Here is a 111645-nt window from a genome sequence, read left to right as displayed (position 1 = left end):
ATCCGACAATCCTCATCCTCGACGAAGCGACCAGTGCACTCGACCCAGAGAGCGAGGCAGTGGTTAGCGCCAATCTCATGCGCATCGCCAGCGGGCGCACCATGATCATCGTTTCGCACCGGCTGTCTTCGCTGACAGAATGCGACAACATTCTCGTCATGGATCAGGGCAAGGTTCTTGACGTCGCACCGCACACGTCACTGCTTGAACGATGCGCGCTTTATCGCCAGCTGTGGTCGCAGCAAAACCGGCACCTTGATGGTCGTCATGGCCGCCCGGTCGCCATCCCGCCGCGGTTAGTTTGACGATGCCACGACCATACGCCGTTGAGATCCGAAACCCATGAGTAGCACCTCTCTCATCACCCTCCCCGCTCGGCGGCAGCGTATGGAAAAGCGGGATCCGACAACGCCAGTCATACTCGAGTTCCAATGGCCATCGACCGCGGTTGCCAACGCGCCTATTCCGCAGGCGGCGCGCGGCATCGTCTGGATCGTCGCGAGTCTGGTAATCGCGCTGATCGCCCTAGCAGGACTGATACCTGTCGATCAGGTGGTGACGGCCAGAGGGCTCGTGGTTTCGAAATCGCCCAACATCGTCGTACAGCCACTAGAGACCGCGATCGTGCGCTCGATCGACGTTCGTGAAGGACAGCACGTCCAGGCCGGCCAGGTCCTTGCTCGCCTCGATGCGACCTTTGCCTCAGCCGACCTGGCGGCACTTGCGATGCAGGTTTCGACGTTCGAAGCTGAGGTGGCGCGGTTGAAGGCGGAAGCGGACGGCCAGGTCTTCAACTATGACGGTCTCGATCCGAGCTGGACCTTGCAGGCATCGATCTTTGAGCGTCGTAAGGCGGTATATGACGCTAAGGTCGAGAATTTCGACCGCCAGCGCGACGAGCTCAATTCCGTAATCTCGCGTTCGCTATCGGATGCAGAGGGCTACCGCCAGCGGCTCGCGGTTGCGGGCTCGATCGAAGAGATGCGCAAGCAACTCGAAGCAAGGCAGGTGGGCAGCCGCCTAAATACACTGCTCGCCGAAGACAATCGTGCGGAAATGTCCCGGGCGCTCGGCAATGCCGAGCAGACGGCGCAAGCCGCAAAGCTCCAGCAGGCGGCCGTGGCCGCCGAGCGCGACGGCTACATTCAAGGTTGGCGAGCGGATGTTTCGCAGAGCCTGTCCGAGGCGAGTTCGCGGATGTCCGACGCCCGCGAACTTCTCAACAAGGCAAAGCTACGCAAGCAATTGGTCGAGTTGAAAAGTGAAGCCGACGCCATCGTCCAGTCGGTGGCAAAGGTCTCGGTCGGTTCGGTCCTGCAGTCCGGCGAGCGGTTGATTACGCTGGTGCCGGCCAACGCGGCGCTTGAGATCGAGACGAACATCGTCGGCCGAAGCAGCGGCTTCGTGCATGTCGGCGACCAGGTGGTTATCAAGTTCGACACATTCCCCTATTCGCAATATGGCCTCGCCCATGGCACCGTGCGGGCGCTCAGTCCCGATTCCTTCTCCGCGCAGGAGCAAGCACGCGATCCCAACAGCTCTCTGGCCATGCTGCCCTCGGACGCCGAGCCGTTCTATCGCACGCGCATTTCCATCGACCAGGTTGCCCTCCACGGCGTGCCCGCCGGTTTCAGCGTCAGCCCCGGCATGCCGGTCACCGCCGACGTAAAGGTCGGCCGCCGCACTGTGCTCAAATACATTCTCGGCGTGATGCTGCCCATCGGGCAGGAAGCGATGCGCGAACCATAGAACACTGTGCGATCAGGGGCTCGGATCGATGACAATCCTGGATCGACTGACTGGTCTGGCCTCCCCGGCGGCGGCCTTGCGCAGGGCGATCCATCTTCTGGATAGCGGCAAGCCTGCAGAGGCTTTTCCGCTGATGGCGACTGCAGCGCGTGCAGGGATCGTCGAAGGCGAGTACCGGGTGGCGCGTTGCTATCTCGAAGGTTCGGGTGTGCCGCCAAGCCGCACGGAAGGCGCGCGATGGCTGCTGCGGGCGGCCAACCACGGAAGCGCCGAGGCGCAAGCGCTCCTCGCCGCTCTTTATCTGACCGGACTGGTGGCTCATGAAGCTTACAGCGAGGGCGCCGAATCCAATCAATTGTTCAAACCCGACTCCTCGGGCAAACCAGACTTCACGGCCGCTTACGACTTTGCCACCAAGGCGGCCCAGGCAGGCTCGGCCACGGGACAGGCGATCCTCGGATATATCCTTACCAGCGGACCCAAGTCGATGCGCGATGCCGTTGCGGCTCACCGCTGGTACGAGAAGTCGGCTTCTGCCGGCTGCGCCGAAGGGTGCCTTGGCTTTGCCCTGTCGCTGGCCCGCGGCGGCAAACGCGAAAACAGGGTCAGGATTGCCCAAGAGGTAAGGCGCGCAGCCGACGCCGGCCTGCCCACCGCAACTTACCTGCTGGCGGTTCTTACCGAGCACGGCCTGGGCGTGGCACGCGACATGGCGGCCGCCTCTCGACTTTATCAGGCTGCTGCAGAGAAGGGCCTGCCCTCCGCCCAGTTCCGGCTGGGATTGGCGCTGATTGACGGTGCACTCATTGCCCAGGATGTCGCTGCTGGAGAGGCGTGGATGCGGCGTGCTGCCCTGGCCGGCAACATCGAGGCAGCCCACCTTCTGGGCAATCGCTATGCGAAGACGCAGCCGTCGGATTTTGCGGAAGCCGCAAACTGGTATCGGCGCGCAGCCGATGCGGGCCATCAAACCGCCGCCCGCGCCTTGGCCTCCCTCTACTTGACGGGGAACGGCGTTGCCCAGGATGTTGAAGAGGGAGCGCGCTTGCTGCGCGCTTGCGCAAATAGCGGCAATCAGGAAGCACAGGTCGATCTCGCCAATCTCGTCCTGGGAGGAGGAGGCGAACCGGATGACCGTGCAAGCGTGTCCGGATGGTTCGAAGCGGCTGCTTCATCGGGCGACCTGATCGCGGCATTCAATCTTGGGCTCTGCTTCGCCAACGGAGTCGGGGTCCGTCAGGACGAGGGACAAGCTGCGCAATGGCTAAGGCGCGCTGCCGAAGGGGTTCCCGACGCGCAATACATGTATGCTCGCCTCCTCCTGGAGGGACGCGGCGTTGCGGCCGACCCGTCGCAGGCCCGCGTTTGGTTTGCCCGGGCCGCCAAGGCCGGTATGCGCGATGCGCAAGTGGCGCTTGCCGAGATGCTGCTCAACGGACGGGGGGGCCGGCGTGAGCCAAAGGTTGCCATGCAACTTTTCGAGCGCGCCGCCGATGACGGTCATGCCGGGGCGATGTTTGCCCTTGGCGCGCAGTACGGCGCTGGCCAAGGCCTGCCGGTCGATCAAGCGGCGGCGCGGAAATGGTACGCCGCAGCTGCCGAACGTGGGCATGGCCATGCCCAACTCATGCTTGGGCGTTATCTTCTCAAGGGTCTCGGCGGCGAGCGCGACGCGGTTGCAGCTCGCCTCTGGCTTGAACGCGCGGTCGCGAACGGGATCAATGAAGCCGCCGACGAACTGGGGTCTGCGGGCGGGTCCGACTAGCGCGATGTGTAGCAGATCCAAACGCCGTCCCGGCGGGCCTTCACCAGACCAAGCCTGCACAACTGGCCCAGATAGATTGAAAGGGAAGCATTGCTGAGCTTCATCTTCTTGCCGAGGACATTCACCGACATCTCTTCGTCGAGCAGATAGGCCAGGATGGATAGCCGGTGCGCGCTTCCCATCACTGCCAGGAGCGCGCTGACGATTCCGTCGCCACTTCCTTCGTCGCATTACTATTCCGGGAGGTGGGGCGTATGCCGTTTGTCCTCGGCCGGATCGGCTTCGATGCGGGCCCTGTGCGGGTCGAAAGCGCCGTGACGAGCGATGCCCAGGAAGGCCGTTTCGGGAGTTTCATAGGCCCACATGAAGTTATCGGCGGATGCACCGGCTGCATGAACGCGCCAATAGCCGGCCGTGCCCCGTGCGGACTCCGAGGTGGCGTTGGTTTTCTCCAACAGCTCGAAATAGACGTCCTCGAACGGGATGTAAAAGACCGGATCTCGCCCGGCTTCGTAAAGCAGTTTTGCGCGCTCGCTGGACGCAACAATGGCGTCTGAGAATCTGACCGTCACTATGCCATCGAAGGCCACGATGGCAGGGGGCGACGGAAAATACTCGGGACTCATGAGTGAGGTTTGCATTTTAGCACTCCGTGACTACGTCATCATGCAAACGCCACTCACTCGTCCTAGTTCCCGCCAGGCGCGCAGTCCCATGGCGCGCCTCGCGTCGATGCACTTCTCCCGAGCCCGGGCGAGAGAAATTCCGTCGCGTCCGTACCTTCCCAGATAGATGGTCTCCCGGCGGCCGTTGAGCCTGTAATCAAGGCGGAAGGAGATCGCGCCACTTGGCATAACGCGAACATACATCCCGTCGCGGTCTGCACTTTGTAGATTTTTTCTTTTGGTTTCAATGCCTTGAGGGCAACGTCCGTCAACATTCGTATTGCCTCTTGAAAAGTACCGTCAGCGCAATTTCAAGGGCTCGTGGTATCGATTGCCTTTTTACTTTCAATACCTTAAGGCAAAAAAGTACCGTCACGAGCACGATTGTCGTGACGGTACTTGAAAAACTTGTTCGAGCAATATGTCTGAGGTCCGTCAGGCAGGCCGCCAAAGCCAGCCAAACTCTGTGTGCCGATAGTCACCGAATGCCGGTGAGAGGATTTTTTTTCAGTGGCTTGCGTCGTATTGCAGCGTAGATTCAGCGGCGTTTGTGTAGGCCTGAATCACTCCCATTCGATCGTGCCAGGCGGCTTCGACGTGACGTCGTAGACGACGCGGTTGATGCCGCGGACCTCGTTGATGATGCGCGTGGCGGCGGCGCCCAGGAAGGCCATGTCGTAGTGGTAGAAATCCGCCGTCATGCCGTCGACCGAAGTGACGGCACGCAGCGCACAGACGAATTCGTAGGTGCGGCCATCGCCCATCACGCCGACGGTCTGCACCGGCAAGAGCACGGCGAAGGCCTGCCAGATGGCGTCGTAGAGACCGGCCTTGCGGATCTCGTCGAGATAGATGGCATCGGCCTCGCGCAGGATTTCCAGCTTCTCGCGGGTGATGCCGCCCGGGCAGCGTATGGCAAGACCAGGACCAGGGAACGGATGCCGGCCGATGAAGCTTTCGGGCAGGCCGAGCTCCTTGCCGAGCGCCCTCACCTCGTCCTTGAACAGTTCGCGCAGCGGCTCGACGAGCTGCATGTTCATGCGCTCGGGCAGGCCGCCGACATTGTGGTGCGACTTGATGGTCACCGACGGGCCGCCTGTGAAGGAGACGCTTTCGATGACGTCGGGATAGAGCGTGCCTTGCGCCAGGAAGTCGGCGCCGCCGAGCTTTTTGGCTTCCTCCTCGAACACTTCGATAAACAGCCGGCCGATGGTCTTGCGCTTCTTCTCGGGGTCAACCTCGCCTTCCAGCGCCGAGATGAATTTGTCCGAAGCATCGACCAGGATCAGCGGTAGATTGTAATGCTGGCGGAACATCGCCACCACGCCCGCCGCCTCATCCTTGCGCATCAGGCCATGGTCTACAAGGATGCAGGTGAGCTGGTCGCCGACCGCCTCGTGGATCAGCAACGCGGCAACCGAGGAATCCACGCCGCCCGACAGCGCGCAGATGACCTTGCCCTTGCCGACCTGCTTGCGGATCGCCTCGACCGCGTGTTCGCGGTAGGCGCGCATCGTCCAGTCGCCTTCGATGCCAGCAATGTTGTGGACGAAGTTCCTGAGCAGCCTGGCGCCATCGGGCGTGTGCACCACCTCGGGGTGGAACATGATGCCGTACATCTTGCGCTCGACATCGCCGAAGATGGCGAAGGGTGAGCTTTCCGACTTGCCGAAAACCTGAAAACCCGGCGGCAGGGCGATGACGCGGTCGCCGTGGCTCATCCACACCTGGTGGCGCTGGCCGGTGGCCCACAGGCCTTCGAACAGCGGGCTGTCCTTCTCGATCTCGACGAAAGCGCGGCCGAACTCGCGATGGTTGGAGCTTTCGGCGACGCCGCCCATCTGCACGCACATGGCCATCTGGCCATAGCAGATGCCGAGCACCGGCACGCCGGCATCGAAGACGACCTGCGGCGCGCGCGGGCTGCCGATATCCGATGTCGAAGCCGGGCCGCCGGACAGGATGACGGCTTTGGGATTGATGCGCTTGAACGCCGCCTCGGCCGACTGGAACGGCACGATCTCGGAAAACACGCCGGCCTCGCGGATGCGGCGGGCGATGAGCTGAGTAAACTGGCTGCCGAAATCGACAATCAGGACGGTGTCGGGATGATTGGCTGTTTTCATGGCGAGCGTTTAGAGAAAGAAATGAGTCGATGCAATGGGTTACAAAGCCTGACTTTCAGAGGGGTCTGGCCTGGTCGTCGGATGGAGCCGTCCGCAGCTGACCCGAGCCGATCGCCTGTTCGAGCCGCATGACGGCGTCGGCCAGCCTTTCGTCGATGACGTGCAGATATTCGGTCCAGTCGCCGACATGCCTGAGGTCCGCCGCGCCGTCGGAAATGCCGCGCAGCCCGATCAAGGGCACATCGAACAGCTGGCAGGCGCGCAGGCAGGCGAAGGTTTCCATGTCGACCATGTCGGCCGCGATTGCATCATAGGCAACGCCGGTGATGATGGCGCCGCCGGTCGACAGCGTGGCTTGCCTGATTTCAGGAATACGAAACGGCAGCGGCACGGTGACCGGCAGATCGAGAAAAGGGGTCGCACCCCTTTCGAAACCCAAGGGCGAGGCATCGATGTCGCGATAGCTGACGGAGACGGCCTGATAGATTTCCGTCTGTTCCAGGGTCCGGCTACCGGCCGAGCCGAGCGAGACGACAAGGTCCGGCAACGCCTTCTCCGACTTCAGCCAGGACAATTCCGCGCCCAGCCGAACGGCTGCCTCGACCGGGCCGACACCAGTCATCAGCGGCGTGAACAATTTTTGCAGATGCGGGCCATATTCGGCCTGCGCCGCCATGACGAAGAGGACGTCCTTGCCGCCAATTCTCGTAACGTTGGCCATCACCCCGCTATCCCATCACGCCCGACCACCGTCATCATCGTTCCCGTCATGGTGGCGATGAGCTTGGCCTCGCCGTCGGCGGCGAAGGCGTAGGCTTGGCCATCGGCGACGATGATGGTGCGGCCGGGCTTGGTCACCGAGCCCCGGAACAGGAACCGTTCGCCCCTGCCGGGCGCCAGAAGGTTGACCTTGAATTCGATGGTCAGCACGCCGGAATTTTCCGGCATGAGCGAAAAGGCCGCGTAACCACAGGCCGAGTCCAACGCCGTCGAGATGACGCCGGCATGCAGGAAGCCGTGCTGCTGGGTGAGCGCCGCCGAATAGGGCATCTCGATCTCGATGATGCCGGGCGTCACCAGTGTCAGCTCGGCGCCGATCGTCGCCATCGCCTGCTGGCGCGCGAAGGACGCCCTGACGCGATCCTCATAATCGGGAGCTGGTACGATCTTTGCTGCCATCGCAATTGCCTTCGTTTGTCTGGCAAAGCTTATTGCAGAGGGATGGGCGGCAGGCAATCGCAATTGCTGCACTGCAACAATCCGCCCCGTTGGCCGCCATGCGGAGATATTGGCTATCCGGCTGGCTCAGTTGGCCCGGCGCAACGCGCAGAAATAAAACCCGTCGGTTCCGCTCAGCAATGGCGACAGTGAGATATCGCCAGCGGAACCGATCCGCGCGGCCGCCTCGTGGCCCGGAAAATGACTATCCCACAGTGCGCGGTGGTCGACTGGAACAAAGCCGCTGCTGCGCTCGCGAAACGCCGCGATCTGCTCCGCATTTTCCTCAGAGAATACCGAGCAGGTGATGTAGACCAGCAGGCCGCCGGGTTTGACATACGCTTGTGCCGCATCGAGGATCGCCGACTGCTCGCCCTTGCGGGAATCGAGCTGCCTTTGCGTCAGACGCCATTTGGCATCGGGACGGCGCCGCCAGGTGCCGCTGCCGGTACAAGGCGCGTCGACCAGCACGATGTCCATGTGATTGGAGAGCGGAGCGAGTTCGGCCGGCTTGGTGACGACCTGCACATTGCGGTTTTCCGAGCGGCGGATGCGGTCGAAGATTGGCGCCAGCCGCGCCTTTTCGGCATCATGGGCAAAGATCTGGCCGCGATTGTCCATCGCAGCCGACAGTGCCAGCGTCTTGCCGCCAGCGCCGGCGCAAAAGTCGAGCACCTGCATGCCGGCCTCGGCGCCGGCAAGCGTCGCCGCTATCTGCGAGCCCTCGTCCTGGACCTCGAACCAGCCTTTCTGGAAGGCCGGCTCGGCCTGCACGTTCGGATGCCTGCCGTCGCCGTCGATAGGCGGAATGCGGATGCCGAGCGGCGCGATCCGCGCGGCCTGCGCCCCTGTATCGGCCAGTTCCTTGAGCACCCTGGCGCGATCGGCCTGCAGCGTGTTGACCCTTATATCGAGTGGCGGGCGGGTCGCCAGCGCGGCGCCCTCCCCGACCCATGCCTCGCCAAAAGCCCGTTCGAAAAGCGGTTCACACCAATCGGGTATGTCGGCGCGCACCGCGGGCGGCGCGTCGGCAAGCCGGCGACCGACGATCGTCTGCAACTCGGTGGCGCTGAGCAGCGGCGGTGCGAACTTGTCGCCGTCGAGCGCGTCGTTGAGCGACTGCGCCGTGTGGCCCCATTCGAGCAGCAATGCGCCGAATCCGACGGCACGCGGCGTGTCTTCACCGAGCAGCCAGCCGGCGGAGCGTTTGTGGCGCAGCGCGTCGTAGACGATGTTGCCGATCGCCGCGCGATCACCGCCGCCGGCGAAGCGGTGTGACAGACCCCAATCCTTCAGCGCATCGGCCACCGGCCGGTGACGCCGGCCAATGTCCTCCAGCACTTCGATGGCCGCAGCCAGCCGTCCGCCCAGTCGCATTGATCATTCCATCAAATCGAGATTTATCGCCTGCTCTTAGAGCCTTTCGCGTCCGGATTGAACCCCGCTCCGTGACGCGACGAAGAGGCAGCCTGAAATCTGTCCGATCGATAAATATCGCGGGCCGGCAACAGCAGATCAATCAATAGATGCAAGATCTCTAATGTTCGCAATTGGCGACCGCAAGCACGGCCTGTGGCGCAACCGCTCTGCTTTCCAAGTTTTTCCGTTGGGAATACTCTTCACACCATGATTCGCGGCGCGGAAAACGCGGACCGGCGGATCGCTACGAGGAGAGGGCAATGAAGACTTATCTGGCTGAAGTTCTAGGCACATTTCTGTTGGTGTTCATCGGCACGGCGTCGGTGGTGACGGGCGGCTTCGGCGGCGCGCTCCCGCTCGGCCAGGAAGGTATCGGTCTGGCATTCGGCATCGGCCTGATCGCGGCGGCCTATGCGATCGGTCCGATTTCGGGCGCGCATCTCAATCCGGCAGTGACGCTCGGCGTCTTCCTCGCTGGCCGGCTGCCGGCCAAGGACGTCATCCCCTACTGGATCGCGCAGATCATCGGCGCCATCCTGGCTTCGCTGGCACTGTGGATCATCGTTTCCGGCAAGACCAGCGAACCCATCACCAACTTTGGCGCCAATGGCTGGGACGTGGCGAAATGGGGCATGAGCTCGGCCTTCCTGTGGGAGCTGATCGGCACCTTCACCTTTGTCACGGTGATCCTCGGCGTGACCGCTGAAAAGCACTCGACGGCGTTTGCCGGCCTGGTCATCGGCCTGACGCTGGCCGGCATTCACTTCGCCATGATCCCGGTCACCGGCACCTCGGTCAATCCGGCCCGCTCCATCGGCCCGGCGCTGTTCACCGGTGGTGCGGCGCTCAGCCAGCTCTGGCTGTTCATCGTCGCGCCGCTGATCGGCGGAGCCATCGCTGGCGTCGTCGCCAAGGCACGCATCTTCGAGAAGGATTGATCTCGAGAGCCTGAATGCAAAAGGCGCGGGCCACGGCCCGCGCCTTTTTTGTTGGATAGAACTTTGTCTGGATCAGCCGGCGATGTCGAAACGATCGGCGTTCATCACCTTGGTCCAGGCCACGACGAAGTCTTTCGCGAACTTCGCCTTGGCGTCCGTCGTCGCATAGACTTCGGCCAGCGCGCGCAGTTGCGAGTGCGAACCGAAGATCAGGTCGGCACGGGTGCCGGTCCACTTCACTGCGCCGGTCTTGCGGTCGCGGCCTTCGAACACGTCCTTGGCGTCAGACGTCGCCTTCCACTCCGTGCCCATGTCGAGAAGGTTGACGAAAAAGTCGTTGCTTAGCGTTTCCGGCTGTTTGGTGAACACGCCATGCTTCGACTGCCCGGCATTGGCGCCGAGAACGCGCAGGCCACCGACGAGGACGGTCATTTCCGGCGCGGTCAGCGTCAGCAACTGCGCCCGGTCGACCAGCGCCTCCTCGACGGTGAGCCGCTGCTTGTCGCTGACATAGTTGCGGAAGCCGTCAACAGTCGGCTCGAGCGGCGCGAAGGAGTGAATGTCGGTCTGCTCCTGCGAGGCGTCCATGCGACCTGGCCAGAAGGGAACGTCGACGCTGTGACCGGCGGCCTTCGCAGCCTTCTCGATCGCCGCATTGCCGCCGAGAACGATCAGGTCGGCCAGCGAGACTTTCTTGCTGCCGGTCTGTGCGGCATTGAAGTCCTTGCCGATCGCCTGGAGCTTGTCGAGCACCTTGGCGAGTTCGGCCGGCTGGTTGACGGCCCAGTCCTTCTGCGGGCTGAGGCGGATGCGCGCGCCATTGGCGCCGCCGCGCTTGTCGGAACCACGGAAGGTCGAGGCCGAGGCCCAGGCCGTCGAAACCAGCTGCGATACGGACAGGCCGGAGGCCAGAATCTTTGCCTTGAGCGCCTCGGCATCCTGCTCGTCGATCAGCACATGATCGACCGCCGGGATGACGTCCTGCCAGGGCAGCTCTTCCTTGGGAACCAACGGTCCGAGATAGCGGGCGACCGGGCCCATGTCGCGGTGGGTCAGCTTGTACCAGGCGCGGGCGAAGGCGTCGGCGAACTGATCCGGGTTCTCGTGGAAGCGCTTCGAGATCGTTGCGTAGGAGGGATCGAAACGCAGCGCGAGGTCGGTGGTCAGCATGGAGGGTGCGTGGCGCTTGGCCGAATTGTGTGCGTCCGGCACCGTGCCGGCGCCGGCGCCACCCTTCGGCGTCCACTGATGCGCGCCTGCCGGGCTCTTGGTCAGCTCCCAGTCAAAGCCGAACAGATTGTCGAAGAAGTTGTTGCTCCATTTGGTCGGCGTCGTCGTCCAAATGACTTCCAGACCGCTGCCGATGGCGTCACCGCCCTTGCCGGTGCCGAATTTGCTCGCCCAGCCAAGGCCCTGCTGCTCGATATCGGCGCCTTCCGGCTCGACACCCACCAGGCTCGCATCGCCCGCCCCGTGGGTCTTGCCGAATGTATGGCCGCCGGCGATGAGGGCTACGGTTTCCTCGTCGTTCATCGCCATGCGTGCGAACGTGTCCCTGATATCGCGCGCCGCGGCCAGCGGATCCGGATTGCCGTTCGGCCCTTCCGGGTTGACGTAGATCAGGCCCATCTGCACGGCGCCGAGCGGGTTCTGCAGGTCACGGTCGCCGCTGTAGCGCTCGTCGGCCAGCCACTTGCCTTCGGGACCCCAGTAAACGTCCTGCTCTGGCTCCCAGACGTCGGCGCGGCCGCCGGCAAAGCCAAAGGTCTTGAAGCCCATCGATTCCAGCGCGACGTTGCCGGTGAGGATCAGAAGGTCGGCCCAGGAGATCTTGCGGCCATACTTCTGCTTGATCGGCCACAACAGCCGGCGGGCCTTGTCGAGGTTGACGTTGTCCGGCCAGCTGTTCAGCGGCGCGAAACGCTGCTGGCCAGCCCCGGCGCCGCCGCGCCCGTCGGCGATGCGGTAGGTGCCGGCGCTGTGCCACGCCATGCGGATGAACAGCGGCCCGTAATGGCCGAAGTCGGCCGGCCACCATTCCTGCGAATCCGTCATCAGCGCATGCAGATCCTTGATGACGGCGTCGAGGTCGAGGCTCTTGAATTCCTCGGCATAGTCGAACGCCTCGCCCATCGGGTCGGACAGGGATGACTGCTGGTGCAGGATCTGGACGTTCAGCTGGTTCGGCCACCAGTCACGGTTGGTCCTGCCAACGGCTCCGTGCGCGACCGGGCATTTGCCCGCGCTGTTGTCGTCGGTTTTCGCGTCCATATCACTGCTCCGATTTTGCCGAGGTTTGATTTTGCCGAGGTTGATTTTTGCCAAGATTTTGGGCCGACCGGCGACCGCACCAATCTGGAACGGTTCCAGACTAGGCCGCATTGCTGATAAAAACAAATTGCCTTTCCTGTTCATTTCGATAGGATTTTCTTATGATCGGATTGACAGTTCGCCAGATGCATTATTTCGACGCGCTGGCGCAGACGCTGCATTTCGGCCGTGCGGCAAAACTGGCCGGTGTCAGCCAGCCGGCGCTGTCCTCGCAGATCGCGGAGATGGAGCAACGGCTGAGCTGCCGGCTCTTCGAACGCGGCGGCAAGTCGGTCCGCATGACCGACGAGGCGGTCGCCCTTATGCCGCGCATCGAACGCATCCTGGCCGAGATACGCGATGTCGAAACGACGGCAAGGCGCGGCCGCACGGCCATGGAGGGACGCTTCCGGCTGGGTATCATCCCGACCGTCGCGCCCTATCTCCTGCCGCGCGCCTTGCCCGAACTGAAGAAGCATTTCCCGGCCCTGCTGCTCGAATTGCGCGAGGCGGTCACCGCCACGCTGGTCGATGACATCGCCTCGCGCAGGCTCGACGCCTTTATCGCAGCGCTTCCGCTCGATCATCCAGGCCTGATCACCGAGGCGCTGTTTCCCGACCGGTTCTTCCTCGCCGTCCCGGCTGGCGACCCGGCCTTCGCCTCGCCGCCCGTTCCGCCCGAGAGCCCGGCACTGGAAAGGCTTATGCTGCTGGAGGAAGGCCATTGCCTGCGCGAACAGGCGCTGGCGGTCTGCGGCAATGTGCGGCCGGTGGCGATGGCCAGCTATGGCGCCACCAGTCTGACGACGCTGTTGCAGATGGTGGCGCACGGGCTCGGCGTCACGCTGATCCCCGAAATGGCGACCGGCCCCGCCGGCACCATCCCGGACCTCAAGATCGTGCCGTTCCAGGAGCCGATGCCGCAGCGCATGATCTGCCTTGCCTGGCGACGCAACAATGCAAGGCATGGCGAATGCGTCGAACTCGCCAAGATCATGCGCAGCCTCGGCGCCGCGGTGTTGGCCGCTTGAACCCAACTCGGAGAACGCGGGACAGAAACTCGCGGGTGCGCGGCGATTTCGGGTTGGCGATCATCTCGCGCGGCGCGCCACGTTCGACGATCACGCCGCCATCCATGAAGACGAGATGATCGCCGATCTCGCGGGCAAAGCCGATTTCGTGTGACCACGACCATCGTCATGCCACTCTCGGCCAGATCGCGCATCACCTGCAGCACCTCGCCGACCAGTTCCGGGTCGAGCGCCGATGTCGGCTCGTCGAAAAAGCACCTTCGGCTTCATCGCCATGGCGCGCGCGATCGCCACGCGCTGCTGCTGGCCGCCGGAGAGTTCGCGCGGACTTCCGAGGACCTAGGAGGCCGCCGCATCACCGGCCGTGGCGCGTGTCGCATTCTGCACCAGAAAATAGAACGCGGCGATGTGTGTGATCATCAGCAGCGGCACGTAGATGACGGGGATGGCGTAGGTGGCGCCAAACAATCCCGCATGGGCGGGAAGATCGGCCTGAATGGCCTGGTAGTAATCGACAATGAGGTCGATGGTCCCGACGACATTGAAGGTGACGACGAAGAGCCAGAAAAGCGGGCGTATCCTTAGGGTAAGCAGTGCCAGCATGGCCAACACCCCGGTTGCGAAGTCGCCATAGGCGGCAAAGGTGGCGAAGCTGGCGGGCAGGTCGGGGCTGACGACGCCCGGAAGGATGAAGACGAGTCCGAAGAAGCGGAAACTGTGCAGGGTGGCAATGGCGCGTTGCGCTGCGAACCCCTCCATCGAGCTCAGCCAGGGCCAGATGTAGGCACCGAAACACAGCAGCCATGCGACATAGCCGAGAACGAGATGGGTCTGGAAGAGGATCTCCGTCGACATTGTAGTCTCCCGTCAGCTGTTGATCGGCGCGGTCTCGAACACCGCGGTCAGGATGCCGAGCCGGCCTTCCATGAGATTTCGTCCCAGATTGGCTGTAAGCTCGGCGAAGTCCGGCCCCATCACCACGCCGAGATTTGGCGAAGGTGGCGGACCCGACGCCCGCAACTTTGCGAACCAGGCCTTGGCGGCCTCGGTGTCGTCTTGCCATGCCAGCATGTGGAAGCCGGCCGGTTCGATCGCCTCGCGCGTCGCGTCGATTGTCAGGAGGAAGCTCGTCGCCGGTGTTCGCGCCCAGGGAAGCGGATAGTGCGGCTGACCGCCGCTTAACACCACGTCGAAGGTGGCAAACCTGCCGCCTGATTTCAGCACGCGCCGAATCTCGCGATAGAGCCGCGCCCGGTCGGAGATGTTCATCGCTACATGCTGCAGCAGCACGATGTCGAAACGGCCGTCATCGAACGGAAGCTCCAGGGCGTTGGCGGTCTGGAACAACAATTGCCCGTTCTGTCCCGTGCGTTCGGTCAGATAGCGCGCGGCATCCACGAAAGGCTCGCTGAGATCCACGCCGGTAACCCGGCAGCCATAAGTCGCGGCCAGGAAGCGCGCCGGCCCGCCGATGCCCGAGCCGACGTCCAGAACAGACATGCCGGCGTTGATGTCAGCCAATTGGGCGAGCTCGGCGGTGGCCGCAAGCCCACGGGTGTGAAACTGGTCGAGGGTGCCCAGTTGCTGCGGCGTGAGAAGCTGATCCTCAGGGCCGAAGGCAGCCAGTACCGTCCTCAACCGTTCAGTCAGGCCGGTCGCGCGATAGTGGTCGCGCACTCCATCAAAGTCGTCGGTCATGGCAAGATGCTCCTTTCTCAGAGCCTTACCTAAACCTGCTTCCATCGTTCGACTATCCGCTGTAATTACAACAACCCATGAAGCAGAACTACACAATCCGACACGGCGCGCTGGAGGGCGTCGAGGTGTTCCTGGCTGTCGCCAGACACCGCAACTTCCGCCGCGCCGCCGCCGATCTCGGCGTGACGCCGTCCGCCGTGAGCCAGGCGGTGCGCGCGCTGGAAGCCCGCATCGGCGCGGCGCTGTTTGTCCGCACGACGCGCAGTGTCGGTCTGACCGAGGCCGGTCAGCGCTTCCTCGACCGTGCCGGCCCTGGCTTCGAGGAGATCGTCGCCGCAGGCGAGGCCGCGCGTGACATCGGCCAGCGGCCGACCGGCCTGCTGCGCCTGTCGGTGCCGCGCGCCGTCGTGCCGTTGATCCTTGAGCCGGTGATCGCGTCGTTCTGCCAGGCCTATCCCGAAGTCGAACTGGAGATCGCTGCGAGCGACGAGATGGTCGATCTGGCGACCGGCGGGTTCGACGCCGGCATCCGCCTCGGCCAGTTCATCGCCACCGACATGGTGGCGGTGCGGCTGACCCCGTCCTTCTCGTTCGTTGTCATCGGCAGTCCCGACTATTTTGAGCGCCATGGCCGCCCCGAGCGTATCGACGATTTGCGCCAGCATGCCTGCCTGCGCCTGCGCCGTTCGAACGGCGCCATCGCGCCCTGGACGTTCGTCGACGGCAACGAAGCGATCGAGGCGATGGTCTCGGGTCCCCTGATCGCCCACGACTATCCGACATTGCTCGGGGCCGCGATGCGAGGGATTGGGCTGGCGCAGATCCCGCGACCGGTCGCCGAGGGTCCGATAGAACAGGGAAAACTCGAGCCTGTGCTGGAAACCATCGCGGCGACGACGCCTGGCGTCTTCCTGTATCACACTGGGAAGCGCCAGATCCTGCCGAAGCTGCGCGCCTTCATCGATCACCTCAAATCCACGATCTGAGGCAATCAAGGGTGCCGCCCCCTTGGCGCTTCCCCGGCTACGCCGTCTTCTGCGCCACAAGCCCAGCTCTTCCACCATCGCCTGACGCATCAGGAACTTCTACGACTAGCCGGTCACCGTCATCGGCGATTCGATGCGGAAGCGGATGATTGCTCTCCCGATAACCCGGTCGACAACGGCTTCCTGATCAGCGGATGCGTCATCCCCGCATCTGATCGCTCACTTGCACAAGAGATTTCACGGTACAAATATCAGAAATACATAAGTAAAAAACACTACAAGATGGACCATTCCGGTCAAGAACGTCGTTCTTTCCGTGCTGAAGCTTACATTGCATATGAAAAGCGCCAAGACCAAAAGGACCGCATCAGCTGCCGGCAGCCCCAGGGTCAGTCCTCTCCCCGTCAGCAGGCTGGCGGCTGCGACTCCCGGAATGGTCAGGCCGATCGTGGCGCAAGCCGAACCCATCGCGACATTCAAGCCGCGCTGCAGCTCGTTGTTGAGTGAAGCGCGCACCGCCGAAATGGCCTCCGGCATCAACACCAGCCCCGCGATCATTGCCCCCACGATGCTGTCAGCCTGGGTCACCTGGTAGGCAACGAGCGTATCTTCGACGCTTGCCGCGACCTGTTCGGCGAGCATGACAATTCCGATCAGCCCGGCCATCAGCAGCAGAGCGCTGGCAGAGATGTTCTCGTGAGGGGCAGCGCGCGCCGAAACGTCGTGTGGTTGTCCCTGGATAAAGTCCTCCCGGTGCCGGACGGTCTGCGCGAACACGAAGCTTGCATAGAGCAGCACTGAAAGGACGCTGACGAAACCAAGTTGCGCCGCCGAAAACGTGCCAGGATCCGTGGCCTGGGTGTAGGTCGGCAGAATAAGCGTCATGACGGTCAGCGCGATCAGAACCGCCAGATAGGCACTGGTCCCTTGCCGCACGATGGCCTGCTTGCGATGACGCCAGCCGCCAAGCGCGAGACACATGCCGACAACGCCGGTGGATGTGATCATCACCGTCGAGAAAACGGACTCGCGGGCAAGCGTGGGGTTGTTCTCTCCATGCAGCATCATGGAAACAATGATCGACACTTCGATTGCCGTGACGGCAAAGGTCAGCACCAGCGTGCCGTACGGCTCCCCTACCCGCCGAGCCACCACCTCGGCGTGGTCGAGCACCACGAAAACAGTGACGAACATGATCGCAGTCGACAGCGCACCGACAAGGATCCTGGCGTTCAGCGAACCCTGGTCCACCGACAGCCCACTGGCTCTGACCGCGACAGCCATCGCCAGCGCAGCGAGGGGCATCGCATAGGAAGTCACCGATCGTCCGAAACCGCTCATCCAAGCCCCTGTGCGCTTCTGCGAACCTTGGCTGCATTCGCGCACCGACAGATCGAAGCGTTCACCCGCTCACGCCGTCTTCTGCGTCACCAGTCCCAGTTCTTCCACCATCGCCTGACGCATCAGGAATTTTTGCGGCTTGCCGGTCACCGTCATCGGCAATTCGGTGCGGAAGCGGATGTGGCGCGGGATCTTGTAGTGGGCGATCTGGCCGGCGCAGAAGGTTTTGATCTCCTGCTCGGTGGCGATCTGGCCGGGCTTGAGCACGATCCAGGCACACAGTTCCTCGCCGTACTTTTGGTCGGGAATGCCGAACACCTGCACCTCCCTGACCTTGGGATGGCGGTAGAGGAATTCCTCGACCTCTCTGGGATAGACGTTCTCGCCGCCACGGATGACCATGTCCTTGACCCGGCCGACGATGTTGCAATAGCCCTCGGCGTCGATGGTGGCGAGGTCGCCGGTGTGCATCCAGCCATCGGCATCGATCGCCTCGCGGGTCTTTTCGGCGTCGTCCCAATAGCCCTTCATCACGGAATAGCCGCGCGTGCAGAGTTCACCCGGAGCGCCCACCGCGACCGTGGCGCCATCGGCATCGATGGCCTTGACCTCGACATGGGGGTGGATGCGCCCGACGGTCGAGACGCGTTTTTCCAGCGGGTCATCGACGCCGCTCTGGAAGGAGACCGGACTGGTCTCGGTCATGCCGTAGGCGATGGTCACCTCGGACATATGCATCAGCGATACCACCTTCTTCATCACCTCGATCGGGCATGGCGATCCGGCCATGATACCGGTGCGCAGGCTGGAGAGGTCGAAGGTCGCGAAATCCGCATGGTCGAGCATGCCGACGAACATGGTCGGCACGCCGTAGAGGCCGGTGCAGCGTTCCTGCGCCACCGCCTTCAGCGTCATGGCGGGTTCGAAGCCCTCGCCCGGAAACACCATGGTCGCGCCCTTGGTGACGCAACCCATCGTGCCCATCGACATGCCGAAGCAATGATAGAGCGGCACCGGGATGCAGAGCCGGTCGTCGACGGTGAGCTTGATCGCCGAGGTGACGAAATTGCCGTTGTTGACGATGTTGTGGTGCGTCAGCGTCGCGCCCTTGGGCGCGCCCGTCGTGCCCGAGGTGAACTGGATATTGATGGCATCGCCGGGCTTCAGCCCCTCGGAAATGCGGTCGAGACTGTCATGCTCGTCGCGGCCGGCCATGGCCAGCACGTCGGCGAAATTGAACATGCCTGGCGAATTGTCCTCGCCCATGCGGATGACGATCTTGAGGGCCGGCAATTTTTGCGCCTTCAGCTTGCCCGGCGTAGCCTTGGCGATCTCCGGCGCCAGCGTCTCGAGCATGCCGAGATAGTCCGAGGTCTTGAAACTGGCGGCCGTGACCAAAGCCTTGCAGCCGACCTTGTTCAGCGCATATTCCAGCTCCGTCAGCCGGTAGGCCGGGTTGATGTTGACCAGGATCAGTCCAATGCGGGCGGTGGCGAACTGCGTGACCAGCCATTCCCAGCGGTTGGGCGACCAAATGCCGACGCGATCGCCTTTCTCGAGACCCAGCGCCAGGAAGCCGGCAGCCAGCGCATCCACCGTGTCCGACAGTTCGCTCCAGGTGAAGCGCTTGTCCTGGCCGACGAAGATGGCGGCATCTTGCGTGGCGTATTTGCTGGCCGTGTCGGAGAAAAGCGCCGGAATGGTCTTGTCGAGCAGCGGCACCTTGCGCTCGCCCGAGACATGCGCCCTGCCGTCGAGGGGTGCGATAAAGACGCTACCGGCGCGTGCAGCGCGGCCGCGCAGATTGGTGGCGTTCTTCAGCTCGTCGAGATTGACCGGCATCGCTGTTTCCTCCCCAGGCCGCGCCGAGTCTATCAGCCCGGCGGGGCAGTGGAAATCCTGTCGATGGCCGTGAAGTTCCGGTCCCTCGGAGGGCGGGATGGCTATCCGACCGCCGCCGCCATCTTCTTGACGATGTCGCGCAAGACCACTTCGTCAGCCACCGAACGCGATCTGCGCGATGCCACCAGACAGGCCTGTGACTTCAAAACCACGCCGTCACCCAGCACCTTGAGATGATTGGCGCGCAACGTCGAGCCGGTGGTGGTGATGTCGACGATGACGTCGGCCAGTCCAGCCGCCGGCGCGCCTTCGGTGGCACCGAGGCTTTCGACGATGCGATAGACCTGGATGCCGTGTTTTTGCGAAAAGAACTGCTGCGTCAGCCGCCAGTATTTGGTGGCGATGCGCAGCCGCCGGCCGTGGCGCTGGCGGAAATCGGCGGCAACGTCGTCGAGATCGGCCATAGTGTCGACATCGAGCCAGATTTCGGGCACCGCCGCCACGACATCGGCATGGCCGAAGCCGAGGCGGGCGACGATCTCGGCGCGGGCTTCCCAGTCGGCGAGATTTTCCCGCACCAGATCCTCGCCGGTGATGCCGAGATCGACGGCGCCCTGACCGATCTCGCCTGCAATCTCGGAAGCCGACAGGAAAGCGACCTCGACATTGTCCAGGCCCTCGACACGGGCATGATATTTGCGCTCGTCGCCGGGCAGGCTGATGGCAAGACCGGCTTTGGCTAGCACGTCCAGCGCCTGTTCCTTGAGCCGGCCCTTCGATGGGATCGCCAGCGTGATCATGGTGCCGTCTCCCGCAATGCCTCGATACGGTCGAGCCAGACGGAAAAGCCGACGCCGGGGATCGCCGTTTTGGCGCCAAGCAGCGTCAGCAACCGGTCGTAACGACCGCCACCAGCCAGGGGACGCTCGCCGCCTTGCGCAGCGATTTCAAAGACCACACCAGTGTAATAATCGAGCGGACGGCCGAAGGCGGCATCGTAGCGGATTTTTTCCGCCGGCAAGCCATGCGCCTCGATGGCCTTGGCACGGGCGGCGAATTTTTCCAGCGCGGCACCCAGCGACAGCCCGGCACCGGCGGCAAAGGTCTCCAACGCCTGCGCCGCGCCATCGAGCGGCACGTCGATCGCCAGAAAATTCTTCAGCGCGGCGAAGGCCTCGTTGGACAACCGCACGCTGCGCAATTCGGCTTTCTCGATCAGCCGCCGCGCAATGTCTGTGGGCGAACGCCCGGCCGATGCCGACAGGCCGGCTTCCTCCATGCCGCCGGCAATGTGTGCCGAAAGACCTTCGAGATCCCCGTCGAGGACAAGGGCAGCGACCTCGCCGGAGAGCTGGCCGTTGCGCGGCGGGTTGGCGAGGTCGGCGAGTGCCGCCTGCAGCATTGGCGCCGAGCCGAAGGCTCGGGCCAGCCGCATGCGCCAGCCGCGCGGCAGGCCGAGTGCGGCCAGCACCGCTTCGAAGATGCCCTGGTCGCCCAGTGTGACCGCCAGCGACCGGCCGGGCAGCACCAGCGACAACAGCGCATGCGCGTCGGCCACGGAGCGGGCGTCGGCCTCGGCGGTGTCGCGGTCACCGAGATCCTCGATGCCGGCCTGGAAGAACTCGTTGCCGCCTTCGCGGCGCTGGCGAAACACTTCGCCGAGATAGGAATAACGGCGCGGCGTGCCGGCCTGCGAGCTTATGTGGTCAAGGCAGACCGGAATGGTGAATTCCGGCCGCAGGCACAATGTCTGCCCGGTCTCGCTTTCGGTGAGGAAGATGCGGCGGCGCAAATCCTCGCCGGCCATGTCGAGGAACGGGTCCGCCGGCTGCAGGATGGCGACCTCGACCGCGTGGGTGTTGCGCGTGGCGAAGAGGCTGGTGATGTCGGCTGCGATGGCGGGGAAGCGGGAGGTCACTGGCCGCGCTCTTACTTCGCGCGGTCTGCGGCCTGCGCCGCCAGGATCTTCTTCACCTCTGCGACCAACTCACTTTCCGCAACCGTCACCTGCGCCGGGCGCGCGGCGCGCCATTCGGCGTTGTCGGTGATTTCGGCCGACATGCGCGCGCCTTCAATCAGGTCCTTGATCTGCAGCTCGCCCTTGGCGCGCTCGTCGCCACCCTGGATGATTGCGACCGGGCAGCCGCGCCGGTCGGCATACTTCAGCTGCGCCTTCATGCCGGCGCTGCCGAGATACATTTCGGAACGAATGCCGGCGGCACGCAACTCGCTCACCATCTTCTGGTAGCGGCCGAGGCTTTCGGTGTCCTTATCCATCACCAAGACCACGACTGGCGCGATCACGTCGGCGCTGTCGAGCTTGCCGAGGTTCTTCAGCGCAGTCATTAGCCGCGACACGCCGATCGAAAAGCCGGTCGCCGGCACCGGCTCGCCACGGAAGCGCGAGACCAGGCCGTCATAGCGCCCGCCGCCGCCGACCGAGCCGAAGCGCACGATCTGGCCATCCTCGTTGGGGATTTCGGCCAGCAGTTCGGCTTCAAAGACGGGGCCGGTGTAGTATTCGAGGCCGCGCACCACCGAGCGGTCCATGGCGATGCGGTCTTCGCCATATCCCGCCGCCCTGACCAGGGCTTCGATGGTCGCGAGTTCGCCGACGCCTTCTTGATAGGTCGCGTTGGAATTGACCACGGAATCCTGGCCGGCCTGCGCATTTCTCGCTGTTGCCTGAAGAACTGCCTCGGCTTGCCCGTTGTTCAAGCCGGCCCCCTTGGCGAAATCGCCTTCGCCTTCCTTGCCGCCATCCCAGCGCCCCGGGCCAAGCAGAAGCTTCACGCCTTCCGGCCCGAGCTTGTCCAGCTTGTCGATGGCGCGCAGCACGGTCAGCCGGCGGCCGATGTTTTCCTCACCGCCAAGGCCGATCGCCTCCAGCACGCCGTCGAGCACCTTGCGGTTGTTGACGCGGATGACGTAGTCGCCGCGCTTGATGCCGAGCGCTTCCATGACGTCGGCCATCATCATCGCCATCTCGGCGTCGGCGGCGACGCCCGGCGTGCCGATCGTGTCGGCGTCGAACTGCATGAACTGGCGGAAGCGGCCGGGGCCTGGCTTCTCGTTGCGGAACACCCAGCCGGAGCGGTAGCTGCGATAAGGCTTGGGCAGGCGCTCATAGTTCTCGGCGACGAAACGCGCCGTCGGCGCGGTCAGGTCGTAGCGCAGCGACAGCCACTGCTCGTCATCGTCCTGGAAGGAGAACACGCCCTCGTTCGGCCGGTCCTGGTCAGGCAGGAATTTGCCCAGCGCATCGGTGTATTCGATCAGCGGCTGGTCGGCCGGTTCGAAACCATAGAGCTCATAGACCGAGCGGATCGTCGCCATCATCTTCTCGACGGCGCGGATGTCCTCGGCGCTGCGGTCGGCAAAACCGCGCGGCAGCCGCGCTTTCGTCTTTTCCGATTTGTCGGCCATGAGATGTTTGCCCAGTGTTTCGTGATGCTTGCAGGTCAACAATGTGCGATTTTCGCAACGCGCGTGTCCTAAACGATGAAGCCCAGAGCGGCAAGGGTGGGTGCCTCAGAGCTACTCGGGTCAAGAGAAGACAGAAGCGAACTCCTGTGAAACAGAAACGCACCAGTAATGAAACATTCCCGCCATGGGCGCGGCATCGTGCCGACACAATCGGGGCCGATATAACGCGTCGAAACGAAGGGGTTCGGGACATCTCCAGCGCAGTGAAATTCCATGCCAACAGCGATGCCGGCGAATTGCCGGCGCGCCTGCGCCCGGCCGTCACCCCTGCGCCGAAACTGGTTGGCCAGGTTGCCGGACCGTTCGATGCGCAAGCCGACACCGGCAAGGGGCCTTCCCTGCGCGACGCATTGGTGACCGGTCTGCTGGTGATCTATCCCACGGTAGCTACAGTGGCTGCGATCGTCGCCGGGCTGTTCCTGGCCAGCGTCAACGGCACCTGAACTGCCTGCTTCGTCGAGTTCCATATTTACTGATCGAGGGATTGAGCATGCGACTGGGTTACGCATACGCGCTTGGCTGCGCATTTGTACTCGGGGTGGCCAACCCGGCCGGCGCCGCGGGCTGCAAGCCCGGCGATGCGGGCCTTGCCGGCCATTACTATCTGCGCGGCGTCATGGAGGTCGGTTCCGAACTGTTGCTTCGGAAAGACGGCAGCTTCGAGTTCATGCTCGCCTACGGCGCCAACGACCAGTACGGCAAGGGCTGCTGGGTGAAGAAGGGATCGACCGTCGAGGTCATTCCGGCCGGCCGCAGTTCGGCATCGACGCACCACACGCCGGACGACAGCGGCTTCAGCGGCCTGGTGCTGACCATCTCCGGTCGCAGCCTGGTGTGGGACATCAACGGCAGCGGGCACAAGGGACGGTTTGAGAGGTAGGCGCTCCGCTCTTCCTTCTCCCCTTGCGGGAGAAGGTGGATCGGCGCGCCAGCGCCGAGACGGCTGAGGAGTGTTCCAGCGAAGTGAGACGTCGGCGTTCCCTGGAACACCCCTCATCCGACCGAGCTTCGCTCGGCCACCTTCTCCCACAAGGGGAGAAGGGAAAACGGAGTCCTACGTCGGCCGCTTGAAAGCCTTGCGTTCCCTCTCGACCTGCTTGCGGCAGACACAGCCTTCGAGATGGTCGTTGACCAGGCCCATGGCCTGCATGAAGGCATAGACCGTGGTTGGCCCGACGAAACTCCAGCCGCGCTTCTTCAACTCCTTCGATATCCGCACCGAGACCGCTGTCGTCGGGTTGGCGCGCAAATGGGCGAGGTCGACCGTTTCGGGCCGCTCCGCCTTGCCGGGTTCGAACTTCCAGAACCAGGCGGCGAGCGATCCGAACTCGTCGACCATTTCGCGGGCGCGTTTGGCGTTGTTGATGGTCGAGACGATCTTGCCGCGATGGCGGATGATGCCGGCATTGCCAAGCAGGCGTTCGACGTCCTTGTCGGTGAAGGCGGCGACCTTGTCGAAATCGAAGCCGGCGAAGGCCTCGCGAAAATTCTCGCGTTTGCGCAGGATGGTCAGCCACGACAGGCCCGACTGAAAACCTTCGAGACAGATCTTTTCGAAAAGCCTGCGGTCGTCGGCCACCGGCCGGCCCCATTCATGATCATGGTAGTGCAGATAGTCGGGCAGATTGCCGTGCCAGAAGCAGCGCGCGACCCCGTCGGGACCGGCAAGCAGGCCGGTGTTTTCATTGCTCATTGCGAAAAATCCATCCGTTAACGCGCTCTTGCGCTGCCTTTACCGTGGCTTTACCAGATTCCTGAACCCGGCGGTAACCACACCAAAAGGTTTACTGACAGAACCGCATTTTACGCATTCCGATTCATGTTTCGGTTGCTGCTTGCGCGCCAATGATCGCCGAACCGGGGAGCGTTTCCACCCGGTGTATCAGACGATCTAAGGTGCGTTCCGATGAAGAGAGTTGTGTTTTCCGTGCTCGGCGCCGTGGCTGTGTTTGCCGGCGTCACACCCTCGGCCGCTGGCGACCGCTATGCCGACAGGCCGCCGGTGATGGTGAGCCCCGACCTTTCCGCCCCCTGGGTGCTGCAGCTCGGCAATGCGCCCGGCATCGTGCGCCAGAACCGCCAAGTCGTGCAGCAGCAGCGCCTGCGCTACGCGCAACCGGCGCAGCCCGACCGCGTGCAGACGGCCGCCGTGCAGGCGCCGGCCAAACGCATGGTCATGCGCCCGCAGATCAATCCGATCTACCTGCCGCAGGAAGTCGCCTATGACGGGCCGCAGAAGCCGGGCACCATCGTCATCGATACGACGCAGAATTTCCTCTATCTGGTCGAGAAGAACGGCAAGGCAAGGCGCTACGGCGTCGGCACCGGCAAGCCCGGTTTCGAATGGTCGGGCACGCACAAGATCACCAACAAGCGCGAGTGGCCGGACTGGCGCCCGCCGGCGCAGATGATCAAGCGAGAAGCCGCCAAGGGCCGCTACCTGCCGACCTATCTGGCCGGCGGCATGGAGAACCCGCTCGGCGCACGCGCGCTCTATATCGGCACGACAGAATATCGCATCCACGGCACCAACCAGCCATGGACGATCGGCGGCGCGGTGTCGTCGGGCTGCATCCGCATGCGCAACGAGGACGTGGTCGACCTCTACGAGCGGGTCAATGTCGGAACCACGGTCGAGGTGATATAACAGCTGCAGCGAATCACTTTATCAGGAAGCACATCATTTCCTGGAAGGAATAACGGGGGACGGGCCGTATGGGGATGCGGTCGGTCAGGAAGGGCAGCACGGGAAACCGCGCTGCCCTTCTTTTTTGATCGGCGTCCCGTGCCTGCGACAAAGCCCGCGTCGTTGCGTCGCGCCGAAGGCATGGCGCTTCGCTTTCATGCTGCCATTTTCGGCGGTCTTTTGCTATGTCGGCGCCAACGCAAGAAAAGAGTCCCATTCATGTCCCTGTCCGACGACAGCCGCTATCTCAAGGGCGGCCCGGTTGCCCAGCGCATCATCGCCGCCGTGCGCGAGGATGCGGCGATTGCCAAGGCCGAGGGTTTTCCGCCCAAGCTGATCTCGATCACCGTCGGCGATACCGATGCCGTGGATGTCTATGTGCGCAACCAGCGCGCCAAGGCGCAGCTTGCCGGCATCGATTTCGAGGAACGGCGTTTTCCCGCCACCATCACGTCAGGTGAACTGGAAGCGGCCATTCACGGGCTGAACGCCGATCCCCGCGTCACCGGCATCATCATCCAGCGGCCGGTGCCCGCGCATATTTCGGTCAAGACGTTGCAGGCGGCGGTGCATCCGCTCAAGGATGTCGAAGGCATGCACCCGGCCTCGATCGGCAACATCGTCTACAACCAGCTTGATCTGGCGCCCTGCACGGCAGCTGCCTCCGTCGAACTGCTCAAGGAAACCGGCCTCGACCTCAAGGGGCTGGAAGTGGTCGTCGTCGGTCATTCGGAAATCGTCGGTAAGCCGATCGCGTTCCTGCTGATGAGTGAAGGCGCGACGGTCACGGTTTGCCACCACATGACGCGCTCCGTCGCAGCGCATGCGCGCCGCGCTGACGCGTTGTTCGTCGCGGTGGGCAAGCCGCGGCTGATCAAGGCCGATATGGTCAAGCCTGGAGCTGCCGTCATCGATATCGGCATCAACTCCGAGATCGGACCCGATGGGACGAGCCGCATCGTCGGCGACGTCGACACCGACAGTGTGAAAGACGTGGCCTCCTGGATCACGCCGGTGCCAGGCGGCGTCGGTCCGATCACGGTGGCGATCCTGCTGCGCAACACGATGGTGGCGCTCAGCCGCCAGCGCGCGCTCTACGAGGCAACCTACGGAACGGCGGACCGGCTCGCGGCGGAATAAGCACCGATCCCTACTCCGCGGCGATCAGGCTCTCGTCGCGAACGCCATCCGGCTTCGGCCCGCCATAGGCCCAATCGAGCAGCTTGATGGTGTGCACAATGGGCATGCTGGCGGCCGACGCGATCTGCGTGATGCAGCCGATATTGCCGGTGGCGACGATCGAGGCTCCCGTCGCCTCGATGTTTTTCACCTTGCGGTCACGCAGCCTGGCCGAAATCTCGGACTGCAGGATGTTGTAGGTTCCGGCCGAGCCGCAGCACAGATGGCCCTCGCGCGGTTCACGCACGATGAAGCCGGCCTTGGCCAGCAGTTCCTTCGGCTGGCGGATGATCTTCTGGCCGTGCTGCATCGAACAGGCTGAATGATAGGCGACGACCGTGCCCGGCTTGCGCACCGGCTCGGGCAACTCGAGGCTTGCCAGATATTCGGTGATGTCCTTTGCCAGCGCCGAGACGCGCGCGGCCTTGTCGGCATAGACCGGATCGAGGCGCAGCATGAAGCCATAATCCTTTATCGTCGTGCCGCAACCGGACGCGGTGATGATGATGGCATCGAGCCCGCCCTGGTCGATGGCGCGTGTCCAGGCATCGACATTTTGTCTCGCCGAGGCAAGTGCTGCCTCTTCTCGCCCCATATGATGGACCAATGCGCCGCAGCAGCCCTCGCCCGGCGGCACCACGACCTCGACGCCGAGGCGCGTCAGCAGCGAAATCGTCGTGTGGTTTATGGCGGGATCAAGCACCGATTGCGCGCAGCCGGTGAGGATGGCGACGCGGCCCTTTTTGGCCCCCTGCCCGGCATGAACGCGCGGCGAGGCCATCGGCGAGGCTGCCGGGATCGAGGCCGGCGCGAGCTTGAGCATCGCGCCAAGCGGTTTTAGCGCCGGGATCTTCTCGAACAGGCCGATGAAGGGCTTGCCGAGTTTCGCCAGTTTGAGCGCGTTGCGAAAACGCTTGGGATAGGGCAGCACGAAGGCCAGCATGGCGCGGGTCAGGCGGTCGAGCAGCGGCCTGTTATAGGTCGCCTGGATGTGGGCACGGGCGTGATCGACCAGGTGCATATAGTTCACGCCCGAGGGGCATGTGGTCATGCAGGCAAGGCACGACAGGCAGCGGTCGATATGGGTGACGATCTCCTTGTCGGCCGGACGGCCGTTCTCCAGCATGTCCTTGATCAGATAGATGCGCCCGCGCGGCGAATCGAGCTCGTTGCCGAGCGTCACATAGGTCGGGCAGGTAGCAGTGCAGAAGCCGCAATGCACGCATTTGCGCAGGATCTTTTCCGATTCCGCGACATGCGGGTCGGCGAGTTGGGCGGATGAGAAATTCGTCTGCATCGCTGAGGTCCTAGGCCATGCGGCCGGGATTGAGGATGTTCTTCGGGTCGAATTCCTGCCTCAGCCGGCGGCTGAGCGCGGCCAGTGCCGGCGGCTGCGGCTCGAACACCGGCAGCGCGGCGCGATGGGCGGGGGCGGCGCGCACCAGCGTCGCATGGCCGCCGCCATGTTTGCGCAACAGCCCGCGCAGCAGGGCGGCTTCCGGATCGCCCTCTTCCATACGCAACCACACCAGCCCGCCCTGCCAGTCATAGAAGGCGCTGACGGCCGCCTGCATGCGCAGGGTCAGAACCATCTGATACGCGTGAAACGGTGCCATCGACACGCGCCAGACCGGTTTCTCGCTGCCGTCCGCGAAAGGCCTGATATCGCGTACATCGCGCCAGATCCGCTGCGAGGCCTCGCCGGCAATCTCCTCCAATGGCCCGGCCTTGCCGAGCAACGTCTTCAGCGCGGCGATGCGATAGGCGACGGACGGGCCAAAGCCCTCGACCCTGAGCAGCGTGGCGGCTTCACTGCCGATCGCGCCGCCGGCAACGCGCGCCGCAATGCGCTCCGGCAGATGGGCAGCGCTCGACACTTCGGCATTGGACCCGAGGCCCAGCGCCATGGCGCTTCCCGCGGCGTCGTCAAGCAGGCCACGGAGCGCGAGCGTCACCTCGGTCTCGGCGGCCGGAAGCACCTTGAAGGTGACGTCGGTGAAAACGGCCAGCGTGCCCCAGCTGTTGGCCATCAGCTTCGACATGTCATAGCCGGTGACGTTCTTGACCACGCGCCCGCCCGACTTGAAGGCTTCGCCCCGGCCGGACACGACGTTGATGCCGAGGATATGATCGCGCGCCGCACCGGCCTTCAGCCGGCGCGGACCGGACAGGTTCGCGGCGAGCACGCCGCCAATCGTGCCTCTGCCCGGCTCGCCGCCGAGCAGCGGGCCATAGTCCATCGGCTCGAAGGCCAGCTGCTGGCCGTTTTCCGCCAGCAGTTTCTCGATCTCGGCCAAAGGCGTGCCGGCCTTCGCCGACAGCACCAGTTCGGCGGGCTCATAGAGGGTCACGCCGGTGAGTTTCGACAAATCGACCGTGTGCTCCGTCTGCAGCGGCCGGCCAATGCCGCGCTTGGAACCATGGCCAAGGATTTCGAGCGGCGTCTCTTCCCCCACCGCCCAGGCGACGGTGGACAGCACTTCGGCTGAGGTGGTTGGGGTGAAGCTGGTCATGGAGCTGTCGCACCCTTGGCGAATGCAAAGACGTTGCGTTCCTTCGCGCCCCCTTCTGTCCTGCCGGACATCTGCCCCTCAGAGGGGGAGATCGGACGTCGCGTCGGGCTCTGCCAATCTCCAACCGTGATGAAAGCGCGAGGCGCGCAAGCTGCCAATCTCCCCGCTTGAGGGGGAGATGTCCGGCAGGACAGAGGGGGGTGTTCATACGCCGACATATCCCCTCAAAACCTCGGAATGTCCGGGAATGCCACCTGCCCTCGGTGCACATGCATGCGCCCGAGCTCGGCGCAGCGGCGCAGTTGCGGGAAGACTTTTCCCGGGTTGAGCAGGTGGTTGGGGTCGAAGGCGCATTTGACGCGCATCTGTTGGTCGAGGTCGACCTGGCTGAACATTTCCGGCATCAGGTCACGCTTCTCGACCCCGACGCCATGTTCGCCCGTCAGCACGCCGCCGACCTTGACGCAGAGGCGCAATATGTCGGCGCCGAAACTTTCGGCCTTGTCGAGCTCGCCGGGAACATTGGCATCGTAGAGGATCAGCGGATGCAAATTGCCGTCGCCGGCGTGAAAGACATTGGCGACGCCGAGGCCGTATTTTTCCGACAACTCGCGCATGCCGGCGAGCACGCGCGGCAGTTCCTTGCGGGGAATGGTGCCGTCCATGCAGTAGTAGTCGGGCGAGATGCGGCCGACCGCCGGGAAGGCCGCCTTGCGGCCGGCCCAGAAGCTCAGCCGCTCCTGCTCGGATTGCGAGATGCGGCAGGTGGTCGAGCCGTTGCCTATGGCGATTGCCTCGACCGCGGTGATGAGGTGATCGACCTCGACGCCCGGCCCGTCGAGCTCGACGATCAGCAGCGCCTCGACATCGAGGGGATAGCCGGCATGGACGAAATCCTCCGCCGCATGGATCGCCGGCCGGTCCATCATTTCCATGCCGCCGGGGATGATGCCGGCGCCGATAATGTCGGCGACGCACTGGCCGCCCTGCTCGCTGGTCGGAAAGCCGATCAGCAGCGCGCGTGCCGTTTCCGGCTTCTTCAATATGCGGACCGTGACCTCGGTGACGACGCCGAGCAGCCCTTCCGAGCCAGTCATGATGCCAAGCAGGTCGTAGCCTTCGGCATCGAGATGGCTGCCGCCGAGCCGCACCACCTCGCCATTCATCAGCACCATCTCGATGCCGAGCACATTGTTGGCGGTGAGGCCGTATTTCAGGCAGTGCACGCCGCCTGAATTCTCGGCGACATTGCCGCCGATCGAGCAGGCGATCTGGGAGGATGGATCGGGGGCGTAATAGAAGCCCTCCTGCTCGACGGCGGTGGTGATACCGAGATTTGTGACGCCCGGCTGGGCGACGACGATGCGATTTGGAAAGTCGATCGCCAGGATGCGGTTGAAGCGGCTCATCACCAGAAGCACCGCGTCTTCCAGCGGCAGCGCACCGCCCGACAGCGAGGTGCCGGATCCGCGCGGCACGACGCGGATGTTGCGGTCATTGCAGTATTTCAGCACGCGGGAGACCTGCGCCACGGTCTCGGGCAGAACGACGACCAGAGGCAATTGCCGATAGGCAGTCAGGCCATCGCTCTCGAAGGCGCGCATGGCATTGGCCGCGTCGACCACGCCCTCGCCCGGCACGATGATGCGCATGTCGGCGACGATCTCGTCGCGCCGGCGCATCGTGGCGTCGTCTGGTTTCGGCATGGCCAGGCCGGACATTAGCAGCCTCGTTTTGCTTGACTGGTCAAAATCTTTTACCAGTGAAGCGCGCTGCTTGCAAATGCCGCGGTGATGGGAGGCTCCCGCGTCAGGCCGGGACAGGCTTCCGCAGCGGCAATCTGCCGCTATTCGCCCGGGTGCTTCGCCGGCTCGGAATGCATCCGGCGCACGCGGCGCACACCCCACCAGACCAGCAGGATGGCGACGGGCACCGAGGCGGCGGTGACGACTTCGGGCGCGAAAGCATGGCCGAAGATCGAGGCGCCCTTGGCGACATAGCCGATGAGGCCGACGACGTAGTAGGAGACGGCGGCGACCGAGAGGCCTTCGACAGTCTGCTGCAAGCGCAATTGCAGCCGCGCGCGGTTGTTCATCGAGGCGAGCAGGTCGCGGTTCTGCTTCTCGACCTCGACATCGACCCAGGTGCGCAGCAGCGTCGTGGCGCGGGTCAGTTTGCGCGACAGATTGGCTTGCCGCTCCTCGACGGAGCGGCAGGTGCGCATGGCAGGCGCAACGCGGCGCTGCAGGAACCCGCCCCAGGTGTCATAGCCGGGCACGGCCTCTTCCTCGAGCGCTTCAAGCCGCTCGACGACGATGCCGTCATAGGCGCGGCTGGCGCCAAAGCGGTAGAGGCTGGACGCTGCGTCGGCCTCCAGTTCGGCGGCAAGTTCGGTCAGGTCGGCGAGCAAAGTCTGACTGTCACGGGTCTCGGCGACCTTCATTTCCAGCGTGGTCTGCGCCAGCCTGTCCTCGATGCGGCGCGCGCGGCCGGACAAAGTCAGCGCCAGCGGCAGGCCGAGCATGGCGAGCGTCCGGTAGGTTTCGATGTCGATCAGCCGCTGCGACAGCGCCCCGGTACGCGCCGGCGTCAGGCCGCGATCAAGCACCAATATGCGGGTCATGCCGTCGCCATCCTGGCGGAAATCCGTGACGATGGCCGCATTGCCGCGCTCGACCAGCGAGTAGCACAGGCTGGTGGGGTCGAAAGCCGCGATCAGCCGCTCGCTCGTCTGCGTCCATTTGCGGATCTCCAGCCGAATGCCCGAAATGACGGTGCCCGGCGGCGAAAAGCCGTTGCCGAAGGGCGTATCCTCCTGCGCCCTGCCGCTTTCGGAAAGCGGGCCTTCCCACAGATAGGTCGAGAACTCAGTATGCCGCTCCCAGCGCAGCGAGCCCTTGCCCCATTTCATGGCGTGATGGCGGGCCTGGCGGTCGGGCGCGGCGATGCCGAGGCGCCGCGACAGTTCGGAAAGCACGGCATGGTCGACACTGGCTCCGCCCTCGGTCATGAAGGCGAGTTGCACCAGGACGCGCGGCTTTTCGATCAGCGGATGCGGCCGGGCATGGACCTCGCCCAGCGCACCGGGCCGGCCCTCATGCGCGGGGAAACCCATGACGCTGCCCTTGGCGCGCGGCTGGAACTCGAGATTGGACGGGTCGTCTGACACGGCTTGTCCCCCGGGGTTCTCTAGACCCTCTTGCAGTCGCGTCCTCTAGAGCCAATAGGCTGACGACGCAAACAGCAAAGTTTAGCCGAAGATGATATTGCGCCGGGCGGCGAAACCGACACGCTTCGACCAATTGGATAAATAATTTGACCAGTTGGCGACGCAAGCTCTATCCTGCGCGACACCGGTTCAATTCCCAGGCACAGCTGTTGAGCGATATTTTTTCCAGGATCGAGCATTCACGCACCGCCGACGAGGTGGTGCAGCAGATCGAGAGCCTCATCCTGGAAGGCGTGCTGCGCACCGGCGACCGGCTGCCGGGCGAGCGCGAACTGGCACGCCAGTTCGACGTGTCGCGGCCGATCTTGCGCGACGCGCTGAAGGCGCTGGAAGGGCGCGGGCTGCTGACGACGAAGGCCGGCGGCGGCACGCATGTCGCCGACATTATCGGCCAGCTGTTCACCAAGCCGGTGGCGGACCTGATCTCGATGCATCGCAAGGCGGTGACCGATTATCTGGAATACCGCCGCGAGATCGAAGGCATAGCCGCCGAATACGCGGCACGGCGCGCCACCCCGGAAGACTTGGCGCTGCTCGACCGCATCATGGCGCGCATGGACGAGGCGCATCGCACCGGCGATTTCGACGACGAAGCCGAGATCGACGTCGAGTTCCATCAAGCGATCTGCGAATGCGCGCACAACATCCTGCTCTTGCACACGCTGCGCTCCTGCTACCGGCTTTTGTCGGAAGGCGTCTTCCAGAACCGGCTGCTGGTCTTTACCGTGCCCGGCGCGCGCGAGGCGCTGCTGGCGCAGCACAAGGCAATCCACGCCGCGGTCAAGGCCGGCGATCCCAACGCTGCCCGGCACGCGGCAATGGACCACATGACCTATGTCGAGCGGTCGATGGCCGAAGCCGAGCGCAGCGGCGACTGGCAACGCGTGTCGCGGCTGCGGCTGCGGCAGCGTTCGGAAGCCGGCGATACCGAACCGGCGCGCAGACGCACCTAGTAGTACGATCAAGCGGGAACCATCATGAGCGACATTCTCACCATCGCGGACCTCAAGTATCTCGCCCGCCGGCGCGTGCCCAAGATGTTCTTCGACTATGCCGATTCCGGCGCCTGGACCGAGAGCACCTATCGGGCCAACGAGGAGGACTTCCAGAAGATCAAGTTCCGCCAGCGCGTGCTGGTCGACATGAGCAACCGCTCGCTGGAATCGACCATGATCGGCCAGAAAGTGTCGATGCCGGTGGCACTGGCGCCCACCGGCCTGACCGGCATGCAGCACGCCGATGGCGAGATGCTGGCGGCGCAGGCGGCAGAGGAATTCGGCGTCCCTTTCACGCTATCGACGATGAGCATCTGCTCGATCGAGGATGTCGCCTCGGCGACGACGAAACCGTTCTGGTTCCAGCTCTATGTGCTGCGCGACAAGGATTTCGTGCTCGATTTGATCGATCGCGCCAAGGCGGCGAAATGCTCGGCGCTGGTGCTGACGCTCGATCTGCAGATCCTCGGCCAGCGCCACAAGGACGTGCGCAACGGGCTTTCGGCACCGCCCAAGATGACGCTGGCCAACATCATCGACCTGGCCAGCAAGCCGCGCTGGTGCCTGGGTATAGCCGGCACCAAGCGCCGCACCTTCCGCAACATCGTCGGCCACGCCAAAGGCGTCGGCGACGTCTCTTCGCTATCGTCCTGGACAAACGAGCAGTTCGATCCGCAGCTGTCGTGGAAAGATGTCGCCTGGATCAAGGAGCGCTGGGGCGGCAAGCTGATCCTGAAAGGCATCCTCGACAAGGAAGACGCGCTGATGGCGGCCAAGACCGGCGCCGACGCGATCGTGGTTTCCAACCATGGCGGGCGCCAGCTCGATGGCGCATCGTCCTCGATCATGGTGCTCGAAGAAATCGCGGACGCGGTCGGCGACAAGATCGAGGTGCATATGGATGGCGGCATCCGCTCCGGCCAGGACGTGCTAAAGGCGCTCTGCCTCGGCGCCAAGGGAACCTATATCGGCCGGCCGTTCCTTTACGGCCTCGGCGCGCTCGGCAAGGAAGGGGTTACCAAAGCGTTGGAAATCATCCGCAAGGAGATGGACATCACGCTGGCTCTGTGCGGAAAGCGTCTGGTCACCGACTTGGGCAAGGACCAGCTCCGGCGCTAGAGCCTGGTGACAGCCTGACCACGGAGACCACGAGGCGTTGGCGGAACCCGGCATTCATTTTCTCGACGCGCAAGGGCCGGAGGGTGTGCGCCTCTATGCAATCGGCGACGTGCATGGCCGGCTCGACCTGCTGGCCGCCATGCACCAGCGGATCGAGAGTGAGCTGGAGTGGAAACCGGTTCGCGACTGGCGGGTGATCCACCTCGGCGATTATGTCGATCGCGGTCCGGATTCCAGGGGCGTCATCGATTTCCTGATCGCGGCGCGGGAACGCGATCCGCGCCATGTGATGCTGGCCGGCAACCACGACATCGGCTTTCTCGATTTTCTCAGAACCCCTGAGCCGGAAGGGCTTTTCATGCGCTATGGCGGCGTCGAGACGGCGCTGTCCTACGGTGTGTCGCTCACCGCCGACGCCAGCTGGTTCGGCAAGATGGAGACGATGAGACGCGGACATCAGGCCCTGCTCGAGGCGATGCCGCCGGGCCATGTCGATTTCCTGCGCTCGCTGCCGTTCTCGCTTACGTTCGGCGACTTCTTCTTCTGCCATGCCGGCATCAGGCCGGGCATTCCGCTGGACAAGCAAAACCCGCAGGACCTGATCTGGATCCGCGACGTTTTCCACGATTACAACGGCCTGTTCCCAAAGATCGTGGTGCATGGCCACACACCCGTCCCCGAGGCCGAAGTGATGGCCAACCGCGTCAATGTCGACACGCTTGCCTGGCAGTCAGGCATGCTGACCGCCCTCGTCGTCGATGGGGCGGACAAACGCATCCTGGAAATGGCGATAAAGGGCGCTTGACCCCAGCCGCGTCGCAGGAATGCGTCGCGAGCGAGCCGGCTTTTTCTAGCGAAGCGAGGCGGTGACGCCGTAGCCGTCGACGGCGTTGTGGTTGTTGGCGGCATCGGCGGAATAGATGCCGAGACCGCACAGAACGATGGCGGACAACATGGCAAAGGACAGAAGAGCTGCTTTCACGGACGTCATCTCTTGTTGAGCTTCCTGCATTTGTGCACCAGGCGGTTACCAATGCGTTGAAACGGAGAATTCGCTTCAAAGTTTCGACGATTTCGCGCTTCTAAGCGCGTTCTGTATCGGAGGTGTGTCGCACGGGTCACACAAAAGGTTCATCCCGGTTGCACAGAAGATGCAGAGCGCGCGCCTTCTAGGATGGCGGTCTGACACAAGCCAAGGATGAAAGGGGTTTTCCCAGCCGGTTTCACGGCTGCGTGCCAATTATGTCACGCGAAGCGAGGGCAGACTCTTACAGCGTTTCACCGTTTCATGGAAACGGCGAACCGCTCTAACTCTTTGTTTTGACGCAATTCCCTAGGGAAAGCGCTCACACTTTTCCTGGAATTGCTTTAGATCGTGGCTACCCAGGCGCGGGCAATCGCGATACCGGCGGCATCGGCGTCGGGTCCGTTAACGGCCATTTCGCCATCGAGCCTGTCGGCCCAATCGGGATGCCGCGAAGCGATGGTCGACGCGAAGGAGGTACTCCAGTCCTTCACCATCGGCCGGTCAGCCTCGAAATGGAACTGGAAGCCATAGATGGCGCGACCGACGCGGAACGCCTGGTTTTCGGCGATATCGTTGCCGGCCAGCCGCACGGCGTTTTCCGGCAGCACGAACGTGTCGTCGTGCCACTGGAAGATCGGGAATCTTTCCGGCAGGGCGCTCAGCACCGGATCGGCCTTGGCGTCCGGCGTCAGCGACACGCCGCGCCAGCCGAACTCATTGGCGCCGCCGATGCGGTTCTCGCCGCCAAAGGCGCGGGCAAGAAGCTGGCTGCCAAGGCAGATGCCGAGCACGGCACGATCCTTGTCGGCGAAATCGCGGGTCAGTTCGAGCAGTGCCGGGAAATAAGGGTAGTCATCGTCCGCCAGCGCATTCTGGCCGCCACCGAGCACCACCATGGCGTCATGGTCAGCCGCGTCGTCCGGCAGGGGATCGCCCTTGTAGGGCAAGCGCAGATCGAGATCAGCGCCCGCTTCGGCAAGTGCCGCACCGACCTGGCCGAGGCCGGTATTGTCGTAGTTCTGGACCACCAGCACCCGCATCGCAAACCCTGCTGACATGAAAAAGATGCCACGAGCGATATCATGCCGCCCGCATTGCAGCCAAGATGCGTATCGCAGGAGAGAACTATGCCACTGCAGAACCGGGTCGATCCGTTCGGCGCCATCCAAGCCGTGCCCGAGCGCGGACTGTTCACCGGCAATCGCGGCATCATCCACGATCCCGCGACCAAGACGCTGCTAAGGAAACGCTGGGCGCTTCAGGCCTGGATCATCTGCGTGTGCCAATTCCGCAATGTGCGGCGCGAGCCGATGGGCAGAAACCGTCCTGGCGGCAAGCCCGGATGGACCGAGTTGTTCTTCCTGGACGAAGTGACGGCGCTGGCGGCGGGACATCGGCCCTGTTTCTTTTGCCAGCGCGAACGGGCCAAGGATTTTGTCGGCCGGTTCGGCGAAGCCTTCGGCATTGCCGAGCCGCGCGCGCCGATGGTCGACAAAAGCTTGCACAAGGAGCGGCTGGCTTCCGGCGGGCAGACAGTCAAGCTCGAGAACGCGTCGCTGGCGGCCCTACCGGACGGCACGATGATCGCGGCCGGCAACAGGTCCTACGCGCTGCGTGACGGTGCGGCCCGGCCCTGGAGTTTCGGCGGCTATGGGCCAGCGATCGGTCTCGATGCGCCCGAGCTTGCCGATCCGCTCATGATCACGCCGGCGACGACCGTGGCCGTGCTTGGTGCCGGATATCGTCCGGTCTGGGCGGACTGAGCAGCGGCGCTATTTCAAGTTCGATTGCGGCACCACCGGTACCGCCGGCAAGTCGTAATAGTCGCCCGCGGATTCCGGATACAACTGGCTTTCCATTCTCAGGCCGGTCTTACCGTCTATGGTCCCGGCCCAGACGGAAATGAACGGGCTGTCAAACCGGCGCCAGAACAGATTTCCACCACATACAGAACAGAACCCACGCTCGGCATGTTCTGACGATCTGAACCAGCGCAGCGTGTCGCCGGTGATGGTCGCCTGCTTTTGTTCAACCTGCGTGGCCGCTCCGAAATGGCCGGTTGCCTTTCTGCACTGATTGCAATGACAAGCAACAATCGGACGCGACTCACCGGTCAATTCATAGCTGACGGCGCCGCACAAACAGCCGCCTCGTGTAATCCTGTCCAACCACGCCTCCAGACCGCGTTATCCCGCATTCCAGACTGCGCGATGGAGCAACGGACCTGCATCGGTATTCCGACAGCGCCATGTCGTCTTTGCTGCACAGCTCGCATGCGTGGCTTGACGCCGGCGGTTGGCTCGCTCATTCCTCGGCGATGCGCGCCAACTACAAGATGCAACGTCTGTTCGTGCCTGACGGTCTCGGCCCAGATGCCGAGTTCGACGCCGACCAGCAGCAGAGCCATTATCTCATGCATGTGCTGCGGCTGGGCGAAGGCGCCGAGATCCTGCTGTTCAACGGCCGCGACGGCGAATGGTCGGCGGCCATTGTGGCGAGGTCGAAGAAAGCGGTCAGGCTCAAGGTCTTGGCATTGCAACGGCCGCAGCCGCCCCTCCCCGATCTCATCTATTGTTTCGCGCCGCTGAAGCAGGGCCGGCTCGACTATCTCGTGCAGAAGGCGGTCGAGATGGGCGCCGGCATCCTGCAGCCCGTTATCACGCAGCACACGCAAGTGGCCAAGCCTTCCATCGATCGGCTGCGCGCCAATGTCGTCGAGGCCGCCGAACAATGCGGCATCCTAGCGGTTCCGGAAGTGCGCGAGGCGGAAAAATTCGAACGCCTGCTGACCGGCTGGGACAAGGAGCGGCGGCTGGTCTTCTGCGACGAGGACGCCTCGACCAACAATCCGCTGCCTGCCTTGCAGGCCGTAAAGGAGAAGAAGCTCGCGCTGCTGGTCGGGCCGGAGGGCGGATTTTCCGATGACGAGCGCAAGATGCTGCGCGCCCTGCCCTTCGTGACCGCCATTCCGCTCGGTCCGCGCATCCTGCGCGCCGACACGGCGGCAGTGGCCGCACTTGCGGTGATGCAGGCAACCGTCGGAGACTGGTAGGGGGTCATGTCCTGCAAGAGGCCGCCCGGTTCGTGGCCTTCAATTCCTCTTGACCTGTGGCTCAGGATTTTTCGCTTGATCGGCTACTGACATTTCGTCCATTTACCGCCGGCGGTCACTCGACCGCACTTTGATTGGGCACATGATCCTTTCCGAAAATCGAAAGGTCGATTTTCGGGGTCATGTGCGGAGGGCTTGATCATGGCGCGCGACACAACCGATTTCCGGCCGATCGAAGGCGTCGACGAACTCGTCGACCACCTGGCCGAGGGCAACAAGCCGCGCGACAAATGGCGCATCGGTACCGAGCACGAGAAGTTCCCCTTCTATGTCGACGGCAACGCGCCCGTGCCCTATGGCGGCGAGCGCGGCATCCGCGCCATCCTCGAAGGCATGCAGTCGAAGCTCGGCTGGGACCCGATCATCGACGACGGCCGTATCATCGGCCTGGTCGAGCCGACGGGCCAGGGCGCGATTTCGCTGGAACCCGGCGGCCAGTTCGAGCTTTCCGGCGCGCCGCTGGAGACGATCCATCAGACCTGCCGCGAGGGCAATGCGCATCTGGCGCAGGTGCGCGAGATCGCCGAGCCGATGGGCATCCGCTTCCTCGGGCTCGGCGGCAGCCCGAAATGGTCGCTGGCCGAAACGCCGAAAATGCCGAAGTCTCGCTACGAGATCATGACCCGCTACATGCCCAAGGTCGGAACCAAGGGCCTCGACATGATGTACCGCACCTGCACGATCCAGGTGAACCTCGACTTCGAGAGCGAGGCCGACATGCGCCGCAAGATGCAGGTGTCTCTGAAGCTGCAGCCGCTGTCGACGGCGCTGTTCGCCAACTCGCCCTTCACCGAAAGCCGGCCAAACGGCCTGCAGAGCTGGCGCGGCGATATCTGGCGCGACACCGACAACCAGCGCTCGGGCCTGCTCGAATTCTGCTTCTCGCCGGATTTCGGTTTCGCCGACTATGTCGAATGGGCGCTCGACGTGCCGATGTATTTCGTCATCCGCGACGGCCACTATCACGACATGACGCACATCACCTTCCGCCAGTTCATGGCCGGCGCCGCGCGCAACGCAGTGCCCGACGGGCTGCCGACGATGGGCGACTGGGCGAACCACCTGTCGACGCTGTTCCCCGACGTGCGGCTGAAGCGTTTCCTTGAAATGCGTGGCGCCGATGGCGGCCCGTGGCGGCGCATCTGCGCGCTGCCGGCCTTCTGGGTCGGGCTGCTCTACGACGAGGCGGCACTCGATGCAGCCGAGGCGTTGACGGCGAGCTGGACCTACAAGGAAGTGCTGGCCATGCGCAACGCCGTGCCCGAACTCGGCATTGCCGCGCCCTTCCGCAACGCCACGCTACGCGAGATGGCGCGCGACGTTCTGGCCATTTCGCGCACCGGGCTGAAGAACCGCGGCAAGAAGAACCGCGACGGCTACGACGAAACCTCGTTCCTCAACACTTTGAACGAGGTGGTCGCGCGCGGCACGACCAGCGCCGAAGAAATGCTTTCTGCCTACCACACGCGCTGGGGCGGCTCGATCGAGCCGGTGTTCATGGAATACGCCTATTGAGCTGGCGTGTTAAAGAGCGGCAAAAGCCGCTTCAATCGAGCGTTGAAACGAATTAGGCTCCCTTCCGAGGAATTCAGGAGGAGAAGCCGATGCCTACCTTGTTCGACATGCTGGCACAGGCCCAGAACGGCAACGGCATGCAGGCGCTTGCCCAGCAATACGGGCTTTCTATGCAGCAGACACAAGCCGCGGTCGCCGCCCTGCTGCCGGCCTTTTCGCAGGGGTTGCAGCGCAACACCGCCGATCCTTACGGGCTCGGCGCCTTCATGACGGCGATGGCAAGCGGCCAGCACGCCAAATATTTCGAGGACGCGACCCGCGCCTTCTCGCCGCAAGGCGTCGATGAAGGCAACGGCATTCTGGGACACCTGTTCGGCTCGAAGGACCTGTCGCGCGCCGTCGCCAGCCAGGCGGCGCAGGCGAGCGGAGTCAGCCAGCAGATCCTGCAGCAGATGCTGCCTGCAATCGCCTCGATGGTGATGGGCGGGCTGTTCAAGCAAACGACAAATCAGATGCAGGCCGCCGGCGGTTTCGGCGGCGGCAACAATCCACTGGGCGAGATCATCGAGCAGATGATGCGGCAGGGCAGCGGCATGCAGGCGCCGGCGCCACAGCAGCGCCAGGCACCGCCGCCTCCGATGGACAACCCGCTCGGCAAGGTCTTGCAGGACATGTTCGGCGGCGGCACACCGCAGCCGCAGCCGGCACCCAATCCCTATGGCGACAATCCGTTGGGGAAGGTGCTGCAGGACATGTTCGGTGGTGGTACCCCGCAGCCGCAAGGCCGGGCGCAGCCGCAGCAGACGCAGAGCCCCTATGGCGACAATCCGCTGGGAAAAATCTTCGAGGACATGCTGCGGCAAGGCGGCGGGGGCGGATTTGGCGGCGGACAGTCGGCGCCGCAGCCGCAGGCACCGCAGCAGCGCCAGGCCCCGCAGCCCCAGACCAATCCGAGCGGCCGGCCAAGAAACCCGTTCGACGATCTGTTCGGCAAGATGTTCGAGACCGGCGCCCAGCACCGTGACGACTACCAGAAGGGCGTGGAAACGATCTTCGACCAGTTCAAGCGGGACATGGACCGGCGGTAGGCGCCAGACCTACGGCCCTTTCTGAGCAGGCTCGAAAAGAAAAGCCCGGTCCTTGGGAGGACCGGGCAACGTGCAGGCAGGCCGGCGGGGAACCGGCAGGGAGTGGGGAGCCTGCATAATCCTTGGTCGCGCTGAACCCTGACAAGGTTCAGCAGGACAGAAATCAGCCGATCAGGCCACCTTGCGGGCGATGTCCTCGATCGTTTCGACGCGATCGCTGGCGATTTCGCGCAGAATCGCCGTCGGGTCGCGGCCGAACGGCACGTCGATGGCGACATGCAGGTCGGCGCGCGTCAGGCCGATATCGGCGAGCTCGGCGTCCGACATCTCGCCAAGGCGGTAGAATGCGCGACGGTTTTTCCAGGCGCGGTAAAAATTGAAGACGGTATTGGCCACGCGCATCGCAACGGCCGGACGCGAGGTGATGCGCGAGGTCTCGGTGGCGAAATCGATCGTGGTCATGTCGGTCTCCTTCAGTCTCGAACGGACAAAGCCAAGCAGTCGGCGCTGGCGACAGCGGCCATTCCGGCTTCGATTCACTTTCAAAGATGCATGTCGTTGCCCCAAAACCGGCGTCCACTTTTGGGCGACATGCATTGGCTTCATGTGGATGTCAGCAATTTGCCATCGACCGATTGATTAATCCAACGAATGTTTTTAATCTTTACCATCAACACCAGTGATGGATCACGCCGATGAAAGCGCCGCTCGATCTCGATCAGTTGCAAACCTTCATTTCGATTGCCGATACAGGCAGCTTCACGCGGGCGGCCGAAGAGGTGCACCGCACCCAGTCGGCGGTGTCGATGCAGATGCGCCGGCTGGAGGAACGGATCGGCAAGCCGCTGTTCGAGAAGGAGGGGCGCAGCAACAGGCTGACGGAGGAAGGCGACAAGCTGCTCTCCTACGCAAGGCGGCTGCTCTACCTCAACCGTGAAACGCTCGCCGCCTTCGACGACCAGCGGCTCGAAGGCACGATCCGCATCGGCACGCCCGACGACTATGCCGACCGCTTCCTGCCGGAGATCATGGCGCGCTTCACGCGCTCCAACCCCCGTGTCGAACTGACGGTCATCTGCGAGCCGACGCCGGGGCTGGTCGAGCACATCAAGCGCGGCAATCTCGACCTGGCGCTGGTGACACACAATGATGTGCGCGGCCAATCGGAGGTGGTGCGGCGCGAGCCGCTGCTGTGGGTCACCTCGGCCAACCATGCGACGCATGAACAGGAGACGCTGCCGATGGCCTTTGGCCGCCCCAACTGCATCTGGCGGCGCGCCGCCGTCGATGTGCTGGACCAGCAGAACCGCGACTATCGCATCCTGTTCACCAGCTTCTCGGCGACCGTCATCACCGCCGCCGTGCTTTCGGGCCTGGCGATCTCGGTGCTGCCGGAATGCGCGCTCAGGCCCGGCATGCGGGTGCTGGGCGAAGCCGACGGCTTCGGCGCCCTGCCCGACTGCCGCATCGGCATCATGCGCGGCCAGACCTCGCGACCGGAGATCGTCGATGCGCTGGCCCGCCACATCTCGGAGAGCCTGGACAACATCTCGGTGCCGCTCGTCGAAGAGACCGGGACGTTCGATTTCGCCGCACTTGCCTACGCCAAGATCAGGCGGACCAAGGCGAACCAGATCCTGCCGGGTTGGTAGGAAGGATCGTGGCGCCTTGACGTGGGGCGCCAACCAGCCCCCAATCAGCCGATGAGCGAAGCAGCATCCGAATCACGCACCAACGCCACCGAATACACGGTGAGCGAGATTTCAGGCGCGCTGAAGCGCACGGTTGAGGACGTCTTCGGCAATGTGCGGGTGCGCGGCGAAATCTCGGGCTATCGCGGCCCGCATTCCTCCGGCCATGCTTATTTCGCGCTGAAGGACGACCGCGCACGGCTCGACGCCGTGGTGTGGAAAGGCACGATGAGCCGGCTGAAATTCCGCCCCGAGGAAGGGATGGAGGTGATCGCCACCGGCAAGCTCACCACCTATCCCGGCAAGTCCAACTACCAGATCGTCATCGACAATCTGGAGCCTGCCGGCGCAGGCGCTCTGATGGCGCTGCTGGAAGAGCGCAAGCGCCGGCTGCAGGCCGAAGGGCTTTTCGATGCCGGCCGCAAGCGCCGGCTGCCGTTCATGCCGCGCATCATCGGCGTCGTCACCTCGCCAACCGGGTCCGTCATCCGCGACATCATCCACCGCATCAAGGACCGCTTTCCGCTGCATGTGCTGGTCTGGCCGGTGCGCGTGCAGGGCGATACTGCAAGTCCGGAAGTGACCAATGCCGTCACCGGCTTCAACGCGCTGGCCTGGGATGGCTCCATCCCGCGCCCCGATCTCCTGATCGTGGCGCGCGGCGGCGGCAGCCTGGAGGATCTGTGGGGCTTCAACGACGAGGCGCTGGCTCGCGCCGTTGCGGCCTCGGGTATTCCGGTGATTTCCGCTGTCGGCCACGAGACCGACTGGACCCTGATCGACCTCGTCGCGGATGTGCGGGCGCCGACCCCGACCGGCGCCGCCGAAATCGCCGTGCCGGTGAAGGCCGACCTCGAAGCGACGCTGGGCAGCCTTGGCGCGCGGCTCAAGGCGGCGGTGCTGCGCAATTTCGAACGCAAGCGGCAGGCCGCCCGTGCGGCGGCGCGCGCCCTGCCCTCGCCCGATCAATTGCTGGCGCTGCCGCGCCGGCGCCTCGACGAGGCCACATCGAGGCTCGGCCGAGGCCTGTCCGTCAGCGTCGATCGCAAGCGGGCCCGTCTTCAGGGCCAGAGGCTGACGCCGGCCACGCTGTCGCGGCGCATCAACGAGACGCGCACGCTGACCGGGCGTGACCTTGCCCGCGCGCAGGCGGCATTCTTCGCCATTGTGCGCGAACGGCGCGCGCGTTTTTCGCGCACCGCGACGCGGCTGTCGCCGGCGCCGATCGCGCGCCGGCAGAAACTGCAGGCCGACACGCTGGCGGCGCTCGCCAGGCGGCAGGATCGGGTGATCTCGCTGCGGCTCGAGCGGCTGCGTGGCCAGTTGAGCCAGGCCGAACGCCTCTTGACCACGCTGTCGCACAAGGCCGTCTTGGCGCGCGGCTTCGCGCTGGTGAAGGATGCCAACGGAGCCGTCATCAAGCAGGCGGCCGACGTGGCATCGGGGATGGCGCTTTCGCTGGAGTTCGCCGACGGCACAGCGGACGCGGTGGCAACCAGCGGCGCGGCGCGGCCGAAGCCCGCTGCCAGGCCGACGGCCAAGGCGAAAGAACCCGGCAATCAGGGGTCGCTGTTCTGACCATGACCGACAATCCGCACCATCTGGCAACGCCCAGCGGCAAGCCGCGCGCGCGCAGCTTCGGCATCGGTTTCGACGGAACGCCCGGGCCGTTCAACGCCATCACCGACGTGCCCGATGTCGCGGTCGGCCATGCGACGCTGATTTCAGGCGACGGGCCGCTCGTCGTCGGCAAGGGGCCGGTGCGCACCGGTGTCACGGCGATCCTGCCCAGACCGCGCGCCGACCTAGCCATACCGGTCTTCGCCGGCATCTTTAGCCAGAACGGCAATGGCGAGCTGACCGGCTCGCACATCATCGAGGAAACCGGCGCTTTCAACTTCCCGATCACCATCACCAACACGCATTCCTGCGGCGTTTCACGCGATGGTACGTTGCGCTGGATGCAACGCGTCCTGCCCACCGCGCTCGACAGCGCCTGGGGCCTGCCGGTGGCGGCGGAGACCTATGACGGGTTTCTCAACGACATCAATGGCCACCATCTAACCTTTGAGCATGTTGCCCAGGCACTCGATAACGCAACCGGCGGCCGGATCGAGGAAGGCAGCGTCGGCGGCGGCACCGGCATGATCACTTTCGGCTTCAAGGCCGGCTCGGGCACGGCGTCGCGCATCGTTGGGTGGCAGGGAAATTCCTACACGGTCGGGGCCCTCGTGCAGTCGAATTTCGGCAAGCGGCGCAATCTCACCCTTCGCGGCCTGCATGCCGGGCCTGAACTCGTCGAGCCGGCGATCCGCGAAGGCACGCCGCGCGCCGAAAAGGGTTCGATCATCGCCGTTGTCGCCACCGATGCGCCGTTCCTGCCGCACCAGATGAAGCGGCTGGCACGCCGGGTGCCGCTGGGCGTCGCCATGACCGGCGGCTTCGGCTATCACAGTTCCGGCGACATCTTTCTCGCCTTCTCGACAGCCAATCCTGCCGCCGCACTGGCGCCGTCGGGCCGGATCGCCAAGGCCGATTTCATTCCCGATACAGACATCGATCCGTTTTTCGATGCCGTTATCCAGACGGTGGAGGAATCGATCCTCAACGCCCTGGCCGCCAATGACGACATGACCGGGCGCGACGGCAATTTCGTGCCCGCGCTGCCGAAGGCCTGGTTGAAAGAGAAATTCGGGCTGAAAGAAAAGCTGGGCTGAGACGAAAACGCGGGCCAAATGGCCCGCGCGCTCAGGCAGGGTCGCCCCTGAATTTATTCCGCGGCCTTGCTGGAGGCCTGCTGGTGCTCGTCGGCCTCGGCCGCTTCCTCGAGCCGGGAAGCAATGAGTTCCTGGATATCGCCTACTTCTTCCTGGATATCCTCCAAGGGAATACCGACTTCCGCAGCCTTGGCGGCGCATTCCTTGGCCAAGGTCTCGGCCTGCTTGTCGATCCTGGCCTGGGACTGGCAATGGACCTTTTCGCCGATCCATCCCCGCAAGAACTCGATCGCGTGTTCACTCATACTGCTTTTCCCTGGCGGCAAAGCCGGTTGGTAATCATAAACGTCGGCATCCCGCAAAGGATGCATCCTGCCATTCCATCCGAGTCGCAACCACCCGGCAAGTCAATGCCGTCCAGGGTCCACAGAGCCGAAGGAAATCGAGGGGTGAAGAACATTTTCTGATTCTGAAGGACTGTACCGTTGGCTGGATCTGGCCCGCTCCGAGCAATTGCTTCTACCTTTTACGGCTTTCAGTCCGTTTCTTAGTCTCAATGGCTGTCGCTACAGCCGCCCTTTATGTTGCGCCTCAAGGCACCAGCCAACGAGGCCGCCGGTATATAGTGATATCCTCATCCAATGTCGACTCCTCCGGATCGTGCCCACGACTTGCACTAAAGTCGCACCCCGCGCACCCCATCAAAAGGTCTCAACCCAGGGCCTGAGTTCCATTTCCCAGGTCCAGGCGCTGCGGTGCTGGCGATGGATGGAGAGATAGGCCTCGGCGATGGCGTCCGGAGACAGCCGGCGATCCTGCGGCCCCGGCTCCTGTCCGGACGGGGCAGAGCCAATGGCGCCATCGATGATGAAATGCCCGACATGGATGTTCTTCGGCGCCAGTTCACGAGCCATGGACTGCGCCAAGCCGCGCAAACCGAATTTGGGCATTGCAAAACCGGCGGAGCCGGCGAACCCCTTCACGCTGGCCGTCGCGCCGGTGAAGAGGATCGAACCCGAACCTAGAGCCACCAGCCTGCGGGCCGCCTGCTGGCCGACCAGGAACCCGCCATAGGCGCCAACCAGCAAAGCCTGCCGGACCGCCTCGGGATCGAGTTCCGCTATCGGGCCGCGGGCGCGTCCGCTGGCGTTGAAAATCACCAGCGAAAGCGGACCGGCCTTGTCGGCGACATCGAACAGATGTTCCACCGACGCGGCATCGGAGACATCCGTTGCCACGGCCAGCGCGCCGGTCTCAGCCTGCAAGGCACCAAGCTTCTCGATGTTGCGGGCGGCCAGAACGACGCTGAACCCTTCCTTCGCGAGGAGGCGCGCCAGCGAGGCGCTCAAGCCGGAACCCGCGCCGGCGATGATTGCGACATTGGATGTCATGAAACCTCTCCTTCTTTCCAGGGGACCGCGGCCGATGTCTGGCGAATGAGCTGTGTTGAAACTTGCCGGATCAGCGCGGCGGCGGCAATGCACACGGCGGCCAGAAAAAGGCCGGGCGCGAAAACGGCCCGGCCAAAAAGAAGGTCATAACCTTCAGAGGGGAACACCGCTTGGCGAAATGGGAGGAAAACACCAAACGGATTTTTCTCTTTTGAACCGATTCGCGGACGGATACGACGAACTTTTTTCTAAAGATCGGCCAGAATAGCGAAAATCCGGTCCTTTCTTGCCCCAAAGGCTCAGCCAACCCGGCTTTCCCCTTCGAGCAGATCCGCGTAATGGCGCCGCGCGACGTCGGGATGCGAGCGCAGCCGGCTCTTCAGCACGTTGGTTCCGACATCGCGAAATAGCGGATTATCCGGGTCGCTGGCCGGCCCGCGCGCCTGCGCCGCCAGTTCCTCGGAAAGGCCAAGCAGCGGGATCGTGGCATCCAGCCTGGCACTGAAGAAGAACGGCACCGAAATGCGCTCGACGCCGGCGGGCGGCGTCACGACACGATGCACGGTCGCGCGCAAATAGCCGTTGGAGGCCAATTCGAGCAATTCGCCGATGTTGACGACGAGCGTGCCGGGAATGGGGTCCACATCCACCCAACTGCCGTCATAGTCGACCTGCAACCCCTTATTGTCATCCTGGAGCAGCAGCGTTAGGAAGCCACCATCCTTGTGCGCGCCGACACCCTGATCGCCGCCGGTTGCGTCACGCCCGGGGTAGCGCACGATCTTCATGCGATGGTTGGGCTCGCTGCTGTGGATCGGGTCGAAGGCATCCTCGGGCTGATCGAGCGATTGCGCGAAGGCCTTCAGCAGCCGGATCGCCACGGCTGTCACCTTGCTCTGCCAGGCGAGCAGCGCCGGTTTGAGATCCGGCAGCGCCGCAGGCCACTGGTTCGGTCCCTGCAGCCGCGTCCAGGCGGGAATTCCCGGCCGTTGCTCGATTGCCTGGCGCTCGACGCCGATGTCGAGCTGCTCGCGCCAATCCTCCTTGCCCTTGGTCAGTTCGCCGCCGGCGCGGGTGTAGCCGCGAAACTGCGAGGACTTGACCATCTCGATCGCCAGCTTGTCGGCCTCCGGCAAGGCAAAGAACTCGCGCGATGCGGTAAGCACCTCGCTGATCTCCGCCCAGGAGATGCCATGTCCGGCCAGATAGAAAAAGCCAATGTCGCGCGAAGCGGAACGAAGATCCGCCAGAAATGTCCGGCGCTCCGACGCGCCCTGTTCAAGACGGCCTAGATCGAGCACAGGCACTATTCTGGGCATATCAAGCTCCTTTCCCAGTGCTTTCCGGATATTGCTTGAAATTTCCGTCCGAAAAACCCAGCCGATTGAACATGCAGGCACTTTTGCGCGACCATAGCCGCGATCAATGCACGCTAGTCTCATCGACTTCGGATGGCCGGGAAAGGAACGATCGGCCCTTCGGCGCGGCCGCGACGAACAATTTTTCCATTCACATGGGCAAGCGGATGATGATCGCGATCCGAGGCTATTCAGGCGGAGCGGGGCCGCTCGGCCTTGCTCGGCGGCCGCTCCGATAGCACTGTCCTTTCAGCCCGCAAGTACAAGGCCGAAGGGCGAAATCTTGCCAGTCGCCGGCGATTTGATTGAACCACATCACGGCAACAGTCCACCCCCTCATCGAACGCCATGAAAATAAAGATAAAATGAAATCTGTATTATAATTATGATTACGCACAAAATCACTCGGCGGAACAGTCGCTGATATTGGCGACCACCTTTCAACTACCCGTTCCGGTCGACTTGAGAGCTATTGTCTCGAGGGCGACTATCCCGACCGGCGTTAATCGCTTTGGTCCCGCTCCCCTGAGGGGCCGATCGCTCAAGAGGAGATCTCGAGATGGACGGGTATGACGAATCGATGTTCGACGACCTTGCCTTTGATGAAGCGGAAGGCCCTGCCGACAGTTACGACGAATTCGACGAAATGGACGAGGGCGACGGCTTCGATGAGGCCGACGAAGGCGACGAGTTCGACGAAGGCGACGAATTCGAGGCCTCGGGCTTCGACGAGATGGACGCCGGCGACGAATTCGACGCCGGTGACGAGTTCGACGAAGGCGACGGTTTCGATGAAGGCGATGAGTCCGACGACGATGCCTGGGATCAGGCGATGAGCTACGCGCTTGCGGCCGAAGACAGCGACGAGTTCTTCCGTCGCATCGCCCGCGGCGTGCGCGGCGTCGTACGCACCGTCAGGCGTGCCGCCCCCACAATTGGACGCATTGCTCGCGCGGTGGCACCAGTCGCCAGTCTTATTCCCGGCTACGGCACCGCGATTGGTGGCATCGCCAATGTTGTCGGCCAGTTGATGGCGGACGAAGCCTCCGAGGACGAGGCGCTTGACGCCTTCGCCGAGCTCGCCGTGCGCAATCGTGCCGCCATTCCCGTTGTGGCCGCGCTTGCGACGAGGCGAGTGCTTGGCCCGGTGGCGGTGCGCATGCCCGCGGCCGCACGCACCCAGGCGGTTCGCACCGTGCGCCGTGCCGCCACCCAGCTCGTCAACCGTGGCGGCCCGACCGCGATCCGCGCTCTGCCGCGCATCGCCAACAGCGTCCGCCGCACGGCCGTGACGCGCCGCACCCCGGCGTCTGTCCGGCCGCTGGTCCTGGCACGAACCGCGCGTCGTGTCGCGGCGCGCGGGCACGGCCTACGCCGGCAGTTGACCAGACCCTTGCCGGCTGGTCGCCAGATCGTGCGCCGCACCGCGGCGGCGGTTCGTGCCGGCATGGCCCCAGGACGCAACCTGACGCGTATCGCCGGACGGGCCTTGGGGCGGGCTGCCGGCGGGTGGCCAGGCGGCTGGACTGGCGGAACTGGCGGATATGGCTCACATCACGGGCGCCGGCGGCGTATCGTGATCCGCGGTCCGGTCAGCATCACCATCCGGCCCAATTAAACCCAGTCGGTGCAAGAAGAAGGATCGCGGCGATGCGCACGGGTTCTTCGACCAGGCGGTTCCTGGACATCAAGCTGCGGGCTTTGAAGGCTCGCGCACAGCGCCTCAACCGCCTGACACCGAGGCGCATCGGACTTCGTCCCGAAGACCTGCCCTATGCGCCGTCGCGGGCTCACTTCCATGCCGCCAACAAGCGGCTGGCGACCATCGGCAACGCCATCAACCGGCATATCGCCGAGATCGAGCGCATCTGGCCGCCCGCGACGGCCCAGGCTGCGCTCACCCAGATGGCGATGCTCGACCGCAGGATCGATCGGCTGCGCCGGACTTTCGGCATGTTCTTCGAGGTGATGTCGCAGCGCGGCTCAGGCTTCGCGCCGGCGCTTGCAGCCCATGACGCGATCGCACTCGACTGCTACACGGTTGTCCGCGCGGCCTTGCCGGGCGTCTTTAGCGGCCCGCTGCTCAAGCCGCTGACCTACATGGAACACGGCTATTCGCCGGCCACGCAGCGTCGCGGCGTCGCCCTTGCCCGCTTGCTTGGTGACAGCAATCCGTTCCCGGTGATCCGCATTCCGTGGGATCGCGACAATCCCTGGCAGTCGGTGTTCCTGCACGAGGTCGCCCACAATCTGCAGGCCGACATGGGCCTGTGGCAGGAGAACGCGCAAGCGGTCGCCAACCGCCTGGCCTCGATGCGTTTCGACCCGTTGGTGGTGACGATCCTGCGCCGCTGGCACAAGGAAATCTTCGCCGACCTGGCGGCGCTGCTGCTCGGCGGCACCGCGTCGGTCTGGGGCATGATGGAATTCCTCGCCCATCCTGGCGCGCGTGCCCTCACCTATCGCCCCGGCGGGGCGCATCCAACCGGCTGGATCCGGGTTCTGATCTTGACCGAAATGCTGCGTCGCATGGGCTTTGCCGCCGAGGCGGCGCGCGCCGAACGCGTCTGGCGCGGCCTTTACAATCCGGCGCGCGGCCACAGGCTGCCTCCGGTCCTGCTTGCTTCGGCTCCCCGCGTCATTCCGGCGGTGGTCGATGAGATCGCCTACCAGCCGCGCCGGGGTCTTGGGCAGCACGCGCTGGCCGATGCCATCCCTTTCACGCGCGCCGACGAGGCCCGCATCCGCCGTGGCGGAATCCTGATCGCGGCGGGGCAAGTGCCCGACCTGCCGCCACGTTTTCTTGTGTCGGCCAGCCGTTTCGCGCTGGAGGCCGGCGCCGAACCGGACGCCATTGCCAAGCTTGTCATCAGAAACCTGGCCCAGCGTCAGGCAACCCGACGGCCCGCTGTGCAACCGTCCCCAGCCGCACTCGTTGCATGAGGTGAGATGTCATGGTCGACGTATTTACAGCCGCCGCCAGCCCGGTCTCGAAATTTCGGTCGCCCGCCACGGTTGCCGTGGACAATCTGCTGCGCAAGACGCTGCGCGTCAGTGACCCGCGCGATCCCGACCAGATCGCCAGCGCTCTCTTGAACTTCTATCCCGAGGAAGCAGACAGGGATCGACGCGAACAAGCCGGCCTGCCTTATTCGAGCGTGCCCGACTATGTGCCGCAAGCCCGCAACACGGGCCCGTCTTCTGTCGAGATGGCACAGGCGCAGGACGATCTCGAACGCGACCTGCAGACGCTTTCGACATCTTCGCCGCTGAAGGACATCCGCATCGAGATGATCGGCTGGGGCCGCTCGATCCGGCAGCTCGCCAATGATGGACTGGCTGCCGCCAGGCTTGCCCTCGATTCGGTCAATCACGACCGTGCCATGTCGGCGCGCCGCCAGCTCGGCGAGTATTCGCGCCTGGCGCGCTATGTCGGCACGCTCACCGACGGCAGCGGCATCCTGTTCAGGCGGTTCGCCCAGAGCTGCGATGTGCTGGCGGGGCTCATTCTTGTCGCCATCGGCGAGGGGCTGGCGTCCAACGGCATCACCCGCAGCACCTCGATCGTGCGTTCGGCCGCCGGAGAACTGCAGGCACGACGCAACGCGGTCATCATGGCGCTGCGCAGCCTGACCGGTTCGGTTGAAAGCACGCTTGGTCAGGAAGACTGGCCGCGCGGCATCGAAGCCTATCGAAACCTGGTGCAGCAGCTGGAGGCCGGCGGCCAGGCGGATCTGCGCGCGTTGCTGGAAGAGAACGCACTGTCGCAAGCGATGGACGACCTTGTCGACCTCTCGACCGGGGCAAGCGTTGAGGGCTTGCGCGAGCTGTCGACCGCGTCGGCGATGCTGGTTCACCGCTTCCAGCGCCTGATCCAGTTCGGCCAGAGCATCCCGGTCCCGATCGACGTGCCGATCACCTCAGGCCCGCCGGAATCGCCGCCGCTGGTGGCATTCGTCTCCAGCCTGCAGCTGTTCGTCGACGCGTTCGTCTCGAAAGGCAGCTCGCGGCTGCTCTATGTCGCGCGCCCGCCGATCATCGTCTATGGCCTCTACGGCGCCGGCGGACCGGACCAGGGTGCCATCCGCCTGATGAACCTGACCATCGCGCGCGGTTTCCTGCTCGAGCAGGTAGACTGCTTCGCCGGCTGCGGCTGCGATGACGACGACATCTCCTGCCAGGTGCTGCTGGATTACCTGCTGTTCCTGCTTGACAGGGCGATCGACCTCTACGCGGTCGGCACGGATCCCGATGGCCTGGGCGAACAGGAAAGGCGGGCCACCGCCGTTGGCCTCGCCATCGGCGCGGCGCTGGACCTGACCGACCAGTTGAAGAATCCGGGCGTGCTTCTGTGCGAATTCAGCGACAAGCTGAAAAACAAGCTCGGCGTCATCCGTGATGAGTTGCTCGACCCATTCGGCGGTCCTGGAGCCTGGGACCCGGGCCTGAAGTCGCTGATGGTGCGTGAGCTGCGCATCGCCTACCAGGCGGAGGACCAGACGGAACGCCTGGTGCGTTCGCTGACGCCGCAATGCGACTTCAACGTCTTCAATTTCCGCAACAATCAGTCGCTGATCCGATGGATGATCCGCGCGATCCTCCAGGACATGTTCGGCGTTGGCACCAATCTGCCGAGCCCGGTCCAGATGCCCTCGCCGATCGCAAGCTCGATGGCGAGCATGGGTCAGAACCGTCCCGACTACTGGTCGGCCTGAGCTGGCAGGAGAGGAGCACGACAATGGCTGCGAAGATTCCGTTTCCCTACCACCCGGCCAACAAGTTCCACGCCGGGGTCAAGGCCCGCTTCGAAGTCGAGGCCCAGACACCCCAATCGATCGATCTGCTGGCCGACAAGGTCGTCACCAGCGGCGACGGGACCACGACCGCCATCGGCGACGTTGCCAGCGCAATCAGGGACTTCCCCGATGGAAAACGGTCGAAGCAGATTTTCGACCGGCTGATCGCCGCGATCGAAACCATCGCGAAGAACCAGCCCAATGGCGACGCCATCGACAAGAAGCTCGGTGAGATCAGCGCGGCGATCAACAGGCTGGATGAAACGGTGCAGTCGCTTGGTCTGCGTGACAAGGACAACGTCACGGCGCTCTATGCCGCCGCTGTCGACACGTCGGGCGACATCGTCGGCCGGACGATCGCCGGGCGCTGGTTCAACCAGGCGAAATTCCAGTCGTTGCAGGACATCGTGACATTCCAGAAGGGCAAGCCGCAGGAAAATCGCCGCAACGAGTTCCTCAAGCGCCTCCACGAAGCCAACACGTTCAGCGGCGGCCTGCCCTCGGTCGTCACCGATAGCGACCTGGTGCGCTTCTTCGACCTCGCGCCGGCCGTGATGACCGCGATTGCCGCCAGCCAGGACGCAGCGTCCGGCGGGCAACAGCCGCCAAGTGCCTGAGAACCCAAGTGCCTGAGAAATATGAGCAGCCAATTCGAGCAAGATGAGGTCTGATTATGGCTAGTGAATCCAACCAGGTCATCCAGCGGCTGTTCCAGCGCTTCTTCAGGGACGAGCTGGCGGGTTTGTCGCCGGCTGACCGCGCCGCTTTCGAGAGCGAATTCGAGGGTCGTTACGGGGAATTGCTTGATCGCTCGTCCAGTGCCACGACCACCAGTTTCGCCGATCTGGTCGGCTTCGGCGACGGACCGATCAAGCCGTTCGATTCGCTGCAGATGCCGCTGCTGCGCAACGATTTCGACGAATCGATCATACCGCCGCAGCTTCAGGCTTCGGCCGAGCTTTACTACATCTACCAGATGGACCGCATGAAGCTGTTCCAGGTGGTCGATGTGCTGCGCCGGCTGTTCCAGAACGGCCAGATCCGCATCCAGCGCGGCCCCGGCGCGCGCGGGCTCTACATCCTCGAGAAATGGCGTCCGATCCGCTACAAACGCCGCGACCGGCTGATCGCCTATCGGCGCGTCTTCAACTACGGTCGCGCTCCGGTGCCGGCCGGAGCCATCGTCAACCGCAGCTTCCACTTCCAACTGGTCGCCTTCATGAATGCGATGTCGCAGTACTTCCAGGATCTGACCATCGGTCAGGTTATTCGCGGCAGCTCCACCATCAACGACCGGCCTTTCGCGGCGCTGGCCACGGTGCAGCGCGTCGGCACCGACCTGCGCTATCACCTCGACCGTTCGAGCTATGGCAACATCCTGGCCCTGACCCGTGAAACCGGACAGTACGTACAGCAGATCTTCGAGCTGTTCGACGCACCCGACATCAAGAAATCCTTCGACGCCAACACCAAATGGGACGTCATCGAAGCCGTCGCCAACCGTCATCTGGGCGGCGCTACCGAGATGTCGGAACGCGCCAAGATGGCCGATGCCGGGCGCAGAATCCTGCAATACATCGCCGAAAACGATTTCCGCACGACGATCACGCCGGCGGAGTTCGACGCGGACGCCAAGAAGATGGGCGCGCAGGCCGACGCATGGCTGGCGGCCTACCGGCTGACACGCGAAGGGCGGCGCTTCCCCGCCCTCGACGGCGATCGTGTGCACTGGTCATATGGGCTGAACCGTAACATCGCGTCGCGAATAGCCGCCTGAACCGTTCGCCGGGACTGAAGGGTGTCTGCGATGGACCACCAACTTGCTCTTGCGGGGCGTTTCGCGGCCAAGCCGCCGAACATCGTCATCGACGCCCCGCTGGCGCTGTCGCCGATGGGGCTGCTTGTGACGGTAACGCTTTCGCAATCAGCGCGGGTGTGGCTGCCACGCGGCTTCTACACCTTGCTCGACAACGACGAATACTACCGGCGCCGGCCCGATCAGATGGGAGGCGGATGGCTCGCCCCCGGCACGCGCGAAACCATCCTGAAGGAACTGACCCTGGAGCTCGAACCATGGCGCCGGGCGTGGCAGAACGGCCGCCTGTCATCCAGGGTGCACTGGATCGGCGACGCCCAGTATGAAAGCGCGCTGCCCGAGCGTGAGGAAACGGCCCTGTTGCCGCGCTTTGAAGGCTGCTGCGCCGCGCTTGAAACACGTCTTGGCGATGTGGCCGGCACCGCCGCTCCGCTCGACGAATGCGCGCGCGACGTGATCGCGCTCTCCGCCGCGCTTCAGCCCGACAGCACCTATATTCTCACCATCGCTGGCAATGACGGCGCCAGGCCGCCATTGTGCGACTATCTCGAGCGGCTGACGTTTCCCACCAAGCGCCATCCTGGAGCAATCCCCGGATGGTCCGGCCCGGCGCTGTGGCCCGCCGCGGCTCCAATCGCCGCGAGCGGCCGCAATGCCGCGATCGTGCAGGTGGTCGCCCCGGTCATCCTGGCGCTGCCCGACGGATGGAGCGAGACCGACTGGGCGCTGGAAGATCCGGCCGACCACGATGACGGGACGCCGGACGATCCCTGGCGCAACGCCTGCGCGCTCTGGCACGATGTGGTGCCGGCGGAGGCCGCGGCATGAAACCGCCTCGCATCCACCCGGTGCACGGGCTGCGCACCAATGCACGCGACCTGGTGATGATCAGCGTCGCCGGACAAGTGGCATCGCCGACCGAGAGGGGCACGCCATGGCGCATCGGTTACGACGGCAGGCCGCGCTCGCTGCCGGGCACCGGCGGCATCGTGCTCAACCATCGCGTCGGCGACCCCTGTGTCGGGTTGGCGGGCGACCATGTCGAACCGGCAGTGTCGATCCGCAATGAAGCGCGCGCCGCCGGCGGCAATCCCGACGCCGCCAACCAGGCGCTGCAGAGCTATTCCTGCGTCGGCAACCACGCCATCGTAACGTCAGGACGCGCGGCCGGGGCACGCGGCGTGGTGACCGGCAAGCATGGCGGCGTCGACACCGTGCTGATCGACTTTCCGCTGCCGGCGATGCGGCTGATGGCGATCGGCGACCGCATCCAGGTCTGGGCCTACGGCCTTGGCCTGCGCCTGACCGACTATCCCGACGTCGCGATATGGAACTGCTCACCAAGGCTGCTGGCGCGCTGGCGCCCGGTCGAGCGCAACGGCAGGATCCACGTCCAGGTGACGCACCGCATCCCTGCCCGCGTCATGGGCTCGGGTCTCGGCCGCAACAATGTGCTGCGCGGCGACTACGACATCCAGATGTCCGATCCCGGCATGGTGCGGCGCTACAAGCTCGGATCGCTGCGCTTCGGCGACATTGTCGGCATCATGGATGCCGACAACCGCTATGGCCGGTCGCGGCTGGGAGGACATGTGTCGGTTGGCGTCATCGTGCACAGCGACTCCACTGTCGCGGGTCACGGCCCGGGCGTCGTCTCGCTGCTTTCAGCGCCGGCCTCTGTTCTCCAGCTGGAGCTCAGCCCGGACGCCAACATCGCGCGCTACCTGGACATTCGCCCACCCCGACCGGCACGGCCGTCCTTTCCCTTGCCGACCGTCGAGCAAAGGGAACGGACCGTGGCAAGGCTGCGCCGACGGGCGACGGCATCGGACCCAAGCATGGTGGCGGGATCCGGCTAGATCCGAGCCCGAGCGAAGAAACGAGCTACGAGAAAGGGATCGGCATGTCATATTTCGACGAGCAACTCGACGCGCTGGTCAACGCGGCCACGCAAACGATCGCCCACCCCTCGCCATGCGGCTGCGCGCGCTGTCGCCAGCAGCAGGGCTTTCGCGCCGTCGAGGTCAGGCGCCGGCATTTTCCGAGTTGCGGCTGCGGCAGTTGCGGAGGCGCCGCTTCCTTCGATGAGACAGCTATACGGCGCGGGCGTGCCCCGCGGCCGGCGCGCGGCCAGACCTCGGCGCGGGCGCGCGGGTCACAACTCCCGGGCTGGCGCGGCTGGACGCCGCCGGTCTCGCTTGCGGCAATCGACGCGGCGCGCACCGCCGCGAGCCGGGGCGGACACGTCGATGCTTTGCTTCGGCCGTTCCTGGCGCCGGGGCCGCAGGTCTATCGCATCACCCGCGCCGGCATCGACCGCGACCGGCCGCTCAGCATCGGCATGACCAAGGGCAACAATTCGATCGCGCAGAGAATTATCGAACACTACCGGCAACCGAGCCGGGCCGACCCCAAGGTAAACAACGCGATCCGCAATCTGCAGCCAGGCCAGATCCTGGTCCAGGCAGCCCGGCTCACCCGCCAGGCCATGCATCCAAGGCGGGCCAGGAATTATGAAGGCTGGCTGCAGGACCGGGAGCGCCCGCTGCTCTACGACCCCAACAGCACGACATTCGATGAAATGGCGCTGATGCGCAACAATTGAACCAAGGGAGATTCCCATGCACGGGCAAGTCGCAACTCATGCAAGGTCGGTATGGGCCGACCTCGACGCCATCGTTCTTCAGGAGGTCAAAGCGTTGCGCGCCGCATCGCCGCGCCCAGCTGAAATACCCTTCGGCTCCGACGAGGAATTCATGGATTGCGCGGCGGCCTATCTCGAAGGCCGTGGCGACGAGGCTCATCATCTGATGGAGCGCCTGCGCGGCCTGCTTGGCCTGACTGCAAGTGCTGGCGCGGATCTGGCCGAGGCGGCGCAAGAGCCCACGCATGAAGGTGGGATCGATGATGCGGCGCAACCGGGGGCCATGCCTCCGGATGCCGCCTCGCCGGGGGCCGAACACGAGCAAGAGACATGATGCTGTTCTCGCCCGCGCCCTTCGAACTCGACCGGCTGGCGGACGAAGCGGACTATGCGGTGGTTGGGCCCACGGATGGGCGCGCCAGGGTCACCCACACCAACCGCTTTCCGCACAGCGCTGTCTGTCACATCGAGCGCGATTTCGGCGACGGCAGGATGACCGGCTGTACCGCTTTCCTGATTTCGCCGACGCGGCTGTTGACTGCGGCGCACTGCATCACCAGCCCGATCCGGCAGCGGCTTGGCCTGCCCAATCTCGCCGTGCGCATTCGTGTCACGCCGGGTCGGGCCTCGCGTGACGCGCGGCCCTTCGCCTGGCAGTGGGCCAAGCAATGGCACGTCAACCCGCCTTACCGCCGCCGTCCCTCAGGCCTGCACGATGTCGGGTTGATCGAGCTCGAGCGGCCGTTTTCGCCGTCGCCCGGACACTTCCAGCTCTGGTCGCCGAACCGCCAGGACCTCGAGCGGCTTCGCACCACGCGTCTGCTGCACATTTCGGGTTATCCGGCCGACAAGCCGGACGGCACGCAATGGGAGCATTCCGAGCGCCTGGACCGGATCACCGAACGGCAGCTTTTCTATAGCGTCGATACCTGTCCGGGACACAGCGGCGCTCCAGTCTGGATCCATCGTCAGCAGTCCGGCGCGCCCGTGGTGATCGCGGTTCACACCGCCGGTCCACGCCCACATTCGGGTGGGGCCTGGGGATGCCGGCCCGGCGTGCCGCTTGCCCCAGCGGGCCTGTTCAACCGAGGCGTCAGGCTGACCCCTGATCTCTTGCGTTCGATCCGCGCCGGATTCAGGCGCTGAATGGTGAAAATTGACGACCCAACGATAATTTTAGGAATGCTAATATTTCGAAAAGTGTTATAGTCGAAGCTATCTATGCAGCATCCATACTGGTCACGCCGGGGTTCGGCGGCGTGACGGTTTTGTTGGGACGCCAGGGGCCTGTGATTGTACTGAGTTTCCTGCCAACTGGGGCGTTCGGCCATGATTGCACGTGCCGAGAACTTGCAGAGACTTTCCGACTTCGCTGACGAGATTTCCGCGTCACGAAAAACGCTCGATCCGGAAACGGATACTTCGAGCTTTGTCGTGAACGGCCATTCGCTGGTCGCCATCCGCTACGCGGACGATCGGGGTGATCCAAACGGTCATGCGGATCAGCGCCGGCCAGTAGGACGCATCGTGTGCGCAGGCACGCAATACCTGATCTATGATGCCGTCTACATGCCGGGCACCACCGCCGACCTGCCGCTCTCGGCCGCCGAGATATTGACCCGGCGCGAGCTGCAGATAGCCCTGCTGATCAGTGACGGAAAGGTCGACAAGGAGATCGCAAGGCAACTCGGTATCAGCGGCTACACCGTACGCGAGCATATCAGGCGGATTTTCGCGAAGCTGAATATCGGCCGCCGCTCGGCGATTGCGTCCTGTGTGCTCGCGGGTCGGGCGGACTTTCGCCAAGACGCGCGATAGGTCGGTCGAGCGGCTTTCTCGAGGGATCGGCACCAAGCAGCATGCCGAACAGGTCGCGCGGCTCGCCGGGGTCGGCCAGAATCTCGAATTCCTGGCAAGGGCCGGTCGACTTCATCTGTTTCCTGCAATAGCGCAGCTCCGAAGGTCCTTAATGGCACTGTTGCCGATCAACGCCATGCCGCGTGCGCCGGCCGGCTGCCTTCGGGCACGGCAAGGCCGGCGATCGGCGCCTTACGCGGCGGCCCAGGTGAACCGAGCCGCGGAAGAGCCATGACCATGCAAAAGCCCGCGCCTGAGGCGGAGGTGCGGGCTTTTCGTCACTGCCGCGCGGGCGGCTCAGGCGGCGCGCTGGCTTTGTTTCGGCCGCAAATTCTGGTTCATGCGGAACAGGTTCAGCGGGTCATAGCGCTGCTTGATTTCCAGAAGCCGCTGGTAATTGCCGCCATAGGCAGCTTCGACCCGGTCAACCTCGTCCTCAGGCATGAAGTTCACATAGGCTGTGCCGGCAGCAAAGGGCTTGGCCGCCTCATAGAGGCTGCGCGCCCAACCGATGCAGGCCCGGTCCATTGCCGGTTCGCGCCAGCGGGCATGGACATTCATGACGAAGTGCGAGCTGCGTTGCGGAAAGGCCGTCGCGTTCTGCGCCACACGGCCCGCCGCACCGCCGACATGGCCGATGAATATCTCGCATTCCGGGCCAGGAAGCTCACGTATCGCCTCGGTGACGATCTCGACTGCCCTGTCGGAAAGCTCGGTGAAATCATGGCTCTTCCAGTAGTTGCGGGCGCCGGGGGCGAGCAATGGGTCGAATGCCTGCTGCCAGCCGGCGAATGGGTTGGGGCCGACGACATCGGCAATCGGCGAGCCGATGTCGCGAAGTTTCTTCGTCGCCTTTTCACCTGCCTGGAGATCACCGCAATAGCACATGGCCAGGACCAGAACATCCTTGCCATGCCACTCGGTCGGCAGGAAGGGCAGTGGCGGCGCTTGCCGCATGACCACCCAGCAGGTCAGTTCGTCGGGCGCTGTTTCGAGCGCGTTGCGATACTCCTCCAGCACCTTCTCGGCATCGGCGAAAGGATGGGCGACAAGCCCCGACAGAACCTGCGGACCCATCTGGTGGAGCTGAAACTCGAATGCCGTGACAATGCCGAAATTACCGCCGCCGCCACGCAGCGCCCAGAACAGGTCCGAATTTTCCGTCTGGCTGGCGCGCAGCAACTTGCCGTCGGCGGTGACCACATCGGCGGAGACAAGGTTGTCGATGGTCAGGCCGAATTTGCGAGTGATCCAGCCAAAGCCACCGCCCAGGGTCAGGCCTGATATGCCGGTGGTCGAATTGATGCCGGTAGGCACCGCCAGCCCAAAGGCCTGCGTTTCGCCGTCGACATCGGCGAGCGTGGCGCCGGGTCCGACCCATGCCCGGCGTGCGGCGGGATCGACCCGCACCGACTTCATCAGCGACAAATCGATCATCAGACCGCCATCGCAGACGGCGCTGCCGGCAATGTTATGGCCGCCGCCGCGCACGGAGACGAGAAGCCTGTTTTCCCTGGCGAAATTCACGGCACGAATGACGTCGGAGGCGCCGACGCAACACGCGATCAGCCCGGGCCGCCGGTCGACCGTGGCATTCCACACGGTGCGGGCTTCGTTGTAGGCAGCATCCCCCTGCTGAAGCAGTGTGCCGCGCAATTGTGCCGAAAGCGCTTCGATGGCTGCGGCGTCGACTGTTGTCTTGCCACGGTCAAGCGTGGTGAGGCTCATGGTGTTCATGGTTTCCTCCCGATTTGCTTATGAGCCGATCTCTTTCAAACGCCTTCAATTCTGCTCTTATGTTAGACATCGCGCAAGTTACGCCAGACGGCGGGCAGCCGCTTGGCGCGCATCAGCAGTGGCGAATGGTCGAAGGTGAATTGCGCCGACGCCGCAAAGCAACTGGAGCACCTGACGGGCACGGGTGCATGGCGGACAAAATCTTGGCGGGCATGTCACACTGGCAGATGCTGCCTCGTCTTGTGGTCGGCACCAACAGAAGGAAGCCCACCATGACTGCAAAAATCGACCTCTTCGCCGCCGCCCCTTCGCTGATGAAGAACTGGCAGCGTTCCTCGATCGAGCTCTCAGCTGCCGCCAGCCTCGAGCACAGCCTCACCGAACTGGTGAAGCTGCGTGCCTCGCAGATCAATGGCTGCGCCAACTGCATCAATCTTCACGCCACCGAGGCGCGCGAGAACGGGGAAACCGAGCAGCGCATCTACCTTTTGCCAGCCTGGCGCGAGGCGCCCTGCTACAGCGACCGCGAACGCGCCGCACTTGGCTGGACCGAGGCGCTGACCCGACTTTCGGAAGACACCGGCCGCGCAGGTGCCTATGAAGAGCTGAAGGCGCATTTCACCGAGGAGGAGCAGATCAAGCTCACCTTGACGATCAACATCATCAACGCCTGGAACCGCATCGCCGTCGGTTTTGGCCTGTATGCCGACCCGGCTGCGGTGAAGGCCGCGCGGGTGGCCGCAGCCTGATGACGAGCTCAGCGGCCGACGACGCCGGGGCGGGCTTCGCCCCGTTGCGTCCAAAGCTCATGCGCGTCGCCTACCGCATGCTGGGTTCGGTCTCGGACGCCGAGGACACCGTGCAGGAGGCCTTCATCCGCTGGATGAAGGCCGACCGCAGTGCGGTGCGCGAACCCGAAGCATTCCTGCGTCGCACGGTGACACGGCTGTGTCTCGACCAGCTCAAATCCGCGCGACGCAAACGCGAGACCTATGTCGGCCCCTGGCTTCCCGATCCCGTTGTGGAAGAGGACGAGGTGGAGGACGTGACCTTGCCGCTGATGCTGGTGCTCGAGCGCCTGTCTCCGCTCGAGCGGGCGGCCTTTCTGCTGCACGATGTGTTCGGGCTCGGGTTCGACGAGGTTGCGGCCGCTATCGAGCGCGACCCGGCGGCCTGCCGCCAGTTGGCGGCCCGGGCGCGCAGCCATGTCCGCGAGGCACGGCCCCGCTTCACGGTGGAAAGGCAACGCGGCCTGGAGCTTGCCGAAGCCTTCTTCACGGCCTCGCGCAGCGGCGACATGCAGGCACTTGGCGCCATGTTGGCGACCGATGTGATCGCCCATACCGACGGTGGCGGCAAGCGTCCGGCGGCCACCCAGCCGGCCCTCGGTTTCGATGCCGTCATGAGACAGTATGAGCAGGTCGCGGCCTGGTTGCGCACGCACGGCTCGAAGCTGGTCCGCCTCGGTTTCATCAACGGATTGCCGGGGTTCGTCACCCTGGAAGCCGATGGCGAACTCCAGACCACCGCACTCGACATCGAGGACGGCAAGATCGCGGCGATCTATGTCGTGCGCAATCCCGACAAGCTCAGACATCTCCACTAGGCGCCGCTCGTCAGGCCAGCCCGAACTGCTCCACGGCGCGCATGATGCCACGCAGTTCGGCGAGGCCTTTCAGCCGGCCGATCAGCGAGTAGCCGGGATTGATCTTCTTCTTGCCGATGTCGTCGGCGAGCAGATGACCATGGTCCGGCCGCATCGGGATGCGCCAGTCGGCACGGCCCTCCTTGCGGCGACGCGCCTCCTCCTGCATCAAAGCGAGGATGACATGCGCCATGTCGGTGCCGCCCTCGAGATGCTCGGCTTCATAGAACGAGCCGTCCTCTTCGATGGTGATGTTGCGCAGATGGACGAAATGGATGCGGTCGGCGAATTCCTTGACCATGGCGACGATGTCGTTGTCGGCGCGCGTGCCGTAGGAGCCGGTGCAGAAGGTCAGCCCATTGGCCGGGCTATCGACGGCGTTGAGGATGAAGCGCGCATCCTGCGCGGTCGAAACGACGCGCGGCAGGCCATAGAGCGAAAAGGGCGGGTCGTCGGGATGGATACACATGCGCACCCCCTCCTCCTCCGCGACCGGAATGATCTCGCGCAGGAACCAGGCGAGGTTGTCGCGCAACTCCTTCGGCCCGATCCCGTCATACTCCGCCAAAGCCTCGCGGAAACTGTCGCGGTCATATTTGCGCTCGGTCGCCGGCAGGCCGGCAATGAGGTTGCGCTCGATCTGGTCGACCTGTTCCGATGTCAGCGCCTTCAGGCGCTTCTCGGCCTCAGCGATCCGCGCCGGCGTATAGCTGGCCGCGCCATCCTTGCGCTGCAGCACGAAAAGATCATAGGCGGCAAAATCGATGGCGTCGAAACGCAAGGCGTAACCGGTTGTCGGCAGGCGATACATCAGGTCGGTGCGCGTCCAGTCCACCACCGGCATGAAATTGTAGCAGATCGTTTTGATGCCGGCCTTGGCGAGCGTGCGGATGCTGTCGCGATAGTAGCCGGCATAGCGCTCGCGTTCCGGCGCGCCGATCTTGAAGGAATTATGGACCGGGATGCTCTCGACCACCGACCATGTCAGGCTGGCGGCCTCGATGACCCGCTTGCGCTCGAGCACATCAGCTTCAGGCCAGGCCCTGCCGTCATAGATGTGGTGAAGTGCTGAAACCACGCCGGTGGCGCCAGCCTGTCTGACATGATCGAGCGTCACCGGATCATCCGGACCATACCAGCGCCAGCACTGTTCCATTGCAACTTTCCTTTTTGCGAGAGAGCGGCAACCTATTGTTTGACACCGATGAGTGTCAAACTCAGAACCAGGTTTTGATAGCGCATGAAGGGGCTCCCGCGATGAAGGATTTCGACGGCAAGGTGGCATTGGTAACGGGGACGACCGGCATCGCGCTCGCCACCGCAAGGCGGCTGGCGCAGGGCGGCGCGGCGATCATCGCCTGCGGCATCGACCGCGCCGCCAACACCGCCATGCAGGAAAGCCTTGCCAAGGCCGGAGCGGACGCGCTCGTGCAAACGGTTGATGTCTCGGTTTCCGACCAAGTTCGCGACGCCATCGCGGCCGGCGTCGCGAAATTCGGCGGCATCGACGTCATCGTCAATTCCGCCGCGGTCCATCCATACGGAACCGCGACGACGACCAATTGGGAAACCTGGAACCGGGCGATGACGGTCAATGTCGGCTCGATCTACCTGACCGCGCATTTCGGCATCCCGGAAATGATCAAGCGCGGCGGCGGCGCCATCGTCAACGTCGCATCGGTGCAAGGCTTCGCCTGCCAGCAGAACGTTGCCGCCTATGCCACGACCAAGGGCGCCATCCACACGCTGACACGCTCGCTGGCGCTCGACTATGCAGCATCGGGCATAAGGGTGAATTCGGTCAGCCCGGGCTCGATCCGCACGCCGATCCTCGAGAAGGCCGCGCGCGGCGACCACGGCAGCGACGCCGATGTCGAAGAGGCCTACCGGCGCTTCGGCGCGGCCCATCCGCTTGGCCGCATCGGAGAGCCGGAGGAAGTGGCGGAACTGATCGCTTTCCTGTGCTCGTCGAAGGCCGGCTTCTGCACCGGCGCCGACTACAAGATCGACGGCGGCCTGACCGCCGGCATCGGCGTGAGATAGAGCCGCGGCGATCGGCTTGGCCTCTCATCGCCGGAGCGATGCTCAGGGGGGTTGTGACCGCAGTGTCCGCAGGGTGATCGAGTAGCGATGCTCGGCAAGCGGCGGGATGCTGTGCTCCCACTCCGTGCGCGAAGGACCCGTCATGAGATAGGCCGACCGTGGCTCGATGACGAGGGTCCGGCGCTCCCATTTGTCGCCGCTCTTTCGCCGCAGCCGGAAGCTGCAGGGCGCCAGCAGCGAAACGCCGGCGACATCCTCGAAATGCGGCTTGTCGCGATGCCAGCCGATACCGGCGCCAGGCCGGTATTCATTGATCAGCACCTGCGCGAAAGCCTCGACCGGCCGGCACGCAAAAGCCGCGACCTTCTCGCGCAAAGGCAACAGAAAGTCGGGGATCGACGGCGCCTCGACGACCTCGCGACGGTCATAGTCATAGCGCAGACCGAACCCGACGACGCGACGGTTTGCCAGATGGCCATGGAAATCGAACGCCTGGAACGGCAGTCCCTCAAGATGCCGGGCAAGCTCCGTCTCCTCCCGCGGCGTGATCAATCCGGGTTGGTAGGCAAAACCTTCGGGCAGATCCTGCGCGACACCAAAGAGATCATGCTGCGATGCCGGAGTGCGGCCGGTGGCTTTCGATTTGAGCGACGACATCCGGCCTAGATGGTGAAGGCTGGACCGCAAGGCAATATCGAGCCGCTCTTGCGTGCGCGACAGATAGTGCGGGGCAAAGGCAGGGAACCGGACAATGTCTGCCGGATTATCTGGCTGAGCAGTCAGGTTGCCAACATGCCGTCGACCGCGATCCGAAACACCCAATACGATCCCGCGACGCGAACCCTCTCCGTCTGGTTCGTACCAAGCGGCCATCGCTACGACTATGCCAACGTTGCCCCGGCAACCTATGCCGCTTTCAGGAAGGCCGCCTCGAAAGGCCGCTTCTTCAATGAATTCATCCGGGATCACTACAGCTACCGCCGCGTGGCATGACGCGGGCATGATCTTTTTGCGCAAACCTTTTTGTCCGACGCGCGTTGTTCGTTCTCGAAGCCGAGGAGACAGCCATGCAGAGCAAGACAGCCAGTGAAGCCGCCAAGCAACGTCACATCCAGCGTGGCATCGATGCCCGGGACAAATCGAAGGACAACGGCAAGGCCCCGCACGCCATGCAGGCCGGCGCCCGAAAATATCCCGAGCCACCCTTTCCCGAGCAACATCACCCCAAGCCGGGACATGAATGGGCGATCGACCCGGCGCCGCTCTACGACGCGCCCTTCTACCTCGGATCGAAAAAGCTCGAAGACAAAGTCGCTCTCATCACCGGCGGCGATTCCGGCATCGGTCGTTCGGTGGCGGTTCTGTTCGCCCGCGAGGGCGCCGACCTTGCGATCGTCTATCTGGCCGAGGACAAGGATGCCAAGGCGACAAAATCCGCTGTCGAAGCGGAGGGACGGCGGTGCATCCTGGTGAAGGCAGACGTCAGCGAACGCGACCAATGCCGCAAGGCGGTGGCGCAAACGGTCAAGGTATTCGGCCGCATCGACGTGCTGGTCAACAACGCGGCGTTCCAGATTCATTCAAGCGAGTTCGGCGAACTGACCGAAGAGCATTTCGACACGACGCTGAAGACCAACCTCTACGGCTATTTCCATATGGCACAGGAATCCGTGCCGCATATGAAGCCGGGCTCGGCCATCATCAACACCGGTTCGGTCACCGGCATAGACGGGTCGAAGGCGCTGGTCGATTACTCCATGACCAAGGGCGGCATCCACGCCTTCACCCGCGCCCTCTCCGGCAATCTCCTCGGCAAGGGCATAAGGGTGAACGCGGTTGCACCGGGTCCCGTATGGACCCCGCTCAACCCTTCGGACAAGGAAGCCGGCGACGTTTCGAAGTTCGGCGCGGACACACCGATGAAGCGGCCGGCACAGCCGGAAGAACTCGCGCCAGCCTATGTGTTTCTCGCCTCGCCACATTGCTCGAGCTATATCACAGGCGAGATATTGCCGGTGGTCGGCGGCTACTGAGGTCCAGTGCAATGTATTTCATCGCACTGGCGACGGATTACGACGGCACGCTGGCGCATGACGGGATCGTCTCGGGGAAGACCCTTGCCGCGCTGGAGCGTTTCAAGAAAAGCGGCCGCAAGCTCATTCTTGTGACCGGGCGCGAACTGCCCGATCTCAAGCGCGTCTTTCCCGAAATCGGACTGTTCGACAAGGTGGTCGCCGAAAACGGAGCGCTGATCTACACGCCGGCAAGTGAGGAAGAGCGAGTGATCTCACCATCGCCGGAAGCCGAATTCGTCTCCAGACTGAAGAAGCAGGGCGTCAAGCCGCTTTCGGTCGGCCGGTCGATCGTCGCGACCTGGGAGCCGCATCAGGCGACCGTGCTCGAAATCATCAAGAAGATGGGGCTCGAACTGGAAATCATCTTCAACAAGGGCGCGGTGATGATCCTGCCGAGCGGCATCAACAAAGCCACCGGGCTGGCCGCGGCGCTGCAGGATCTGCGGCTCTCAGCACACAATGTGGTCGGCGTCGGCGACGCCGAGAATGACCATGCCTTCCTGAAGGCCTGCGGCTGCAGCGTCGCCGTCGACAATGCAATTCCCGCGGTCAAGACCACAGCGGATCTGGTCACGCGCGGCGCACGCGGGAAAGGCGTGGAGGAACTGGTCGACAGGCTGATCAAGCGCGATCATGACATCCTGCCAAGGCGGCATGACGGCATCGTGCTGGGCTCCGCCGGCGGCGACGAGATCTATCTGTCGCCAACCGACACGGTCCTCATCGCCGGCAGCTCCGGCATCGGCAAATCCACCCTGGCCACCGCGCTGACGGAACGCTTCGTCGAGAGCGGGTTTCAATTCTGCGTCTTCGATCCCGAGGGCGACTATGACGGCCTCGAAGGCGCCGTGCGTCTGGGCGACGGCTCTAGCGCACCGACCAAGGCACAAGTGCTGGACCTCATCGAGAAAGCCGACAGCAATGTCGTCATCAACGGGCTGGCGCTGCGCGTTAACGAAAGGCCGGACTTTTTCGCAGATCTGCTGCCCGGCCTCGGCAGTTTTCGACGTCGAACGGCCAGGCCGCACTGGCTCGTCATCGACGAAGCGCACCATCTTCTGCCCAAACGGCGCGATGACACGCGCGCGATCCTGTCCCTGGAATTGCCGGGCACCGTGCTGATCACCGTGCATCCCGAAGCGATCTCGACCGACGCGTTGCGGCTGGTGACCGCCATCATCGCCCTTGGACCCAAGGCGAAGGATGTCGTCAGGGCCTACTGCCGCGAGACCGGCATCGACCCGCCGAAGGACATGGCCTCGCCCAAGGGTGAGCGCGTGCTGTTCTGGCGACCGCAGAAACGCAAGAAGATCGCCATGGTCGAGGTCATCGAGCCCCGCCAATCCCTCAAGCGGCACAGCCGCAAATATGCCGAGGGCCAACTCGATGAAGCCGGCAGTTTCTATTTCCACGGCCCTGACGATGCGATGAATCTCAGGGCTCACAATCTGATGATTTTCGCTCAGATCGCCGAAGGCATCGACGACAAGACCTGGGAGTTCCACCTGCGTGCCGGCGACTATTCCAAATGGTTCCGCAATCAGATCAGGGACAAGGATCTGGCGCACGAAACCGCCGAGGCGGAAAACGATAAAAAACTCTCGGCCGAGGAGAGCCGCAAGCGGGTGTTGGATGCAGTGCGCCGCCGCTACACGGCACCCGCGACGGCACCTGAAGACTAGCGCGCAACGTGTCCGCTCTGCCTCTCCATGATCTTTTCAGGCATCGGTTGGAACTCACCCGTCGGCTTCACGTTCAGACCCTGTCCAGCAGGAGATACGGCCATGCCACGAGGCGACAAATCGAAATACACCGACAAGCAGGAACGCAAAGCCGACCACATTGCGGAAGGCTATGAGAAGCGCGGCGTCTCCGAGAAGGAGGCCGAACGCCGTGCCTGGGCCACCGTCAACAAGGATGACGGCGGCGGCAAGAAGGAAGGCGGCTCCGGGCGTGGCAAGCACACCGGTCACCCAGCAGCGCACAGGGGCGGCAAGAGCGGCGGCAAGGCGTCAGCCGCAAGCCGGTCGGAGTCGGCAAGGAAGGCCGCGGCAACGCGCGAGCGCAATGCCGAGCACCATGCCCATTGACGTCGACGAACACCGTTTGCCCTGTCCTGAAAGACCAACATGATGAGGACACAGGCATGAAATCGCGGCTCATCAACGAGGCTGGCGGACAGCGGACATTCGTCGTGGTGCTCGGCCCCGGCGAAGAAGCGTTCGGCGCGCTGACCGCCTTCGCGATAGACCAAAGGGTCGGCAGTGCTTCCCTGACAGCGATCGGCGCCTTTGAAAGAGCGATCGTGGGCTGGTTCGACCCCAATGCGAAGACCTACCGCAAAATTCCGATCGACGAACAATGCGAAGTGCTGAGCGCCATCGGCGATGTGGCGCTGGGCGACGACGGCAAGCCCAGCCTCCACGTCCATGCGGTGTTGGGATTGAGTGACGGCACGACCCGGGGTGGACATCTGTTCGAGGCCATCGTGCGACCGACGCTCGAAGTGACCCTGGCGGAGGCGCCCGGCCATCTGCGCCGCAGCAGGCGTCCGGAATTGGGCGTTGCGTTGATCGATCTGGATGGTTGATTTCGAGTGCGACTGCAGAGTTCAGCCTGACCCTGTCATGCCTTCTTGTTCTGCTCCGCCAGTGCCGGTTCCCAGCCAAAAACACTGCGGCCGCCAAGCAGGTGCGACTGGTCGAATTCGCCGGCGACGATTTCCTTCAGGCTGGGGCCGGTGACATATCGTTCGACCTGCCGCGACTGGTCGTCAAGCCGCCGCAGCGCGCCGATTTCCTCTTCACGGCCAAGCCTGGCTTTCTGCACCGCGGACTTCAGTACGCCGATCGTCTCGTCATAGACCTTGAGCGGGACAGGGAAAGGGTGCCTGTCCTTGCCGCCATGCGCCAGCGAGAAACGGCCCGGGTCCGAAAACCGGCATGGCGCGCCATGCACCACTTCGGCGACCAACGCCAGCGCGCGCACCGTGCGAGCGCCGACGCCAGGAACCAGCAGAAGCTCGGAAAAATCCGCTGGGCCGCGTTCGGCGGCGGCCGCCATGTTGCCATGCAGGCGACGCATGACGACATCGCTTTCGCGAACATCATGGTGAGCCGGCATGACCAGATGCGGCAGCAGCGGCTGCTCCGGAGCCGCTGCCTTGCCGGCATCCAGGGAAGCGAATTCGCGCAAGATGCGGTCCGGGCCGAGATCCTGCAGCAGGTCCAGCTGTCCCTGGCGCGAGGCCTCGGCACGATGGTCGGTCAGGTTGACGATCTCGCCCTGGTTGGCGCCCTCGATGGCGGCATGCGGCTGATCGACGAAACTCTTCAAACCTTCGGACAGCCAATGGTAGCGGCGCGCCACCTTGGTCTCGCCATTCATGCCTTGCTGCACCACGACCCAATCGCCGTCGTCGGTGACGATGAAGCCGTGCAGATAGAGGTCGAACCCGTCCTGGATGGCGGCGCTGTCGACCTTGGCGACAAGCCGGCTGACAGTTGCCAGGCGGGTTCCGTCGAAGCCGATACGCTCGCCGATTGCGGCCAACTCATGCGGAGTTTTGCGCGAATGGGCGCCACGGCCGCCGCAGACATGAATGCCGAGTTCGCCCGACAGCGGGGTGAGCCCGCGTTTCAGGGCGCCGACGACGCTGGTCGTGATGCCGGATGAGTGCCAGTCCATGCCCATGACGGCGCCGAAGGACTGGAACCAGAAGGGATGCGCCAGCCGCCGCAGCAGCTCGTTGCGGCCATAGTGGTGGATGATCGCCTCGCACATCACGGCGCCAAGGCGCGTCATGCGGTCGCCCAGCCATTTCGGCACGCGCCCGCCGTGAAGTGGAAGATCAGCACTGCCCGATCGTTGCGCCATTCCGTTGCCTGTTCCGGTGTCAGTCCGGACAGATAAGTATCCCAGGCCGCGCCGAAAAGTATGTGAATGCACGCGTTCCAAGCAATCGATGGGCCAAACCGGTCTCGTGGGGCTCGCGGCGCGGCGCCTGCTGCTATCGCACCACGCGTTTCTCGAGCTTGCGGGCCAGAGTGCGCCGGTGCAGGCCAAGCCGGCGCGCGGTTTCGGAGATGTTGAAACCGGTCTCGACGAGCGTCTCGTGGATGCGCTCCCATTCGAGGTTCTTGATCGAGGTGGGACGATTGCTGACGGAAACCGAAACATCGCCCTCGGCCCGGCCGAAGGCAGCTTCGATATCATCGGTGTTGGCGGGCTTGGCCAGGTAGTGACATGCGCCAAGCTTGATTGCCTCGACCGCCGTGGCGATGCTGGCGAAGCCGGTCAGCACGACGATCCTCATCGAAGCGTCGCGGGCGCTGAGCAGTTTCACGCATTCCAGCCCCGAGCCCCCGGCGCCAAGCTTGAGATCGACGACGGCGTAGGCCGGAACCGCCGTCTCGAGGGCGCCGGCCAGCTCTTCCCTGCCGTGGCAGACGACGACGTCGTAGTCGCGCTTTTCGAAGGAGCGCTTCAGCGTCTTCGCGAAGGTGGCGTCGTCCTCGACGACAAACAGGGATCGATCAGGCTTCATGATCATCTCCATCGGTCAGCGCCGCGAGCGGCAGCGAGAGCGTAACACAGGCGCCCTGCTCCATGTTGAGCGCCGAGAAGTCGCCTCCCAGCTTTCGAACCACGTTGACGACGAGGAAAAGGCCAAGGCCGCCGCCGGGTCGTCCCTTGCTCGACATATAGGGCTGCCCGAGTGCCGCCAGAATACCCTCGTCAAAGCCCGGCCCGCGGTCGCACACCGAAATCACCAATTTCTCGCCCTGCCGCTCGGCAGTGACGCCGACCCAATCCTGCGACGCCTCCAAAGCATTGTCGAACACGTTGAAGATGACCTGCTTCAGTGCCGTGTCGGAGACGATCTGCTCGTCAGGTTCGAAATCGTTCTTGTAATCCAGGTTGAGCGGCTGGCGGCTGACACGCCACTCCTGAACGAGATCGTCGAGGAAATAACGGATGCTGGTGCGGATCGTGCCCTCGCCCCGCGCCTGCCCCGACGACATCAAGATGCCCGAGACGATGCTTTTGCAGCGCTCGATCTGCGCCTGCATTTCGGCCACGTCCCCGGCCAGTTCGCGATTGCGGGTGACGCTGCGGATCTGGCGCCAGTCGGAGAGGATCACGGAGATAGTCGACAGCGGCGTGCCCAGTTCATGCGCGGCACCGGAGGCCAGCAGGCCCATGCGCACGATGTGGTCCTCCTCGGCCGAGTGCTGGCGCAGATCGGCGAGATAAGCGTCGCGCTCGCGCAGATTGCGGTTGATGCGCGTCATGAAGATGACGATCAGGCCGGCCGCCAGCACGAAGCAGATGAACATGCCCCTGATATGCAGGGCCAGCAGGTCGCTGCCGCCGTGATGCGGGATGGGGATCGGCTGGAACCGGAAGGTGAGGAAGACGAAGCAGGCGGAAGCGGCGGCCACCAGGCTCCAGGTGGACCATGGTGTCAGAAGTGCGGCGCCAAGCGTGATCTGCAAGAGATAGAGCGACACGAACGGGTTCGAGGCACCGCCGCTGAGGTAAAGCTGGGTCGTCAGCGCCGCCATGTCGAAGATGAGCGCGACGAACAGCTGCGCGTTGCTGATCGGGCGCTCGCCGCGCAAAACGAGCAGGCTGAAGATATTCAGCCCGACCAGGAAAAGCACCACCGCGGCCATCTCCCCCAGTGGCAGCGGGATGTCGAACCAGTATTGCGTCACCAGAATGGTGAGCACCTGACCCGCCACCGCCAGCCAACGCAGCTGGATGAGCAGGAGCAGGTTCTTCCTGTTCGCCGCGTCGGGATCTGCGGCCGCGCCGTTCTTGCCCGCAAGCGATGCCGCCGCGAAGGATTTGTCGTTGCGAAGCGTTTGCGTCGGGGCGCTCATCGTGCCGGTCCTCGCCGCCAGCGGGCGCCGATCATCGGTGCGGCCAGGGCCGCGGCGAGCATCGCAGCGAGCGTGAACCAGGTCAAAGCATAGACGAGGTGGCTGTTGCGGAAAGTCACGACCGTCAGGCCACCGCGCGGCCAGCCGCCGGATGCTTCCGCATCGACGAAATAAGGGGCGACGTCGATCGTTAGGCCGCGCGCTGTTGCGATGGCGCCGACATCGCGCGAATACCAGCGATTGCCCGCCACATCGTTGCTGCGCAGGAAGCCGCCGCCGGGCTCGCTCATGCGCAACAGGCCATCAATGACGGTCGACGAACCGAGGCCGCCGTTCTCTTGTTCGAACTCGGCCTTGCGCTCCTGGGGAATGAAGCCGCGGTTGACCAGCACGATGAAGCCACGGTCGGTCCGCATCGGCGTCAGCACCCAATAGCCGCCGCCAAGCTCCGTCACCGCCTGCACCAGCGTGTTCTTGCCGTCCAGAAACCGTCCGGCCAATCGCACATGGCTATACTCGTCGCCGACCGCGGTCACTCCGGCCCAGCTCGCCGGGCCGGGCGCATCGGCAACCGGAGCATGGATGCGCTGGTCGACGCGGGCGATCAGGTCGAGCTTCCAGACCCGCCTTTCCAGTTGCCAGACGCCAAGCCCAACAAACATCAGCACGCCGAGAAGCCCGAGCAGCAGGAGAAAAAGCCGAGACGCGGCCGATCTGCCGGCGTCCTTTCCTGGCGCGGCGGGCAAGCTGATGTCGGCCTGCCCGATCCGTGCTTCGACAGTGATCCTCCCCGCGCCCGGCGCCGGGCTCATGGCATCTCGCGCATGTCGTGAAGCCCCGGCATCATGTTGGCGTTGAGGTGATACATCACCCAGAGCGAGCCGGTCAGCACGATCACGACCAGGATCAGCGTGAAGATCAGCGCCAGCATCGACCATCCGCCTTCCGAGGCGGTGTTCATGTGCAGGAAGAAGACCATGTGGACGACGATCTGCACCACCGCGAAGGCCATGATGACGATGGCCGTGGCCTGCTTGTTGTCGATGGCACCGCTCATGACCAGCCAGAACGGGATGGCGGTCAGGATCACCGACAGGACGAAGCCGATCAGATAGCCCTTGAACGATCCGTGCGCGGCGCCGCCATGGGCGTGGCCGTGATCGGCAGCGTGATCATGAGCGCTCATCGCAACATCCCCATCAGATAGACGAAGGTGAAGACGCCGATCCAGACGACGTCGAGGAAATGCCAGAACATCGAGAGGCACATCAGCCGACGGCGGTTGGCCTCGATGAGGCCGAACCGGGCGACCTGCGTCATCAGCGTCACCAGCCAGACAATGCCGAAGGTGACGTGCAGACCGTGCGTGCCGACCAGCGTGAAGAAGGACGACAGGAAGGCGCTGCGCTGCGGTGTCGCGCCTTCGTGGATCATGTGCGCGAATTCGTAGAGCTCGATCGACAGGAAGGCCAGGCCGAACAGGCCGGTCACGGCAAGCCAGGCTTGCGTCGCGGCGACGCGGCCCTTGTCCATGGTCAGCATGGCAAAGCCATAGGTGATCGAGGAGAGGAGCAGCATGGTGGTGTTTACCGCCACCAGATCGAGATCGAACAGGTCCTTCGGAGCGGGACCCGCCGCGTAGTTGGCGCCAAGCACGCCATAGGCCGCAAACAGCATGGCGAAGATCAGGCAGTCGCTCATCAGGTAGAGCCAGAAGCCGAGCATGGTGCTGCTGCCTTCGGCATGCGCATGTTCTTCTTCCAGATGGAAGACCGGTTCGGTCCCGTCCGCGGTCGCTATCGAATCCATGCTTAAACCCTAGCCCTGGGCGGCGAGGAGCGTCGTCCTCGCCTCCTCCGTTTGTGTGACCTCGGCAGCTGGAATGTGGAAGTCGCGGTGATAGTTGAAAGTGTGGCCGATCGCGGTGGCGATCAGGCAGACGAAGCTCAACGCCGCCAGCCACCAGATGTACCAGATCAGGCCGAAGCCGAGCGCCACGCTGAAGGCCGCCAGGATGACGCCGGTGCCGGTATTGCTGGGCATATGGATCGGCCTAAAGCCGGCGAGCGGCCTGGTGTAGCCGGCCTTCTTCATGTCCCACCAGGCGTCGTTGTCGCGCACGACCGGCGTGAAGGCGAAGTTGTAGGCCGGCGGCGGCGAGGAGGTCGACCATTCGAGCGTGCGGCCATCCCAGGGATCGCCGGTCGGATCCGTCAGAGCCTCGCGCTTGCGGATGGAGACGAAGATCTGGATCAGGAACGCCGCGATGCCGGCAGCGATCAGCACCGCGCCGAAGGCGGCAATGACGAACCAGATCTGCAGCGAGGGATCGTCGAAGACACGCATGCGGCGCGTCACGCCCATCAGGCCGAGTATGTAGAGCGGCATGAAGGCGAACCAGAAGCCCACCACCCAGCACCAGAACGACACCTTGCCCCAGAACGGATCGAGCTTGAAGCCGAAGGCCTTGGGCCACCAATAGGCGATGCCGGCGAACAGGCCGAACAGCACGCCGCCGATGATGACATTGTGGAAATGGGCGATCAGGAACAGGCTGTTGTGCAGCACGAAATCCGCCGGCGGCACGGCGAGCAGCACGCCAGTCATGCCGCCGACGACGAAGGTGAGCATGAAGGCCATCGTCCACATCATCGGCAGTTCGAAGCGGATGCGGCCGCGATACATGGTGAACAGCCAGTTGAAGATCTTCGCTCCCGTCGGGATCGAGATGATCATGGTGGTGATGCCGAAGAAGGAATTGACGCTGGCGCCGGAGCCCATGGTGAAGAAGTGGTGCAGCCAGACCAGGTAGGACAGGATGGTGATGACCACCGTGGCGTAGACCATCGAGGTGTAGCCGAACAGGCGCTTGCCGGAGAAGGTCGAGGTGACTTCGGAAAACACGCCGAACAGCGGCAGGATGAGGATGTAGACTTCCGGGTGCCCCCATATCCAGATGAGGTTCACATACATCATCGGGTTGCCGCCGAAGTCGTTGGTGAAGAAGTTGGTGCCGACATAGCGGTCGAGCGCCAGCAGCGAGAGCACGGCCGTCAGCACCGGGAAGGACGCCACGATCAGCACGTTGGTGCAGAGCGACGTCCAGGTGAAGACGGGCATGCGCATCATCGTCATGCCAGGCGCGCGCATCTTGATGATCGTGCAGATCAGGTTGATGCCCGACAGCGTCGTGCCGACGCCCGCCACCTGCAGCGCCCAGATGTAATAATCGACGCCGACATCCGGACTGTAACCAATGCCGGAGAGCGGGGGATAGGCGAGCCAGCCGGTGCGGGCGAACTCGCCGACGAACAGCGAGGCCATGACCAGTATGGCGCCGCCGACCGTCATCCAGAAGCTGAAATTGTTGAGGAAGGGGAAGGACACGTCGCGCGCGCCGATCTGCAGCGGCACGACGAAGTTCATCAGCCCGGTGACGAAGGGCATCGCCACGAAGAAGATCATGATCACGCCGTGCGCGGTGAAGATCTGGTCATAGTGATGCGAATTGAGGTAGCCCTCGGAGCCGTTGAAGGCGATGGCCTGCTGCAGGCGCATCATGATGGCGTCCGAGAAGCCGCGCAGCAGCATGACCAGGCCGAGCACCATGTACATGATGCCGATCTTCTTGTGGTCGACGCTGGTGAACCACTCGCGCCAGAGGTAACCCCACAGCTTGAAATAGGTGATGACGCCGAGAAGCGCGATGCCGCCGAGCGCCACCGCGACGAAGGTGGCCACCACGATCGGCTCGTGCAGCGGCAGCGAGTCCCAGGTGAGACGGCCGAAAATGAATTTGGTCAACGTATCGGGCATCGGCTGTCTCTCACAATTCGCGCCGCAGCAGGCCGAGCGACGGCGTATCCGCCTCGGCGCGACGGCTCTCGGTCCCGGGCCTCAGCAGCCCTGCCCCGCGCAGCGGGGAAAGATTCCTGGCCGGCCAATCCGCCGGCGTGGCATCGCTGGCCGCGCGCTCCGCGGCGGCCGCTTCCTCCGCCGTGCAGATGCTGGCGACATAGGACGGATCGTTGCCGAACACCGCGCCGCGCCGGGCGAGCTTGTCGTATTGCAGCGGCAGCGTGTTGTGCACACCCGCAAGACCGAGGCCGCCCTTGGCGTCGATCGACATCATCTCGTTCATGCACATCTTGCCGCGCTCGACGCACAGATTGAGGATGGCGCCATAAAGGTCGGGATCGACGGAGGCAAAGTGGCGGACAGGCTCGTTCTCGCTCGGCTTTTCAAGTTCGAGATAGTTTTCGCGGCTGAGCGTCGCCGGCGCGGTCCTGGCCTGCGCCACCCACTGCTCGAACGCCTGGTTGGACAGGCCGTGGAAGGCAAAGCGCATTCCGGAAAAGCCGGCGCCGCTGTAGTTGGCGGAGAAGCCGCTATAGGTGCCAGGCCGGTTGATGACGGCGTGCAGCTTGGTTTCCATCGCCGGCATGGCATAGATCTGCCCGGCAAGGGCTGGAACATAGAAGGAATTCATCACCGCCGACGAGGTGATGCGGAAGTCGATCGGCTGGTTGACCGGCGCCGCCAGCTCGTTGACGGAGGCGATGCCGTAGTCCGGATAGATGAAGAGCCATTTCCAGTCGAGCGCCACGACCTCGATCCGCAGCGGCTTGTGCGCTTCAGTGACCGGCTGGCCGGGCTCGATGCGGTCGATGCGGCGGTACGGGTCGAGCAGATGCGTGCCGAGCCAGGTCAGCGCGCCAAGGCAGATGATGATGAGCAGCGGCGCCGCCCAGATCACCAGCTCCAGTTTCGTCGAATGATCCCAGTCCGGCGCATAGGTCGCCGAGGTGTTGGATTGCCGATACCGCCAGGCGAAGAAGACCGTCAGCGCCATGACCGGGATGATGATGACCAGCATCAGCAAGGTCGAGACCACGAGCAGGTCGCGCTGCTGGGCCGCGACATCGCCGGCGGGCGCAAGCACGACCAGATCGCAGCCGCTCAACAGCCCGGCCAGGGGGAACAGAAGCAAGGCTCCAAATCGTTTCATCAAACGCTGCCCTCGAAAGACCGCCGCAACCGTTCATGCTGCAGTGCGGTATCGATTCAAGGGCTACTGCTCGCGGCGCCGTGGTAACATTGGACAATTTGTCCAATGCCCAGCCGGCATGGCTTTGGCGCAGTGTGCAGTGCACAATGGAACCCTTGGGGAATCCCCGGAATTGGGTTCCGGACACTTCATTCCACGCGGTGGCGACGGATAAGATGGCTCAGACTTCGACTGAAACGAACAGCGAGCTGATCGGCTCGCATCATGGCCAGGTCAGCGCGGGCGATATAGCGGTCGGCGTGATCGTGGGCAGGACGTCGGAATTCTTCGACTTCTTCGTCTATGCTATCGCCTCCGTCATCGTGTTTCCCAAGCTGGTGTTTCCGACGCACGATCCGCTCGTCGGCACGCTCTATTCCTTCTCCATCTTCGCGCTGGCCTTCGTCGCGCGCCCGTTCGGCTCCGTGCTGTTCATGGCGATCGACCGCGCCTACGGCCGCGGCGCGAAACTGACGATCGCGCTGTTCCTGCTCGGCACGTCGACCGTCGCCATCGCATTTCTGCCGGCCTACGCCGACATCGGTGCGGTCGCGGTATGGCTTCTGGCGCTTACCCGCATCGGCCAGGGGCTGGCGCTCGGCGGAACATGGGACGGACTGCCCTCGCTGCTGGCGCTGAACGCGCCGCAGAACCGGCGCGGCTTCTATGCCATGATCCCGCAGCTGGGCGCGCCGATCGGCCTCATCGTGGCAAGCTCCCTCTTCGCCTTCTTCGTCGCCAACCTGTCGGCCGACGACTTCTTCTCCTGGGGCTGGCGCTATCCCTTCTTCGTCGCCTTCGCCATCAATGTCGTGGCCCTGTTCGCCAGGCTGCGCATCGTCGTCACGCCTGAATTCTCGAAACTGTACGAGAGCGGCGACCTGCAGCCGACGCGCATCAGGGACACGATCCGGGCTGAGGGCCGCAACGTCGTCATCGGCGCCTTCGCGCCGCTGGCGAGTTTCGCCCTGTTCCACATGGTCACGGTGTTTCCGCTTTCCTGGGTGTTCCTGTTCACCAAGGAGGGCCCGGCACGCTTCCTGATGATCGAGGCGGTAAGCGCGCTGTTCGGCATTGCGGCCATCGTCGCATCGGGCCCGCTGGCCGATCGCGTCGGGCGCCGTGCGCTGCTCGGCGGTTCGGCGATCGCCATCGGCACCTTCAGCGGCTTTGCCCCGCAGCTTCTGGATGGCGGCGCGGTCGGCGAGGCGCTGTTCATGGTGCTAGGCTTCATCCTGCTGGGACTGAGCTTCGGGCAATCGTCGGGCGTCGTCGCCTCGAGCTTTTCCCGGCAGTATCGTTATACCGGCTCGGCGATCACCTCGGATCTGGCGTGGATGTTCGGCGCCGGCTTCGCGCCGCTCGCAGCCCTGCTGCTGGCCGGCAATTTCGGCCTCATCGCCGCCGGCGCCTATCTGCTGTCGGGTGCTGCCTGCACGCTGCTTGCCCTGTGGATCGACGGGCGCCGTCCGGCCGCGGACCATCTCGCCGACTAGCCGCGCTTCGGGATCTGGATATCCTCGAGCAGAAGCGTCAGCGCCATGGCGACGAAATAGAGCGCCGCCACCCAGACGAACATCAGGTTGAAACCACTGGAATAGTGGGCGAGCACCACGTCGCGGACCGCGGCCGGCAGACTTGACGCCAGATGCGGGTTCAGCCCGGTCAGGCCATCCGGCAGCAGAGCGGCGGCATCGGCGGGAAGCTCCGAAGTCTGCCGGTTCAGGGCCCAGGTCATCACCGCGCCGTTCAGCGCCAGTCCCAGCGAAGCGCCGATCGTGCGCGCCTGCGTGATCAGCGACGTCACCGCGCCGATGTCCTGCAGCGGTGCCGCGGCCTGAATCGCCACGATCAGCACCTGGAACTGCAGGCCCATGCTGATGCCGAACAGGCCCATCATCACCGCCAGCACCCAGATCGGCGTGTGCGAATTGATGAAGACAAAACCTATCATCAGCAGCCCGCCAATCCCCATCGCCACGACCGGCATCCATTTGTAGCGGCCGGTCGCGGCAATCACCCGCCCGGCGACGATCGAGATGACCATCGAGGTCAGGGAGGCCGGCAGGAACAGGAAGCCGACTTCGGCCGGACTGAGCCCGGTGAGCGTCTGCATGTAGAGCGCGAAATAGAAGAACATGCCGAGCGTCACCGATCCGGCGACCACCGACACGCCCGAGACGATGCGCACTGTCGAATTGCCGAACAGCCGCAAGGGCACGATCGGCTCCTCGGCCCGCCGCTCGACCAGGATGAACGAGGCGATTGCCGCGATCGCGACGACCGGCAGCACGAAGGTGAGGAGGTCCGGTCCGGCGGGGTCGAGCACATGATAGCCCCAATAGACGATGGCCGTGGTGCCGATAGCCAGCAGCAAGCCGCCAAGGTAGTCGATGCTGTGCCTCTTCTCGTTGAACCGGCTGCGCATGGCGAACGCCAGGATCGCCAGCACGACGATGCCGATCGGCAGGTTGACCAGGAACACCCAGCGCCAGCCGAACAGGCTGGTGATATAGCCGCCGGCCAACGGGCCGAGGACCGACGACAGCGCGAACACCGCCGAACTGTAGCCCTGGTATTTGGCGCGGTCGCGCGGCCCGAACAGTTCGCCGATCATGGCGAAGGCCGAGACCATCAGGCCGCCGCCGCCGATGCCTTGCAGGACGCGCGCCGCGATCAGGCTCTCCATCGACCAGGCCATGCCGCAGACCAGCGAACCCAGCAGGAACAAGGCGATCGCCGTCAGCACCACGTTCTTGCGGCCATACATGTCGCCGAGCTTACCGTAGAACGGCGCGACGGCGGCGGTTGACAGCAGGTAGGCGGCGCCGACCCAGCCGAACAGATGCAGATTGCCGAGTTCACCGGCAATGGTGGGCAAGGCGGTGACGACGATCTGCATGTCGATGGTGGCCATGAACATGGCGATCAGCGCGCCGGAATAGACGACCAGCGTTGTAATGTCGGGCTTGGCCCCGGCCTCTGCGGGCGGCGCATCCGGGAGAGTCGAGTCAATGCTCATGGGTGTCTCCGACGTTCGCTCCGACTTTCGGCGCGGTTTATGTGCCCATGGCAGATATATGTCAACATCAAATATATGCTATCAGCATTCAATTGACATCGGCATATATTTTTGCTAGCGCGCTGTGACATGAGCAGCAACGATACCGGCCCGGACAAGCCCGACCGATTTTCCGCCTTGTGGCAGACGCATGGCGACCAGGATCTCGCCGATCTGGCGCGCAGCAATGGCCTGTCCGAAGCGGCGGCCGACGCCGTCGCCGCCATCGACGCGGTGTTGAACAAGGTGCGCCGCTCCATCCAGCGGCGGGAGTTCGGTCGTTTGATCCTGGCCCGCATCGACCCTTCGCTGGAAGTGAGCCATCTCGATGTGATCATCGCCATTGCGCACAATCCGGCCGTCGGCGACGCGCCGCAGGACGAGGTGACGGTGGGCAACATTGCCGAGCGCCTGGGGATCGACCCGTCCCGCGCCAGCCGCATCTCTGCCGACATCGTCGAGCGCGGCTACGCCTTGCGCGTCGCATCGCAACTCGATGCCCGCCGCATTTGCCTCAGGCTCACCGCCAGGGGCGAGCGCCTGGTGACGGCGGTGCGCCAGACCAAATGGCGGATCTTCGCCGAGTCCCTGGCGCAATGGGACGAGCAGGATCTGGTGACGTTCGCTCGCCTGCTGGAACGCTTCGCCGGCTTGGCCACGGATGAAGCGGGGATGAGCAGGGCCGCCGACGCCGTCAAGCAGATGATGGACGAGGCGGAGCCGGTGTAGGCTGCCGGTTGTTCGACGCCAGCCATAGCTGGCACGAATCGACGAAGCGAACGACAGCACATCGCATCGCGTCATTCGAAAAGATGCTGCGAGCTTGTGCAGTGTACTGTTTTGCCCCCGAAAAATAAGTCTGTGGATATGGGCTTCGTGACGAGAGCGGGTCGTATCCGTCAAATGAAAGGTGCGTAACGATAAGCAACTTGGCTCGGGGGACTCATGAAACGGTTGCTTGTTGGCGCGGCAGTGCTTGCCGCGAGTGTCGTCGGCGCGGATATTTCTGCCGTCTCTTATATTAGCCGAAGTGCAGGAATGGCAGCACTTGCGCAGGAGAGCCAAAGCTCTTCCGCGACCGCAGGAAATTCTGCTGCCGGCTACGGCAATGGCGGAGCGGCGCTGGGAGCCGGCGGACCGGCCGCGGGCAGTCCTTCGAGTTCATCGTCGGCGCAGTCAACCGGAGATGGTTCATCCGGGACCAGCAGTCCCGATGCGGCGGCCAAGGTCGGCGCCAAGCCGGCCGACGCCAAGGCCGCCGACGGCACCGGCACCACGGATGGCACCAAGGCCGCCGATACAAAGACCACGAAGGCAACCGGCAAGGCGGCCAAGACCACTGACACCGAGGCCGCACCCGAGGAGCCGGCGGCGCAGGCAATGGCGGCTGCGTCGGCAACCACGACCAGCGGCGACCCCGAGGCGATCGGCACGCCGAAGGTCGATTTGCCCAAGGCTGCCGGCAACGGCAATCTCGGCTATTCGATTGGCATTGACGCTCCCGCCTTCCACGGCATCGAGCCGCAGATCGCGCTTAACTACAATTCCTCGCGCAAGACCAAGACCGGCGGGCTCTACCAGGGCTGGCTGGGCTACGCCTGGGGTCTCGATGGTTTTGACGTCATCGAGTGGGCAACGCCGGGCTACGGCATGCCGGCCTATGACGCCAACGACATCTATCTGCTCGACGGCCAGGCGATGGTGGCCTGCACTGCCGGCATGGTGTCGCCCTCCTGCGCGACCGGCGGCACGCATGCGACGGAGAACGAGAGCTACCGTCGCATTGCGCTGAACAGCGCCACCAATGAATGGAAGGTGACGGACAGGGATGGCACCGTGTCCACCTTCCGCTCGGTGGCGGCGGTTGCCAACCTCACTCCGGCGGCCGGCACGCCCGCCTATGATCTGGCCTACAGCTACCGCTGGCTGCTGACCTCCGTTACCGACACCAACGGCAACACGGTCGCCTACAGCTACTGGTGCCCGGCAAGCCCGGTCTGTTATCCGCAAGGCATCAGCTACAACCACACGGCGATCGGTTTCCAGTTGGAGGCGCGGCCCGATTCGGTCCTGATGGGCAATGGGCGCGACATCTCCGAGACGACCCTGCGTATCAAGGGGATCGTCGTCTGGGTCAACAATATCGTGCGCGGCGCCTACAAGCTGACCTACGACCAGGCGCCGTTCTCCAACACCTCGCGTCTCACCCAGGTCACCCGCTACGGCACCGATGCGACGGTTACCGCCGACGGCACCATCACCGGCGGGACGTCGAAGGTCATCGGCCAGATGACCTATCAGAACACTGATGGGGTTTATGGGACGACGTCATTCCCGTTCTCCGCTGGGTCGCAGCCGGAGTCAGTTGGCGATTTGGATTTCGACGGCGGGGACGAGATTTTTGGCGAAAATATCCGGGACGTGGATACTTGTCACGCCAACCAAGGTCCTTGTCCGGCTAAGCAGAGGACCAAATACATCTACAAATTCGCGCCGGGCGGGGGCGCATCTCAGGTGCTCGACACCACGAACTATACTGCCCCTGACCTTCCCGAATATTTTTCGCAACCTGGTCGCTTCGTCGCAAACAAAAATACCATGGACTTTGCCGATTCGGTAATAACTGCTTTTACAAACGGCGCCACTGGTCGCACAACCTACTCATCAAACAATTCGATCATTCAGACAGATGCCTCCCTAGGGCTGACCAAGGCTTCTTGCCCCCCCGCAGGCTACCAAGCTGTTTGTGCCGCACTCCCAACTACGAGCTCCAATGTATTGCCGTTTCCCATTGTCACCGACGCGAATGGCGATGGCATAGATGCGATCAACCCCGGTTGGAACGGAGGCAACGGTTTTGGTTTCATTGGCGTTGGCGACTTCCTTGGCAATGGTCGCCAAGTGCCGTTGTTCACGAGCGGACAGAAGGGCGCGCTAGTGAACGACAAATGGCAGCCGAGCGGAACATCGTTCCCGATCCCCTGCCCGGCACAGAATTATTCAGGCCCTGGCACCTGTGTCATGGGCGATGTCAATGGCGACGGCGCGACCGACATTTTGCGCTATAGTGGCAGTGACGGCAGCACCACGGTTTGGCTGTCAACCGGGACCGGCTTCAAAAGCTATTCGGTTTCCTCGATGTCGGGAACGACAGCGGTTCTTCGCGACTTCGACAACAGCGGTAAAGCCTCGGTCATCACCATTGGCGGGACGATCACACCACAGCGGCATCGCACCGGCCCTGTGCGGGTTTTCTCGCTCCGTCCTTCGTCAACAGCATTGACGCCGGTTGAGTTCACGCTGCCTTCGGGGATTACCGCTGGCACGTTGGTCGGCGACTTCAACGGCGACGGTCTGCCAGACTTCCTCGACTACAACAACATGTTCATGTCGAACGCCGGCACCGGCAATCCGAACCTGCTTCGTTCGATCACCACTGAGTTGGGTGGCACGGTGGCGGTCGAGTACACGCCGTCGTCGACCTGGACGAACAACTACCTGCCGCAGGTGGTGCATGCGATGACAAACCTGTCGGTCAGCGACGGCCGCGGCCAGACGGCGGTGAGCACCTATCAGTATGCCGGTGGCACCTACGACCCGGCGGCGCGCAAGTTTTTGGGCTTTGCCTCGATCGTCGAGACAAAACCGTTGGCCAATGGCGAGACGGCGCCGTCGACGGTGACGACCACCTATCGCCAGGACCTCGCGAGCTACGGCCTGCCGTCGCTGACGGTGTGGAAGGATGGCGCGGGCACCGTGCACAAGCAGGTGGCCGAGACCTATGCCGTCAACACGGCGAGCAAGCCGTATACGGTGCAGAACTGGGCGACCGACACGACGTTCATCGAGAATGTCACATACACGCTCCGGGTCGAGCGCGGCTTCGATGCCTACAACAATGTCGTCAGCCTAAAGGATTATGGCCGCACTGACGCCAGCGGCGACGAAACCTGGACCGAGCGCTTCTTCTCGCCCAACACCTCCGCCTATATCGTCTCTTCGCTGATTGCCGAACGCACCCATGCCGGCCTGACCAGCACCGATCCCTATGTCGGCTACAGGCACAATTACTATGACGGGAATACCGACGTCTGGGCGGTGCCGACCAGGGGCAATCTGACCTGGGTGCTGACCTTTAGCGATGTCACCTCGACACCGCAAAAGTCGGTGAGTCAGTACTTTACCTATGACAGCTATGGCAACAAGATCACGGCGGCCAACAGCCTCGGCCACAGGACCGAATGGGACTATGATGCCACCTATCACCTCTACCCCGTAACCGAGCGGGCGCCGCGTTACTTTGCCACCGGCGGCCAGACCGCCGACACGCGCTTTGTCTCGACCGCGACCTACAATCCCGTCTGCGGGCTGCCGGCCACCAGGACCGACTTCAACGGCCTGGTAAAAACCTTCACCTACGATCCCTTCTGCCGTCTCTATCAGGCCTCGCAGAGCGTCACCGGCGCCTATGTCAGGAACCAGTTTGTCAGCGAGGGCAATCCCGGGGCGCAGGCGCTGATCAAATACACGCCGCTCCCCAATGGCGCGGGGGAGGATTTTACCATCTCCTGGTATGACGGGCTTGGCCGGGTCTACCACGTGGAAACACCCGGCGAGACGGCGGCCGGGCCAAGGCGCATTGCCGATACCGATTACGATCCGCGCGGCAATGTCCTGCGCACGGATTTCCCTCGCTTCGTCGGCGAGACCGCGCAGTGGACCACCAACCGCTACGATTGGGCCGACCAGCTGACCAAAACCGTCAATCCGGATGGCAGCCAGCGCAGCTATCTCAACGAGTTGGCCACCGCGCCCACCACCACTCCGCGACTGCATGGCACGACGATGACCGACGAGCTCGGCCATCAGACCCGGACGGCATGGTCGACGCGTGGCGACGTCGCGGGCGTGGTTCGTGACTTCGCCGGTCTTCAGCTTGCGCAAACCCGCACCTTCGACGTGCTTGGCCGGCTGGTCGGCCTTGCCGACACCAGCGGCTCGACCTGGACCTACACCTACGACATGCTCGGCAACCGGCTGTCGGCGTCGGATCCCGATCTCGGCACCTGGACCTATACCTACGATGCCGCCAACCGGCTGGTCAGCCAGACCGATGCCAGGGGCACGGTCACCAATCTCGGCTACGACCAGATGGACCGGCTGACGCTGAAGACAGCAACGGCACCCGGCGGCAGCCCGGTTGTGCTTACCCAGAACACCTATGACCAGGCGGCTCCAAGCTATTGGTACAACATCGGCCAGCTCACCACCTCGACCAACGCGACGGCGACGCACAGCTACAATTATGACGGGCTTGGCAAGCTCGGCAGGCATGACGCGACCATTGCCGGCCTGACGCACACCACGGTCGATATCCACGACGGGTCCGGCCAGACCATCCTGAAGAATTACCAGCCGGGCGACCTGTGGTTCGGCACCTGGGCCAACCCCTTGCAATACACCGCCGGCAACAAGCTCTACTCGGCGCCAGGCTTCATCACCTCGACCATCTACGAGGCCGACGGCCAGACCAAGGAGATCACCTACGCCAATGGCGTGAAGACAAGCTTCACCTACTCGCCGACACGCCGCTGGGTGACGCGCATCACCACCTCGAAGGGCGCGACCGTTCTCCTCGATGAGCAATATGCGCGTGACAATCTTGGCCGCATCACCGGCACCACGGGGCTCACTGCCGCCGGCAGCTGGACCTATGGCTATGACAATGCCGACCGGCTGACCTCGAGCACCAATCTGGGCAACACCAGCTTGAGCGAAAGCTTCGTCTATGCCGCCAACGACAACATGCTCTCGCGCACGCGTGTCGCCGGCACCTATGTCTATCCCGCGGCGAGCGCAGCTCGTCCGCACGCGCCCATCAGCGTTGGCGCCAATGCGATGGCCTATGACGCCAATGGCAATCTCACCTCGGACGGCAGCCGCACGCTGTCCTGGGACGAGGCCAATCGGCTGAAGACGGTCAGCCTTGCCTCCAACACCGTCAACCTTGCCTATGGACCGGACGGAGCGCGGGCGAAGAAAACCTCGAGCTTTGCCACGACGCTCTATCCCGATGCCGACGTCGAGATCAATCCGGCGACACCGGGCGCGGAGATCTATACGCGCTATCCCCATCCCGACATCAAGGTGGTCGGCACGACAAAATACTTCCTGCACCGCGAGCACCTGGCCTCGGTGCGCATGGTCACCGACATGTCGGGCGCCCTGGTCGAAGGCAACAGCTACGCCACCTATGGCGAGAGCCTCAACACCGGCTTCCAGACGCAGAAAGGCTACATCGGCGAGCGTTTCGATGCCGAGACCGGGCTGCTGTATCTCAATGCACGCTACATGGATCCGGTGTTGGGGCGGTTTATTTCGCCCGATGATTGGGATCCGACCAAGGAAGGGGTTGGCGCCAATCGGTATGCGTACGCCTTGAATGATCCGGTCAACAATGCCGACAACAATGGCCATGTTGCCGCGACCCCGTCATCCGACAAAGCCGCAAAGGCGAGAGCGGAGGCCGAGAAGCAAGCCCGTGAGCAGGACAAAGAAGCGGAGGACTTGAAGTCAAAATTAATATCCTCCGATGGCGATTTAAGCATATTGGACGGGGTCGATCCCAAAGTTGCCCAGATGGCCTGGGGCAAGTACAAGATGAGCAATAGCGGGGCTGTGAATACAGAGGACTGGGCTATACCAGTGCCGCCTACTCCGGCCGGGTTCTTTAGCAAAGCTTCCGTTGTTGCTGAAGAAATTGTCACTCAAAAGACCATTATGGAGATCGCCGCAAGTAAATTTGACTACCTCTTTGGAAAAGTAACGAGCAGCCCTCACAACTTGGCCAGATCCAGACAATTGGCAACTGATATGAAGGCGCTTGGCATTCAAGATACTGATGTTGGAAAGAAAATTCTAGCTGATCACTTAAAAATGTCTGTAAATTCAGAAGGAAACATCGTCAGCAAGTATACAGATGAATATGGAACTTTCGAAGTAAGGGAATCTCTCCTCATGGGCCCTTCAGGAAAAGCAGCGAAGGTCAACTCAACATTCCATTTGATGGACGACGGAACCCGCCAATTTTCAACTATGATTACCCATATCGGAAAAAACAAAGGGATAACTGAATGAAATTCCCGGGGAAAGCAGATTTCCAAGCTGCGTTTGGTCTGGAGCCGGAAGACGAAGATCCCAGCATGGCGTATGTTCGCTATGTTTTCAGGTCTAATACAAGCTCCTTGGAGTTAGACGTATCATTTAGTGGTGTCTTGGAGTCATTCCAGATTATCACGCGTATCCATGGAAGCGTATTTGGCTCGATCTCGTCAGAACGGACAATATCGTTGGTGATCGATCAAGATGAAAATGGCACGAAGGCATTACACGTCACTTTCGATATCAAAGGCATAGTCGCGGAGGCCAGAATCACTTTCGAGCCTGATATTTCTTATCAATGGTGGCTTATCAATGAGTAGATAGCGATTAGGAATTCCGGTGACAGTGCACTTTTTACCCTGTTCGCGTTGCTGTCGCCGTGTATAGATTAATCGTATGGCTCGCCTTGCCCGCATCGTCGTTCCCGATCTACCGCACCACGTGACACAGCGCGGCAACGGGCGTACCAAGGTGTTTTTCACGCCCGAGGACTACGCGCTCTACAAGACCCTGTTGGTCGAACATTGCCGCGCCGCCAATGTCGGCATCTGGGCATGGTGCCTGATGCCGAACCATGTGCACTTGATCCTGACGCCGGCCGATCCCGACGGCCTGCGGCGCGCGCTCGCCAAGGTGCACCGCGCCTATGCCGGCATCATCCATGCGCGGCAGAAGAAAACCGGGCATTTCTGGCAAGGCCGCTTCGGCGCCGCCGCGATCGACAAGGACCACCTTTTGTCGGCGGTGCGTTATGTCGGACTGAATCCGGTGCGCGCGGGGCTGGTGAAACAGGCGGCCGATTGGCCCCGGTCAAGCGCTCGGGCGCATCTGACAGGAGAGTCCGATGGCGTTACCGATCCGCAGCCAATGAGGGACCGCCTGCCATCATCGAGCGGGCTGTTCGACTTGCTCGAAACGGATGTCGCGGCTTTTGAAGCGCTACGCAAGGCTGACAGCGTCGGCCGACCGATCGGCGGCGAGGCCTTTCTTAGCCGGATTGCCGGGCAAACTGGAAGAGCCGTAAAACCAGGAAAGCGGGGTCGGGGGGCCAAAATTAGTGCACTGTCACCGTAATTCCGAGCAGAAAAAGAACGGCGAGAAAAAGAGAGGTCGGACAAGAAAGATAAAGACAAAGGCAATAACGACGGAGGCAAGAAAAGTGGTGGCGGTATTGATGGAAAGAACGGCGGCAGTGGGAATAATATAAATGATCACTAAAGAAATAAGTATGCTGGACATTGTGAAGTCAGGCTCAATAGGTCCGTTCACTGCTGGACTGGCAATCAATGAGATTGGAAATGAGGCCGGGGCCCCAGATTACTGGATGTTCTCCACAGGAAGAGAAATGAATTTTTATCTCGGTTATGGCCCGCTTGAGGTTTACATTCACACAGAAGGAAACGCCGGGTTAATAAATCTTGTGAAGCTGAAGGCTTTGAAATTTAAAAGAAGCGCGTTTATATTCAAAAACGAATATAAAGAGAAGTCTCTCAGGCTCACCATCGGAAGCACCTGGAGGACATACGAAAGCGCACAATCAGCCTTGAGGCGAATGTCAGTTAATTTCTCAACTGAATTCCAAGAAATTGTCAAAGAAGATACATCCGCAGTTATTAATATAGAAAATTCAGCTAGACTTTATTTTTCCCACGATAACGGCCGAGAAATACTTGATACAATTGAGTGTTAAGTGTCTTGCTGTTTGGAATTACGGTGACAGTGCACTAATACCCATCATAGTCATGTCGAAGTCCGTCGCCCCCGGATTGAGCATATGGCTCGCCTCGCCAGAATTGTCGGATTACGGTGACAGTGCACTTTTTTGGCGATGTCGGCTTGACATCCCAGGCCAAGGCCACGCCGTCTCTGTAGCCCAAGGCAGTGCCAAACGAGATCGCACTCCTCCGCTGGAGCGCAAGCGCCCTCCATCGATCTCCACACCGCACACGCTGTCCCCACCTACCCTGTGGATAGACCCCAAACACCGCCATCATTCCCGACATCCGCCAGCAAGAAGCCCTAGACTGGGTCCCCTAGGGGAATCGGGTGGATGTCGAGCAAGTCGAGTCATTGCGTCGTGTTGTTCACGCTGCTGGCTGTCGCCGGCTGCACCTCCGCGCCGGGCAAGGACTTCTTCACCGAGACCATCGACAGCCTGCATGCCAAGAATTCGCCCCTGCGGGCGGGCTATAGCGGGCCTGCCGCCGTCACTTCGGCGTCGAGCGCGGCACAGCGCTTCAACGGCGCGCAATATCAGGGCACGGGCCAGTTCGTCTCATCGGGCGCGCCGGTCACCAAGGTGACGAGCGATAGCTCCGGCAAGTTCGAGCTCAATCTGGTCAATGCGCCGATCGCCGACGCGGCCAAGGCGGTGCTGGGGGATGCGCTGCACCTCAACTACATCGTCGACCCGCGCGTGCAGGGCACGGTGACGCTGCAGACCTCGCAGCCGGTGTCGCAGGATGCGCTGATCGATATCCTGCAATCGGCGCTGGCGGTGAACGCCGCCGGCATCACCAGCCGCGGCGGCACCTACCAGATCGTGCCGCTGTCGGAGATCATGGCCAGCACGCCGCCGGTCAGCGTGCCCTCGACCTCGCCGTCCGGCCCCGGCGTCAAGGTGCAGGTGCTGCAGCTGCAATTCATCGCCGCCGACGAGATGAAGACCATTCTGGAACCGATCACCCGCCAGGGCTCGGTGCTGCGGGTGGATTCCACCCGTAACATCATCACCGTCGCCGGCAGCGACAGCGACCTCAATGCGATCCGCGAAGCGGTTTCGGTGTTCGATGTCGACTGGATGCGCGGCATGTCGGTGGCGCTGCACCCGTTGAAGACCTCCAAACCGGAAGCGGTCGCCGCCGAACTCGATTCGATCTTCGGCACCAAGGACGGTCCGGGCGCCAAGCTCATCCAGTTCATCCCCAATGACAGGCTGAATTCGGTGCTGGTGATCACCTCGCGCCCGGCCTATCTGGCGCGCGCGGCGACCTGGATCAACAAGCTCGACAGGCTGGCCGAGACCAATGAAAGCCAGCTGTTCGTCTACCAGATCCAGAACCGGCCGGCCAAGGAACTGGCATCGGTGCTGAGCTCAGTTCTCGGCACCACGGTGAAGACCGAAGGCCAATCGGGCGGCTCGAACGTGGCGCCAGACCAGACGCCGATCGCCATGCAGTCGGACGGCGTCACGCCGGCGCCGCTGACCGGACCTTCGCCCTCGCTGCCTCAGCAGGACAATCAGGCGCCCGCCCATGCCACTGTCGTCGCCGATGTCGAGAACAATGCACTGCTGATCCAGACCACGGCGCGCGACTACCAACGCATCGAGCAGATCCTGACCAAGGTCGACGTGCTGCCGACGCAAGTCATGCTGGAAGCGGTGATCGCCGAAGTCACGCTCAACGACGATTTGAAATACGGCCTGCGCTGGTTCTTCGAGAATGGCGGCACCAAGGTTTCCGTGACCGACGTGGCCAAGGCTGCCGCGGCGGCCACCCTGCCCGGCTTCAACTGGAGCTATGCAACCGACAACATTCAGGTGACGCTGAGCGCGCTTTCCAAGATCACCGACGTCAACGTCATTTCGGCGCCCACCATCATGGCGCTCAACAACCAGAAGGCGGTCTTGCAGGTCGGCGACCAGGTGCCGATCCTGACCCAGCAATCGCAGGACACCGGCAACGGCAGCGCGCCGATCATCAACTCGGTCCAGATGAAGGATACCGGCGTCATCCTGACGGTGACGCCGCGCATCAACAATGCCGGCAGGGTCATGCTCGACATCCAGCAGGAGGTCAGCAACGTCACCAAGACGGACAGTTCCGATATCGACTCGCCAACCATCCAGCAGCGCAAGGTCCAGACGCGCGTGCTGGTCAATGACGGCGAGAGCCTGGCACTGGGCGGCCTCATCCAGCAGAACAACAGTGTCGACCGCAGCCAGGTGCCGATCCTCGGCGACATCCCGATTCTCGGCAATGCGTTCAAGCAAAAGGACGACACCATCAGGCGGACCGAATTGATTATCTTCATCCGGCCGCATGTCGTGCGTGATATCAATGAGGCGCGCGAGGTGACGGACGAATTCCGCGGCAAGATCAGCTTGCAGACGCCGATCCAGAAGCGCCGCGGCGGCACCAAGCTGCAGCAGGATTTGAAGAGGCTGGCGTATTGACGATGGCCACGCAACCATCCCTGGTCCTGGCCGCCACGATCGCCCTGGCGGTCGTGCTTGCCGCTATTTCGATCGCCGATTTCCGCCGGCAGATCATCCCGGACGGGCTCAACCTGGCGTTGGCCGGCATCGGCCTTTCCTATCAGCTGGCGGCCGACGCAGACGGCCTGCCGGTGCGGATCCTCTTCGCCGCCGCGACCTTCGCCGCAGCCTGGCTGCTGCGGCGCGGCCATTTCCTCATGACCGGACGCATCGGCCTCGGCCTCGGCGACGTCAAGATGCTGGCGGCCGCTTCATGCTGGATCAGCCCGCTGCTGTTGCCGGTGCTGCTGTTCATCGCCAGCGCCAGCGCTTTGCTGTTCGTCGGCGGCCAGGTGGTCGCGACAGGGCCGGCGGCAGCGCGGGCCCGGGTCGCCTTCGGTCCATTCATCGCCATCGGCCTCGGCTCAAGCTGGGCGCTGGAACAATTTGCAGGTCTAGACATGGGACTGCTCTGATGATGCGCTTTCTTCAATCCTTCGAAGTATCCCGCCGTGCCGGAAAATCGGTCGGTGAAAACGATGATCGCGAAGGCGGCTTCACCCTGGTCGAGCTTCTGGTCGTGCTCGCCATCATCGCACTGATCGCCACGCTGGCGGCGCCGCAGGTGCTGCGCTATCTCGGCGCGGCCAGGACCAATGCCGCCAAGGCGCAGATCCGCAACATCGAAAGCGCGCTCGAACTCTACTATGTCGACAATGCGAAATACCCGACCAACGAAGAGGGCCTCAACGCCCTGGTCGCCCAGCCCGCCGGCGAAACGCGCTGGAACGGGCCTTATCTCAAGGGCAACACCGGCATCAAGGATCCCTGGGGCAGGCCCTACTCCTACGAAGTGAAGGCCGATGCCAGCGGCGTGGTCATCCGCAGCCTTGGCAAGGACGGCAAACCCGACGGAACCGGCGAGGACCAGGACGTCACCAACTGACGGTGATCGAGAGAGCGCGCTCAATTCGTGCGGGGTGCCGGCGTGCCGGCCAGATCGAGGCGGGCAAAACCGCGCGATGAATAGGCCGCGCCATCGCGCACCACCGAGAGGGTGAAGCGCACGGCGGCGGGCAGCCGCCGCGGCGTATTCCAGCCCGGCAGCCACGATGGCGGCGCCAGCGCGTTGTCGAGATATTCGAATTTCATGGCACTGACGCCGCCGATCAGCTGTACCGGTTCGCTCGACACCGATGCGCCAGGTTTGCTGCCGCGCCGCGTTTTCTGGACGATGGCCAGGGCGGCCCCCGTCTGGCCACCGTCACCAAGCGAAACCGTGATTTCGCGCAGTGCGGAGGATTTGAAGCCGATCGCCTGAACGGCATTGAACTCGACCCAGGCACCATCGCCACTGAGATAGAGCACCTGGTCCGGCGACGATTTCGACAAGGGCAAGGACTCGGCATGGCTGATCGCCGTCTCGAGAAACCGCGATGCGGCGTCGACCTCCATCTGGAACTCGGTCGCCTTTTCGATGCGCATCATCGTTCGCGCCTGGCCGAGAAAGACCATCATCAGCGATGTGATGACGCCGATCAGCGCCAGCCCCACCAACACATCAATGAGCGCAAAACCCGCCACCGGTGCCGAGGGTTGCGGATGCGCCTTGGCGCCCGATGAAGCAGCGCCGGCAAGATGACGGCGAACGGCGCGGGTTTTCGTCAGGGCGCGGGAGAACAGCCAGCTCATGGCGCGGCCGGGCCTTGCGCCGGCACAAAGGTCAGAAACGGCCCGCTTGGAAACGCGCCGCCCGGCTTCTCGATGAGAACAGCGGTCACCTTCGCTTTCGCGACGTCTATCGTGCGCGTCTTCAGGGTCCAGCCGGGTTGTGCCGCGGTTTGTGCCCGGGCCTCGTAGTCGGCCAGCATCATGCGAACCGTTCTGGCCGCTTCGACCTGGCGCTTGGCCGCGGCAATGCTGCGGCTGGCCAGCACGATCGACTGGCTGGCGATGCCGAGCACCAGCGCCAGGATCGTCATGGCGACGATCATCTCCAGGATGGAGAAGCCATCTTCGGATGAGGATTGGGGCAATGGCCCGATCATGGCAGGGTCCGCCATGTCGGAAGCCCTGTCAGCCAGTTGACCGCGATGCGCGCGGTCCGTCCTTTCTGCTGCAGCGCGATGTCCATGCCGGAAGCGCGGCCGTCGGGAAGGAAGGTCAGCACCGTCTGCCGGTCGGCGACGACGGTCTCCTGGCCGGTGATGACGGTCATTTTGACATCGTCCGGCAAGGCCAGACTGTCTCGTTCGCCGAAACGGATGAGACGGCTGCCCAGATCGACAAGAACCTGCTTCGGCCGGGCGGTGGCGATGGCCGAGGTGCGCGACAGGCGCAACCGCATGGTGATCTCGCCGGCCACCGTCTCCAGGCTCTTGGTGCGATAGTGGCTGACCAGCCCCGGTGCGGCGATCGCCGCGACAAGCGCCATGATCGCCAGCACCACCAGCATCTCGACCAGGGTGAACCCCGCCATTGCGTGTGCCTGCGTTTCGGCTGCGGGAGCGGCGGTCATTGCAGCGCCAGATCGTTGATCGAGAGGATCGTCGTCATCACCGAAATGACCAGGCTGCCGACGAGAAAGCCGAGCGAAATCGTCAGTGCCGGCGTCAACAGCTTCAGCACGGTGTCGATCCGCCGCGTCAGCGTCAGCTGAAGCATCCTGGCGGCGCGATCCAGCACTACGGGAAGCGCATTGGCCTCTTCGCCAAGGGAGACCAGCGACATTGTCGCGTGATCGAAAATCCCAGCCTTGACGATCGCGCCATGCAGGCGGGCGCCATTGGCGACATTGTCTTCGATCGATGCAAAGCTTGCCGCCAGCGAACTCTGCCTGGAAACATTGGCGGCAAGGCCAAGCGCCTCGGTCATCGCCACACCATTGCCGAGCAGCAGCGCAAGCGTTTCGAGATAGCGGGCGATCACGGCGTCCCTCACCAGCGCGCCGATCAGCGGGATCCTCAGCAGCCAGTGCGAAAGCTGTCTTCTGGCGCCGGCGGAACGGGACAGCAGGAGATAGCAAAGCAGGCCGAGCACCGCCGCCAGCGGGAAAACGAAGGGGTAGTCGCGGAACACCGTGCCGAAGGCGGAAAGCATGGTCATGGTGAACGGCTTGGGAGCGGATGAGCCCTCGAAGATCGGCTCCAGCGCCGGCACCAGGACCGTTGCCAGAATGACCAGCGCGCCGCTCATGACCAGGAGCAGGAAGGCCGGATAGGCCAGCGCCTCGATGATCGCGGCGCGGCGCTTGGCCGTCGCCTCGAACGTGTCCGCCAGCCGCTGGCAAATATAGGCCATCTTGCCGCTGCGCTCGCCGCTGGCAAGCAAAGCGGCGACGTCAGGGGTGATGCCCGGCAGAGCGGCAAAGGCTTCGGCGATCGGCCGCCCGCCGGTCGTCAGGTCGAGCACCGATTGCAGCTGCTGGCGCCGCTGCCGGTTGGCTTCGCCGGAGATGACCGCCCCCAAGGCGCGGTCGACCGTGAAGCCGGCGTTCAGCAGAACCGAAAGCTCGGAAAACAGCCGGCTGAGGTCGACCCTGCGGGTCAGCGTCAGCGCGCTGCGCCCCGGCAGGCGAAGCTGCGGCCGTTCGCCGTTCACGGGCGCAAGATGGTAGGACCGGCGGCCCTGCTGCGCCAATTTTCGGGCGGCGTCCTGTTTGGTCGACGCATCGAGAACGCCGGCCTCCGTCGAGCCGTCGGCCAGATAGGCGCGATAGGCGAAGGCCGGCATCAGTCACCTCCCGCCAGATCGATGACACGGCGGACCTCGTCCATGGTGGTGACCTGCGATCGGGCAAGGGCGGTTGCGTGGACCGACATCGGCACCAGGTCGTCCTCGGCGGCAATGCGGCCGATCTCCATTTCACCGGCGCCCTGATCGATAAGCTCGGCGATCCGCGGCGACACTTGCAGCATTTCATAGGTCACGGTACGGCCGCTGTAGCCGGAGCCGTTGCAGCTGCGGCAGGCCGTACCGGTCTGCTCCGCGCCCCGGCAGGTCGGGCAGATACGGCGCAACAGCCGCTGCGCGATGACGCCGCGGATCGTCGCGCCGAGCAGGTAGCCATCGATGCCCATGTCGCGAAGGCGCGTCAGCGCGCCTGCGGCACTGTTGGTGTGCAGTGTCGAGAACACGAGATGGCCGGTCAGCGCCGCCTGGACCGCGACCTGCGCCGTCTCGCGATCACGGATTTCCCCGAGCAGGATGATGTCGGGATCCTGGCGCAGGATCGAGCGCAAGGCGGCGGCGAAGTCGAGGTCGATCGCGGGATTGACCTGCAGCTGGGTGATGCCGGCCATGCGGTACTCGACCGGATCCTCCACCGTGAAAATCTTGACATCCGGCCGCGAACGCTCGGCGAGGATCGAGTACAGCGTCGTCGTCTTGCCGCTGCCGGTCGGCCCGGTGATCAGCACGATGCCGTTGGCCGATTGCGACATGTTGCGGATCTTGGCCTGCGCGGCGCCGTCGAAGCCGAGCTTCTCCAGCTTCAGTTCGACGCCGGCGCGATCGAGAATGCGCAGCACGATGGCCTCGCCGTGAATGGACGGAATGACCGAGACGCGCAGGTCGACGTCGCGGCCGCGCACGGCAATGCGCATGCGACCATCCTGCGGCAGGCGCCGTTCGGCGATATTGAGGCGCGACAGGATCTTGATGCGGGTGGAGATGCCGGACAGCATCGCGACCGACGCGGTGTCGACGGTGGACAGCATGCCGTCATGCCTGAAGCGGATGCGGACATGGTCCTCGAGCGGCTCGATGTGAATGTCAGTGGCCCTCGCGTCGACCGCCTTGTGGATGGTCTCGGCGACGAAGCGCACGATCGGCGCCTCACGGGCAAAATCCTTCAAGCGCTCGAGGTCGTCAGGTCCGAAATCCAGGATTTCACCACTGCCGCCGCCATTCGAAACGGCAGCAAGGGCCGATTGCTCGATGCGGTCGATGCATTCGGCGATCATGCGCCTTGGCAAGATGCGCAGCGCCAGGGTTCGCTCATAATGGAAGGCCAATGCATCGATGGTGGCCGAGGAGAACGGATCGGCCACGGCGACGACCAGCCGCTCGGCGTCCATCTGCAGCGGCAGGATGGCGTTTTCCCTGAGATAGGCCAGCGGCACGCTTGCGAGCATTTCGGGGCTGACCTGTTCGGGGATCTCGACCGGCATCGGCGCTTCGAGGTAACGGCTGAGGCTGCTGGCCAGTTCCTGCTCGCCGATCAGTCCGAGTTCGGTCATCACCGTATCAAACGGGTGCCCCGATGTTCGCGATGCCCCCAAGGCGCGTTGGGCGGCATGCGCGGTCAGCACTTTCTCGCCCTCGAGAAAGGCGAGAAACGCCTCGATCCCCTTCGTCTGGACGGAAACGTTCATGAGTTCCAACCCCTGATGATCCGCGCCGCCTCGGCGCCGAAAAGTATCTCGCAGTCGGCGACGCCGGCGACTGGCGGCAATGCGCCGGCTTCGGCGGCCGGGCTTCGGGCGACGCGGGAGAATGCCGCGCCCGTCGGCGATTTCTCGATAATGAACCCGGCCTCGCCCGCGATCCCGGAGCCGTCCCGCCTCACCATCACGTCGACCGTGTAGGCAGACGCATCGGCCACCGCCTGCACGACCGACGCGCTGGAGCCACTTGCCAGAGCGGCGCGAAGCCGGCCCGGCGCGCGATCGGCGCTGATCGTGCCACGCTTCGAGTTGACCGTGAAAACGCCATTCAGGGTATGCAGCGGTATCGACGACAGCGCTGAAAACTCCTGCAGTTCGGATACGGATTCGAACGGCGCCTGCTTGTCTTCGGGCGGCCCGACGGCGCTTCTCGACCGCGGCAGGTCGGCGAACAGCTTTGCGCTGTCGCGAAACCGGATCGCGGCCTTGGCCAGTTCGGCCGATGTCTGCTGCTCGAAGCCGAGCGCGGCAAAGCCAAGCTCGAGCAGGCGGTCATCAGCGGTGTTGAGGTCGATCAGCCCGCCATGATCCTGGACGCGCACAGTGAAACTGAACCCGCCCGACCGGCATGATGTCGGTGTGGAATCCAGCGGAAACTTTTGCCCGCCGGAGCCGCCGGTCAATGTACTCGCCACCACATTGCCGAGGCCTTCGGCCAGCAGCGACAGCCGCTCCTGCTCGACTTCGGTGTTGGCGATCATCAACCGTGTCTTGGCCGTCACGGCAAAGGGGACGACGATCGCCGAGACGATCAGCATGAACACCAGCACGGCAACCAGCGAAAAGCCGCTGCGGGCGCTTTCGTCCCGCGAGTCGGTGCCCGCGCTGTCATGGGCGGCGCGGTCGCTCATAGTTGCGGCTCGCTCGGGGGTGGCGGCGGCGCATTCGCGGGTGCCGGGACATTCTTCCATGGCGGATAAAGCGGGATGCGCGCCAGCTTGCCATCCCGCTCCAGCACGGCCTGATCCTTGTCGATCGCCGACACTCTCCAGCCGTCAACGGTGTCGCCACTGCCATACCAGACCGCGGCTTCGCTGCCGGCGACGCGCATCAGCGCCTTTGCCGCGCCACCGTGAATGCTGATGCCCAGCAGCGATGGGGCGACGGCCGGTGGGGCTTCGGGTGGTGGTGGCGCCGGCGCCGGCTCGACCGGGGCAACGGCAACCTCCACCGGCGGCGGCGCGACCGGTGGGGGCACGAATTTTCGGCGTGTCGGCGTGAACAGCGGACGCTGGAACGTCTCGCTGAAATCGCCGGCTTCGGGAAATTGCAGCGATCCCGCGACTGAGACCAGGCCGCCATCATGCCCCTTGCCGGAGGCGACGGGCGTGATGTCGACAGGCGCCTCGTAGAGCGCCACATTGACCAAAGCGAGCGCCGCGATCACAGCCGGAATCGCCAGGACAGCGAATTTCCCGGTCATGGCTTGACCCCGGCGGGCGCCATCGGCGTTTGCAGCGGCCCGTAAAACAGGATCTCGGCGAAAATCTCAGGGTCGCCGGTCCGTCCCGCCGCCGGCCCGACATTGGTGGTGCGCAAGGTGGCTTCGCGAATGAACAGCACCGGCAGCGACGTCTCGATGGCGAGAATGGCATTGTGGATGCCTTCCAGCGATCCCGAAAGATTGGCCCGCAGCCCGATGAAATCGACACCGGCTTCACTGAGCACCGGTGCATTGCCAGCAGACAGCACGCTGACCCCATTGGCGGCGGCGATCGCGTTCAGCCGTGTCTGCAGCCCGCCGCGGATGATCGCTTCGCTGCCGCCGGTGAGAAATTCGGGATTGGCCGCCGCATCCGGACTGGCGGCACTGTCGAGGCGCTTTGCCAGGGCCGCCACGCTCTGCAATTGGCCGAGAAGCTCGCGCCTTTCCTCGATCCCGGCCTGTGCGGAGGCGACGCTATCGAATGCCGCGAACACCACCCAGGCAAGCACACAGGCCGTGACCGCGGCGATCGCCAGCGCAATCAGGCGGCGTATCGTCGGCCTTGTGTTGAGGATGGCGGAGAGCATCGTCAGAGCGCTCCGATCTTGGCCGAGATTGTGAAGTGCTCGCCGTCCTGGCCAGGAACCTTGACCACCGGCGAGGCGAATTCAGGCGCGGAAAACAGCGGCGAGGCGTCGATCGGCTGGATCAGTTCGGCGGCCGAGCTGGAAAAACCTGATATGGTCAGGTCGTCGCCCTTGGCTGAGAGATCGGTCAGCCATGCCGTGTCGGGCAGCAGATGCGTCAGTTCGGCCCAGACGCGCACCAGCGACGCCGTCGTCTTCTTTTCCTGGCGGATCTTTTCGATGCGCTCGATGCCGGCCTGGCGCTTCTGCAGCGAGGTGCGCGCCGCCTTGGCCAGCACCTGCGCATCGGCGATCTGCGCGTCCAGTTCGGCCTCGGCCTGCCAGGCGCGCCAATGCGCATGCGCGAAGGTCACCAGCACCGCCCCGGCCAGCACCGAAAGGGCCGCAATCCAAGCGGTCCTGGCACGCCGGTCACGCGCCGTCGGCGGCCAGATGGCGGCAAGGCTGAGCGGATCGGCGCGCAGCGCGTTTTCGGGCCGCGACAGCGACAGGCAGCGGACCGAGCCGCCGGCCCGGCGGACCGCGTCCAGCACGGCGGCAAGCGTCTTGGCCTTGACGACATGGTAGGCGCTGTCCTGCGCCGCCGCGGCGAAGACGACATGCACCTGGGCCGGGTCGAGCGGCGTCGAAGCCATAAGGTCGAGTTCGGCCATGTCGCGCGCCTGCCGAACCGGCAGCCGCCGCGCCGAGAGCTGCCGGGTCAGGAACAGGCCCGGCTGGACGCTGATATCGAAGCCTGGCCGCCTGCGCCGGGTCCCGCCCTGCAGCAGCGCCAGGATCTCGTCGGAGGAAGCCGTCAGCGCCAGCGGGATCGACTGGAATTCCGGCGCCTTGGCCTCGCGCACGCGAATGCCGTCATCCGCCAGGCTGACGATCCAGTCGGCGGTGGAAGCTTGCTCCTTCCTGGGAACAACCCGCGCCCAGACCCCTCGCAGCTCATCGAGCCACCAGTCGAAAAAATCCAGAAATTGCGCGTTGAGTGTCGCCACAATCAACCACCCGCCACCCCGGCTGATTCTCAACCGGGGTTTCCATGCTGAGACTACTACAGATGCTGGCGTGATGCGGATATTTGCGAAGGCGCGGGAGAGGGATTAGCCACAGCTTTTGTTTGGGGGCTACTCGCACGAGCGAAGGCTGTCCGTTGCGGAGCACGAGTTTCTATTTGGGGCGCTGAGCGAGCAAATAGGGCGGCGCTATGCGTCGTTCGCTCACATCGATGGGGCAGTAGGCAAAAAGTGCACTGTCACCGTAATTCCCTGTGGTCACCAGGGCCAGCGGCAGGTTGCGCTCGGCAGTGGCGCGCACCGCTTCCAGCCTGCGGACCACCCGGCTGGCCTTCGGCCATTCCGTCAGAGCGAGTCGTAAACGGCGTCGATCAACATCTTGCGGCGTGGGTCGATGTCGTCAAAACCCAGCATGCGGTTGGTGACGTAGCCGAAACCGACGCCGGCACCGGGATCGGCAAAGCCGATGGCGCCGCCCCAGCCGGTGTGGCCGAAGGTTTGCGGCGACGCGCGGCCGGCATAGACCGGATCTTCCATCTGATAGCCGGCGGCGAAGGCGGCCGGTGCGGCAAAGCTTTCGTCCGTGCCGCGAAAACGCTGACGCGCCGCCGCCTCGATTGCCGCGCGCCCGATCAAGGAGTGGCCCTCCCAGACACCGCCGGCTGCCATCATGCCGTAGATGCGTGCCAGTGCGTGCGCCGTCGACTGGCCGTTGCCGCCCGGCACCTCGGCGGCGCGCCAGACGCGGTCGTTGGGGGCCAGTGCACGGGGCGCCGGATTGTCGCTTGCGTGGGGAAATGGCGAGGCGCGGACAAAGTCGACCCAGTCTGAAGCGCCGGGGCCTTCGATCATCTCGGCGACCCTGGAATCCTCGCGGTCCGGCAGGCCGACATGAAAATCGGCTCCGAGCGGGCCAGCGATCTCTTCGCCAATGAAGCGGCCGATGCTTCGCCCGTCGACGCGGCGCAGCACTTCGCCAGCAAGGTGGCCATAGGTAAGCGCGTGATAGATGCAGCGGCTGCCGGGCTCCCATAGCGGCGGCATGGCCGCCAGCGCGTCGACAAAGGGCGTCCAGGCTAGCAATCCCGCCTCGTCCATCGGCACGGCAAGACCATTCAGCCCAGCTTGGTGCGACATCACCTGGTCAAGCGTGATGCGCTCCTTGCCGCCGGCCGCGAATTCCGGCCAGTAGCGGGCAATGGGTGCGGCATAGTCCAGCCTGCCGCGCTCCACCAGCATTGCGATGGCCAGCGCCACGACGCCCTTGGTGCAGGACCAGACATTGATCAGCGTGTCCTGCCGCCACGGACGGGTTCGCGCGGCATCGGCATGACCGCCCCACAGGTCAATGACGGTCTTGCCGTTGACGACGACGGATACGCCCCCGCCATGTTCAAGCCCTTGGGCGAAACACTCGGCGAATGCCGCGCGCACGGCGCCAAAGCGCGGATCGCAGATACCATCCATGTTCATGGACGAAAACTCTCACCAGATGCGGACGTGACGTATGCCGCCGTCGAGGCCATTCTGACTTGGCGAGGACCCACCAGTCCAGCGAATTACCGGCTCCGGCCTACTGCTTCACCGAGGTGGAGGTGCCCCAAGTATCCGACAGCACGTAGCCCTCGGGATAGGGATCGGTCGGATCGAGATAGTAGCTGTGCTCGCCGGTAATCCATGCCCGGCCGGTGATCTCCGGAACGATCGCCTTGCGGCCGCCGATCTCCGCCAGCTCCACGATCCTGCCGGTGAAGTGAGAGCCGATGATCGATTCATGGATCAACACGTCGCCAACACCCATCAAACCTCGGGCGTGCAGTACGGCCATGCGGGCCGAAGTGCCGGTCCCGGTCGGGCTGCGGTCGGAGCGTCCCGGCGAGACGATGCAGGTGTTGCGGGTGACATTGCCAGGCCCCTGGAACGGCATGGCGAACTGGACGATCGACACGCCGCGCACATGATCGAATTCAGGATGGACGACATCAAGCTGTTCGCGCGCGGCCCGCCTGATTTTTTCGCCGGCCACCGCCAGCTCGCGCGCCTCGTCGGGCACGACCGAGAAGCCGAGCGCCTCGGCATCGACAATGGCATAGAACATGCCGCCATAGGCTATGTCGACGGTGAGCGTGCCCAGCCCCTCGACCTCGATATTGGCATCGAGGCGGTCTACAAAAGCCGGTGCGTTGCGGAGGGTGATCGAGACGCATTTGCCGTCGCGGCATTGCGCGCGCACCTCGATGACGCCACCCGGCATGTCGAGCTTGAAGCGCGTCTCGGGCTCCTGAATCGGCACCATGCCGGTCTCCAGCAGCACCGTGGCGACGCAGATCGTGTTGGAACCGGACATCGGCGGATATTCCGTCGGCTCCATGATGATGGCGCCCGCGGCGCAATCCTCGCGCGTCGAGGGAACGAGCAGGTTGACGTGGCGCGCGACGCTGCCGCGCGGCTCGCAGATCAGCATGCGCCTTATATGGTCATGATCGCGCTCCATCGTGATCATCTTGTCCATCATCGTGCGGCCAGCCGGCGGCAGGACACCGCCGATGATGACGTCGCCGACTTCACCTTCGGCATGGCAGCCGACGACACGAATGCTGGTTTTGCTGCGCATTGCTGTTCCTGCGTTGGTCGCTCGCGGCCACGACTATTTTGCTTGGCAAGCCGTGCCGCTTCGGGACAAACTGATCAATCCGCATGCAAGCCTCAAGGAGAATCCGAAATGATCCCTAATGTTTTTTCCGGCTGCATGCCGGCGTTGATGACCCCATGCACGCAGGACCGCCAGCCCGACTTCGACGCGCTGGTGCACAAGGGACGCGAGCTGATCGCGGCCGGCATGTCGGCCGTCGTCTATTGCGGCTCGATGGGAGACTGGCCGCTCCTGACCGACGAGCAACGCATGGAAGGCGTCGAGCGCCTGGTGAAGGCCGGTGTGCCGGTGATCGTAGGCACCGGCGCGGTCAACACCGCCAAGGCCGTGGCGCACGCCGCGCACGCCCAGAAGGTCGGCGCCCGAGGCCTGATGGTGATCCCGCGTGTTTTGTCGCGCGGGCCCTCGGTGACGGCGCAGCGCCATCACTTCAAGGCAATTCTTGCCGCCGCGCCCGACCTGCCGGCGGTCATCTACAACAGCCCCTATTACGGCTTTGCCACACGTGCGGACCTGTTCTTCGCCCTGCGGGCCGAACATCCGAACCTGGTCGGCTTCAAGGAGTTCGGCGGCCCGTCGGACCTGCGCTACGCGGCGGAAAACATCACCAGCCGCGACGATGAGGTCGCGCTGATGATCGGCGTCGACACCGCCGTCTTTCACGGTTTCGTCAATTGCGGCGCGTCCGGCGCCATCACCGGCATCGGCAACGTCCTGCCGAAGGAGGTGCTGCACCTCGTCGGCTTGAGCCAGGCAGCGGCCAAGGGCGACGTCGAGGCCCGCCAGCGCGCGCTGGAGCTGGATGCCGCGCTCGCCGTGCTGTCCTCCTTCGACGAAGGCCCCGACCTGGTGCTCTACTTCAAGCACATGATGGTGCTGAAGGGTAATCCCGAGTACCAGCTGCACTTCAACGAGACCGATGCCCTGACCGACAGCCAGCGCGGCTATGCCGAGGCGCAGCTCAGACTGTTCGACAGCTGGTATGCCCAATGGTCGAGGCAACCCGGCGTGATTGCCAGATCCGCAGCCTGACCCGGCAGGTGCGACGGGCGGCCATAGCACGGCCGCTGGTTGCATTGTGGCGATGAGCAGCCGCTATTCGACTTAGTGCCTGACCATCCCGGCGTCGACATTCAGTGTCTGGCCGGTGATCCAGCGTGCATCGTCGGAGGCCAGGAACGAAACCACGTCGGCGATATGTTCCGGCTGCCCCTTGCCCTTCATCGCCTGCAGCATTTCGACAAAGCCGAATGCCTCGTTGTGCGGGCTCGCCTTGACGCCGTCGCTCTCGATCAAGCCGGGCGTGACCGCGTTCGCCGTGATGTTGTATTTGCCGAGCTCCGTGGCCAGCGCCCGGGTGAAGCCGATGACGCCGCCCTTGGCCGCGACATAGGCCGCCATGTTCGGCGTGCCGGCAAAGAAGGTGTTGGAGGCGATGCTTATCACCCGCCCGGCCTTGCCTGCCGCGCGCATCTGGTCCGTGCCGGCGCGGGTGACGATGAAGGTGCCTGTCAGATTGACGTCGATGATCTTGCGCCAATGGTCGAGATCGACATCGTCCCAGGCGACGAACGGCACGATGCTGGCATTGTTGACCAGGATGTCGACCCCCCCGGTCAGAGCCTGGATTTCGGCGAAGAGTGCCTTGACCGAACTCGGATCGGAAATGTCGGCGGCGATCGCCCTCGCCTTCCCGCCGATCGACGCGGCGGCAGCCTTGGCGCCTTCGGCGTTGACGTCGCTGACGATGACGGTCGCCCCGTCGGCGGCAAGCCGCGCGGCGATTGCCTTGCCGATACCTTGTGCGGCGCCGGTAACCAGGGCCGCCTTTCCCGTGAGTCGTTCCGTCATGAAAATGCTCCCTCAATCCGTGATCCGATGATGTCTGTTCAAGCGTCGGCGTCGATAGCGGCCAGCGCCGCCTCGATGCCTTTGCCGATCGCGAGTTTCTGGCCGGCAGCGTTCATGGCACCGCCAAGTGCCGTCAGCGCCGCGATTGCATAGATCGGCTGGGCGGTCGGCCCCATATGGCCGATCCGCGTCAGCTTCCCCAATGTCTCGCCGCGGCCCGACGAAAACACCACGCCGTAGCGGCCACGCGCGGCCTGGCGAAGCGCCTTCTCGTCGATACCGTCGGGGGTGCGGACGGCGGTGGTGGTCGGCGACGCGATGCTGTCGCTGGCGGCCCAGATCGACAGGCCCACGGGACCGGGAGCGGTTTCGCAGAGCACTCGAGGCGGCGCGGACAATCGGGCACAGAGGGGAACTCGCCGGCTGGCGAGAGCGCGAACTCCTGCCAGGCACGCTGAACAGTGCGGCCGAGATGGATGACTTCATCGCGCGGTCGGTCATCACGCACCATCATCCCTGCGGTACCTGCAGGATGGGCAAGGACCCGGATGGCGTCGTCGATGCAAATCTACGGCTCAAGGCGCTCGACAATCTTTTTGTCGTGGACGCGTCGATCATGCCCAACCTCACCGCAGGACCGATTCATGCCGCGGTGCTCGCGATCGCCGAGACTTTCGCCCGACGGCACTAAGCCACCGACGCCGTCGGCTCGGCTTGCAGAACGGTCGGCTGGCGCGCCGCCTTGGCATATTTCTGAGCGATCATGGCACAGACCATGAGCTGTATCTGGTGGAAGAGCATCAGCGGCAGAACGATCGCGCCGACGCCCTGGCCGGCAAAGATCACATTGGCCATCGGCACGCCGCTGGCCAGGCTCTTCTTCGAACCGCAGAAGGTGATCGTGATCTGGTCGGCCCTGTCGAAGCCGAGAAGCCGGCTGCCATAGGTCGTGAACACAAGCACAAGGCCGAGCAGCACCATGTCGGCGACGACGACCACGGCAATGTCGCGCAGGGAGAACATGTGCCACAGTCCTTCGGCGACCGCCGTGCTGAAGGCCAGATAGACGACCATCAGGATCGAGCCGCGATCGACAGGCATCAGCAGTGTCTTGCGAGAGCGTATCCAGTTGCCGATCCGCGGTTCCAGCAGCTGTCCGAGCGCAAAAGGCAGGAGCAGCTGTACCAGGATCTGGCTCACCGCATCCCACGAGAATCCGCCATGGCCGCCGATGGAGAAGAGCAGGCCGACGAGCAAGGGTGTCAGGAACATGCCGAAGATGTTGGAGGCGGAAGCCGAGCAGATGGCCGCGGGGACGTTTCCGCCGGCGATCGAAGTGAAGGCGATCGAAGACTGCACCGTCGACGGCAGGACACAGAGGAACAGAATGCCGAGATAGAGCGGCTTGGGCAGGATCGCAGCCGGCAGATAGCCAAGCGCCAGGCCCAGCAGCGGGAACAGGCCAAAGGTCGTCAAAAGGATCACCAGGTGCAGGCGCCAATGCATCAGGCCGGCGACAACGACATCGCGCGCGAGCCTGGCACCATGCAGGAAAAACAGCAGCGCCACAGCAAGATTGGTCGCGATCGCGAACCATCCCGCGAACGCCCCGGTCGCCGGTGCGAGCGACGCAAACGCGACGGTGCACAACAGGAGGATCAGAAAGGTGTCCGGCAGAAAGCGGCGCATGAGGTGTTCGCTCCAGAGTGGCGGCGCCGTCTTCATACGCATTGCAAAACAAGATACAATGAATAACAGTTATCGTGATTTGGGATACAATGCTCGATCTCGTCCAACTTCGCAGCTTCGTCACCGTCCAGCAGATGGGAAGCTTCACCTTCGCGGCCGAGAGGCTGGGGCTCGGGCAATCCACCGTCAGCCAGCACATCAGCAAGCTGGAGGCCGCGCTTGGCAGGCAGTCGCTGGCCCGCGATACGCACAAGGTGGTGCTGACGCCAGACGGCGAAGCCCTGCTCGGCCATGCCCGGACCCTGTTGTCGATAGAGGGACAGGTGCAGGCGCTTTTCACCGCGCAGAGGCTGCGGGGCACTTTGAGGCTCGGCGTATCCGAGGATCTGGTGACGAGCCGGCTGCCGCTGGTGCTGGAGGATTTTGTCCGGTCTCACCCATCCGTTGACCTTGAACTGACCGTCGCGCTCAGTGGCGTGCTCTACCAGATGCAGGACAATGGCGATCTCGTTCTGGCGAAGCGCCGGCTGGGCGACAGCCGTGGCCGACTCGTCTATCGCGAGCCGCTTGTCTGGCTCGCCCGCGATCCGGAACACGTTCTGTCGCTCGCGGCCTTGCCGTTGATTGCCTTCCCAGCGCCGAGCGTCACGCGCAGCATTGCGCTGGAAGTGCTCGAACGGCACCGCATGCCGTGGCGCATTGTCTGCACATGCGGCAGCCTGAGCGGGCTCACGGCCGCCGCCCGCGCCGGCATGGGGGTTCTGGTGCAACCGCAAAGCATGTCGCCCTCGGGCCTGAAAGAGATCTCATCAGGGCGCCTGCCGCCGTTGGAGGATGTGGAATTTGTCCTCATCCCGAGCAAAGGCGCCGACAAGGCACTGGTCTCGGCGTTGTCGGAAGATATTCTGACCAAGGTGAGAGGTCTGCGCTGACTCATTTGACGTTGGACAAGCCCTCACCGCCCGGAAACGTCTTGCTGATGCCCCTCATATCCGGGGTGCAATCCGCGGCGGCAGTCATGTCCGGCCAGGTTCCCTTGGCAGGCCGGAGCGCTATTGCACTAATACAGCCCTACAAGCTGGATTCCGACGCCATCGCAGTTAGCTGTTGGCGAGACTCCAGGTGTTTAGCCCCTTGTCCCTGGTGCATTGTATTTGACATTCTAATATACTTTGACCACCTCAGGCGAACGAAGTTACGGATTTGCCATGGACCTGGATCCTTCGACGCTCAATCGGGCGCTGCCGCTACGCGATCAAATCTATCACAAGATCCGCAATCTGATTGTCGCCGGCCACATGAAGCCGGGCGAAGTCATCAACGAGGTGGCCATCGCCGAGGCGCTCGGCGTTTCGCGCACTCCGGTGCGGGAAGCGGTCAAGCGCATCAGCGATGAAGGCCTGGTGAAAATCCTGGCGCAGACCGGCACCTATGTCGCGCCGATCAGCCGCGCCGACCTGGAAGAAGCCTATGTCATCCGCAGGGCGCTGGAGATGGAAAGCGCCAGGCGCGCGGCCGCCAAGCTGACGCCGGCATCCGCCGAACTGCTGGAGGACAACATGGCGGCGCACAAGCTCGCCATAGCACGTGGCCGGTATGCCACCGCGATCCAGCTCGACGACGTCTTCCATCGCACCATTGCGGAGATCTGCGGCCTGCCGATGATCTGGAGGGCGGTCGACATCTCAAAGGCGCAGATGGACCGCGGCCGCTATCTCGCCATTCCCAAGCCCGGCTATGGCGAACAGACAATCGAGCAGCATGGGTCTATTCTCGACGCGCTGAAGCGCCACGATGCCGAGGGTGCCGCGCAGGCGATGGAGAACCACCTCGAGACGTCGTTCCGCAACACACTCGAAGTCGCCGCCGAGCTTCTCGGCTGACGCTCGCCGTCGATCGCAACGGCTATAATCTTGCACCATAGGCCTGGCGCGCGCTCAGGGGCTCGTCCTCTGCGCCCGGAACTTCATTGAAGGTGCTTAAGTCAGTCGTGCTCGCGTCGTGCGCGGCGTGGCCAGGAGCAGGCTCGTTTCGCTGCCCGTTATGCCGGCAATCAATCGGATGCGCCGCAGCACGGCATCGAAATCGGTCAGCGAGGCCGTCCCGAGTTCGACCACCAGATCCCAGCGACCATTGGTGGTATGGATGGTCGAGACTTCCGGGAAGCCGCCCAGCGCCCGGACCACCCGGTCGGCGGCGTGGCCCTCAATCTCGATGAGCATGATGCCGCGGATGCGCTGGTCGACGGCGTCGGCGCGCAGCACCACCGTGTAGCCGATGATGTCGCCCGACCGTTCCAGCCGCTCCATGCGTGCCCGAACCGTGGCGCGCGAGACGCCAAGATCGACGGCAAGGTCCGACACGCTGCGCCGGGCGTCATGCCGCAGCAAGGTCACGAGCCGTTCGTCCAAAGCATCCATCGAGGCTACCACTTTGATCAATTCTGCTGCCATTATGATAGGCTATGCTTCGCGGATTGCCAATTCTGTCTGTTCATATTGCCGGCTCGCGATGATCTCCTCTGGCCATTCGAACTTTGGCCGCAGGAAAGACAATGCGTTGCAAGATCGTCGGGGCGCCGGTGCAGGACGGAGCCGGCAGAATGGGCTGCGAAATGGGGCCGAGTGCGCTGAGGACGGCAGGGCTTGCCGAAGTGCTGTCCGGCCTCGGCCACGCCGTCGAGGATATGGGCGCCGTCCAGCCAATGCCGGCGAAGCGGATCGTGCACGGCAACCTCGCCCTGAAGGCCCTGCCCGAAATATCGGCCTGGACATCCGCCATTGCCGCGGCCGCCTACGCGGCGAGCAAGGATGCCATGCCGATCTTTCTCGGCGGCGACCATTCGATCTCGGCCGGAACCGTGTCGGGCCTCGCCCGCCGCGCCGCCGAGGCCGGGCGCCCGCTGTTCGTGCTGTGGCTCGACGCGCATCCGGACTTCCACACGCTCGACACCACAGCCAGCGGCAACCTGCACGGTGTTCCGCTCGCCTATGCCAGCGGCCAGCCGGGTTTCAGCGGCTATTTTCCGGATCTGCCGGCGGCGGTCGATCCCAAGCGTATCTGCACCATGGGCCTGCGCAGTGTCGACCCGGCCGAGCGCAGCGCGCTCAACCAGGCGGGCGTCACCGTGCACGACATGCGCGCCATCGATGAACATGGCATCGCGCCGCTGCTGCGCGCCTTCCTGGCGCGCGTGTCTGATGAAGACGGGCTGCTGCATGTCAGTCTCGACGTCGACTTTCTCGACCCGTCGATTGCGCCGGCTGTCGGCACCACCGTTCCCGGCGGCGCGACCTTCCGCGAGGCGCATCTGGTGATGGAGATGCTGTCCGACAGCGGCCTCGTCTCCAGTCTCGACCTGGTCGAGTTGAATCCTTTTCTGGACGAGCGTGGCCGGACCGCGACGCTTATGGTCGACCTTACGGCGAGCCTGATGGGCCGCCGCATCATGGATCGCCCGACCCGCAGCCATTCCGGGAGCTTTTGATCATGACCACGGCAAAGCTGAACATCGTCCCCTTCGTCAGCGTCGACCGTATGATGAAGCTGGTGCTTGCCATCGGCGTCGAGCGCTTCCTGACCGAACTCGCCAGCTACATCGAAGAAGATTTTCGGCGCTGGGAGCTGTTCGACAAGACGCCTCGCATTGCCTCGCACAGCCATGACGGCGTCATCGAGCTGATGCCGACAAGCGACGGGCGGCTCTACGGCTTCAAATACGTCAACGGCCATCCCAAGAACATGCGTCAGGGCTTGCAGACGGTCACCGCCTTCGGCGTGCTTGCCGATGTCGGCAGCGGCTACCCGATGCTGCTCACCGAAATGACCATTCTCACCGCGCTGCGCACCGCCGCGACTTCCGCCGTCGCGGCCAAATATCTGGCGCCGCGCGGCGCGCGCACCATGGCCATTATCGGCAATGGCGCACAGTCGGAGTTCCAGGCGATCGCCTTCAAGGCGCTGACCGGCGTCGACCGGCTCAGGCTCTACGACATCGACCGATCTGCTTCGCACAAATGCGCCAAGAACCTGGCTGGCATGGGATTTGACATCACCATCTGCGAAACCGGACAGGAAGCGGTCGAAGGAGCCGGGATCATCACGACGGTCACCGCCGACAAGCAATGCGCCACCATCCTCACCGACAACATGGTCGGCGCCGGCGTCCACATCAACGCCGTCGGCGGCGACTGCCCCGGCAAGACCGAATTGCACAGGGACATTCTGCTGCGCTCCGACATTTTCGTCGAGTTCCCGCCGCAGACACGCATCGAGGGCGAGATCCAGCAACTGGACGCTGACCATGCGGTGACCGAGCTCTGGCAAGTGATCGCCGCCAAGGAGCCAGGCCGCCGGGACGCCAAGCAGATCACGTTGTTCGATTCCGTCGGTTTCGCCATCGAGGACTTTTCGGCGTTGCGCTATGTGCGCGACCAGCTGCAGGCAACGGGCCTGTACGAGGAGCTCGATCTGCTGGCCGATCCGGACGAACCGCGCGACCTCTATGGCATGCTGCTGAGAGCGGCCATGCAGACCGCAGCATAACAAGAACCGATGAGATGCCGCGAGCGATCCCGCAGGCATTGATCGGGACGGCGGGTCTTGTCGATCGTCTCTCCGACGAGACGAAGGGCCATCGACGTTGCCGTCACTCCACCGTCACGGATTTCGCCAGATTGCGCGGCTGGTCGACGTCGGTGCCCATGAACACGGCGGCGAAATAGGCCAGCATCTGGATCGGCAGCGCATAGATGATCGGCGAG

General features: G+C 63.7%; 106 protein-coding genes and 4 pseudogenes (1 of these 110 only partly in view). 54 read left to right on the top strand and 56 right to left on the bottom strand.

Annotated elements, in window-relative coordinates; translation table 11 throughout:
• The 3 genes from ACWGS8_RS26875 to ACWGS8_RS26865 all read left to right on the top strand — a co-directional run.
• Nucleotides 1-305 carry the end of a peptidase domain-containing ABC transporter gene (locus tag ACWGS8_RS26875; protein ID WP_454583750.1) on the top strand. The gene continues 1990 nt to the left of window position 1, outside the view, so only the last 305 of its 2295 coding nucleotides appear in the window; its start codon lies beyond the left edge, outside the window; its stop codon occupies nucleotides 303-305.
• 82 nt (nucleotides 306-387) lie between these two features.
• Complete coding sequence (locus tag ACWGS8_RS26870; protein WP_454583749.1) at nucleotides 388-1749, top strand: HlyD family type I secretion periplasmic adaptor subunit; 1362 nt, start codon at nucleotides 388-390, stop codon at nucleotides 1747-1749.
• A gap of 28 nt (nucleotides 1750-1777) precedes the next feature.
• Entirely contained in the window at nucleotides 1778-3514 is a 1737-nt protein-coding gene (locus tag ACWGS8_RS26865) for an SEL1-like repeat protein (protein WP_454583748.1), read from the top strand.
• On the opposite strand, the gene ACWGS8_RS26860 is transcribed toward ACWGS8_RS26865, so the two are convergent.
• The 7 genes and pseudogenes from ACWGS8_RS26860 to ACWGS8_RS26830 all read right to left on the bottom strand — a co-directional run bounded on the left by ACWGS8_RS26860 (nucleotide 3511) and on the right by ACWGS8_RS26830 (nucleotide 8900).
• The gene (locus ACWGS8_RS26860) at nucleotides 3511-3696 is read right to left on the bottom strand and encodes an ArsR/SmtB family transcription factor (RefSeq protein WP_454583747.1); all 186 of its coding nucleotides are present in this window, start codon (nucleotides 3694-3696) and stop codon (nucleotides 3511-3513) included. The genes ACWGS8_RS26865 and ACWGS8_RS26860 overlap by 4 nt on opposite strands.
• Before the next feature lie 51 nt (nucleotides 3697-3747).
• On the bottom strand, nucleotides 3748-4155 hold the full coding sequence (locus ACWGS8_RS26855) for a DUF427 domain-containing protein (RefSeq protein ID WP_454583746.1): 408 nt from the start codon (nucleotides 4153-4155) through the stop codon (nucleotides 3748-3750).
• A 78-nt stretch (nucleotides 4156-4233) separates the two neighbouring features.
• Nucleotides 4234-4454, bottom strand: a pseudogene (locus tag ACWGS8_RS26850) (Arm DNA-binding domain-containing protein); the annotation flags it as partial.
• Between the two features lie 288 nt (nucleotides 4455-4742).
• Nucleotides 4743-6305, bottom strand: coding sequence for a glutamine-hydrolyzing GMP synthase (gene guaA, locus ACWGS8_RS26845; protein WP_454583745.1), 1563 nt, complete (start codon nucleotides 6303-6305; stop codon nucleotides 4743-4745).
• Between the two features lie 55 nt (nucleotides 6306-6360).
• On the bottom strand, nucleotides 6361-7026 hold the full coding sequence (locus ACWGS8_RS26840; protein ID WP_454583744.1) for a 5'-methylthioadenosine/S-adenosylhomocysteine nucleosidase: 666 nt from the start codon (nucleotides 7024-7026) through the stop codon (nucleotides 6361-6363).
• On the bottom strand, nucleotides 7026-7484 hold the full coding sequence (locus tag ACWGS8_RS26835) for a PaaI family thioesterase (protein ID WP_023686843.1): 459 nt from the start codon (nucleotides 7482-7484) through the stop codon (nucleotides 7026-7028). The genes ACWGS8_RS26840 and ACWGS8_RS26835 overlap by 1 nt, the downstream gene beginning before the upstream one ends.
• Nucleotides 7485-7610: 126 nt before the next feature.
• Nucleotides 7611-8900, bottom strand: coding sequence for an RsmB/NOP family class I SAM-dependent RNA methyltransferase (locus ACWGS8_RS26830; protein WP_454583743.1), 1290 nt, complete (start codon nucleotides 8898-8900; stop codon nucleotides 7611-7613).
• Between the two features lie 302 nt (nucleotides 8901-9202).
• Between ACWGS8_RS26830 and ACWGS8_RS26825 the strand changes: the two genes are divergently transcribed.
• Nucleotides 9203-9880 (top strand): MIP family channel protein, encoded by a 678-nt coding sequence (locus ACWGS8_RS26825; protein ID WP_454583742.1) that lies wholly within the window; start codon nucleotides 9203-9205, stop codon nucleotides 9878-9880.
• 72 nt (nucleotides 9881-9952) lie between these two features.
• On the opposite strand, the gene katG is transcribed toward ACWGS8_RS26825, so the two are convergent.
• Nucleotides 9953-12151, bottom strand: a complete 2199-nt coding sequence (katG, locus tag ACWGS8_RS26820; protein ID WP_454583741.1) for a catalase/peroxidase HPI — start codon at nucleotides 12149-12151, stop codon at nucleotides 9953-9955.
• A gap of 161 nt (nucleotides 12152-12312) precedes the next feature.
• Here katG and ACWGS8_RS26815 point away from each other — a divergent pair, with 161 nt between their 5' ends.
• Nucleotides 12313-13221 (top strand): hydrogen peroxide-inducible genes activator, encoded by a 909-nt coding sequence (locus tag ACWGS8_RS26815; protein ID WP_454583740.1) that lies wholly within the window; start codon nucleotides 12313-12315, stop codon nucleotides 13219-13221.
• Here ACWGS8_RS26815 and ACWGS8_RS26810 read toward each other — a convergent pair.
• The 3 genes and pseudogenes from ACWGS8_RS26810 to ACWGS8_RS26800 all read right to left on the bottom strand — a co-directional run.
• Nucleotides 13184-13548, bottom strand: a pseudogene (locus ACWGS8_RS26810) (ATP-binding cassette domain-containing protein); the annotation flags it as partial. The gene ACWGS8_RS26815 and the pseudogene ACWGS8_RS26810 overlap by 38 nt on opposite strands.
• A gap of 12 nt (nucleotides 13549-13560) precedes the next feature.
• Nucleotides 13561-14076, bottom strand: a complete 516-nt coding sequence (locus ACWGS8_RS26805; protein WP_454583739.1) for a hypothetical protein — start codon at nucleotides 14074-14076, stop codon at nucleotides 13561-13563.
• A gap of 12 nt (nucleotides 14077-14088) precedes the next feature.
• On the bottom strand, nucleotides 14089-14964 hold the full coding sequence (locus ACWGS8_RS26800) for a class I SAM-dependent methyltransferase (protein ID WP_454583738.1): 876 nt from the start codon (nucleotides 14962-14964) through the stop codon (nucleotides 14089-14091).
• Nucleotides 14965-14996: 32 nt separating this feature from the next.
• On the opposite strand from ACWGS8_RS26800, the gene ACWGS8_RS26795 reads away from it, so the two are divergent.
• Nucleotides 14997-15905, top strand: coding sequence for a LysR family transcriptional regulator (locus ACWGS8_RS26795; RefSeq protein WP_454583737.1), 909 nt, complete (start codon nucleotides 14997-14999; stop codon nucleotides 15903-15905).
• Nucleotides 15906-16142: 237 nt separating this feature from the next.
• Here ACWGS8_RS26795 and ACWGS8_RS26790 read toward each other — a convergent pair whose 3' ends face one another.
• The 5 genes from ACWGS8_RS26790 to hisS form a co-directional block, all read right to left on the bottom strand.
• On the bottom strand, nucleotides 16143-17246 hold the full coding sequence (locus ACWGS8_RS26790) for a calcium:proton antiporter (RefSeq protein WP_454583736.1): 1104 nt from the start codon (nucleotides 17244-17246) through the stop codon (nucleotides 16143-16145).
• 69 nt (nucleotides 17247-17315) lie between these two features.
• The gene (locus ACWGS8_RS26785) at nucleotides 17316-19088 is read right to left on the bottom strand and encodes an AMP-binding protein (RefSeq protein ID WP_454583735.1); all 1773 of its coding nucleotides are present in this window, start codon (nucleotides 19086-19088) and stop codon (nucleotides 17316-17318) included.
• 101 nt (nucleotides 19089-19189) lie between these two features.
• A complete protein-coding gene (hisG, locus tag ACWGS8_RS26780; RefSeq protein WP_454583734.1) occupies nucleotides 19190-19888 on the bottom strand; it encodes an ATP phosphoribosyltransferase in 699 nt (232 codons plus the stop codon).
• Nucleotides 19885-21006: an ATP phosphoribosyltransferase regulatory subunit gene (locus tag ACWGS8_RS26775; protein WP_454583733.1), complete on the bottom strand. Its 1122-nt coding sequence runs from the start codon at nucleotides 21004-21006 to the stop codon at nucleotides 19885-19887. The genes hisG and ACWGS8_RS26775 overlap by 4 nt, the downstream gene beginning before the upstream one ends.
• Before the next feature lie 11 nt (nucleotides 21007-21017).
• Nucleotides 21018-22514, bottom strand: a complete 1497-nt coding sequence (gene hisS, locus ACWGS8_RS26770) for a histidine--tRNA ligase (protein ID WP_454583732.1) — start codon at nucleotides 22512-22514, stop codon at nucleotides 21018-21020.
• Nucleotides 22515-22765: 251 nt separating this feature from the next.
• Between hisS and ACWGS8_RS26765 the strand changes: the two genes are divergently transcribed.
• Both ACWGS8_RS26765 and ACWGS8_RS26760 read left to right on the top strand, forming a co-directional pair.
• Entirely contained in the window at nucleotides 22766-23017 is a 252-nt protein-coding gene (locus ACWGS8_RS26765) for a hypothetical protein (protein ID WP_454583912.1), read from the top strand.
• Nucleotides 23018-23064: 47 nt separating this feature from the next.
• Nucleotides 23065-23454, top strand: coding sequence for a hypothetical protein (locus tag ACWGS8_RS26760; RefSeq protein WP_454583731.1), 390 nt, complete (start codon nucleotides 23065-23067; stop codon nucleotides 23452-23454).
• Between the two features lie 174 nt (nucleotides 23455-23628).
• On the opposite strand, the gene ACWGS8_RS26755 is transcribed toward ACWGS8_RS26760, so the two are convergent.
• Nucleotides 23629-24267 carry a DNA-3-methyladenine glycosylase I gene (locus tag ACWGS8_RS26755; RefSeq protein WP_454583730.1) on the bottom strand — a complete coding sequence of 213 codons (639 nt, stop codon included), beginning with the start codon at nucleotides 24265-24267 and terminating at the stop codon, nucleotides 23629-23631.
• Nucleotides 24268-24480: 213 nt separating this feature from the next.
• Here ACWGS8_RS26755 and ACWGS8_RS26750 point away from each other — a divergent pair, with 213 nt between their 5' ends.
• Nucleotides 24481-25221, top strand: coding sequence for a L,D-transpeptidase (locus tag ACWGS8_RS26750; protein ID WP_454583729.1), 741 nt, complete (start codon nucleotides 24481-24483; stop codon nucleotides 25219-25221).
• Nucleotides 25222-25479: 258 nt separating this feature from the next.
• Nucleotides 25480-26400 carry a bifunctional 5,10-methylenetetrahydrofolate dehydrogenase/5,10-methenyltetrahydrofolate cyclohydrolase gene (locus tag ACWGS8_RS26745; protein ID WP_454583728.1) on the top strand — a complete coding sequence of 307 codons (921 nt, stop codon included), beginning with the start codon at nucleotides 25480-25482 and terminating at the stop codon, nucleotides 26398-26400.
• Nucleotides 26401-26410: 10 nt separating this feature from the next.
• On the opposite strand, the gene glcF is transcribed toward ACWGS8_RS26745, so the two are convergent.
• The 4 genes from glcF to ACWGS8_RS26725 form a co-directional block, all read right to left on the bottom strand.
• A complete protein-coding gene (glcF, locus tag ACWGS8_RS26740; RefSeq protein ID WP_454583727.1) occupies nucleotides 26411-27736 on the bottom strand; it encodes a glycolate oxidase subunit GlcF in 1326 nt (441 codons plus the stop codon).
• Nucleotides 27737-27746: 10 nt separating this feature from the next.
• Nucleotides 27747-28952, bottom strand: a complete 1206-nt coding sequence (locus ACWGS8_RS26735) for an FAD-binding protein (RefSeq protein ID WP_454583726.1) — start codon at nucleotides 28950-28952, stop codon at nucleotides 27747-27749.
• Nucleotides 28953-29176: 224 nt separating this feature from the next.
• Nucleotides 29177-30673 carry an FAD-linked oxidase C-terminal domain-containing protein gene (locus tag ACWGS8_RS26730; RefSeq protein WP_454583725.1) on the bottom strand — a complete coding sequence of 499 codons (1497 nt, stop codon included), beginning with the start codon at nucleotides 30671-30673 and terminating at the stop codon, nucleotides 29177-29179.
• 125 nt (nucleotides 30674-30798) lie between these two features.
• Complete coding sequence (locus ACWGS8_RS26725) at nucleotides 30799-32121, bottom strand: DUF3422 family protein (protein WP_454583724.1); 1323 nt, start codon at nucleotides 32119-32121, stop codon at nucleotides 30799-30801.
• 209 nt (nucleotides 32122-32330) lie between these two features.
• Here ACWGS8_RS26725 and ACWGS8_RS26720 point away from each other — a divergent pair, with 209 nt between their 5' ends.
• The 3 genes from ACWGS8_RS26720 to ACWGS8_RS26710 are packed head-to-tail and all read left to right on the top strand — an operon-like array spanning nucleotide 32331 to nucleotide 35100.
• Nucleotides 32331-33134 (top strand): FCD domain-containing protein, encoded by an 804-nt coding sequence (locus ACWGS8_RS26720; RefSeq protein ID WP_454583723.1) that lies wholly within the window; start codon nucleotides 32331-32333, stop codon nucleotides 33132-33134.
• Between the two features lie 24 nt (nucleotides 33135-33158).
• Nucleotides 33159-34295, top strand: coding sequence for an alpha-hydroxy acid oxidase (locus ACWGS8_RS26715; protein ID WP_454583722.1), 1137 nt, complete (start codon nucleotides 33159-33161; stop codon nucleotides 34293-34295).
• Nucleotides 34296-34332: 37 nt separating this feature from the next.
• Nucleotides 34333-35100, top strand: a complete 768-nt coding sequence (locus tag ACWGS8_RS26710; RefSeq protein ID WP_454583721.1) for a metallophosphoesterase family protein — start codon at nucleotides 34333-34335, stop codon at nucleotides 35098-35100.
• Between the two features lie 45 nt (nucleotides 35101-35145).
• On the opposite strand, the gene ACWGS8_RS26705 is transcribed toward ACWGS8_RS26710, so the two are convergent.
• Together ACWGS8_RS26705 and ACWGS8_RS26700 are read right to left on the bottom strand one after the other, a co-directional pair.
• Entirely contained in the window at nucleotides 35146-35277 is a 132-nt protein-coding gene (locus ACWGS8_RS26705) for a hypothetical protein (RefSeq protein ID WP_257784452.1), read from the bottom strand.
• 386 nt (nucleotides 35278-35663) lie between these two features.
• A complete protein-coding gene (locus tag ACWGS8_RS26700; protein WP_454583911.1) occupies nucleotides 35664-36362 on the bottom strand; it encodes a type 1 glutamine amidotransferase in 699 nt (232 codons plus the stop codon).
• Between the two features lie 87 nt (nucleotides 36363-36449).
• Here ACWGS8_RS26700 and ACWGS8_RS26695 point away from each other — a divergent pair, with 87 nt between their 5' ends.
• Nucleotides 36450-37085, top strand: a complete 636-nt coding sequence (locus ACWGS8_RS26695; RefSeq protein ID WP_454583720.1) for a hypothetical protein — start codon at nucleotides 36450-36452, stop codon at nucleotides 37083-37085.
• Between the two features lie 9 nt (nucleotides 37086-37094).
• Here ACWGS8_RS26695 and ACWGS8_RS26690 read toward each other — a convergent pair whose 3' ends face one another.
• Nucleotides 37095-37490 carry a GFA family protein gene (locus ACWGS8_RS26690; RefSeq protein WP_454583719.1) on the bottom strand — a complete coding sequence of 132 codons (396 nt, stop codon included), beginning with the start codon at nucleotides 37488-37490 and terminating at the stop codon, nucleotides 37095-37097.
• A gap of 149 nt (nucleotides 37491-37639) precedes the next feature.
• Between ACWGS8_RS26690 and ACWGS8_RS26685 the strand changes: the two genes are divergently transcribed.
• The 3 genes from ACWGS8_RS26685 to ACWGS8_RS26675 all read left to right on the top strand — a co-directional run bounded on the left by ACWGS8_RS26685 (nucleotide 37640) and on the right by ACWGS8_RS26675 (nucleotide 41037).
• Nucleotides 37640-38374, top strand: coding sequence for a 16S rRNA (uracil(1498)-N(3))-methyltransferase (locus ACWGS8_RS26685; RefSeq protein WP_454583910.1), 735 nt, complete (start codon nucleotides 37640-37642; stop codon nucleotides 38372-38374).
• Nucleotides 38375-38575: 201 nt separating this feature from the next.
• The gene (locus tag ACWGS8_RS26680) at nucleotides 38576-39949 is read left to right on the top strand and encodes a glutamate--cysteine ligase (RefSeq protein ID WP_454583718.1); all 1374 of its coding nucleotides are present in this window, start codon (nucleotides 38576-38578) and stop codon (nucleotides 39947-39949) included.
• A gap of 89 nt (nucleotides 39950-40038) precedes the next feature.
• Nucleotides 40039-41037, top strand: coding sequence for a DUF937 domain-containing protein (locus tag ACWGS8_RS26675; protein ID WP_454583717.1), 999 nt, complete (start codon nucleotides 40039-40041; stop codon nucleotides 41035-41037).
• A gap of 171 nt (nucleotides 41038-41208) precedes the next feature.
• On the opposite strand, the gene ACWGS8_RS26670 is transcribed toward ACWGS8_RS26675, so the two are convergent.
• Nucleotides 41209-41499 carry a DUF1127 domain-containing protein gene (locus tag ACWGS8_RS26670; RefSeq protein WP_019860034.1) on the bottom strand — a complete coding sequence of 97 codons (291 nt, stop codon included), beginning with the start codon at nucleotides 41497-41499 and terminating at the stop codon, nucleotides 41209-41211.
• Nucleotides 41500-41732: 233 nt separating this feature from the next.
• On the opposite strand from ACWGS8_RS26670, the gene ACWGS8_RS26665 reads away from it, so the two are divergent.
• Genes ACWGS8_RS26665 through ACWGS8_RS26655 form a run of 3 tightly spaced genes read left to right on the top strand, consistent with a single transcriptional unit; the run spans nucleotide 41733 to nucleotide 45445 of the window.
• Entirely contained in the window at nucleotides 41733-42689 is a 957-nt protein-coding gene (locus tag ACWGS8_RS26665) for a LysR substrate-binding domain-containing protein (protein WP_454583716.1), read from the top strand.
• Nucleotides 42690-42740: 51 nt separating this feature from the next.
• A complete protein-coding gene (gene xseA / locus ACWGS8_RS26660; protein ID WP_454583715.1) occupies nucleotides 42741-44306 on the top strand; it encodes an exodeoxyribonuclease VII large subunit in 1566 nt (521 codons plus the stop codon).
• 2 nt (nucleotides 44307-44308) lie between these two features.
• On the top strand, nucleotides 44309-45445 hold the full coding sequence (locus ACWGS8_RS26655; protein ID WP_454583714.1) for a DmpA family aminopeptidase: 1137 nt from the start codon (nucleotides 44309-44311) through the stop codon (nucleotides 45443-45445).
• 53 nt (nucleotides 45446-45498) lie between these two features.
• Here ACWGS8_RS26655 and ACWGS8_RS26650 read toward each other — a convergent pair whose 3' ends face one another.
• Together ACWGS8_RS26650 and ACWGS8_RS26645 are read right to left on the bottom strand one after the other, a co-directional pair.
• Nucleotides 45499-45750, bottom strand: a complete 252-nt coding sequence (locus ACWGS8_RS26650) for a DUF768 domain-containing protein (RefSeq protein WP_172233607.1) — start codon at nucleotides 45748-45750, stop codon at nucleotides 45499-45501.
• 396 nt (nucleotides 45751-46146) lie between these two features.
• Nucleotides 46147-46836, bottom strand: a complete 690-nt coding sequence (locus tag ACWGS8_RS26645) for an SDR family NAD(P)-dependent oxidoreductase (protein WP_454583713.1) — start codon at nucleotides 46834-46836, stop codon at nucleotides 46147-46149.
• A gap of 62 nt (nucleotides 46837-46898) precedes the next feature.
• On the opposite strand from ACWGS8_RS26645, the gene ACWGS8_RS26640 reads away from it, so the two are divergent.
• The gene (locus ACWGS8_RS26640) at nucleotides 46899-47051 is read left to right on the top strand and encodes a hypothetical protein (RefSeq protein ID WP_454583712.1); all 153 of its coding nucleotides are present in this window, start codon (nucleotides 46899-46901) and stop codon (nucleotides 47049-47051) included.
• Nucleotides 47052-47135: 84 nt separating this feature from the next.
• On the opposite strand, the gene ACWGS8_RS26635 is transcribed toward ACWGS8_RS26640, so the two are convergent.
• Entirely contained in the window at nucleotides 47136-48155 is a 1020-nt protein-coding gene (locus ACWGS8_RS26635) for an isopenicillin N synthase family dioxygenase (protein WP_454583711.1), read from the bottom strand.
• A gap of 598 nt (nucleotides 48156-48753) precedes the next feature.
• Here ACWGS8_RS26635 and ACWGS8_RS26630 point away from each other — a divergent pair.
• From ACWGS8_RS26630 to ACWGS8_RS26580, 11 genes are all read left to right on the top strand, one after another.
• Entirely contained in the window at nucleotides 48754-49812 is a 1059-nt protein-coding gene (locus ACWGS8_RS26630) for a hypothetical protein (protein WP_454583710.1), read from the top strand.
• A 32-nt stretch (nucleotides 49813-49844) separates the two neighbouring features.
• Nucleotides 49845-51137, top strand: a complete 1293-nt coding sequence (locus tag ACWGS8_RS26625; protein WP_454583709.1) for a hypothetical protein — start codon at nucleotides 49845-49847, stop codon at nucleotides 51135-51137.
• An 11-nt stretch (nucleotides 51138-51148) separates the two neighbouring features.
• On the top strand, nucleotides 51149-52909 hold the full coding sequence (locus tag ACWGS8_RS26620) for a hypothetical protein (protein ID WP_454583708.1): 1761 nt from the start codon (nucleotides 51149-51151) through the stop codon (nucleotides 52907-52909).
• A 23-nt stretch (nucleotides 52910-52932) separates the two neighbouring features.
• Nucleotides 52933-53607 carry a hypothetical protein gene (locus tag ACWGS8_RS26615; protein WP_454583707.1) on the top strand — a complete coding sequence of 225 codons (675 nt, stop codon included), beginning with the start codon at nucleotides 52933-52935 and terminating at the stop codon, nucleotides 53605-53607.
• Between the two features lie 56 nt (nucleotides 53608-53663).
• On the top strand, nucleotides 53664-54767 hold the full coding sequence (locus ACWGS8_RS26610) for a hypothetical protein (protein ID WP_454583706.1): 1104 nt from the start codon (nucleotides 53664-53666) through the stop codon (nucleotides 54765-54767).
• Nucleotides 54768-54797: 30 nt separating this feature from the next.
• The gene (locus ACWGS8_RS26605; protein WP_454583705.1) at nucleotides 54798-55634 is read left to right on the top strand and encodes a hypothetical protein; all 837 of its coding nucleotides are present in this window, start codon (nucleotides 54798-54800) and stop codon (nucleotides 55632-55634) included.
• On the top strand, nucleotides 55631-56665 hold the full coding sequence (locus ACWGS8_RS26600; protein WP_454583704.1) for a DUF4438 domain-containing protein: 1035 nt from the start codon (nucleotides 55631-55633) through the stop codon (nucleotides 56663-56665). Before ACWGS8_RS26605 ends, ACWGS8_RS26600 begins: the two co-directional genes overlap by 4 nt.
• 44 nt (nucleotides 56666-56709) lie before the next feature.
• Nucleotides 56710-57411 carry a hypothetical protein gene (locus ACWGS8_RS26595; RefSeq protein ID WP_454583703.1) on the top strand — a complete coding sequence of 234 codons (702 nt, stop codon included), beginning with the start codon at nucleotides 56710-56712 and terminating at the stop codon, nucleotides 57409-57411.
• A 16-nt stretch (nucleotides 57412-57427) separates the two neighbouring features.
• Nucleotides 57428-57784 (top strand): hypothetical protein, encoded by a 357-nt coding sequence (locus tag ACWGS8_RS26590; RefSeq protein WP_454583702.1) that lies wholly within the window; start codon nucleotides 57428-57430, stop codon nucleotides 57782-57784.
• Nucleotides 57781-58596, top strand: a complete 816-nt coding sequence (locus ACWGS8_RS26585) for a trypsin-like serine peptidase (RefSeq protein WP_454583701.1) — start codon at nucleotides 57781-57783, stop codon at nucleotides 58594-58596. Before ACWGS8_RS26590 ends, ACWGS8_RS26585 begins: the two co-directional genes overlap by 4 nt.
• Before the next feature lie 183 nt (nucleotides 58597-58779).
• Nucleotides 58780-59268, top strand: a complete 489-nt coding sequence (locus ACWGS8_RS26580) for a response regulator transcription factor (protein ID WP_454583700.1) — start codon at nucleotides 58780-58782, stop codon at nucleotides 59266-59268.
• Between the two features lie 28 nt (nucleotides 59269-59296).
• Here ACWGS8_RS26580 and ACWGS8_RS26575 read toward each other — a convergent pair.
• Together ACWGS8_RS26575 and ACWGS8_RS26570 are read right to left on the bottom strand one after the other, a co-directional pair.
• Nucleotides 59297-59410: pseudogene (locus ACWGS8_RS26575) on the bottom strand (ornithine cyclodeaminase); the annotation flags it as partial.
• 194 nt (nucleotides 59411-59604) lie between these two features.
• Nucleotides 59605-61044, bottom strand: coding sequence for an FAD-binding oxidoreductase (locus ACWGS8_RS26570; protein WP_454583699.1), 1440 nt, complete (start codon nucleotides 61042-61044; stop codon nucleotides 59605-59607).
• 272 nt (nucleotides 61045-61316) lie between these two features.
• Here ACWGS8_RS26570 and ACWGS8_RS26565 point away from each other — a divergent pair, with 272 nt between their 5' ends.
• Together ACWGS8_RS26565 and ACWGS8_RS26560 are read left to right on the top strand one after the other, a co-directional pair.
• Nucleotides 61317-61793, top strand: a complete 477-nt coding sequence (locus ACWGS8_RS26565; protein WP_064989205.1) for a carboxymuconolactone decarboxylase family protein — start codon at nucleotides 61317-61319, stop codon at nucleotides 61791-61793.
• Entirely contained in the window at nucleotides 61793-62650 is an 858-nt protein-coding gene (locus tag ACWGS8_RS26560; RefSeq protein WP_454583698.1) for a sigma-70 family RNA polymerase sigma factor, read from the top strand. The genes ACWGS8_RS26565 and ACWGS8_RS26560 overlap by 1 nt, the downstream gene beginning before the upstream one ends.
• A gap of 10 nt (nucleotides 62651-62660) precedes the next feature.
• Here ACWGS8_RS26560 and uxuA read toward each other — a convergent pair whose 3' ends face one another.
• Complete coding sequence (gene uxuA / locus ACWGS8_RS26555; protein ID WP_454583697.1) at nucleotides 62661-63845, bottom strand: mannonate dehydratase; 1185 nt, start codon at nucleotides 63843-63845, stop codon at nucleotides 62661-62663.
• A 101-nt stretch (nucleotides 63846-63946) separates the two neighbouring features.
• Between uxuA and ACWGS8_RS26550 the strand changes: the two genes are divergently transcribed.
• Complete coding sequence (locus ACWGS8_RS26550) at nucleotides 63947-64732, top strand: SDR family NAD(P)-dependent oxidoreductase (RefSeq protein ID WP_454583696.1); 786 nt, start codon at nucleotides 63947-63949, stop codon at nucleotides 64730-64732.
• Between the two features lie 42 nt (nucleotides 64733-64774).
• Here the strand turns inward: ACWGS8_RS26550 and ACWGS8_RS26545 are convergent, their stop codons facing one another.
• Nucleotides 64775-65389, bottom strand: coding sequence for an alpha-ketoglutarate-dependent dioxygenase AlkB (locus tag ACWGS8_RS26545; protein ID WP_454583909.1), 615 nt, complete (start codon nucleotides 65387-65389; stop codon nucleotides 64775-64777).
• 410 nt (nucleotides 65390-65799) lie between these two features.
• Here ACWGS8_RS26545 and ACWGS8_RS26540 point away from each other — a divergent pair, with 410 nt between their 5' ends.
• The 4 genes from ACWGS8_RS26540 to ACWGS8_RS26525 all read left to right on the top strand — a co-directional run bounded on the left by ACWGS8_RS26540 (nucleotide 65800) and on the right by ACWGS8_RS26525 (nucleotide 69397).
• The gene (locus ACWGS8_RS26540) at nucleotides 65800-66765 is read left to right on the top strand and encodes an SDR family oxidoreductase (protein WP_454583695.1); all 966 of its coding nucleotides are present in this window, start codon (nucleotides 65800-65802) and stop codon (nucleotides 66763-66765) included.
• Nucleotides 66766-66776: 11 nt separating this feature from the next.
• Nucleotides 66777-68489 (top strand): HAD-IIB family hydrolase, encoded by a 1713-nt coding sequence (locus ACWGS8_RS26535; protein WP_454583694.1) that lies wholly within the window; start codon nucleotides 66777-66779, stop codon nucleotides 68487-68489.
• 102 nt (nucleotides 68490-68591) lie between these two features.
• A complete protein-coding gene (locus ACWGS8_RS26530) occupies nucleotides 68592-68897 on the top strand; it encodes a plasmid stabilization protein (protein WP_454583693.1) in 306 nt (101 codons plus the stop codon).
• Between the two features lie 56 nt (nucleotides 68898-68953).
• Complete coding sequence (locus ACWGS8_RS26525) at nucleotides 68954-69397, top strand: PPC domain-containing DNA-binding protein (RefSeq protein WP_454583692.1); 444 nt, start codon at nucleotides 68954-68956, stop codon at nucleotides 69395-69397.
• Nucleotides 69398-69432: 35 nt separating this feature from the next.
• Here ACWGS8_RS26525 and ACWGS8_RS26520 read toward each other — a convergent pair whose 3' ends face one another.
• The 8 genes from ACWGS8_RS26520 to cyoA all read right to left on the bottom strand — a co-directional run bounded on the left by ACWGS8_RS26520 (nucleotide 69433) and on the right by cyoA (nucleotide 77703).
• A complete protein-coding gene (locus ACWGS8_RS26520) occupies nucleotides 69433-70683 on the bottom strand; it encodes a DUF763 domain-containing protein (RefSeq protein ID WP_454583691.1) in 1251 nt (416 codons plus the stop codon).
• Between the two features lie 133 nt (nucleotides 70684-70816).
• On the bottom strand, nucleotides 70817-71353 hold the full coding sequence (locus ACWGS8_RS26515; RefSeq protein ID WP_454583690.1) for a response regulator transcription factor: 537 nt from the start codon (nucleotides 71351-71353) through the stop codon (nucleotides 70817-70819).
• The gene (locus ACWGS8_RS26510; protein ID WP_454583689.1) at nucleotides 71343-72695 is read right to left on the bottom strand and encodes an ATP-binding protein; all 1353 of its coding nucleotides are present in this window, start codon (nucleotides 72693-72695) and stop codon (nucleotides 71343-71345) included. Before ACWGS8_RS26510 ends, ACWGS8_RS26515 begins: the two co-directional genes overlap by 11 nt.
• Nucleotides 72692-73507, bottom strand: coding sequence for an SURF1 family protein (locus tag ACWGS8_RS26505; protein ID WP_454583688.1), 816 nt, complete (start codon nucleotides 73505-73507; stop codon nucleotides 72692-72694). The genes ACWGS8_RS26510 and ACWGS8_RS26505 overlap by 4 nt, the downstream gene beginning before the upstream one ends.
• Nucleotides 73504-73881 carry a cytochrome o ubiquinol oxidase subunit IV gene (gene cyoD / locus ACWGS8_RS26500; protein WP_454583687.1) on the bottom strand — a complete coding sequence of 126 codons (378 nt, stop codon included), beginning with the start codon at nucleotides 73879-73881 and terminating at the stop codon, nucleotides 73504-73506. The genes ACWGS8_RS26505 and cyoD overlap by 4 nt, the downstream gene beginning before the upstream one ends.
• Nucleotides 73878-74504 carry a cytochrome o ubiquinol oxidase subunit III gene (gene cyoC / locus ACWGS8_RS26495; protein ID WP_454583686.1) on the bottom strand — a complete coding sequence of 209 codons (627 nt, stop codon included), beginning with the start codon at nucleotides 74502-74504 and terminating at the stop codon, nucleotides 73878-73880. The genes cyoD and cyoC overlap by 4 nt, the downstream gene beginning before the upstream one ends.
• A 9-nt stretch (nucleotides 74505-74513) precedes the next feature.
• Nucleotides 74514-76511: a cytochrome o ubiquinol oxidase subunit I gene (gene cyoB, locus ACWGS8_RS26490; protein ID WP_454583685.1), complete on the bottom strand. Its 1998-nt coding sequence runs from the start codon at nucleotides 76509-76511 to the stop codon at nucleotides 74514-74516.
• A gap of 10 nt (nucleotides 76512-76521) precedes the next feature.
• Entirely contained in the window at nucleotides 76522-77703 is a 1182-nt protein-coding gene (gene cyoA, locus ACWGS8_RS26485; RefSeq protein WP_454583684.1) for a ubiquinol oxidase subunit II, read from the bottom strand.
• Nucleotides 77704-77918: 215 nt separating this feature from the next.
• Here cyoA and ACWGS8_RS26480 point away from each other — a divergent pair, with 215 nt between their 5' ends.
• A complete protein-coding gene (locus ACWGS8_RS26480) occupies nucleotides 77919-79238 on the top strand; it encodes an MFS transporter (RefSeq protein WP_454583683.1) in 1320 nt (439 codons plus the stop codon).
• On the opposite strand, the gene ACWGS8_RS26475 is transcribed toward ACWGS8_RS26480, so the two are convergent.
• Complete coding sequence (locus tag ACWGS8_RS26475; protein WP_454583682.1) at nucleotides 79235-80764, bottom strand: MDR family MFS transporter; 1530 nt, start codon at nucleotides 80762-80764, stop codon at nucleotides 79235-79237. The two genes, ACWGS8_RS26480 and ACWGS8_RS26475, sit on opposite strands and share 4 nt — an antisense overlap.
• Nucleotides 80765-80893: 129 nt before the next feature.
• Between ACWGS8_RS26475 and ACWGS8_RS26470 the strand changes: the two genes are divergently transcribed.
• From ACWGS8_RS26470 to gspG, 8 genes are all read left to right on the top strand, one after another.
• A complete protein-coding gene (locus tag ACWGS8_RS26470) occupies nucleotides 80894-81532 on the top strand; it encodes a MarR family winged helix-turn-helix transcriptional regulator (protein ID WP_454583681.1) in 639 nt (212 codons plus the stop codon).
• 309 nt (nucleotides 81533-81841) lie between these two features.
• Entirely contained in the window at nucleotides 81842-87940 is a 6099-nt protein-coding gene (locus ACWGS8_RS26465) for an RHS repeat-associated core domain-containing protein (protein WP_454583680.1), read from the top strand.
• A complete protein-coding gene (locus ACWGS8_RS26460) occupies nucleotides 87937-88284 on the top strand; it encodes a hypothetical protein (RefSeq protein ID WP_454583679.1) in 348 nt (115 codons plus the stop codon). Before ACWGS8_RS26465 ends, ACWGS8_RS26460 begins: the two co-directional genes overlap by 4 nt.
• Nucleotides 88285-88360: 76 nt before the next feature.
• Nucleotides 88361-89038, top strand: coding sequence for a transposase (locus ACWGS8_RS26455; RefSeq protein WP_454583678.1), 678 nt, complete (start codon nucleotides 88361-88363; stop codon nucleotides 89036-89038).
• 133 nt (nucleotides 89039-89171) lie between these two features.
• Entirely contained in the window at nucleotides 89172-89654 is a 483-nt protein-coding gene (locus tag ACWGS8_RS26450) for a hypothetical protein (protein WP_454583677.1), read from the top strand.
• A gap of 360 nt (nucleotides 89655-90014) precedes the next feature.
• Nucleotides 90015-92141 carry a type II secretion system secretin GspD gene (gene gspD / locus ACWGS8_RS26445; protein WP_454583676.1) on the top strand — a complete coding sequence of 709 codons (2127 nt, stop codon included), beginning with the start codon at nucleotides 90015-90017 and terminating at the stop codon, nucleotides 92139-92141.
• 2 nt (nucleotides 92142-92143) lie between these two features.
• Nucleotides 92144-92638: a prepilin peptidase gene (locus ACWGS8_RS26440; protein ID WP_454583675.1), complete on the top strand. Its 495-nt coding sequence runs from the start codon at nucleotides 92144-92146 to the stop codon at nucleotides 92636-92638.
• Entirely contained in the window at nucleotides 92638-93108 is a 471-nt protein-coding gene (gene gspG / locus ACWGS8_RS26435; protein ID WP_454583674.1) for a type II secretion system major pseudopilin GspG, read from the top strand. Before ACWGS8_RS26440 ends, gspG begins: the two co-directional genes overlap by 1 nt.
• 20 nt (nucleotides 93109-93128) lie before the next feature.
• Here gspG and ACWGS8_RS26430 read toward each other — a convergent pair whose 3' ends face one another.
• The 11 genes from ACWGS8_RS26430 to ACWGS8_RS26380 form a co-directional block, all read right to left on the bottom strand.
• Nucleotides 93129-93854: a PulJ/GspJ family protein gene (locus tag ACWGS8_RS26430; protein ID WP_454583673.1), complete on the bottom strand. Its 726-nt coding sequence runs from the start codon at nucleotides 93852-93854 to the stop codon at nucleotides 93129-93131.
• Nucleotides 93851-94225 carry a PulJ/GspJ family protein gene (locus tag ACWGS8_RS26425; protein ID WP_454583672.1) on the bottom strand — a complete coding sequence of 125 codons (375 nt, stop codon included), beginning with the start codon at nucleotides 94223-94225 and terminating at the stop codon, nucleotides 93851-93853. The genes ACWGS8_RS26430 and ACWGS8_RS26425 overlap by 4 nt, the downstream gene beginning before the upstream one ends.
• Nucleotides 94207-94641, bottom strand: coding sequence for a prepilin-type N-terminal cleavage/methylation domain-containing protein (locus ACWGS8_RS26420; protein ID WP_454583671.1), 435 nt, complete (start codon nucleotides 94639-94641; stop codon nucleotides 94207-94209). Before ACWGS8_RS26420 ends, ACWGS8_RS26425 begins: the two co-directional genes overlap by 19 nt.
• Nucleotides 94642-94676: 35 nt before the next feature.
• Nucleotides 94677-95894 (bottom strand): type II secretion system F family protein, encoded by a 1218-nt coding sequence (locus ACWGS8_RS26415; RefSeq protein WP_454583670.1) that lies wholly within the window; start codon nucleotides 95892-95894, stop codon nucleotides 94677-94679.
• The gene (locus tag ACWGS8_RS26410) at nucleotides 95894-97537 is read right to left on the bottom strand and encodes a GspE/PulE family protein (protein ID WP_454583669.1); all 1644 of its coding nucleotides are present in this window, start codon (nucleotides 97535-97537) and stop codon (nucleotides 95894-95896) included. Before ACWGS8_RS26410 ends, ACWGS8_RS26415 begins: the two co-directional genes overlap by 1 nt.
• A complete protein-coding gene (locus tag ACWGS8_RS26405) occupies nucleotides 97534-98460 on the bottom strand; it encodes a hypothetical protein (RefSeq protein ID WP_454583668.1) in 927 nt (308 codons plus the stop codon). Before ACWGS8_RS26405 ends, ACWGS8_RS26410 begins: the two co-directional genes overlap by 4 nt.
• Nucleotides 98457-99032, bottom strand: coding sequence for a hypothetical protein (locus tag ACWGS8_RS26400; protein WP_454583667.1), 576 nt, complete (start codon nucleotides 99030-99032; stop codon nucleotides 98457-98459). Before ACWGS8_RS26400 ends, ACWGS8_RS26405 begins: the two co-directional genes overlap by 4 nt.
• Nucleotides 99029-99622 carry a type II secretion system protein GspM gene (gene gspM / locus ACWGS8_RS26395; protein ID WP_454583666.1) on the bottom strand — a complete coding sequence of 198 codons (594 nt, stop codon included), beginning with the start codon at nucleotides 99620-99622 and terminating at the stop codon, nucleotides 99029-99031. Before gspM ends, ACWGS8_RS26400 begins: the two co-directional genes overlap by 4 nt.
• A 2-nt stretch (nucleotides 99623-99624) precedes the next feature.
• Nucleotides 99625-100671 (bottom strand): PilN domain-containing protein, encoded by a 1047-nt coding sequence (locus ACWGS8_RS26390; protein WP_454583665.1) that lies wholly within the window; start codon nucleotides 100669-100671, stop codon nucleotides 99625-99627.
• A 363-nt stretch (nucleotides 100672-101034) separates the two neighbouring features.
• Nucleotides 101035-102162, bottom strand: a complete 1128-nt coding sequence (locus ACWGS8_RS26385; protein ID WP_454583664.1) for a serine hydrolase domain-containing protein — start codon at nucleotides 102160-102162, stop codon at nucleotides 101035-101037.
• A 100-nt stretch (nucleotides 102163-102262) separates the two neighbouring features.
• Complete coding sequence (locus ACWGS8_RS26380; protein WP_454583663.1) at nucleotides 102263-103303, bottom strand: proline racemase family protein; 1041 nt, start codon at nucleotides 103301-103303, stop codon at nucleotides 102263-102265.
• Between the two features lie 108 nt (nucleotides 103304-103411).
• Here ACWGS8_RS26380 and ACWGS8_RS26375 point away from each other — a divergent pair, with 108 nt between their 5' ends.
• Nucleotides 103412-104374 (top strand): dihydrodipicolinate synthase family protein, encoded by a 963-nt coding sequence (locus tag ACWGS8_RS26375; RefSeq protein ID WP_454583662.1) that lies wholly within the window; start codon nucleotides 103412-103414, stop codon nucleotides 104372-104374.
• 72 nt (nucleotides 104375-104446) lie between these two features.
• Here the strand turns inward: ACWGS8_RS26375 and pldH are convergent, their stop codons facing one another.
• Together pldH and ACWGS8_RS26365 are read right to left on the bottom strand one after the other, a co-directional pair.
• Nucleotides 104447-105193: a pyridoxal 4-dehydrogenase, SDR-type gene (pldH, locus tag ACWGS8_RS26370; RefSeq protein ID WP_454583661.1), complete on the bottom strand. Its 747-nt coding sequence runs from the start codon at nucleotides 105191-105193 to the stop codon at nucleotides 104447-104449.
• A 38-nt stretch (nucleotides 105194-105231) separates the two neighbouring features.
• A complete protein-coding gene (locus tag ACWGS8_RS26365) occupies nucleotides 105232-105573 on the bottom strand; it encodes a hypothetical protein (RefSeq protein ID WP_454583921.1) in 342 nt (113 codons plus the stop codon).
• Between ACWGS8_RS26365 and ACWGS8_RS26360 the strand changes: the two are divergent.
• Nucleotides 105546-105884 (top strand): annotated as a pseudogene (locus tag ACWGS8_RS26360) (GMC oxidoreductase); the annotation flags it as partial. The gene ACWGS8_RS26365 and the pseudogene ACWGS8_RS26360 overlap by 28 nt on opposite strands.
• Here ACWGS8_RS26360 and ACWGS8_RS26355 read toward each other — a convergent pair.
• On the bottom strand, nucleotides 105881-106882 hold the full coding sequence (locus ACWGS8_RS26355; protein WP_454583660.1) for a bile acid:sodium symporter family protein: 1002 nt from the start codon (nucleotides 106880-106882) through the stop codon (nucleotides 105881-105883). The pseudogene ACWGS8_RS26360 and the gene ACWGS8_RS26355 overlap by 4 nt on opposite strands.
• Nucleotides 106883-106971: 89 nt before the next feature.
• Between ACWGS8_RS26355 and ACWGS8_RS26350 the strand changes: the two genes are divergently transcribed.
• Together ACWGS8_RS26350 and ACWGS8_RS26345 are read left to right on the top strand one after the other, a co-directional pair.
• Nucleotides 106972-107814, top strand: coding sequence for a LysR substrate-binding domain-containing protein (locus tag ACWGS8_RS26350; protein WP_454583659.1), 843 nt, complete (start codon nucleotides 106972-106974; stop codon nucleotides 107812-107814).
• A 276-nt stretch (nucleotides 107815-108090) separates the two neighbouring features.
• Nucleotides 108091-108765 carry a GntR family transcriptional regulator gene (locus ACWGS8_RS26345; protein WP_454583658.1) on the top strand — a complete coding sequence of 225 codons (675 nt, stop codon included), beginning with the start codon at nucleotides 108091-108093 and terminating at the stop codon, nucleotides 108763-108765.
• A 96-nt stretch (nucleotides 108766-108861) separates the two neighbouring features.
• Here ACWGS8_RS26345 and ACWGS8_RS26340 read toward each other — a convergent pair whose 3' ends face one another.
• Complete coding sequence (locus ACWGS8_RS26340; RefSeq protein ID WP_031261243.1) at nucleotides 108862-109302, bottom strand: Lrp/AsnC family transcriptional regulator; 441 nt, start codon at nucleotides 109300-109302, stop codon at nucleotides 108862-108864.
• 134 nt (nucleotides 109303-109436) lie between these two features.
• Between ACWGS8_RS26340 and rocF the strand changes: the two genes are divergently transcribed.
• Nucleotides 109437-110369 carry an arginase gene (gene rocF, locus ACWGS8_RS26335; RefSeq protein WP_454583657.1) on the top strand — a complete coding sequence of 311 codons (933 nt, stop codon included), beginning with the start codon at nucleotides 109437-109439 and terminating at the stop codon, nucleotides 110367-110369.
• A gap of 2 nt (nucleotides 110370-110371) precedes the next feature.
• Entirely contained in the window at nucleotides 110372-111427 is a 1056-nt protein-coding gene (locus ACWGS8_RS26330) for an ornithine cyclodeaminase (RefSeq protein ID WP_454583656.1), read from the top strand.
• Nucleotides 111428-111645 lie beyond the last annotated feature (218 nt).

The organism is Mesorhizobium sp. 43Arga (assembly GCF_053714255.1).
The sequence above is the reverse complement of the archived record's forward strand: the minus strand, read 5'-3'. Positions and strand labels throughout refer to the sequence as shown.

What these genes read in the sequence shown, in the direction of transcription:
- ACWGS8_RS26470 (WP_454583681.1), top strand. Translation starts at nt 80,894, where the DNA reads ATGAGCAGCAACGATACCGGCCCGGACAAGCCCGACCGATTTTCCGCC.
- ACWGS8_RS26415 (WP_454583670.1), bottom strand. Translation starts at nt 95,894, where the DNA reads ATGCCGGCCTTCGCCTATCGCGCCTATCTGGCCGACGGCTCGACGGAG.
- ACWGS8_RS26380 (WP_454583663.1), bottom strand. Translation starts at nt 103,303, where the DNA reads ATGCGCAGCAAAACCAGCATTCGTGTCGTCGGCTGCCATGCCGAAGGT.
- ACWGS8_RS26480 (WP_454583683.1), top strand. Translation starts at nt 77,919, where the DNA reads ATGGCTCAGACTTCGACTGAAACGAACAGCGAGCTGATCGGCTCGCAT.
- pldH (WP_454583661.1), bottom strand. Translation starts at nt 105,193, where the DNA reads ATGACGGAACGACTCACGGGAAAGGCGGCCCTGGTTACCGGCGCCGCA.
- ACWGS8_RS26520 (WP_454583691.1), bottom strand. Translation starts at nt 70,683, where the DNA reads ATGGCGCAACGATCGGGCAGTGCTGATCTTCCACTTCACGGCGGGCGC.
- ACWGS8_RS26755 (WP_454583730.1), bottom strand. Translation starts at nt 24,267, where the DNA reads ATGAGCAATGAAAACACCGGCCTGCTTGCCGGTCCCGACGGGGTCGCG.
- ACWGS8_RS26385 (WP_454583664.1), bottom strand. Translation starts at nt 102,162, where the DNA reads ATGAACATGGATGGTATCTGCGATCCGCGCTTTGGCGCCGTGCGCGCG.
- ACWGS8_RS26655 (WP_454583714.1), top strand. Translation starts at nt 44,309, where the DNA reads ATGACCGACAATCCGCACCATCTGGCAACGCCCAGCGGCAAGCCGCGC.
- ACWGS8_RS26465 (WP_454583680.1), top strand. Translation starts at nt 81,842, where the DNA reads ATGGCAGCACTTGCGCAGGAGAGCCAAAGCTCTTCCGCGACCGCAGGA.
- ACWGS8_RS26460 (WP_454583679.1), top strand. Translation starts at nt 87,937, where the DNA reads ATGAAATTCCCGGGGAAAGCAGATTTCCAAGCTGCGTTTGGTCTGGAG.
- ACWGS8_RS26585 (WP_454583701.1), top strand. Translation starts at nt 57,781, where the DNA reads ATGATGCTGTTCTCGCCCGCGCCCTTCGAACTCGACCGGCTGGCGGAC.
- ACWGS8_RS26855 (WP_454583746.1), bottom strand. Translation starts at nt 4,155, where the DNA reads ATGCAAACCTCACTCATGAGTCCCGAGTATTTTCCGTCGCCCCCTGCC.
- ACWGS8_RS26455 (WP_454583678.1), top strand. Translation starts at nt 88,361, where the DNA reads ATGGCTCGCCTTGCCCGCATCGTCGTTCCCGATCTACCGCACCACGTG.
- cyoA (WP_454583684.1), bottom strand. Translation starts at nt 77,703, where the DNA reads ATGAAACGATTTGGAGCCTTGCTTCTGTTCCCCCTGGCCGGGCTGTTG.
- ACWGS8_RS26815 (WP_454583740.1), top strand. Translation starts at nt 12,313, where the DNA reads ATGATCGGATTGACAGTTCGCCAGATGCATTATTTCGACGCGCTGGCG.
- ACWGS8_RS26530 (WP_454583693.1), top strand. Translation starts at nt 68,592, where the DNA reads ATGCCACGAGGCGACAAATCGAAATACACCGACAAGCAGGAACGCAAA.
- ACWGS8_RS26860 (WP_454583747.1), bottom strand. Translation starts at nt 3,696, where the DNA reads ATGGGAAGCGCGCACCGGCTATCCATCCTGGCCTATCTGCTCGACGAA.
- ACWGS8_RS26650 (WP_172233607.1), bottom strand. Translation starts at nt 45,750, where the DNA reads ATGAGTGAACACGCGATCGAGTTCTTGCGGGGATGGATCGGCGAAAAG.
- ACWGS8_RS26375 (WP_454583662.1), top strand. Translation starts at nt 103,412, where the DNA reads ATGATCCCTAATGTTTTTTCCGGCTGCATGCCGGCGTTGATGACCCCA.
- ACWGS8_RS26630 (WP_454583710.1), top strand. Translation starts at nt 48,754, where the DNA reads ATGGACGGGTATGACGAATCGATGTTCGACGACCTTGCCTTTGATGAA.
- ACWGS8_RS26730 (WP_454583725.1), bottom strand. Translation starts at nt 30,673, where the DNA reads ATGTCCGGCCTGGCCATGCCGAAACCAGACGACGCCACGATGCGCCGG.
- ACWGS8_RS26580 (WP_454583700.1), top strand. Translation starts at nt 58,780, where the DNA reads ATGATTGCACGTGCCGAGAACTTGCAGAGACTTTCCGACTTCGCTGAC.
- cyoB (WP_454583685.1), bottom strand. Translation starts at nt 76,511, where the DNA reads ATGCCCGATACGTTGACCAAATTCATTTTCGGCCGTCTCACCTGGGAC.
- ACWGS8_RS26715 (WP_454583722.1), top strand. Translation starts at nt 33,159, where the DNA reads ATGAGCGACATTCTCACCATCGCGGACCTCAAGTATCTCGCCCGCCGG.
- ACWGS8_RS26745 (WP_454583728.1), top strand. Translation starts at nt 25,480, where the DNA reads ATGTCCCTGTCCGACGACAGCCGCTATCTCAAGGGCGGCCCGGTTGCC.
- ACWGS8_RS26800 (WP_454583738.1), bottom strand. Translation starts at nt 14,964, where the DNA reads ATGGAAGCAGGTTTAGGTAAGGCTCTGAGAAAGGAGCATCTTGCCATG.
- ACWGS8_RS26785 (WP_454583735.1), bottom strand. Translation starts at nt 19,088, where the DNA reads ATGCCGGTCAATCTCGACGAGCTGAAGAACGCCACCAATCTGCGCGGC.
- ACWGS8_RS26795 (WP_454583737.1), top strand. Translation starts at nt 14,997, where the DNA reads ATGAAGCAGAACTACACAATCCGACACGGCGCGCTGGAGGGCGTCGAG.
- ACWGS8_RS26400 (WP_454583667.1), bottom strand. Translation starts at nt 99,032, where the DNA reads ATGACCGGGAAATTCGCTGTCCTGGCGATTCCGGCTGTGATCGCGGCG.
- ACWGS8_RS26685 (WP_454583910.1), top strand. Translation starts at nt 37,640, where the DNA reads ATGCGCGCCAACTACAAGATGCAACGTCTGTTCGTGCCTGACGGTCTC.
- ACWGS8_RS26345 (WP_454583658.1), top strand. Translation starts at nt 108,091, where the DNA reads ATGGACCTGGATCCTTCGACGCTCAATCGGGCGCTGCCGCTACGCGAT.
- ACWGS8_RS26340 (WP_031261243.1), bottom strand. Translation starts at nt 109,302, where the DNA reads ATGGATGCTTTGGACGAACGGCTCGTGACCTTGCTGCGGCATGACGCC.
- ACWGS8_RS26680 (WP_454583718.1), top strand. Translation starts at nt 38,576, where the DNA reads ATGGCGCGCGACACAACCGATTTCCGGCCGATCGAAGGCGTCGACGAA.
- ACWGS8_RS26865 (WP_454583748.1), top strand. Translation starts at nt 1,778, where the DNA reads ATGACAATCCTGGATCGACTGACTGGTCTGGCCTCCCCGGCGGCGGCC.
- ACWGS8_RS26425 (WP_454583672.1), bottom strand. Translation starts at nt 94,225, where the DNA reads ATGGCGGACCCTGCCATGATCGGGCCATTGCCCCAATCCTCATCCGAA.
- ACWGS8_RS26545 (WP_454583909.1), bottom strand. Translation starts at nt 65,389, where the DNA reads ATGTCGTCGCTCAAATCGAAAGCCACCGGCCGCACTCCGGCATCGCAG.
- ACWGS8_RS26420 (WP_454583671.1), bottom strand. Translation starts at nt 94,641, where the DNA reads ATGGCGGGGTTCACCCTGGTCGAGATGCTGGTGGTGCTGGCGATCATG.
- ACWGS8_RS26600 (WP_454583704.1), top strand. Translation starts at nt 55,631, where the DNA reads ATGAAACCGCCTCGCATCCACCCGGTGCACGGGCTGCGCACCAATGCA.
- ACWGS8_RS26675 (WP_454583717.1), top strand. Translation starts at nt 40,039, where the DNA reads ATGCCTACCTTGTTCGACATGCTGGCACAGGCCCAGAACGGCAACGGC.
- rocF (WP_454583657.1), top strand. Translation starts at nt 109,437, where the DNA reads ATGCGTTGCAAGATCGTCGGGGCGCCGGTGCAGGACGGAGCCGGCAGA.
- ACWGS8_RS26735 (WP_454583726.1), bottom strand. Translation starts at nt 28,952, where the DNA reads ATGACCAGCTTCACCCCAACCACCTCAGCCGAAGTGCTGTCCACCGTC.
- glcF (WP_454583727.1), bottom strand. Translation starts at nt 27,736, where the DNA reads ATGCAGACGAATTTCTCATCCGCCCAACTCGCCGACCCGCATGTCGCG.
- cyoC (WP_454583686.1), bottom strand. Translation starts at nt 74,504, where the DNA reads ATGGATTCGATAGCGACCGCGGACGGGACCGAACCGGTCTTCCATCTG.
- ACWGS8_RS26510 (WP_454583689.1), bottom strand. Translation starts at nt 72,695, where the DNA reads ATGAGCGCCCCGACGCAAACGCTTCGCAACGACAAATCCTTCGCGGCG.
- ACWGS8_RS26840 (WP_454583744.1), bottom strand. Translation starts at nt 7,026, where the DNA reads ATGGCCAACGTTACGAGAATTGGCGGCAAGGACGTCCTCTTCGTCATG.
- ACWGS8_RS26620 (WP_454583708.1), top strand. Translation starts at nt 51,149, where the DNA reads ATGGTCGACGTATTTACAGCCGCCGCCAGCCCGGTCTCGAAATTTCGG.
- ACWGS8_RS26540 (WP_454583695.1), top strand. Translation starts at nt 65,800, where the DNA reads ATGCAGAGCAAGACAGCCAGTGAAGCCGCCAAGCAACGTCACATCCAG.
- ACWGS8_RS26560 (WP_454583698.1), top strand. Translation starts at nt 61,793, where the DNA reads ATGACGAGCTCAGCGGCCGACGACGCCGGGGCGGGCTTCGCCCCGTTG.
- ACWGS8_RS26700 (WP_454583911.1), bottom strand. Translation starts at nt 36,362, where the DNA reads ATGCGGGTGCTGGTGGTCCAGAACTACGACAATACCGGCCTCGGCCAG.
- ACWGS8_RS26405 (WP_454583668.1), bottom strand. Translation starts at nt 98,460, where the DNA reads ATGAGCGACCGCGCCGCCCATGACAGCGCGGGCACCGACTCGCGGGAC.
- ACWGS8_RS26430 (WP_454583673.1), bottom strand. Translation starts at nt 93,854, where the DNA reads ATGAGCTGGCTGTTCTCCCGCGCCCTGACGAAAACCCGCGCCGTTCGC.
- ACWGS8_RS26330 (WP_454583656.1), top strand. Translation starts at nt 110,372, where the DNA reads ATGACCACGGCAAAGCTGAACATCGTCCCCTTCGTCAGCGTCGACCGT.
- ACWGS8_RS26615 (WP_454583707.1), top strand. Translation starts at nt 52,933, where the DNA reads ATGGCTGCGAAGATTCCGTTTCCCTACCACCCGGCCAACAAGTTCCAC.
- xseA (WP_454583715.1), top strand. Translation starts at nt 42,741, where the DNA reads ATGAGCGAAGCAGCATCCGAATCACGCACCAACGCCACCGAATACACG.
- hisG (WP_454583734.1), bottom strand. Translation starts at nt 19,888, where the DNA reads ATGATCACGCTGGCGATCCCATCGAAGGGCCGGCTCAAGGAACAGGCG.
- ACWGS8_RS26645 (WP_454583713.1), bottom strand. Translation starts at nt 46,836, where the DNA reads ATGACATCCAATGTCGCAATCATCGCCGGCGCGGGTTCCGGCTTGAGC.
- ACWGS8_RS26410 (WP_454583669.1), bottom strand. Translation starts at nt 97,537, where the DNA reads ATGAACGTTTCCGTCCAGACGAAGGGGATCGAGGCGTTTCTCGCCTTT.
- ACWGS8_RS26805 (WP_454583739.1), bottom strand. Translation starts at nt 14,076, where the DNA reads ATGTCGACGGAGATCCTCTTCCAGACCCATCTCGTTCTCGGCTATGTC.
- gspG (WP_454583674.1), top strand. Translation starts at nt 92,638, where the DNA reads ATGATGCGCTTTCTTCAATCCTTCGAAGTATCCCGCCGTGCCGGAAAA.
- ACWGS8_RS26825 (WP_454583742.1), top strand. Translation starts at nt 9,203, where the DNA reads ATGAAGACTTATCTGGCTGAAGTTCTAGGCACATTTCTGTTGGTGTTC.
- ACWGS8_RS26790 (WP_454583736.1), bottom strand. Translation starts at nt 17,246, where the DNA reads ATGAGCGGTTTCGGACGATCGGTGACTTCCTATGCGATGCCCCTCGCT.
- ACWGS8_RS26665 (WP_454583716.1), top strand. Translation starts at nt 41,733, where the DNA reads ATGAAAGCGCCGCTCGATCTCGATCAGTTGCAAACCTTCATTTCGATT.
- ACWGS8_RS26550 (WP_454583696.1), top strand. Translation starts at nt 63,947, where the DNA reads ATGAAGGATTTCGACGGCAAGGTGGCATTGGTAACGGGGACGACCGGC.
- guaA (WP_454583745.1), bottom strand. Translation starts at nt 6,305, where the DNA reads ATGAAAACAGCCAATCATCCCGACACCGTCCTGATTGTCGATTTCGGC.
- ACWGS8_RS26695 (WP_454583720.1), top strand. Translation starts at nt 36,450, where the DNA reads ATGCCACTGCAGAACCGGGTCGATCCGTTCGGCGCCATCCAAGCCGTG.
- gspD (WP_454583676.1), top strand. Translation starts at nt 90,015, where the DNA reads ATGTCGAGCAAGTCGAGTCATTGCGTCGTGTTGTTCACGCTGCTGGCT.
- ACWGS8_RS26625 (WP_454583709.1), top strand. Translation starts at nt 49,845, where the DNA reads ATGCGCACGGGTTCTTCGACCAGGCGGTTCCTGGACATCAAGCTGCGG.
- ACWGS8_RS26535 (WP_454583694.1), top strand. Translation starts at nt 66,777, where the DNA reads ATGTATTTCATCGCACTGGCGACGGATTACGACGGCACGCTGGCGCAT.
- ACWGS8_RS26525 (WP_454583692.1), top strand. Translation starts at nt 68,954, where the DNA reads ATGAAATCGCGGCTCATCAACGAGGCTGGCGGACAGCGGACATTCGTC.
- ACWGS8_RS26440 (WP_454583675.1), top strand. Translation starts at nt 92,144, where the DNA reads ATGGCCACGCAACCATCCCTGGTCCTGGCCGCCACGATCGCCCTGGCG.
- uxuA (WP_454583697.1), bottom strand. Translation starts at nt 63,845, where the DNA reads ATGGAACAGTGCTGGCGCTGGTATGGTCCGGATGATCCGGTGACGCTC.
- hisS (WP_454583732.1), bottom strand. Translation starts at nt 22,514, where the DNA reads ATGGCCGACAAATCGGAAAAGACGAAAGCGCGGCTGCCGCGCGGTTTT.
- katG (WP_454583741.1), bottom strand. Translation starts at nt 12,151, where the DNA reads ATGGACGCGAAAACCGACGACAACAGCGCGGGCAAATGCCCGGTCGCG.
- cyoD (WP_454583687.1), bottom strand. Translation starts at nt 73,881, where the DNA reads ATGAGCGCTCATGATCACGCTGCCGATCACGGCCACGCCCATGGCGGC.
- ACWGS8_RS26835 (WP_023686843.1), bottom strand. Translation starts at nt 7,484, where the DNA reads ATGGCAGCAAAGATCGTACCAGCTCCCGATTATGAGGATCGCGTCAGG.
- ACWGS8_RS26760 (WP_454583731.1), top strand. Translation starts at nt 23,065, where the DNA reads ATGCGACTGGGTTACGCATACGCGCTTGGCTGCGCATTTGTACTCGGG.
- ACWGS8_RS26570 (WP_454583699.1), bottom strand. Translation starts at nt 61,044, where the DNA reads ATGAACACCATGAGCCTCACCACGCTTGACCGTGGCAAGACAACAGTC.
- ACWGS8_RS26670 (WP_019860034.1), bottom strand. Translation starts at nt 41,499, where the DNA reads ATGACCACGATCGATTTCGCCACCGAGACCTCGCGCATCACCTCGCGT.
- gspM (WP_454583666.1), bottom strand. Translation starts at nt 99,622, where the DNA reads ATGCTCTCCGCCATCCTCAACACAAGGCCGACGATACGCCGCCTGATT.
- ACWGS8_RS26505 (WP_454583688.1), bottom strand. Translation starts at nt 73,507, where the DNA reads ATGAGCCCGGCGCCGGGCGCGGGGAGGATCACTGTCGAAGCACGGATC.
- ACWGS8_RS26450 (WP_454583677.1), top strand. Translation starts at nt 89,172, where the DNA reads ATGATCACTAAAGAAATAAGTATGCTGGACATTGTGAAGTCAGGCTCA.
- ACWGS8_RS26590 (WP_454583702.1), top strand. Translation starts at nt 57,428, where the DNA reads ATGCACGGGCAAGTCGCAACTCATGCAAGGTCGGTATGGGCCGACCTC.
- ACWGS8_RS26475 (WP_454583682.1), bottom strand. Translation starts at nt 80,764, where the DNA reads ATGAGCATTGACTCGACTCTCCCGGATGCGCCGCCCGCAGAGGCCGGG.
- ACWGS8_RS26610 (WP_454583706.1), top strand. Translation starts at nt 53,664, where the DNA reads ATGGCTAGTGAATCCAACCAGGTCATCCAGCGGCTGTTCCAGCGCTTC.
- ACWGS8_RS26830 (WP_454583743.1), bottom strand. Translation starts at nt 8,900, where the DNA reads ATGCGACTGGGCGGACGGCTGGCTGCGGCCATCGAAGTGCTGGAGGAC.
- ACWGS8_RS26595 (WP_454583703.1), top strand. Translation starts at nt 56,710, where the DNA reads ATGTCATATTTCGACGAGCAACTCGACGCGCTGGTCAACGCGGCCACG.
- ACWGS8_RS26605 (WP_454583705.1), top strand. Translation starts at nt 54,798, where the DNA reads ATGGACCACCAACTTGCTCTTGCGGGGCGTTTCGCGGCCAAGCCGCCG.
- ACWGS8_RS26350 (WP_454583659.1), top strand. Translation starts at nt 106,972, where the DNA reads ATGCTCGATCTCGTCCAACTTCGCAGCTTCGTCACCGTCCAGCAGATG.
- ACWGS8_RS26750 (WP_454583729.1), top strand. Translation starts at nt 24,481, where the DNA reads ATGAAGAGAGTTGTGTTTTCCGTGCTCGGCGCCGTGGCTGTGTTTGCC.
- ACWGS8_RS26355 (WP_454583660.1), bottom strand. Translation starts at nt 106,882, where the DNA reads ATGCGCCGCTTTCTGCCGGACACCTTTCTGATCCTCCTGTTGTGCACC.
- ACWGS8_RS26635 (WP_454583711.1), bottom strand. Translation starts at nt 48,155, where the DNA reads ATGCCCAGAATAGTGCCTGTGCTCGATCTAGGCCGTCTTGAACAGGGC.
- ACWGS8_RS26870 (WP_454583749.1), top strand. Translation starts at nt 388, where the DNA reads ATGGAAAAGCGGGATCCGACAACGCCAGTCATACTCGAGTTCCAATGG.
- ACWGS8_RS26515 (WP_454583690.1), bottom strand. Translation starts at nt 71,353, where the DNA reads ATGAAGCCTGATCGATCCCTGTTTGTCGTCGAGGACGACGCCACCTTC.
- ACWGS8_RS26565 (WP_064989205.1), top strand. Translation starts at nt 61,317, where the DNA reads ATGACTGCAAAAATCGACCTCTTCGCCGCCGCCCCTTCGCTGATGAAG.